At 43.9% G+C, this 94,700-nt stretch carries 50 protein-coding genes; 5 read left to right on the forward strand and 45 right to left on the reverse strand.

Annotated elements, in window-relative coordinates; all coding sequences use genetic code 11:
• The 8 genes from BLS49_RS17405 to BLS49_RS17440 all read right to left on the reverse strand — a co-directional run.
• Positions 1–6,845, reverse strand: a 6,845-nt coding sequence (locus BLS49_RS17405; RefSeq protein WP_139173155.1) for a non-ribosomal peptide synthetase, incomplete at its 3' end; no start/stop codon positions are given.
• Positions 6,846–6,864: 19 nt separating this feature from the next.
• Complete coding sequence (locus tag BLS49_RS17410) at positions 6,865–10,791, reverse strand: beta-ketoacyl synthase N-terminal-like domain-containing protein (protein WP_139173156.1); 3,927 nt, start codon at positions 10,789–10,791, stop codon at positions 6,865–6,867.
• Positions 10,778–12,085, reverse strand: a complete 1,308-nt coding sequence (gene ectB / locus BLS49_RS17415; RefSeq protein WP_091233540.1) for a diaminobutyrate--2-oxoglutarate transaminase — start codon at positions 12,083–12,085, stop codon at positions 10,778–10,780. Before ectB ends, BLS49_RS17410 begins: the two co-directional genes overlap by 14 nt.
• A 46-nt stretch (positions 12,086–12,131) precedes the next feature.
• Positions 12,132–12,800 (reverse strand): thioesterase II family protein, encoded by a 669-nt coding sequence (locus BLS49_RS17420; RefSeq protein ID WP_091233543.1) that lies wholly within the window; start codon positions 12,798–12,800, stop codon positions 12,132–12,134.
• A gap of 14 nt (positions 12,801–12,814) precedes the next feature.
• On the reverse strand, positions 12,815–13,759 hold the full coding sequence (locus BLS49_RS17425) for an ACP S-malonyltransferase (RefSeq protein WP_091233545.1): 945 nt from the start codon (positions 13,757–13,759) through the stop codon (positions 12,815–12,817).
• Between the two features lie 357 nt (positions 13,760–14,116).
• Positions 14,117–14,686 carry an ABC transporter permease gene (locus tag BLS49_RS17430; RefSeq protein ID WP_091233548.1) on the reverse strand — a complete coding sequence of 190 codons (570 nt, stop codon included), beginning with the start codon at positions 14,684–14,686 and terminating at the stop codon, positions 14,117–14,119.
• Positions 14,683–15,243, reverse strand: coding sequence for a hypothetical protein (locus BLS49_RS17435; protein WP_139173157.1), 561 nt, complete (start codon positions 15,241–15,243; stop codon positions 14,683–14,685). The genes BLS49_RS17430 and BLS49_RS17435 overlap by 4 nt, the downstream gene beginning before the upstream one ends.
• Positions 15,244–15,282: 39 nt before the next feature.
• Positions 15,283–15,996: a response regulator transcription factor gene (locus BLS49_RS17440; protein WP_091233555.1), complete on the reverse strand. Its 714-nt coding sequence runs from the start codon at positions 15,994–15,996 to the stop codon at positions 15,283–15,285.
• Positions 15,997–16,477: 481 nt separating this feature from the next.
• On the opposite strand from BLS49_RS17440, the gene asnA reads away from it, so the two are divergent.
• A complete protein-coding gene (asnA, locus tag BLS49_RS17445; RefSeq protein ID WP_091233559.1) occupies positions 16,478–17,503 on the forward strand; it encodes an aspartate--ammonia ligase in 1,026 nt (341 codons plus the stop codon).
• Positions 17,504–17,858: 355 nt separating this feature from the next.
• Positions 17,859–18,668: a lipase family protein gene (locus BLS49_RS17450; protein WP_091233562.1), complete on the forward strand. Its 810-nt coding sequence runs from the start codon at positions 17,859–17,861 to the stop codon at positions 18,666–18,668.
• 114 nt (positions 18,669–18,782) lie between these two features.
• Here the strand turns inward: BLS49_RS17450 and BLS49_RS17455 are convergent, their stop codons facing one another.
• From BLS49_RS17455 to BLS49_RS17575, 24 genes are all read right to left on the reverse strand, one after another.
• Entirely contained in the window at positions 18,783–19,259 is a 477-nt protein-coding gene (locus BLS49_RS17455; protein ID WP_091233565.1) for a pullulanase-associated domain-containing protein, read from the reverse strand.
• Complete coding sequence (locus BLS49_RS17460) at positions 19,256–23,923, reverse strand: non-ribosomal peptide synthetase (RefSeq protein ID WP_091233568.1); 4,668 nt, start codon at positions 23,921–23,923, stop codon at positions 19,256–19,258. Before BLS49_RS17460 ends, BLS49_RS17455 begins: the two co-directional genes overlap by 4 nt.
• Positions 23,924–23,971: 48 nt before the next feature.
• On the reverse strand, positions 23,972–27,949 hold the full coding sequence (locus tag BLS49_RS17465) for a non-ribosomal peptide synthetase (protein WP_091233571.1): 3,978 nt from the start codon (positions 27,947–27,949) through the stop codon (positions 23,972–23,974).
• Between the two features lie 22 nt (positions 27,950–27,971).
• Positions 27,972–35,123: an HAD-IIIC family phosphatase gene (locus tag BLS49_RS17470; protein WP_091233574.1), complete on the reverse strand. Its 7,152-nt coding sequence runs from the start codon at positions 35,121–35,123 to the stop codon at positions 27,972–27,974.
• On the reverse strand, positions 35,124–36,800 hold the full coding sequence (locus BLS49_RS17475; RefSeq protein ID WP_091233578.1) for a CPBP family intramembrane glutamic endopeptidase: 1,677 nt from the start codon (positions 36,798–36,800) through the stop codon (positions 35,124–35,126). It lies immediately after the preceding gene.
• Entirely contained in the window at positions 36,797–38,023 is a 1,227-nt protein-coding gene (gene fabD / locus BLS49_RS17480) for an ACP S-malonyltransferase (protein WP_175471456.1), read from the reverse strand. The genes BLS49_RS17475 and fabD overlap by 4 nt, the downstream gene beginning before the upstream one ends.
• Positions 38,024–38,064: 41 nt before the next feature.
• Positions 38,065–47,049: a non-ribosomal peptide synthetase gene (locus tag BLS49_RS17485; RefSeq protein WP_091233584.1), complete on the reverse strand. Its 8,985-nt coding sequence runs from the start codon at positions 47,047–47,049 to the stop codon at positions 38,065–38,067.
• Complete coding sequence (locus BLS49_RS17490; RefSeq protein WP_175471457.1) at positions 47,046–47,756, reverse strand: thioesterase II family protein; 711 nt, start codon at positions 47,754–47,756, stop codon at positions 47,046–47,048. Before BLS49_RS17490 ends, BLS49_RS17485 begins: the two co-directional genes overlap by 4 nt.
• A gap of 17 nt (positions 47,757–47,773) precedes the next feature.
• On the reverse strand, positions 47,774–49,042 hold the full coding sequence (locus BLS49_RS17495; protein ID WP_091233591.1) for an MFS transporter: 1,269 nt from the start codon (positions 49,040–49,042) through the stop codon (positions 47,774–47,776).
• A complete protein-coding gene (locus BLS49_RS17500; RefSeq protein WP_175471458.1) occupies positions 49,039–53,793 on the reverse strand; it encodes a non-ribosomal peptide synthetase in 4,755 nt (1,584 codons plus the stop codon). Before BLS49_RS17500 ends, BLS49_RS17495 begins: the two co-directional genes overlap by 4 nt.
• A 650-nt stretch (positions 53,794–54,443) precedes the next feature.
• Positions 54,444–55,871, reverse strand: coding sequence for an MFS transporter (locus tag BLS49_RS17505; RefSeq protein ID WP_091233599.1), 1,428 nt, complete (start codon positions 55,869–55,871; stop codon positions 54,444–54,446).
• Positions 55,872–55,889: 18 nt separating this feature from the next.
• Positions 55,890–56,528, reverse strand: coding sequence for a cysteine hydrolase family protein (locus BLS49_RS17510; protein ID WP_091233604.1), 639 nt, complete (start codon positions 56,526–56,528; stop codon positions 55,890–55,892).
• 30 nt (positions 56,529–56,558) lie between these two features.
• Complete coding sequence (locus tag BLS49_RS17515) at positions 56,559–57,605, reverse strand: ABC transporter substrate-binding protein (RefSeq protein ID WP_091233607.1); 1,047 nt, start codon at positions 57,603–57,605, stop codon at positions 56,559–56,561.
• Positions 57,606–57,627: 22 nt separating this feature from the next.
• Complete coding sequence (locus BLS49_RS17520) at positions 57,628–58,509, reverse strand: ABC transporter permease (protein ID WP_091233609.1); 882 nt, start codon at positions 58,507–58,509, stop codon at positions 57,628–57,630.
• 39 nt (positions 58,510–58,548) lie between these two features.
• On the reverse strand, positions 58,549–59,328 hold the full coding sequence (locus BLS49_RS17525; RefSeq protein ID WP_091233612.1) for an ABC transporter ATP-binding protein: 780 nt from the start codon (positions 59,326–59,328) through the stop codon (positions 58,549–58,551).
• A 149-nt stretch (positions 59,329–59,477) separates the two neighbouring features.
• A complete protein-coding gene (locus BLS49_RS17530) occupies positions 59,478–59,852 on the reverse strand; it encodes a Na-translocating system protein MpsC family protein (protein WP_091233616.1) in 375 nt (124 codons plus the stop codon).
• Between the two features lie 219 nt (positions 59,853–60,071).
• A complete protein-coding gene (gene rbsK / locus BLS49_RS17535) occupies positions 60,072–61,004 on the reverse strand; it encodes a ribokinase (RefSeq protein ID WP_091233617.1) in 933 nt (310 codons plus the stop codon).
• Positions 61,005–61,616: 612 nt separating this feature from the next.
• Entirely contained in the window at positions 61,617–63,242 is a 1,626-nt protein-coding gene (locus BLS49_RS17540; protein ID WP_091233620.1) for an MDR family MFS transporter, read from the reverse strand.
• An 18-nt stretch (positions 63,243–63,260) separates the two neighbouring features.
• Positions 63,261–63,695 carry a MarR family winged helix-turn-helix transcriptional regulator gene (locus tag BLS49_RS17545; RefSeq protein ID WP_091233622.1) on the reverse strand — a complete coding sequence of 145 codons (435 nt, stop codon included), beginning with the start codon at positions 63,693–63,695 and terminating at the stop codon, positions 63,261–63,263.
• A gap of 311 nt (positions 63,696–64,006) precedes the next feature.
• Positions 64,007–70,462: an Ig-like domain-containing protein gene (locus BLS49_RS17555; protein ID WP_175471459.1), complete on the reverse strand. Its 6,456-nt coding sequence runs from the start codon at positions 70,460–70,462 to the stop codon at positions 64,007–64,009.
• Positions 70,463–70,551: 89 nt separating this feature from the next.
• On the reverse strand, positions 70,552–72,606 hold the full coding sequence (locus BLS49_RS17560) for a beta-galactosidase (RefSeq protein WP_091233632.1): 2,055 nt from the start codon (positions 72,604–72,606) through the stop codon (positions 70,552–70,554).
• Between the two features lie 27 nt (positions 72,607–72,633).
• Entirely contained in the window at positions 72,634–73,440 is an 807-nt protein-coding gene (locus BLS49_RS17565) for a carbohydrate ABC transporter permease (RefSeq protein ID WP_091233635.1), read from the reverse strand.
• Positions 73,437–74,312, reverse strand: coding sequence for a carbohydrate ABC transporter permease (locus BLS49_RS17570; protein WP_091233638.1), 876 nt, complete (start codon positions 74,310–74,312; stop codon positions 73,437–73,439). The genes BLS49_RS17565 and BLS49_RS17570 overlap by 4 nt, the downstream gene beginning before the upstream one ends.
• Positions 74,313–74,337: 25 nt before the next feature.
• Positions 74,338–75,654, reverse strand: coding sequence for an ABC transporter substrate-binding protein (locus BLS49_RS17575; protein ID WP_091233640.1), 1,317 nt, complete (start codon positions 75,652–75,654; stop codon positions 74,338–74,340).
• A 267-nt stretch (positions 75,655–75,921) separates the two neighbouring features.
• Here BLS49_RS17575 and BLS49_RS17580 point away from each other — a divergent pair, with 267 nt between their 5' ends.
• Both BLS49_RS17580 and BLS49_RS17585 read left to right on the forward strand, forming a co-directional pair.
• Positions 75,922–77,481, forward strand: a complete 1,560-nt coding sequence (locus tag BLS49_RS17580) for a response regulator transcription factor (RefSeq protein WP_175471460.1) — start codon at positions 75,922–75,924, stop codon at positions 77,479–77,481.
• A gap of 15 nt (positions 77,482–77,496) precedes the next feature.
• Complete coding sequence (locus BLS49_RS17585) at positions 77,497–79,260, forward strand: sensor histidine kinase (protein WP_091233646.1); 1,764 nt, start codon at positions 77,497–77,499, stop codon at positions 79,258–79,260.
• A gap of 90 nt (positions 79,261–79,350) precedes the next feature.
• Here BLS49_RS17585 and BLS49_RS17590 read toward each other — a convergent pair whose 3' ends face one another.
• The 6 genes from BLS49_RS17590 to BLS49_RS17615 form a co-directional block, all read right to left on the reverse strand.
• Entirely contained in the window at positions 79,351–80,106 is a 756-nt protein-coding gene (locus BLS49_RS17590) for an amino acid ABC transporter ATP-binding protein (protein ID WP_091233649.1), read from the reverse strand.
• An 11-nt stretch (positions 80,107–80,117) separates the two neighbouring features.
• A complete protein-coding gene (locus tag BLS49_RS17595) occupies positions 80,118–80,786 on the reverse strand; it encodes an amino acid ABC transporter permease (protein ID WP_091233651.1) in 669 nt (222 codons plus the stop codon).
• Positions 80,787–80,798: 12 nt separating this feature from the next.
• A complete protein-coding gene (locus tag BLS49_RS17600) occupies positions 80,799–81,635 on the reverse strand; it encodes an amino acid ABC transporter substrate-binding protein (protein ID WP_091233655.1) in 837 nt (278 codons plus the stop codon).
• Positions 81,636–81,857: 222 nt separating this feature from the next.
• Positions 81,858–82,832 carry a class II fructose-bisphosphatase gene (glpX, locus tag BLS49_RS17605; protein ID WP_091233658.1) on the reverse strand — a complete coding sequence of 325 codons (975 nt, stop codon included), beginning with the start codon at positions 82,830–82,832 and terminating at the stop codon, positions 81,858–81,860.
• A gap of 46 nt (positions 82,833–82,878) precedes the next feature.
• The gene (locus tag BLS49_RS17610) at positions 82,879–83,679 is read right to left on the reverse strand and encodes a pyruvate, water dikinase regulatory protein (RefSeq protein WP_091233661.1); all 801 of its coding nucleotides are present in this window, start codon (positions 83,677–83,679) and stop codon (positions 82,879–82,881) included.
• A gap of 13 nt (positions 83,680–83,692) precedes the next feature.
• The gene (locus BLS49_RS17615) at positions 83,693–84,358 is read right to left on the reverse strand and encodes a helix-turn-helix transcriptional regulator (protein ID WP_091233664.1); all 666 of its coding nucleotides are present in this window, start codon (positions 84,356–84,358) and stop codon (positions 83,693–83,695) included.
• Between the two features lie 256 nt (positions 84,359–84,614).
• Here BLS49_RS17615 and BLS49_RS17620 point away from each other — a divergent pair, with 256 nt between their 5' ends.
• Positions 84,615–86,306, forward strand: coding sequence for an alpha-amylase family glycosyl hydrolase (locus tag BLS49_RS17620; protein ID WP_091233666.1), 1,692 nt, complete (start codon positions 84,615–84,617; stop codon positions 86,304–86,306).
• A 64-nt stretch (positions 86,307–86,370) separates the two neighbouring features.
• On the opposite strand, the gene BLS49_RS17625 is transcribed toward BLS49_RS17620, so the two are convergent.
• From BLS49_RS17625 to BLS49_RS17655, 7 genes are all read right to left on the reverse strand, one after another.
• Positions 86,371–87,408: a CdaR family transcriptional regulator gene (locus tag BLS49_RS17625; protein WP_091233669.1), complete on the reverse strand. Its 1,038-nt coding sequence runs from the start codon at positions 87,406–87,408 to the stop codon at positions 86,371–86,373.
• Between the two features lie 229 nt (positions 87,409–87,637).
• On the reverse strand, positions 87,638–88,033 hold the full coding sequence (locus tag BLS49_RS17630) for a DUF2871 domain-containing protein (RefSeq protein WP_091233672.1): 396 nt from the start codon (positions 88,031–88,033) through the stop codon (positions 87,638–87,640).
• A 110-nt stretch (positions 88,034–88,143) separates the two neighbouring features.
• On the reverse strand, positions 88,144–89,100 hold the full coding sequence (locus BLS49_RS17635) for a 3'-5' exoribonuclease YhaM family protein (protein WP_091233676.1): 957 nt from the start codon (positions 89,098–89,100) through the stop codon (positions 88,144–88,146).
• A gap of 68 nt (positions 89,101–89,168) precedes the next feature.
• The gene (locus BLS49_RS17640; RefSeq protein WP_175471461.1) at positions 89,169–90,476 is read right to left on the reverse strand and encodes a transglutaminase domain-containing protein; all 1,308 of its coding nucleotides are present in this window, start codon (positions 90,474–90,476) and stop codon (positions 89,169–89,171) included.
• 521 nt (positions 90,477–90,997) lie between these two features.
• Entirely contained in the window at positions 90,998–93,226 is a 2,229-nt protein-coding gene (locus tag BLS49_RS17645) for an FMN-binding protein (RefSeq protein WP_245742540.1), read from the reverse strand.
• 257 nt (positions 93,227–93,483) lie between these two features.
• Positions 93,484–93,981, reverse strand: coding sequence for a GNAT family N-acetyltransferase (locus BLS49_RS17650; protein ID WP_091233685.1), 498 nt, complete (start codon positions 93,979–93,981; stop codon positions 93,484–93,486).
• Between the two features lie 143 nt (positions 93,982–94,124).
• Positions 94,125–94,700 (reverse strand): WIAG-tail domain (locus tag BLS49_RS17655; RefSeq protein ID WP_175471462.1); only part of this gene is annotated, 576 nt, incomplete at its 5' end.

Consider the following 94,700-nt stretch of genomic DNA (forward strand, 5'->3'; position numbering starts at 1 on the left):
CTTACACCTGTTTGTTTTCTAATTACACTTTCAATTTCTCCCAATTCAATTCTGTAGCCTCTGACTTTGACTTGTTCATCCATTCTTCCCAAGTACTCAATAGTTCCATCAGGCAGCCATCTTGCCAGGTCACCTGTTCGGTACATTCTCTGAACTCCACTGAACTCCTTGTCCCCATTCATAACAAATGGATCTTCAAAAAAAGCCCGTTTCGTTCTTAGTTCATCGTTCACATAACCTCTGCCAACAGAGACCCCTGCTACACATAACTCACCTACAACTCCAACCGGACACAATCTGCTAACAGAATCAAGTATATATATACTTACATTATTTAGAGGTTTACCTATCGGTACGTTAACCATGGTCTCTGGCATACTTCTGATTACATGCTGACAGATATCATCAGATGCCTCTGCTGGACCATAGGCATTGATCACAGGAATTTCAGCGCAAATATTAAACCATTGTCTTAACAAATAAGGTTTAACCATCTCGCCTGTGATCATCAAATACTTCAATTCTGGCAAACGGATTCCGCTGTCTTCTATATAGTCCATCATTACTGACATGTAGGAAGGTACGACTTCAAGCAAAGTCACACGATCCTTAGCTATAGAATCTACGAATCGCTTCGGTTCCAATACTAATTCGTTGGAATAAATAACGGTGGTACCGCCCAAAGCTAATGCCCCTACCATTTGCCACACTGAAATATCAAAACAATGATTCGCGTTCTGAGCAAACACAAAACGATGATCAAGCCCTAACATATCCCGCTCCGCCAGAATATGATTCAACATCCCTGCATGTTCAATCATGACTCCCTTTGGTTTCCCTGTGGAACCTGATGTGAACAAAATATAGGCTAAGCCGGACGGCTTGATACTTTTCTTCAAATCATCTTGATTTATAGCATCTAATTGCTTCTCAATCTGATCTAAACAAATGATTTCCCCATGATACCCATTCTTGAACTCCTCCGTAACATGCCTGGACAAGGTCAAAATATATTTCACGTTAGCTTCCTGTAGAATATCTAATCGTCTTTGAATAGGATGATCTACATCAAGTGGCAAGTATGCACCACCTGCTTTCCAAATCCCCATGATGCTTCGAATCATGTCAGGTGTTCTTTCTAACATGATGCCTACAACATCTTCTTCACTTATTCGATTATTCAGAAGGAATTTAGCTATTTGATTCGCTCTACTATTTAATTCCTCGTACATGACATCTTGCTCTTCATACCTGATCGCTGTTTTGGTCGGTGATTTATGCGCCCATTCCTCGAACAGATCTAATATAGTCTTCTCATGCTCATATTCTACTTTCGTATCATTAAATTCGACTAATAGTTGTTCCTTTTCTTCCGCTGTAACCATATCAAGTTCATAACATTTCTGTGCTGGATCTAGTAAAATCGAATGAAGCAGTGTTATAAAATGCCCTACCATTCGGTCAATTGTTTCTTCCTTGAATAACTCTGTAGCATACTCAACCATTAATGTGTAGTTGTCCCCACGATCTACAATTTCAAATTCAATATCGAATTTACAATCATCTGTTAATAATTCTTGATATTCAAACGTAACATCAGTTGATTCTAATTTTAAGTAATCGAAATCTTGATAAGAGAACATAATATCAAACAGTGGATTTCTGTTTACTTCGCTCTTAATTCCTGACAATTCAATGATTCTCTCTAATTGCACCTCCGAATTAGAGAAAGCCATCATTGTATTATTCTGAACAGTTTTCAAAAAATCATTAAAACGTTGTTGTTGATCTAAAGAGTTTCTTATAGGTACAGTATTTACAAACATCCCAATGAGATCTTGTAAGTTATGATGGTTGCGTCCCTCAACTAAGGTCCCCACAACGATGTCTGTTTGTCTAGAATACATGGACAACAACACATTTAATGCAGAGATAAAAAATGTGTACTGCGTGCACTCATTCTCTCTACATCTTTTCGATATCATCTGCTTCACATCTGCATTAATGTCATACTTCAATATATTCCCGGCATAACTTCTGGAAAGTGGTCGAACAAAGTCTGTCGCAATACCACTTTCGGGAGCCTCGCTACTGAAAACATCTTTCCAATATGATTCTTGTATACGAATTTCTTCAGAGCGTAAAAGCTCATTTTGCCATACAACAAAATCTTTATACTGGCATTTCAGAGGCAATAACGCGATATCGTTATAGATAGCCATGATTTCTTTGGCCAAAATTAAAGCACTCGCACCGTCGAAGATGATATGGTGAAAATCCAAAAATAATATGAAGTTATCTGAACTAACCTTTATTACGCGCGCTCTCATTAATGAATCATTCTTCAGATCAAATGGTCTGATAAAATCTTTTCTTAGCGTCTCAATACACTGCTCTTCATTGATTTCATCTAAGCTCTCAATATACTCAATTTGGATATTATTAATTTCAGTAATACCCTTAATAATCTGTACAATTTCACCATCAATTTGGGCAAAATTAGCTCTCAAGTTTTCGTGTCGATTTACTATTGTGTTTAATGCATTATTGAATTTGTCTATATCAAATTTACCGGTAATTTTTATGACAGATGGAAGATTATAATTTAAACTATCCGGGTTAAACTCGTGCAGGACATACATTCTTTTTTGGGAGGAGGATGTTTCATAGTAAGGTTTTTCTTCTATCTTAGGAATAGTAATTATTTGTGATTTTTGACTGTTAATTAATAACTCATCGATAATAATAGCAATACTACTCACCGATAAGGATTGTCCCAGCTTAGAAATAGGTATACGAATACCATCATATCTCACCTGGATTTCAGAAATCATTTTTAGTACTTTTAATGAGTTCAATCCTAACGAGAACACACCGTCATCCTTACTAAAATGATCTGAGTCGATCAGACGACTAACAATTTCAAATACTGTCGCTTCTGTATCCGTCATATCAGCATGCTTATATTCAAGCAATATTTTTTCCGTCTCGGATTGACCATTTTGTACATTACTATAGAACTTCTCTGGAATCATCCCCAATGGAATGTTCAAATGACACCAATCAAGCAGGTTGTTAACATATTTATCTTCTGTAATGAATTGAACATTTGCGACGATATTATGATTAACTGCATCATAAATAACCTCAGCTTCACTGAGTAAAGGGCATTGGTTAAGCTTTTCTTCAATTAACCACGTGCTAAATAACCTTCCGTCTTTTAAGAAGCATTGCTCCTGATGTCCAACCATTTCTAGCTGGGCCTCATTCGTTATTCTTGCAAGCCATCCTGTATTATAAATTTCAATTCTATTTTTACCTAAATATAACTGGCCATAATTATTCGTGATGACCGGTTTACCCTCTTTATTCAGGATAGAGCAACAGAATTCATCATTTAGAATGCCGTAATCAGATACATGAATAGACAATTGTCTTTCAAGTTGTCCTAAATTGATATTATTCACAACACTAATAGTCGTCGTCTCATCTTCTTGCGAGAAAACGTTCAAATCATATAATGGACGAATTGGATCATCACATAATTGCTCCATAATACTAAGGTATAGCTGCAACCATCTGGATACGCTCTCTCTTGAATAAAGTTCACTATTAAAATCGATGTCAAATACAATTTCACCTTTAAAATCAATGATGTTAAAAAACAAGTCGTATTTCACATTTTCTAAATCTAATGGCAAAATTTCAATCGTCGTTTCTATAAATTCTTTACTTTGAGGCATTCGATCCATATTGAACATAATATTCATCTGGGGATGACTTATTTCAATCTCCATACTTAATGAATCCATAGGAAAGTTTTTAATAACATCAAATTCCCTGAACGTTTTTAAGTTGCTTTTTGCAAGATTAATAATCGTTGAGTCATCATTGAGCTGCGCCACTATTGGAAGAATAGAATTACAATTACCAATTAACGATTTAGGTGCGATAGCTTGTTGTCCTGCAACGGGTACTGCGATGGCGAAATTTTTCTGCTCCGAGATCTGATTAAGCATGATTTGATATACTGAAAGGAACACAATAAAGGGGCTGCATTTAGCGGTTGCTGCTAATTTCCTTACTTTTTTTATAAAACTATCATCTGTGGTGTAAGTTAGACGTTCCCCTTTATTTTTACCTGTATCCGCAACCGACATCAGGTTTCTTTGGGGTAAATGAATCTCATGATCACAATCGCTCAGATATTCTCTCCAGAAATTAGAAAATTCCGTTTTATCGAGACCTTTTAAGGCGATTTCATTCAGATCTAAATACTCACTAAAGCTCACAACCTCATTAAATCTGGGAGTATCTCCTGTCTTTAAGCTATTATAGGCTTCAATTAATTCCTCAAAAAGTAGCGACACTGACCACCCATCTGCAATTAAGTGATGAGCTATAATTAGCATTCTCACACTACCATTGGATATGTTGTTTGGTTCCAAAACATACACCTTAAATAACGGACCATTGATATAATCAAATCTTGTATTTACCAACTCAGATATAACATTGGATTCTGAATCTATATCTGTTTTGATCACGACAACAGGATTAGTTACGTTACTATTAATGCAAAATTTTGACATGTCACTTGTGATTGTATAACGTAATGCTTCATGCCTAGCCACAACGATTTCTAACGCAGCATTCACACAACTATAGTCAATATGACCTTCTATACTGATTAGAATAGGTTGATTAAATGCACTTGTGCCCTGATTCACCATTTCAGAAGCTAACATTTTTTGTTGCTCCAAGGTTAACTCAAGGGTCTTGTGAGCCTTTACACTATAACGGTCTATCTTCTCATCTACTAAAAAAAAAACTGATTTCATTTGTAGACAAGTCTCTTTTACTGCATTAATTATTTTTTCCAAATCCTCATCGGTATGGCTGACAGATAAGAAGCTGTTTCTACCTTCCCAAATATAGACCCCTTTATCCAGAAGATGATAATAGAACATTTCCATATTGCCTCTTAATATAAATCTAAAGAGAGATCCACAGTACACAATCTCAATAGGGGCCTGATTCTCTATAAAAAAGGCATTCAAAGTATCCGCTAAAAATTTCGTTCTAGCGTTGATAACGGGATAAATGGTATCACTTTCTGCTTTTATTTTATGTAAAACTGCCTTCGCTGCCGCCATAGTCAATGGATGATGACAGAACGTTCCACCAGCAAATGTTCTTCTTTCCTCATCGGGTGGAGTGGAGTCATCACCATAATTCCATACACCACCATCAATACAATTCATAACTTCCTTTGTTCCAGCAACAATACCAATTGGCATTCCACCACCAACGATTTTTCCATAAGTAACCAAATCTGCCTTTACTCCAAAAAACTCTTGTGCTCCACCTTTTCCCAAACGAAAACCTAGTATCATCTCATCAAAGATCAATTTGATTCCTTTGTTCTCTGTTAAATTCCTTAATTCATGTAGAAACGCTCGTGGTTGCAGATCCGGTCTTCTACTCTGAACCGGTTCAACAAGAACCGCAGCGAGTTCATCCGCATGCTCTGAAATAAACACTAATGATTCTGGATCGTCATAGTCCAGGATGTAAATATCGTCTACAAGACCCTGTGGAATTCCCCCAGCTATTGGTGTAACAACTTCCTTCGCTTTGTTCATAGGATGCATTCCCAGTACTCCGTCAAAGGTTCCATGATAAGCACCCGCGAAAATTACAACTTTATTTTTCCCTGTTGCTGCTCGTGCAACACGAAGCGCAACCATAACGGCCTCTGTACCAGAGTTAAAAAAGGATACTCTTTCTGTACCCGTAAATTCACATATTAATTCTGCTACCTCACCTGATAAATCTGTAATCAAACTAAGTGGAAATCCTTTAGTTAATTCATTCGTTATAGCCTCTTTAATAAAATTTGCATTATGACCGAAAAGACTAACGCCGAAGTCCATCGTTAAATCAATGTAGGTATTACCATCAATATCTGTAATGTGAGAACCTTTACTATCCTGGAATACGAGCTGATACACCATTTCTTTAATGGCAGGCCGAAATCCTGAAATATTTCTCCAATCCGCATAAGGTAATCTGTATTTTGCTGCGAATTCTTTAGATAATTTAGTTTTAGCTGTATAACGTTCAATCAAATCTTGAATATGCTCGGTTTGTTTCTCGTTACTCCGCTTTTTCTCCAATTCTATACGTTTGTGTGGGATATAGGGTTTATAACTGCTATTGCTATGATCCTGATTAATCTCGACAACATGCGGCTCTTTATAACTAGTTTTGTTTTCTATTTTTTGACCTTGTTCGGGGAGCTTCATTGTACCAGTATTAGGTGTCATAGTCGTTGCTGCTACGTGATTACCCGATAAAAATTTTAATTGATTATTCATTATTTCTAGCTGCTGTGAAAATAAACTTGCTACAGAAGCATCATCAATTTGTATATTGACAGGTACATTGATAGGTACATTCGTCGGTGCTTCTGAATGATTCACCAAATGCTCATTATGTTTTACATCCTCAGTAGCTTTATCCAGAACATTATTTTCAATAGCAATCTTTTGTAGAGCATCGGTACTTTGTTCGATTTGTATGAAATAATCCGACTGAAGTCGAGGTAATATATAATCTGAAATATCTGCTACCGAGGTTAGCTGTTCAAAAAATAGTGTAAGAGGAATTTCTACATGGAATTCCTCCTTAATATAGCTATTTACATCCGTTAATATGATAGAATCAGCACCTAGCTCGATAAGATTCTCATACCGATCTATTCCTTGAGGATCCATCCTTGCTGTAGTTGCTATCAGTTTCGTTAATCTATCTACAACTATTTCATAATTATTTGTATTCATTTCATTTACTCCTTATATTTTATATGTTTTGCAAAACTAAAAATTCCGGCCAACATCTATTTTTATTGAATAAATAAGTAGGTAAGCTCTCTCTTCTACAATTTTCAACCATGAATAGGTCGTTCCAGCAGGGCTGTGAACCTCTCACATATAGTCCACATATTTTCTCCATTAAACGATCTCTATCGGCTTCTTTCGGATCACTCAAGAAATTAGAAATGTACTTCCTGGTCGATTCATTGAGTTGTTCTACATCTTCCGACGTTAATTCACCCCACTGAACACCTTTTCGCAAATCTTGAACTACTTTAACTTCACCAACATATATTTGCTCTTTAAGCTGCGTAGCATAATCGAATTGGCCAAGCTTCTGTATCAGTTCCTTCGTGTCTTTAGCGACTATAGCTAAACGATGTGGATCATGGCCCCTTCCCATGGATGCCGTGTAACAAATATCAGCTAGTCTTAACTCATTATTTGAAGTCAAATAATCAAAATAAGTATTTGCTAACGTTTTCAGACCGTTTCTAGTTGTCGCAGACAAAACAAATGGATATGATTTAGGAGCCTGTTCTGTACTTCTATCTTCTATAAATTCTTCAAGAATCGTATGACAATTAGTACCTGAGAAACCAAAATTACTAACGCCACATCTGCGAGGGATCATTTCTGTGTCCCACTTCTTATAATGCCTATTTACATAGAACGGAGAATCAGCAAAATTAATTTTACTATTTAAAGATTCGATGTTTACCGTAGCAGGAATCACTTTATGTTTGAGCATCATGCAACACTTGACGATACTCACCAAACCAGAAGAAGCATACAAATGCCCTATGTTAGATTTAACTGAACCTATTGCACAGAATTGTTTTAGATCTGTTTGTGACCTGAACGCTTTTGTTAGTGCATTAATCTCGATGGGATCGCCTAATTTTGTTCCTGTCCCATGTGCTTCAATGTATGATATATCTTCAACACTAAGCTCAGATTTTTCTACAGTATCTATGATTAATGCAGCTTGGGCATCGGGATTAGGTGCAGAAAGCCCCACTGAATGTCCGTCTTGATTAGTATGGATCGAGCGAATTACCGCATACACATGATCTTTATCTTTTTTAGCCTTGTCATAGGGTTTGATTAGAATCGAAACGATTCCTTCGCCCTCACCTGTCCCATCAGCATTTTCTGCAAAAGGTCGTGTATGACCATCGGAGGATTCAATTCCAATAGGATCATTTCCTATGATGGGTAATACCTTTAGTTGTACGCCACCTACAATGGCTTGCTCACAATCTCCATTGGCTATCCCCTGGCAAGCAATATTTAGAGCAGACATAGAGGCTGAACAAGCACTATCAACAATTAAACTCGGACCTTTAAAATCCATAAAATAAGACAATCGTCCACTAATATTTGCGGATAAAGCACCTGTAGCAGACTGAGAGTCTTTCGATTTTTTCAAAATATCCTGATACTGATAACCCTCTAAGTCAGATATATAACCAACATAAACTCCTGTTTTACTAGACTTTAACGCATCGCCTCCGTACCCCGCATCTTCGATCGAGGCGTAAGCCGTCTCTAGAAATAATCTTTGGGACGGTGACATTGCAATAGCTTCTCTCTTAAGTACTTTGAAAAATTCGTGATCAAACTTGTCGATTTCATAAATAAATCCGGAATCATTCACTTTTCTAACGCCTTCGACTCCTAGACTATTCAAATAATTGTCTACATCATTTTTTCTCGTGTTTGGTAGAGAACCAACACTTTCTACACCACCACACAAATTACTCCAGAATTCATGAATGTTTGAAGCTCCTGGTAAAATAGCTGACATTCCAATAATGGCTATATCTGATCTCTTGTTATCGTTCACATTTTTTGGGAAATCTTCATTTTTTGAATATTTGCTGTTTTCCTCTTCGATACCACATATATACTTAGCTAACTTTTGGATACTCGAATATTTAAAGAAATCCTCACTAGTAATCCTGTTAGGGTATATTTCATCCAAACGAGCTGCTATATGATTTAACAATAATGAGTTAATACCGTATTGAAAAAAATTATCGTTTAAACCTATTTTCAAATCCGGCGACACTTCATTACATATGGCTAAAATAGTTTGATTAACCTCATGAATGTTGTATAGTGATTGTTGTTTAGAATGACTCGTCCTCTCATCGAATTCAGCATTACTCGCTAATCTTTCTTCCTCAATTAGTGCGTTACACTCATCAATAACATCTTTATAAGAGCCATTATCAAAATTCTCTTTTAATGTGAAACGCATTAGTTTTCCACTTGAAGTCTTGGGAATTGTTGCAACAGGTATAATATAGTCCATATTGATCCCGATGGTCTTGGCAAACTGCTCTCTTAAAGCAAATGTTATAGGAACAAATTTTTTGTTATCACCCTTATGCACTACGAAAGCCAGTATTTTCTCTGTCTGTGTTTCTTGATCTATTGTTGAACAAATGGCCACTTTGTTAGGACCGATTTTTTTTACTTCACAAGCAATACGTTCCAGATCATTCGAGAAATAATTTTGTCCATTTACGATAACTATTTCCTGGGATCGTCCTATTACTACTAATCGATCATTGCAGAAAAAGCCAAGATCACCGGTTTTAAACCATCCGTCTGCAGTTCTCGATTCTTCTGTTGCATCTTTATTGGAATAGTAATGGTCTGAGACACTACCACCTTTAATTTGTATGATCCCTAACATATCGCTTCCTAAAACCTTACTATCATGATCACATACTCGTATTTCACAATGTTTTACAGCATATCCCTCATCCACATAAGATGAAGCGGATGCATCATTCTCATCATCAAGATAGATGATCTTTTCTCCTACCTTAAGGGAGTTTCTATTAATTACAATTCGATGAATTCGACCCTCATTTAGTTTGGGAAATGCAATAGCAAGCGTAGCCTCCGCCATCCCATACACAGGAAACATGCTGCTTTCTTTCAAACCATAATTAGACATTTGATTCATAAACTCATCACAAATTTTAATGGATATAGGCTCAGCACCATTAAAAATAATTCTCACGTTTGAAAAATCATAATTGTTATTTTTATTACGATTTCTCTCAAGGCCTAATAATGCATATTTCAACCCAAAATTAGGTGAAGCGAGTATGGTTCCCTTATGTTCAGTAATCTTATCCAGCCATAACGTAGGTTTCACCACAAACAACATTGTATTCATGGTGCATTGAGCAACATCCGCTGCTGTCATGGCCAGATGACATCCAATCAACCCCATATCATGTGTTAGCGGCATCCACGATACGATGACATCTTTACGATTTAGATTCACTCCGGCAATAATAGCATCTATGTTCAGCATTAAATTTCTATGTGTTAACACAACGCCTTTGGGCATGCCCGTTGAACCAGAGGAGAATTGGATAAATGCCGTATCCTCAGGCATTGGCGCATGGAGCTGGCCATTTTCTGAATACAAGAGGGTTTGCTCACAATCTATAAAACGTTCATTCACTAAATTAAAATCATAGTTTTCTTGTTCTGCAAATTCTTTTAACTTTGTTAAAGAATCCTTTTTTCCAATTACATACCCGTTCTCTAAAATTAGTAATACATTATACAACTTGCGCCTAAATTCATCTTTTTCATCCGCCACAATGGGGACGGGGACAATTCCTCCAAGAATGCAAGCCCAAAACACATGAATGAAATCATAATTTTCACCCAATTGAAATACTAATTTATCTTTACTTTTTAACCCTTTACTTTGAAGATAACCTAGAATACACAAGGACTTCCTATAAATTTCATGAAAAGAACAACGAATCTCCTCTGACTTGCTTTTCACAAATGTGATCCCGTTTTCCTTTTCATTATCTTTATCAATCAATAACTGAGTTAATGTACTAAACTTTAATACATTATTTTCTTCCAAAATATTCCCCTCCAACGTTATGGTGTGACGCTATTTCACAGCCCACTATGTTTGAATGCATGACTTCACTCAGTATTTCACATCCTCTTTCAAGATGATCTGCAGTAATAGTCAGTGGAGGCAATAATTTCACTACGGAATCTTCTCGACCAGCTCGTTCTAAAATTAATCCCTTATCAAAACAATCCAGTACTATTTTTTTGGAAAGAGCACTATCACCTATTTTTGATAGATCTATTCCCCAAATCATACCTAACCCACGAATCTCTATTTTTTCACTAATAGTACCTATGTTTTTCTCCAAATAACTTTGAATGAATCTTTCATTTCTCATAACTATATTGTCCAAATCTAATTTTTCTCTTAACTCTAATGCTGCACAGGCAGTAACAAAAGCCATTTGATTCCCTCTAAAAGTTCCATTATGTTCACCAGGTTTCCATTCATCTAGCTCAGGTTTTAATAAGAGCAATGACATAGGTAGGCCATATCCACTAATTGATTTGGAGAGTGTGACCATATCAGGTACAATTCCTGCTCTTTCAAAAGAGAAAAATGTGCCTGTTCTACCACATCCTACTTGAATATCATCACAAATTAGCAATATATCATGTCTCTTACACAAATCAGCTAATCTTCTTAACCATTGCTCTGAAACTGGATTAACTCCACCCTCGGCTTGCACCGTCTCAAAAATAATTGCAGCTGGCTTTTCTATACCTGAATGATCATCAAGCAGAATACTCTCAATATACTGGATCGTATCGAAATGATTCATCAACCCAAAAGGATGTGGCATGAACGTCACTTGATTAAGTGGCATTCCTGCCCCCTCTCTACTACTTTTATTACTTGTAGCCGAGAGACTTCCCAAGGACATCCCGTGGAACGAGCCCATAAAAGAAAATATATTAGTTCTTTTCTTCACCTTTCGGGCTAATTTTAGCGCTGCTTCTACAGCATTTGTGCCTGTCGCCCCGCAGAATTGCAGTTTGTATTCGAGATCTCTCGGTTTCAGAATACGCTCTACAAATTTCGTTACGAACTCTCTTTTTGCAACCGTATACATATCTAACCCATGTGTTAAGCCATCATCATTTATGTATGTCAGAAGCTGTTCCTTTATATAATCATTGTTATGACCGTAATTCAGCGCACCCGCACCTGCAAAAAAATCAATATATTTTTTGCCAGTTTCAGAATAAATGACGTCGTCTTTTGCCTTCAGAAAAACATCACTAAAAGACCTACAATAAGAACGTACATTGGACTCATACAATTCGAATGCGTTGATAGGAATCAGACTCCTTCAATTAATATTTTTATAATTAATGGTATCTTTAGAATCCTAGAATAGTATTTATCGTACTCACAGTCTCAAAGACATATTCATTAATAAAAAAATGTGATCCTTCAAATTCGTAGTATGAGCAAGTCATGCTTGCATATTGATTCCACTGCATCATATTGTCATAGGAAATGTCAGATGCACTGCTGAACAAACTAATATCACATGAAATCAGCGGCATATCATCAGCGACTTCATAATCTTCTACAGCTTTAAAATCATTCAATAATAAATTAAACACATACTTGGAAAATTCCGCATCTTTTGTAATTGTCGGGGGGATCCCACCCATTTCGCACATTTTAGTTTGAAATTGATCGTTATCAAGTAAATGGTAACCTTTGGGATTATATAAATGAGGTGGATTCATCGCTGAGATAATAACATGCTTAGGGAGTGATTTCTTGCTACTATATATTCGTGAGTACAGTTCTAAAAGAACATACACACCCATACTATGGCCAAATAGTGCATATTCCTCTTCTTCCGTCTCGATCTGACTCATCACGTTATCGGCCATTTGACCAATAGTTTGACATATTGATTCCTTAAATCTAGTACCTCTACCTGGAAATTCAATGGGATGCAATTCAATTCCTCTGTCTAAAAACCTTTTCCACTTTTGATATGTGAAAGAAAATCCGCCTGCATAGGGTAGTATATAATCTCATGAATTCACACCATACTCCCAACTAAATAACTCGATAGAGTCCTTCTATCTTCGACTAATTCGTAGCTATATGATTGGATTTCGGCATCTGTTGATTTCATAAGCCTTGATAATATTTTTCCGCTTCCAAGTTCAACCCATATATTCGTATTTTGCCGTTTGAAATATTCAATCGTCTGAAACCATTTCACCGGGAATACAAGCTGTTGCGTCAAATTATGTAGAACTGAATCCATATGATAAGGCTTCACTGACCAATTGCTGATCACAGGATACCGTGGTGCATTGATGTGACAATTCCTAATATATTCAGCCAACTCTTCAACTGCTGGTTCCATCATTGGACTATGATAGGGCGCATTTCCAACAATTCGTTTATACGAGGCACCACTTTTTGAAGCTTTCATTTCTAGTTTCTCTACATCACATTCTCTTCCTACAACACAACTTTGACGAATAGAGTTATTGCAACTTACCCATACATTTACACCTTGTCTACGCATTTGCTTACACATTTCTTCTATTTCCTGATAGGCAATATTGTATATTACAGACATCACACCTTGTTTCTCATACATCATTTTCTGTGCAATCTTTGATCGAAATGTTACCAAAGGCAGTACTTCTTCCAGAGTAAATACTCCTGCACAAGTTAAAGCACTATATTCACCTAAACTATGTCCCGCCATAAAAGAAGGATAGAGTTGCATCTCATTTACAATATGTCTAAATGAGGCAACACCTACCGCTACAATAATTGGTGCGCTAATTGTTATATCGCAAAGTATCTCTTTCTCATCTTCAAAACAAATGCGAGAGATATCATCCCCCACAATCTCTGATGCTTCCTCAAAAGTATGTCGTACTATTTCACTTTCGATATACAGTTCTTCTAACATCCCTTTTCTCTGTGAAGACTGTCCTGGGAAAATAAATGCAAATTTCTCCATCTTTATCCCCTCGTTTTTTAATAATCAGTCATCTTTAAATTAAGTATTTTATTAGATTAATCATACAAAAAATTCAATTTATTGATATTCAAGGATTTATAGTGCCATATTATTATAATATACTATTATAGTCAATATACTATATTTATGTTTATATTATTTTTATTTTCATTTAATGTGATATCAAGTAATTAAATACTATTTATTCCACATTTGCTTTGTACTACTAAAGATGTATACGAGCATACGGAATATCATTCAAGAGGAGAAGAGTAATGGGGGAGGTACAATTCCAATATGGAAGTAAATTCCCAAAAACAGACATCGGCTAAACAATTAAGTTTAGCCGATGGAAAATTACTCTATTACAAGTATATGTGGAGATGTTGTAGCCACTAATCTTGAAGAAGCCCAAGAGCCAAGCCCTGCTGCAATTATAGTCACACAGGCAAAGGCAATGATCCCTCCCCAATTCAGTATTAAAGGTAATTCAGCAATGCCATAATCAAGGAGTATGCTCCCTAGAATCATAGGCAGAAGATACACTCCCACAAATATACCTATGACGGCTCCAATCGAAGAAAGAGCTACGATCCCCAGTGTTATTGACAATCTGATTTTTGTTGAAGTCAGACCTATGGATTTATATATCCCGTAGATTTTACTTTCTTTTCTGATGTTAATCCGACTTGTACTGTATACGATGATGCATCTAACTCCAGTAAATAACAATCCCATGATACTCATAGGTAAAATTAAAGATGCGACAGCTTGTTTAAATGTAGCATGTGTTGCGGTTTGCACTGATTGTGCTGACAAGGAATCCTTATATTGTACATTCAATTCATTTACTATGAGATCGGTATCTCGGTCATCAACCAAATTAATATATGCTAGATTATAGTCGTTATAATCAGGATGATTCACTTTAGGCACATCCGCTGTAACCCTTGCTGAAATAGATTGATTAGCGACAGCCTGGGGAAGAGGAAAAGAGGTTTAGCGTGGGTTTTCTCAATAAACACAGCGCTTGCAGGTATTGCAAATTTAGCATTCCCAACCTGAGTTTGGGTTGCCTCATCAACCACAGGAAAAGCGATATAATAGGTGTCGCTATCTACTATTGCATGAAATAAATCATAATGAAGCGCTGTTTTTAAATCTATTTGTTGGACGGTGCTGTCTGGTGAAGAATTGAAAATCACACGGCCATCCAGTTGCACATAAATCAAGCTCACTTGATGATCTTGAGCCATGACCTGAAGGGTATCTTGTAGCTTGGTATCAATATGAATTTCCTGATTATATTGCTCTAGGTAAAGCATAATGTCACGCACCAGAATCCGTACCTGGTTAATAACAGGCCGAGAATCAGCTTTGTACTCATTATTATAGTTGTCCCAGAGAAAACCAATTCCACACCCGAATATGATGAGTAAACAAGCAAAGACGAATTTGATCCATTTTCTAATCCAATCACTCAAATACATATGTATCTCCCATTCTTACTTATCATCCACTTGCTATTCATCCAGGCTAAATTTGTATCCGATCCCCCGAACTGTTTTAATATACATAGGATTCGAAGGATCATCTTCCAACTTCTCTCTTAATCTTCGAATATACACGGTAATCGTACTTTCATCTCCATACGTAGTGTAGCCCCATACAGCATCCAAAAGCTGACTTTTTGCGAACACTTGATTTCTATGCCTGGACAGAAAAAATAATAGCTCCAGTTCCTTCGCGGTTAGTGAAACTTCATTGCCTTTATTCGTTACTTTATATCCTTTTCTATCAATGGTGATCGTTCCAAAGTGCATAATATCCTCGCTCTCCGATTGCTTTGACGGGGCACTGATCAAACTCTCAATTCTTCTTAAATTAGATTTAATTCTTGCTAATAATTCAGTTAATGAGAAGGGCTTCGTCATATAATCATCTGCACCAAATCCAAGACCAAGAACTTTATCAGTGTCGCTGCCTCGTGCACTCAGGATAAGAATCGGGACATTATTGTTCTCGCGAATTTGCCGACAAAGCTCGATTCCGTCAATATCAGGCAGCATAATATCCAGAATAATGAACTCTGGCTTCAATAGCTCAATCAAATACAAGGCATCTTTACCGTTACCAGCGATAGTAGCCTCAAATCCGTTATTGTCGACGTAGTCCTTTATAATTCTGGAAATGTCTCTATCATCTTCTATAATAAGGATCTTTCGGTGTCGATTCATATCTATTCTCCTGAATTAATTAGTATATTAAGTATCTGCAACCATCTAACTACACATCCACTAAAAGATTGGTTCTAAATCAGCTTTTGATCACGAAGTAGTTCATTAAGGTATACTCGGAAAATTGAAATATGATGAATAAAATACATATGTAATTAATTAATATAAATTATAGTATTAATAGTAAAATATATGCAAGTTTATATTGCCGGATTGTTAAAATATGGTTGAAATTAAATAGTTGTCTTGCTATAATCCATTTAATAATTTTGTAATAACTTGGTACAAATGATATGGATTTGTTATAAATTAGGATTGATATAGACAAAATACACTGTGCTTTCAAGTAACATGCTGTGAACAAGAGCTTAGAAAAGACTTTAATGCTCACCATAATGCGAGGATCATTAAATGGATTCCTGAGCAATCGAAACATTCCGTCTTGCTGAGATCTTAATAAACCTATCGAGGGGAAGTTCTCATGAAATCTGCAGAAACGCCATTTAAAAATTTTAAACAATACGAATCGAAGTTAGACATCAAGGAGACACAGAGGGCAATCTATACCCTCAAACGGGTCTTTGAGCAAGAGCTGGCAGCAGCTCTGAATTTGACAAATGTAGGTGCACCACTGTTCGTTGTTACAGGAAACGGGATTAACGACAACCTGAACGGAACAGAAAGACCCGTCCAGTTCAATGCACCAGGTATTCAAGATCAGACCCTGGAAATTGTACATTCTTTAGCCAAGTGGAAGCGAATGGCGCTGGCAAATTACGGGTTCGAGCATGGTGAAGGCCTGTATACACAAATGAATGCCATAAGAAGTGACGAAGTACTTGATCATCTGCACTCCATTTATGTAGACCAGTGGGATTGGGAAAAAATAATTTCCCGTGAGGAACGGCATGTGGGGACACTGATGACAACAGTAGAGCAAATTTATGAAGCTATCAAATCAACCGAAGCCTTCATCAGTGAGCGATATCCCCGCCTTAGCCGCAAATTGCCGGAAGCCATCACCTTCATCACTTCACATGAGCTTGAGGACCTGTACCCATATTTGACGCCTAAGCAACGCGAGGACGCAGCGGCAAGGGATTATGGAGCAGTGTTCGTAATGCAGATTGGAGGCTTGCTTCCAGCATCCGGCTTACGACATGATGCACGTTCACCAGATTATGACGATTGGCAACTAAATGGGGATATCATTGTATGGAACCCGCTTCTAGAGTGTGCTTATGAGCTTTCTTCAATGGGAATTCGGGTGGATTCCGACTCACTAAAGCGTCAGCTAGCAGAAGCCGGATGCCCAGAGAGGGCCTCATTGGAATATCATCAACAGCTTCTTGCCAATAAGCTCCCATTCACCATCGGTGGAGGGATCGGGCAATCCCGTTTATGCATGTTTATCCTGGAGAAGGCTCACATCGGTGAGGTTCAATCCTCCGTATGGCCTGTAGATATGAGGACACTGTGTGAAGTTTCCGGCATTAATTTACTTTAGGGAAAAGGGCCTAGTCCTCACATATTCGGGAGTACAGCAACAGCAACTAACATATTTGCCTTAACCTTATTAGATAATTCGTACCATACGCCAATAAAATCCCTATCTGTAGGGCTTTAATTGGCGTTTTTTAGTGCCGCAATCTCTTGATTCAAAGTGGTTTCATCTCCTCAGAAAATGGTATAGAGACAGAGTCGCTTTGTTTCTTTATTATTTAACTTTTTAAGTATCTGCTTCCAACACAATTTGCCCGTTTGATTACGTAGCCTATACTCCCTCACCGCACGCCTCTTCTTTACAGTACAGGCATCTCTCCCACCTCATCCTAATATATTTAAGAGAAGGGGGGATATGTATGAGCATGACAGTTGAGCAGGAGCAATGGGCTATCTTTCTGGCTGCGGTCTGTGGACAAACCTATGATCAGTTTACGAATACAGACGGTTCGTTCGTCGTTCCATCCCATTATTCAGTCTGTGATATCATTGAAGCTAAATCTATTATTAATGCATGGGAACGCTTCGGGTTTATTCTGGAGTCCTCGCAAGACATTATTGTTGCCTTTCGCGGAACCAGTTCAACAACAAATTGGATATCCGATATGATCGCATCACAAAAAAATTTCAAATACATTAAAGAGGATTGTCTTACCCATCGTGGCTTCACAGATATTTATTCATCTGCTCGCAAAAAGATTATATACACGCTGAACCAATTGTCTCCTGATAAGGCACTTTACATTACAGGACATAGCCTTGGTGCAGCTCTTGCAACATTATGTGCGATTGATGTTGCTGCAAACACCATATTCGTCTCTCCCAACCTGTATACATATGGGTCGCCTCGTGTGGGCGATCCTGCCTTTAAAAAAGCTTTTACAAAATATGTTCAGAACAGCCATCGCATAGCTAATCCCTTTGACGTTGTAACCCTTGCGCCTCCATCCATCTACAAGCTCCCTAAACGCGAAAAGACATACTACTACAGTCATGTCCCAAGCGTCTTTCAACTTGCTTTTCAAATGGGGTCGATTAGTGCCAATCACATAATAGCAAGCTATTTCGCAGAGCTATCCAAGCTACAGCCTCAATACGCGCAAATGTTATGTTCAACGAACCCTGAATTTTGCCCGACAGTTATTACTAAGCCGGATCCAGTTTCCTGATATCACTCGATATAATCCTTTGTCTGAACAACATAAACACTTAAAGGGATAGAATCTTTGAATAATATTCACTCAAAGAATCTATCCCTACATAACATCTTCTACTACTTTACATCACACTGTTGTAGGATGTCTCCGCCTACGCAGCTGCTCCATCACTGTTATATAGATAATCACAAGCAGCGGGCCTACAATCAACCAGAGCATTGGAGCATTTCCGCTTCCCTCCGCGCTATCTAGAGCGCCACCGGTCACATGAGCTTCACCCACGCCGTTCACTATGTCGATAAACTGATCTCCCCCGTCCTTAATCCAGTCCTCGGTGCTGACAACAAATCCAACTTTAGCAAATTTCCCTGGCAGCTCAATTTCGGCTGTTTTCACACCATTCTCATCCACGCTTGTGAACGGGAAACGAGCACCTTCTGCTTCATCTCCCCAGACCCATATGCTCCAATCCTTCGTATCCCCTTCTTGAGGAGTGTAATGAATAATTACTTTAGTGGTATCTGTCCCCTCGGCATTAACCAAAGGCACGAATAATACGTAGCAAAATACTGCTATCAGCAATCCGGATAATAAGGTCTTCATTCTAATCCCCTCCGTTTTCGAAATGAAATCAACTCATTCTGCAAACTGTTAAGAACCTTTCTTTGCTTCGCTCCCAGACTTTCCAATCCGTCCAATACCATCTGGAAATGTGTATACATTTCCGCAGATGGAAGTTCATTCATTCTGTTTACGGAATCTTGCAGCCGATCGAATACTCCACCTAGATACTGTATCGATTCCTCTACATTCTCAATCAGCATTTTTAGCGAAGGAAGCTCCAATAGCGACCATGTGTCGATCAGGAAATCTCTGAAAAAGATATAGGTGTATTTCCATTTTCTGATCCAGAAAATCACGAACAAGTAGAGCTCCTTATGAAAATCCTGCTCGAGAAATGCATCCTCGATCAGCTTGCGGAAGGGCTGAAAAGACGCCAAACCGGTATAAATCCATTTGCCTTCGGCGGGATCTTCAAGCGGTTCAGTAGAAGTATAAAAGTCTATGTGCTGCTCAAGAAGCTCCAATGCCAGCTGCTGCAACGGGATCGCTTGGAATTGTTCGAAGCTTACGTCGAAGGCTACCTTTTGCGATGTCGCATATTTGATCGGATAACGCTGTAAAAATTTCAGGTTGGCAACGCCGGCGAAAGAACGCTTCAACTCAACTTCGGAAATCGTTCCATAAAAATTATAAGTACTATCATATACTGTGTACCCAAGATGAGTATGATCAACCATCAAGAACATGTGGGAATGAAAGAACCCTGGTTCATCTGGGGGTTGAATCCCCAGTTCAATCTCCATCAATTGGCTTGCGTACTGATCTTCATCCACCATATAATCATGGGAATAGTTCAAGTAATACGTCGTGCCAACTCCGATCACTGCTTGGCCTTGACTCATCCGTTCTTCACACCATGCCAAACCCTCCTCAACCGAACCGAAGCTTTGCGGCTTGCCTTCGATACCAAGTCTGGAAAGGAGGTCGAACCCCGGAATATCCCGAATATCATCGATCTGAAGTCGGTCTTCCAATTTATCGGACTGGGGTACACTAAACACGATAAGACCTAAACCTCCACCAACAGGCAGAAAACCTCTCGGAATCGGATAACCGGTCTCATACCGTATTTTTGTGTACATTGCCCCCATCACGCAAGGGTAGTAATAAGGCATCTCTTCGATGTTGGCATCAAATTGAAGATTATATTTCCTTGCAGTTGATGCCATTACAGGAGCATCTTCTGATGAACATTTCGATTCAACCTCTTCGGTTATAGCGATACCTGCGGCTGCTTCATCCTTGATTCGCATCCCTCCACATTGAATGATTTCACGAATGGTTCTGTAATGCAGCATATCCTTCAAACTGATTACGAATTGATAATCGTTTGCCTTCGCTACAACCTGAACAGCCTTCAGCGAATCTCCACCCAACGAATAAAAATCCTCTGTAACGCCAACACGCTCCAAACCAAGAACTTCCCCCCAAATCCGTGCCAGAGTCGCTTCTTGTAAATTACTCGGCGCTTCATGCGAAGTGTTCCTGATATGGTCCTGTGGCCCCGGGAGTGCACTGCGATTGATTTTCCCGTTAGAAGTGATCGGCATTAATGGCAATGCTACGAAGTAAGAAGGAATCATATAAACTGGAAGCAGCCCCCCCAAATATTCCTTCAATTCTACCAAAGACAACTCACTGCTCGAAGTATAATAGGCGCATATGGCCTTGCTTCCATTCGAATCCATCCAATCCGTAACCAGCGCTTCAAGTACTCGAGGATGCTTCAAGAGCTGTGCCTGAATATCTCCAAGCTCAATCCGGTAACCGCGAATTTTAACTTGATGATCGCTGCGTCCAAGGAATTCAATAACTCCGTCAGGCATCCATCTTGCCAAGTCACCTGTTTTGTACATCCTAGCATCAGCGGCTTCCCGCTCCCGATATGGATCACGAATAAACCGTTCCTCTGTAAGCCGTGCATCTGTATACCCCGACGCCAGGCATTCGCCCCCAATATACAAATTTCCGGGAACATAAGGCGGACAAGGCTGCAGCTCAGCATCCAAAATATAGTATCTCGCATTCTGGATTGGTGTCCCGTACGGAATGCTGACCCATTGCTCCTCCACCTTGCGGATGGGATAAAAATTCGACCAGACTGTTGCCTCCGTCGCTCCTCCAAGAGCAACAACCTGCACATTCGGAAAATGCTTCTCCAGAACACCAGGCAAAGTCAGCGGAATCCAGTCACCACTCATAAATACAAGACGCAGATCAGGATTCGGTATAGCCCCGTCGCTATCGATCTCCAGCAACGTTGCAAGCTGCTGCAAGGCGGCCGGAGCGGAATCCCAGAACGTAATCCCTTCCTCACATAAAATTTGCAGCAATCGCTCACGATCGGACAACTCATCCTCCGACGCGATACGAATAGATCCCCCAGAAGCAAGAGTTCCAAAAATATCATAGACGGATAGATCAAAACAAAGCGAGGTGATAAACAGTAATCGATCCTTAGCGCCGACACCAAATGTTCGATTCACCCATTCGATTAGATTGATGACTGGCCTATGGCGAATGACCACACCCTTAGGTGTGCCTGTTGTACCTGACGTAAAGATGATGTATGCTTCATCCTCCGAGGTTAAGCTCGTTCTAGGATTCGATGTTGAACATCGATCGATATGAGCCTGTGTCCAGCTTCTTTTTCTACCCCTCACCAGCCTATCCTTTTCGTCCAGGCTCTCGTCATTCTCTCCCTTTCCAACATCTAACTCCTTTCGGAGGACAACATCGTAACGGAATCTCAGCTCATTCTCAAAACCTTTCTTCCTGTGCAACACCTCTGTATGTCCAATGGTTGAAATTCGCCCCTGCAAATCAGCAAAAAAATCTTCATCACAATACAGCTCCTGGTCTGACACTCCCCGTGCATAGGTCGCCATTGAGTTCTGCTTCCTATATTGAATAAGACTATCCTGAAAGCTCTCTTTTTGCCGCAAATCCATGACATCCGCAATAATCAGGACCCCGCCTGGCTTTAGACAACGCATGGCTTCCCGAACGACCTGCTCAAAATAAAAATATCCGGGGAAAAACTGCACCGTGCTTGCCATAAGGATTAGATCGAAGCTGCTTGCCTCCATCCCTTCCAATTGAAGTGCATAGCCTTCCAGCCATTCTGTATGCCCAAGCTGAAGCTCTGCCGATCTGACACGATTCATCTCCAGCACCACCTTGGATGGATCAAGTCCAACAAAACGATTCACCATAGGTGCGATACTGAAAGCAATGAGCCCTGACCCGCAGCCGATTTCCAGCACGTTTGATTGACTATTGAGATAAGGTCTTGCAAGCTCTACGACCCGGTCACGATATTCGTCCACCTCGGCCTCGGAGAAGGGAAGACCACTATAGCTGCTAATAAACCCGCCCGCCGTAACACGATCGACTGATTCCTCGGCTACCTTATCCCACAAGGCTCCGACCATCCGCACATCCACCACTTCAGCAGGCGGCCGAGCGGTCGCTATGTCCATGTATACAATGTCCTGCAAGGTGTCTATTTTCCAAATCAACTCTTGAAAAGACCGCATGATCGAAGTTTTTGTAACAATGCTCCGAATAGGAAGGCTTCTTAGAATCGTTTCAACCCTTGCTTTTGGAAATCCCGGTTCGATGGGTACATAAGCGGCTCCTGCCTTTAAAGTTCCTAAGACACCAATAATCATCTGCACAGATCGATCCAGCAGCACTGCAACGTACGAGCCTGGACCGATGCCCTGACTCATAAGCAGACCAGCAAGCCGATTCGCCTTTTCATTCAGCTCCGCGTATGTTATTTCTATACCTTCAGAGCATACCGCTACATTACCCGGAGCAAGCAAGGCTTGCTTTTCAATTAATTCCGGGATGGTTAGCTCGCTTGAATAGGCTGCATTAGTGTCGTTAAACGCTGCGATCAAGCGCTGACCTTCCTCCTGCGGCAGAAGTAAAGCATCGTTTAATCTCATGTCAGGAGTTCCGAGGAATTGCTCCAATGAAAATATATAGCTCCGGGCATAAATCTCCATGGCTTCAGGTGCAAACAATCGTGCATTATAGTAAAAATTTAGGTTAATCCCCTCAGGAAAACTATCTGCTACAACGACAGCCTCATGTCTTCCCTCGCTGAGCAACCGAATGTCAGCCTCTTCGTGGAGCCCAGACATTGCAATCGCAAGAGGCGTTCGTAACTCCTCTTCTTTTTGCAACCCCAAATCCTCAATGATTTCACTAATTCCGACAAATTGATGTTTGTACCCTTCGGTTATGGTTTGTTTTACTTGTTCCAGCATTTCCCTGAAGCTGGCTTCATACCGCAATTGATTCCGAACAACAATTTGCCTCTCGAATACGTCTTCAGAAGAGAGTGGCAGCACGGGAATTGTCACCGCGATATCCGACTGACCACCGTTTATCTTACCAAGCCACGCCTGAAATGCAGCCAACAGCACTACATAGAGAGCAAGCTTCTTCCCTTTACTGATGTGGACCATTTGACTCGACAGATGACGAGGAACCTCCAGTCTGTAAACAGCCTGTTCATAAGCAGCAGATTTCGGATACTGTACCGGTAAAACAGTCCGGGAAACTTCTCCGGACAACTGATTCAGCCAGTAGCGCCTTCCTTTGTCAATTTGCTCCTCAGTCAATCTCATGTGTAGATCAAACCCCTTCCTTTTTTTATAATGTGATGCTTATAGTCTCTAGAGTTCAAAATCTATTTCCAGCGCGGCTTCCAGCTCAATGAATCGTCGCTCCTGTTCTTTTATCTCCTCGCTCGTTCGCAAATCGATTGCACCGACCTGCATATGCGGAGATTCAATGATCTTCCCGATCAGGCGATTCATATCACGCAGTAGCTTCTCTGCGGTTTGTCTTTTGAAAAGGCGGGTTCGGTATTCGAGCGCAAGTAGAATTTCAGCACCCTTTTCCTCAGCCCATAGCGTAAGATCGAACTTTGCCTGGTAAAAATTGAGGTCCACAGGCTCCATGTTCAGGCCGTCGATAGCGGGTATATCCGTATCCATATTCTGTAGAGCAAATGAAGCATCAAACAATGGATTTCGCCCCGCATCTCTGGCGATGTTCAGCCTGCGAACCAGCTCATCGAACGGGAAATCCTGATGTTCTAACGCTGAAAGCGACGTTTCTTTCACCTCTGCCAAATACTCCAAAAAGGTCTTATGATACTCCGGCTTACTGCGAATCGGCAGGATGTTAACGAACATGCCGATGAGCGGCTGGAGATCCGCTCGGCTGCGACCGGCAACCGGAGTTCCCACGACAATATCTGTCTGTCCAGAATAGATGGATAAAAGAACGGAATAAGCTGATAGCAAAACCATGTACAATGTAGAACCCGTGCTTGCAGCCAGTGTATGAAGGCCGCTGGCAATCTCAGGCGGAAGTACGATTTTAACAGCTTCATCTGCCCCTTCTTCCTCACTGCTTGTTTGACGCAGATAGTCGGTCTGAATTTGCAGCTGGGGAGCTGGAGTCGCGAATTCATTCAACCAGAAAGCTTCCTGTTCTGAAAGACGGCCCGTATCCAGCATTTCATTTTGCCAGCAAGAAAAATCTTTATACTGCAGCCGTAAAGGCTCCAATGCTTCATTCTGGTACAAACGCATCATATCGTCGATCAAGACAGACATTGAAACCCCGTCGGAAATGATATGATGCATATCCAGACACAGAACGTGACGGTTTGCATTAATATGAAGCAACTCGGCTCTAAGCAGCGGAGCCTTTGCTAAATCAAAAGGCTGAGTGAAACGCTGAAGCTCGTCTCCTGGCTCGTACTCTTGAATAGTTCTATATCCAAGGCGCAGCTGCGTCTCCGTGTGAATTTGCTGTACAGGATGACCCTCATGCAGCATAAAGGAAGTTCGGAGTGTTTCATGCCTTTGAACCAATTCGTGCAGCGCCTTCTGCAGCTTCTCCTTATCCACAGGTCCGTCAATCCGCAAAGCAACAGGTATGTTGTAGGTTAATTGCTTCGGTTCGTATTGGTTTAAGATAAACATCCTTTTCTGCGCTAGTGAAAGCGGATAGTAATCTCTGGGCTGAGCAGGCTCGATCGCTGGCAGCGATCCGCTCTCCAAACTTAGATCGATTGCCCCCGCCATCCCCCGAAGTGTAGGAGCTTCCATCAACATTCGCAGCGTCAGCTGGATCTGAAAGTGTTTATGGATTTCTGTAATCAGTGTGGCTGCTTTCAACGAATGTCCACCACAGTTGAAAAAATGATCGTCAAGACTTGCACGGTCCTTGCCGAGAGTCAATTTCCACAAATCCGCAAGTTTTCGCTCCGTCGCAGTCGCGCTTGGATCATCCGCAGCATCCATCCCTCCGGGATCATGCGCCGCAGGGTCAGGCAATGCTTTCGTATCGATCTTTCCATTAGCCGTCAGCGGCAACTTTTCCAGTGGAAAGTAATATTGCGGCAGCATAAAAGCAGGCAATCGCTCTGCAAGCCATCCCTTCAACTCATCGGTTCTATTCCCTTTCCAAGGCGAAAAGTATGCGCACAAGCAAGCTTCACCGTCTATATCACGTTTAGCTGTTACGTGGGCTTCGCTGATATCCGGATGCTGCACCAACTGGACTTCAATTTCTCCGATTTCAATCCGAAAGCCTCGAATCTTCACCTGATGATCAATCCTGCCGAGAAAATCAATGTTGCCGTCTGGCAGCCACTTCGCATAATCTCCGGTCTTATACATGACTTCTCCAGGTACAAAAGGATTCTCGACGAACCGTTCGGCTGTTAGCTGCTCACGGCCAAGATACCCTAAAGCAAGCGAAACGCCTCCAATGCACAGCTCTCCCATGAAACCAACCGGAAGCAGATGATCCTCTCGATTTACGATGTAAATCTCTGTATTCAGGATCGGCTTGCCGATCGGGACCGATGTCAGATAATCCCGCATAGTATCAATTTCCGATAAGGATAGATGATCCGTCTGCCAGAAGGTCGCGCAGACCGTCGATTCGGTTGGTCCATATGCATTGATGTATTTCATATGCTGCCCCCAACGTTTTGCGAGTTCTGGATCAGACGCCGAGCCAGCAGTGACAAGCATTCGCAGCGTCGACACCCGGCACGGATCAAGGTGAGAGGCATAGGTGGGCGGGAGCGTAGCAACAGTGATGCCCGAACGACGAACATAATCTGTAAAAGACTCATAGCTTTCAATCGTTTCTTTTTCAATCAAATGAAGCTCTGCACCAGTGAAGAACGCCATGAACATCTCCCATATGGAAGCATCGAAGGATGCGCTGGCAAACTGTATGATTTTGTCGCTTTCCCTAATGCCTAGCTCGTTCCTGAAGAAGGTATGCAGATTGGCCATGCCTTGATGACCTACCATAACACCCTTTGGCATGCCAGTGGAGCCGGAGGTATAGATGACATAAGCGGTGTTTTCCTTTTCCGTACAATGCAGTGGCGCCAGTTGATCTATAAAGGTCTCACTGCCAGAAGACAACGCCTCCAACCCATTCTGTTGAATGAGAAGAATACATCCGTTGTACGATATATGCCCAGCATATTTTGAAGGAGTAATCAAGCCAGCAGCACCGCTATCCTCCAGCATATAGTTTATTCGCGCCTGCGGATAAGCTGGATCAATCGGCAAGTAAGCCGCTCCGGCTTTTAGCACTGCAAGCATAGCGGTAACTGCATCCGGTGTGCGGTCAAAAACAATGCCAATTACTTGCCCTCGTCTTATTCCAAGCTCTGCAAGCTGGGCGGCGAAACAATCAGCTCGTTCATTTAGCTCACTGTAGCTCAATCTTTTTTCACCACAGACCAGAGCTGTTCGATCCGGTGTAAGATGAACTTGTTCCTCAAAAAGCTGAGCTACGGACTCGTTAGCCGGAAACTCACCTTTATTAGGATGGAACTCCTTCAATAGCTGATGAATACCAATATTGTTCACAAGCGAAAGATTCCGCACCTGTAAATCCGGATTATCGACCATCTGATCGAGAACATGCATAAAGCTACCCGCAAGTGATTGCATCATAGATGCTGAATATAGATCAGCGTTGTAGATCAGCTCGCCCCATATTTTTTGATCAGATTTTTTAAAAGAAAACGTTGCTCCATTGATAGCAGACTGTCTGCATGTTTGAAGAATTGAAGGATCATGCATTGGATCAAGCTCGCACGCCACATTACACAAGTGGGCAGCTTTCAGACCTTGCTCACTCCCCACATGATCAATCGGATAAAATTGATATCCATACGCAGCAGCAATTGTCCGGTTCAATTCCTTCCATAATTGCTTCACCGTCTGGCTGCCTTCAATGTTCAAATAAATAGGAAGAACGCGATTCACTGCAGGTTCACTCCAATTCGTGCCATCAACAGTCGGACAGCCAACGATGACAGATGGATTGGATCTAAGCTTAACAAGCGCCGTCATAATTCCCGACAGTAAAATGACATATAGGAGCGAATCCTTCTCACTGGACCACTTCATGAGCCCCTCCGCAAGAGATGCGGTGAATGAAAGCGACAGACGCTGCTCGTAAAACGAATCCCGGTTCTGTACACCAACTGGCCGATCAGGTGCAAGCACCTCGACTTCCTCAGCATCTGACAGCATTTTCATCCAGAACTCCCTAGCCTCCCGGTATTCCTCCAGTTCTCCACTCAGTAGATCCAAATTCATAGCACTTCACTCCTCAAATGATCTAGAAGTCAAATTCGGCAAACTCCGGACTTCGATTGGCGCGAATACGCTCAGTTATACTTGCACGCTCCTCTTCATCAAGTACGTGGATATCCTTCAACATCGCTTCAGGACGATTTGCTACCTGTTCAAGAATTCGAAGGTAATGCACGGATAACCGCTCCATCACTTCTTGGCTGAATAATGCCGTCTTATATTCGATCGAAAAGTCCAGTTCATCTTCCAGTTCGCGCGCCTGCAGCGTAAGATCAAACCGCGATACACCGAAATCAAACGGAAAAACCGACAGCACAGCATCTTCGAATTCATAAATGAATGGATCCATATTCTGCATGGCGAACATCGTGTCGAACAGAGGATTCTGACCTGGCTGCAATTGAATATCCAGCTCCTGAACGAGCATTTCGAACGGATATTCCTGATGACGCAGCGCATGAAGTGTCAAATCTTTAATCTCCGATAAATATTGCTCAAATGTCTTATCGTTAGTAGGGAAGCTTCGAAGAGCCAAGGTATTAACGAACATGCCGATCAACGGGTCAAGCTCCGCACGGATTCTGCCAGCGACAGGTGTACCGATTACGATATCTTCCTGTCCCGTATATTTCGATATTAGCACGTAGTATGCGGACAATAGCACCATAAACAAGGTTGCGCCCTTTTCTAAAGCATAATCCGTGAGCTTCCTGCGTAGTTCTCGCTCCCCTCGAAAAGTAATTACAGCGCCTACGTTCAGACTGGATGAATTATTCTTTTGTACCGGCATGTTCAGCTTCGGTACCGGTGAAGAGAACAGATCAAGCCAGTATTGTCTATGCCTATTCATTGCACCCTGCTTGAATCGACCCTGCTGCCATACTGCGTAGTCCTTGAGCTGCAGGCGCAGCGGCGGCAAAGTTTCACCACGATAAGCTCTTGCGAAATCATGAATCAGATTGCCCAGTGATACACCGTCCGAGATGATGTGATGCATATCGATCAGAACGATTTGCTTGCCTGAGACACTTCGAATGAAACCAGCTCTCATCAGTGAAGGCTCGGACAAGCGGAATGGACGGACAAATGCCCGAATCAATCCTTCGAGTTGCTCCTCATAAGCTTGATCGAACACTTCCAGCTTGAGCTTCACGTCAGAATGAACTTTCTGGACGACTTCTCCATCTACCCAAGCAAAAGAAGTCCTTAATGATTCATGACGGTGGATAACGGCCTGAAGAGCACCTTCTACTCGCTCGAGATCCGCTTGACCCTCAAGCAGCATGACACCGGGCATGTTATAACCATCCAGTTCACCTTGAAGCTCATGGAGCAGGAATAACCGTTTCTGCGCTGATAAGACGGGATAATTGTCACGAGCCTCGCACAAAGCAATCGAGCCCATAACGGACGTTTCCGACACATCGATGAGCTTCGCCATATCAGACAAGGACGGCTCATGGAACAAATCACTGATCGTCAGCTCCACACCAAATTCTTGATGAATCTTTGATACGAGAGATGCAGCCTTGAGTGAATTCCCACCGATTTCGAAAAAATGATCGTTTGCACCGGGAGCATCATTCCCTAACAGCTCCATCCATAGATCAGCCAAGCGTAGTTCAGTTGCAGTTTTTGGAGCTTCGTATAGCTGCCGTTTGCTCTTCGATTGCAAAGCCGAAGCATCTTCTACCGCAAGTCCTGTCAGGCGGTCGCCCCGGCTATGTGAAATCGCCGTTAAGTAGGCTCGATGACGCTCATTTTCTCGAACCTCGCGAGCCGTTATCCAATGAATTTCCGGATCCCAACCATCCTCAATATTTTGCGGATCAACTTCTAATGTCGTTTGCACTATGTCTGAAGCTGATGCCGTCAGCAGCGCCGTATCAGACAGATTACCAGCTTGCTCCGCACCCGAGGATGATAGCAAAAAGTCGCCGCCACATTGCTTCTCGTAAGCTGTCTCGAAATACATATCTACATAACCCGGCGAGTCAGCGATCTCCTCTAAAGGTATGATGCCGGACTTTTCACAGTTATCTTCATCCGTGTGTTCCGCTGTCTTCCATCCGATCCGCTCCAAAAAAGCACGGAATGGATCATTTTTATTCGTCTGACGATATTCCAGCTGAATGCCGCGCATTCCGCTCAGACCTGCAACATGCTTCAACTGAGACATCACAGCATCCTCTATGCCCCGACCCAGCACTCTGCAGCTGAGCAGAAAGCTGTCAACACGAAGTTGTTCCTGTCCGGAACCAGCAATCACAACACCTACAATTCCGTAATCGCCAAAACGATCGGATGCCTCAATTACCCAGCACCACATATTATCCATCATCCGCAATTGCTGCAGCTCTTCCAACGTCCTGCGTATTCCGTTCAAATTGAATTGATTGGTACGCTGCGTCAATTGAGCTGCACGTACAATCTCCGTATCGCCCACTGTACGCATGCTTATCTTTAGCTCCAAGCCATGCAGAAAATCATTCAAGGATATTGAAGACGTCTCCTGTTCGATTCTGCGCATTCGCTCCTCAGAGTATAGCCTGGTTCTCATCCTATCCTCATCGGTAATCGACATGCGGTCCCATGCCCATACGTGCGAAAGAAAGTTAGACATATACCTGGTATCCGTCGGAAGCTGAAGCGTCAACACATCTGAGGCGTTATGCATAACCTCGGAGCATTCTAGTGGATTGTCATCAATAAAAACGAAGCTATCGAGCCCTAGATTCAGTTCCTTCGCCATCTGCTTCAAATTATCCGATTTAGGCAACCAGTTGATTTTCCAATGAGCAAAATGCTCTTTCTTCAGCAGCATTTGCGGATGTTGATCGAATACCGCCCATACGTCGACTTCATTGTTTTTACTGCATAATGTCAGGAGTTGCCCCTCCTGCGCTCTTTCCAGCATCCAGCTTTGCAGCAGCAAATGCGGAGCCTCTATCTTGACGCCAAGCGGCCCATCCTCGCCGCAAACGCCCTGCCACAGCGTATTATCACAGTCCAGAACGATCACTTTAAACGGGGCTGAATACATTGAGATGACTTTGCGCGCAAGCATTGTGCCCATTACCGCATAAAATTCCTCGCTGAAGGGCATATGTCCGGCCCGATCCGCAACTGGATCAAATACTTCGCGAACCGAATAGCTTCGGGCAGCTTCACGGAAATCGACGATGTAAATCTGATCGAGGCTCTCAAGCGCCTGCTTCCAACGCTCATATAATTGATTGATATAGCCGACCAACTCATCCGGATACCTCCGATAGGTCGCTGTCGGAAATATGCCGAATAGGTAAGGAACGGGCTTATCGATCGCCTGAACAATGCTCAGCAGATCTGCAAATTGACGTTCAAGCTCATCGTATACATCCGCACTATCCGGTTCGACACCTCCGATTAAATCCTCAAAACGAACAAGCATTACACGGCAGCCGCCCCCTCCTTCTAGCTGGTCGGATGGACTAAGCAGCTGTTGGAATACTTGATTGTAACCGCCGAAATGAACATCGATCGGCAGCTTAAACTCCTGTGCCCACCAGCGAAGAAGCCCTTCGATCGGTTCCGAAGTGAATGTAGCGTTAACGGAAACTCGTTTGCTAACAGCGACTGGAGCATCGTTCAACTTTCTTCTCTGGGCCATCTCAGCAGCTTCCTGTTCGTTGAACAATTTCACATTCTCAACAAGCTGCTCCGGTTCATCTAGAAAACTGATAATTATCTTCTGAAAATCTGCAATAAACCTGAGCATCGTCCGCTCTTCGAACAGGTCTGTGTTGTAATTCAGCTTGCAATCCAGATGCCCTTTTGGGTCAAGGAAAACATCCAGCTTGACGTCAAGAGTTGCCGTGTCTATAGGAAGCTCAATCGGCTCAAAAGTCAGCCCTTCAGCACTCATCCTGTCCGATCCCGTCATTCTGTACTCGTTATGGAATACCAGCATCGTATCGTAGATCGGATTGCGCGAGCGATCAACAGGCTGCTTAAGGAAATCCACCATTCGTTCGAACGGAACGTTTTGATGCTCGTAACAGAATGAAATACAATGCTTGGCCTCCTCGATATATTGTTGAATTGACCAATCAGACACCGTCCGAAGGCGCAATGGGATAAAGTTGATGAACATCCCTACACAGCTTTCCTGTCCTGGTCTTTGCCGACCTGAAACGATCGAGCCGATCACCGCCTCCTCCTGATCCGCATATTTAAGAATAGTTAAGCCATACAAGGCAAGAAGCAGCACATTCGGAGTCGTAAGATTCGATGCCGCTGCTTTTAGTAAGCCTTCACTCGTGAATTCGTCAATGCGAAAACCGATCTGGCTTCCAGCAAAGGTCTTGGTCGACGGTCGTTGATAATCGAGGGGCAAGCTTGCCGGACTGCCTAAATTCATCAGCTGGCTCCTCCAGAACGACTCCTGAACATCCATCGCTTCTGAACCTTCGAACTGCTCACGCCAATTCACATAATCTCGATACTGATATACGGGAGCGGCCAATTTTTTGCCCTGGTAGAGCTCGAAGAACTCCTTGACCAGAATCGCCGTTGAAAAACCGTCTGATACAAGATGATGCGAATCAATCATCAGCACATGCTCATCCGGTAAACCGCAACGGATTAATCCTGCTCTGAACAACGGTGCACAGCCAATATCAAAAGGCCGGACAAATCTCGCAACAACGTCCGATATCGCATCGTTCTCTGCTTCAAAGTGCTCCAGCTCGAACTCGGCGGAATCCCGAATAATTTGAACCGGGATGCCTTTTTCCATACCGAAGGTTGTGCGAAGTGCTTCATGCCGATCAATAAGAGTCCCAAGTGCTCGTTCCAGCCCAGCATGATTTAATTCACCTCTAATTCGAAAGGCAAGCGGCATATTGTAGCTTGTACCAATTCCGCCAGCTTGCTCTTGTACAAAGATTCGAAGCTGTGACGAAGAGAGAGCATATTTCTCATTTCTTATAGCGTCTGATTCATGTACCAGTTGCTCTTCAGTCAGCTCCGCAAGTTTCTCCGTGGAGTTTACCCCTAGCTGCTCCAGATGAGCAGCTAACTGTGCTACGGTCTCACACCTTAGCACGTCGACAGCTTCAATTGGCTTAGCAATTGTCTCAGTCAGCTTGATAGCTATTTGAAAAGCAAGTATCGAATCACCACCCAAGCCATAGAAATGTTCGTTGACGTTCAGCTCAGTAAAACCGAGCACATTCGCCCATACGTTCCCGACAAGCTGTTCCAAGGTGGAATATTGTCCGTCTGCTCGTCCTGTCAGCTTTGCTCCACGAATCTCGTGGATCGCCTTATCTTCTATCGGCTTTGCAGCCGCCCGCAAATTCGTGTTTTCCACCCAGCAGCGGTATTTATCGAACGGATAAGACGGCAAATGAACTCTACGGTGTATACCATTTCGATAGAGCATATTCCATGGAATATCCCCTCCTCTGATGTATATCTCACGCCATTCATGAACCGAACGTTCATCCATGTTCTCAGTACTGGATATTTTGACTGCTGTGGAGCTGGCTGCAATGGAATCCAATGATTCTCCCTGCAATCCTGCAATTTTGTCCTTGAGTTCGCTTATGCTGCTTACGACAAATGCCAACCGGTAGCTGTAATGACCTCTACCTGTGCCAGACGTATAGCATATATCTCCAATGCTCCAATCACCCGCCAGCTCCAGCCTCTCTGCATAAGCATCTATCAATCGAGACAGCGAGGATAGGCTTTGCGCCGACAGTGTAAAAAGATGCTCTTCACTTTCAGCCGAATCAGGTATATGATCCAATCTCTCTGCAGGAATCTCTTCCGGTGCTTCCTCCAGTACAACATGGCAATTGGTTCCGCTTAGCCCAAACGAGCTGACCCCGCATCTTCTCGGATATTCCTCGTCTTTCCAATCTGCTAGATTACGATTGACATAAACTGCAGATTCGATAAAATCTATGGAGGCATTCGGCCGATTGAAGTGAAGGCTCGGAGGAAGCTGTTTATTTTTCAGCGCAAGACAAGCTTTTACAAATCCGACGATGCCTGCAGCATTGTCAAGATGGCCAAGGTTCGATTTGACCGAACCTACCGCGCAAAATTGACGCCGAGCTGTATACCTGCGAAATGCCCGATTGATCCCTTCGATTTCGACAGGATCTCCGAGCTTCGTCCCAGTCCCGTGTGCTTCAATGTAGGCGATGGTCTCTGGAGCTATTCCGGCATTCATCCATGCCTCGTCGATCACCTCTTCCTGCGCCGCCACGTTCGGGGCAGAAATACCAATGGAGCTACCGTCCTGATTGACAGCCGAGCCTTTAATGACCGCATAGATCGAATCTCCATCCGCGATCGCTCGGGCAAGCGGTTTAAGGAAAACCGCGGCTGTTCCTTCGCCCATCCCCGTCCCATCAGACTCGTGATGGAAGGGCTTCGCCCTGCCGTCAGATGACTCAATGCCAATCCGCATCCCCGTATCTGCGGGGAAGATCAGCGTCTTGACACTTCCTGCCAATGCCGTATCGCAGTCTCCACTGCGTAACGCCTGGCATGCAAGATGAATCGCGACGAGCGAAGAAGAGCAAGCCGTATCTACTGTGATGGCGGGTCCTTTTAAATCGAGCAAATAAGAGATCCGGCTGGCAATGACCGAGGACAGGTTGCCGGGTATCGCGATCGAAATACCTGAAGGATCGACACTATCAATTAGTTTTTTGTAATCATGAAATGCATCCGCACAATATCCCAGGAATACTCCGGTCTTTCTCCCTTTTAGCAAATCCCCACCATATCCGGCATCTTCAATGGTCTTCCATGCCGTTTCCAGAAAAATACGCTGATTCGGGTTCATAAGGCCTGCCTCGCGCGGAGACAAGCGAAAAAATTTGTAATCGAATTTATCAATTTCCTCCAAATATGCGCCTTTGAAAAATGCCGTATCATCCGGATTGAGTCCGATTTGCTTCGCATACTCACGGACATCTGACTTTCTGGCCTCAGGAAAAGGGATGACGAGATCCGTGCCTTCGGCCAGACTCCGCCAGAATTGATCGATATCGTCGGCCCCGGGTAGACATATGGACATCCCGATCACGGCGATATCCTGAAGAGAGCTCTCTTTGATCTCCAGCTTTTCAGTAACATCTTCTTCCATGTCGAACGAGAATCCGGTTAAATCGATCATTTATTTCCCCCCTGCCTCTAGTTGAATTTTGCCTGTTTGTTTTGTCCGCGCTTCGCTATAAGGTTTTTGTTTCCACAAGCGGTACATCAGTGGAGGTATAGCCAGCGAGCATAGGCCGATAAGTACAACGAAATACCAATTAAACGCTACATCAAAATAGGAGAACAAATTTCGTGCAATATAATAAGTAGCGAATAGCCCAATTTCAGCAACTACTGATGCCCAGAGCGATTGATACCACAAATAGAGCAGGACAAAAATGATTGTACCCAAACCTCCATAGAAAGACAGCGCAGGATCAAGCTTAAAGAAAAGCAGACCATATACAAAGGCGTTGCCCACTATGGCGAAGCCTACCGGCAGGACAGCATGCAACTCATTAAATACCAGTGATCTGAACAAAACTTCCTTATAAATGGAATGAACGATTAAGAACACAATGAAGGTGAATGGCGCTCCACCAACCAGAGAGCCGAACAATGCTTCAAATTGGGGGAACGTATCCGCCACAACCGGAATCTTCACCACACTGGTTACCCATAGCCCCATGCAAATCGAGAGCAAGGCGATTTTCCAGACGCTGCTGAACGAAATTTTATTGAATTTGCTTACCTGAATCAGATCCCTCTTCTGATATCTGCGCATGATGAAATAATAGATCGGGATCGCGATAAAATCGTTCAGAACGAGGCCCCAATTGCTGTTGCGAGCGTCCGTCAGCCATGGGCGAATCGCATCAATTTGAGTCAGCACGTTGTACCATAGATATACAAGAGGCTGCAAAACTGCATAATAAATGGCTAAATATAAGCCTAATCTCCCTATCATCACAAAATAGGGCTTCAGTTTTACTTCTAGCTGAGAGCTAGCTTGCTCTGTCTGCAGCGGACGTTTGGCGATCAGCAGCAAACCTGAAATGATACATCCGAATCCGACAACCAGGATCAAGTAAGCAAGCAGGCTGCCTAGCGCAATGCTGTCTATCATCCCTGTTTCCTTTGCGCTAACGATGAACACATTTACGAAGACCGCGATATAAATAGTCGACCAGACTGAGCCTGTTTTGGTATATACAAAGCCATAAATAAGAGCTAGAAAAAATGAGATGATAGAAATAGTTAAGTTAGGTTGAAAAATCGAATAAATTAGAGCTTGAAGCAAGTATGCAGCAGCAAATGGCAGCACTCTGCGAAGTTGATTAAATACGAGTCCTCTGAAAAAAATCTCTTCCATAAATGCCCCGGCAAGCCCTACTCCGATCAGTACAAAAATAAACAGTTCCGCTTGGCCGAAAATATCCACGTAGGCTTTCATGTGATCCAGCGCAAACTGCGGGAGGAATGGAAGCTTCATCAGTCCAAAGAACACGAACGCACAGCCCACCGCAATGATGCTCACTTGCAGTAAATCCTTTCCCCCGAGCCGCCGAAAACCGGCTGCGTCAAAAAAGGTGATTTTTTCTTTCTTGGTTATGCGGTTGCGGATACCATAAACAGCCAGAAGCAATAAATACAACGTGCAAAAATTGATAAGGAGCCAAACGGGCACACTGCCCTCGAGCAATTTTTTGTAGGTTTGATTATGAGCCATAACCCACTTCTGTACCTCAAATACAAGCAGATACAGTCCTAAAAACAATCCCACCTTTAGCGCCATACTTCCGACTTGTTTCATCATCGCGATAACATCCTTTCCATCTCAATTCGTGGATATCGGTACTCTTCTTCCGTTCCCCCTTTTGCCCGGATGATGGTTTTCAGCCCGTTCAAGGCATCCTGCAGCTGTTCAGCAGAAGGTTCGGCGTTATTCCGTTCAAGACTCAGCAGCATACTTTCCAATTGCCGGTATGGAGCAACCACCTGCTCTTTGTAGACTTGATCATCTATACAGCGATTTCTAACAGACACCGCTGCTGCAAGGCATTGCTCCAGCACATAACGATTTGAATATCTGTAATCAGCCATGAAGGAAGGGGAGAACACAGCCTGGCGATCAGCCTGAGCTTCCAATGAATACACAGGAAAAGAAGGATAATCTGTTTTGAACAGTCTCGTCAGCGTTTTTCGAGGAGCAAGCTCCACAGCCGCATCTATGCTGCGCCTCAGCAAGCAGGACATCGTTTGCCGCCAACGAACCGATTCAGTCATCTGTCGCTTCAAGTTGCGAACAATATCTCCCTTATGCAAGCCGTAAGGCTTTGCCTCAATGTTGGAAATGACCGGAAAAATAAATTCACCAAATTCACAGCTCTGCAGCAGCTCTTCCAGTTCATCCGCTGCTGCTGCCATGAGCGGGCTATGAAAAGCCCCGCTCACTTTAAGCGAAGATAGCTTGACTCCATTTGCCTTAAGCAACTCTTCGGCTGCTGTCACTGCATCGTTCGTCCCGGAAAGTACAATCTGATGAGATGAGTTGAAACAGGCAATGGCAGGACGTTTCTCCATATTCTCAATATCTTTGATCATCCGAATAGCTTGATCCGCCTGAATACCGCTTACCGCGAGCATTCTGCCATTTCCGGAAGCCGACGCTTCCATCATGAGGCGCCCTCTTTCTCTGACCAATTGAAGGGCGTCTGCGAATTTCAGTACACCTGCACAAGCTAGCGCCGTATATTCGCCCAAGCTGTGTCCTGCCGCAGCGGCCGGACGTATTCCAGTCTCTTGGGCGAATAGACGGAATGAGGCAACCCCAACTGTTAGGAGAGCAGGCTGCGTCAATTCCGACTGAGCAAGCCGATCTTCTCCACCATCGAAGCAGAGCGCCGCCATATCGTAACCCAATATGTCTGAAGCTTCCCCGAAGGTTTCCTTGACAATCGGATGTCGATCATAGTCTTCTTTCATCATCCCGTTGTACTGCGAACCTTGACCTGGAAACATAACGGCAAGTCGCTTCATTTTTCGCTCCCCCTTCATTTACCTTTCTTCCTTCATTCCCCTCACACTGCACCTTCCTTTTGCACAATCTGTTCGGATAGATAGACCAGGAATTTCATGAGATCGGAGAGCAGCGCCTTCATCTTCTCGCTTCTCATTCTTCTGCCGTTATAATCAAGACTCAGCTCAATGCACCACGCCTCCGGCTGGAGGGACAGTACCATATCGAACAGCTGCAGCTCTCTGCTTCCGATTGGCCAGTCGTTTTTCATTCGAACGAGAGGGTACACCTTATTTTCTTCCTTCGACAAACCTCGCTGTCTCATCTCATCGGCTGTATAAATGAAGGCATTCCCGCTTAATCTCAAGCTCTGGCTAATTCCGTCAAGCAGATCGGCGAAGTCGGTAATTCCCTGAAGCTGTTGACTTACGTTAACCAGCTTCTGTCCCGACACTGCTGCTTGGATAGCCATCTCCTTTGCTTGAGCATGTTTGCTTAGTACGAATAAAAAGGAGGCCGCGATTACAGCATAGAGATCACTTTGGGCAGATTTTGCAAAAGTATATAAACGATGACTTGTTGCTGAATCCAGCTGTCCTTCGAGGACAGCACTCTGTTGACTCTGACCAGGTACTGCAAAAAACGATGAAGGCAATGCGGCGGCTTGCACAGCCCAAGGACGATCCATCCCGGTCTGCTGCTCGTTAATGAACGCAGCCAGCTTGGCTACAGTTGGATAGGCAAAAAGATCGGTAATCTTAACTGCACCAGAAGCCAAATGCTCCAGTTCATGCTGCACGCGGAGCAATAATAACGAGTTGCCGCCAACGTCGAAGAAGTTGTCGTTCACACCCACTCTCTCCACGCCGAGCACCTCCTGCCAGATTGCCGCCAGCTTTTCCTCGATTTCTCCGGCGGGAGCCGCATACGTCTCTGCCGCCAGCTGCGACTGTGGCTCTGGGAGCGCCTTGCGATCTGTTTTGCCGCTGGTCGTCAGCGGCAGCTGCGACATCGGCACAAGGAACGCGGGCACCATGTAAACCGGAAGGCGGCTCTTCAATTCGTTCCGCAGCTCGGCTGGCTCAATCGTGCGATCACACTCACAGACGTAATATCCGCATAGATACGCGTTGCCATGGTGATCCTTCCGCGCGACAACTACCGCTTCCTTCACATCCTCGTGCGCCAGCATCGCTTCCTCGATCTCGCCCGGCTCGATCCGGTAGCCCCTGATTTTCACCTGATGATCGATCCGACCCAAATATTCGATATCTCCATTCGGCAGCCACCGCGCAAGATCGCCCGTTCGATACATTCGCCCTTCCTTTTCAAATGGGCTATCGATGAACTTCTCTGCCGTCAAGTCATCGCGCTTCAAATAACCTCTTGCCAGCCCGTCACCGGCAATACACAGCTCTCCGGCTACGCCAACAGGCTGTAACCGATTATTCTCATCGACGATGTATAGCCGTGTATTGTCGATCGGCTTGCCGATCGGAATCGGGTCGACTGCCGCTTCTTGAACCGAGCAGTCATAATGACTGACGTCTACTGTTGCCTCTGTTGGACCGTACAGATTGATAAGCCGTACACCAACTCCATCACCTTTTTCTAGCAGCGCCCGGAATCGATTCACCTGCCTTGCTGTCAACGCCTCGCCGCTCGCGAACACGTAACGTAAGCTTCCTAGTTTTTGAACTCCTTGCGGCCTCGCCTCCAGTTCATCCAGAAACGCGCTCAGCATCGACGGGACAAAGTGTATCGTTGTTACACCGTGCTGTGAGATTGTTTCGATGATTTCCGCCGGGTCCTTCTCTCCCCCCGGAGTCAGAAAGCTTACCTCGGCTCCGATCTGACCCCACCAGAACAGCTCCCATACCGATACGTCGAAGGTGAACGATGTCTTCTGCAGAATTACATCAAGCTCTGTCAGCGGATATGCTTTCTGCATCCAGTTCAGTCGATTCACCACCGACCGGTGCTCGACCATAACCCCTTTCGGTCGTCCGGTTGATCCGGAGGTGTAGATCACATAAGCCAGCTGGCGGGAATCGCCATACGGCTCCAGATTGTTGCCCTCCTGAGCCTCCCCGTAACCGTTCTCCATCAGCTCCGATACATTCAGCCACTCACCACCCCATGACTCAAGCCGTCCTCGCAGCTCCTCAAGCAGCTTCCCTTGCGTCAGCGAGATCGTTGCCCCGCTGTCCTGCAGCATGTATCCTATTCGCTCAGCCGGAAAGTCCGGCGCAATCGGCAGGTAAGCACCGCCTGCCTTAAGTACGGCCAGCAGCGAGACCATCATTTCCAGTGAGCGTTCCATCACAACCGCCGCGATGACATCAGGACCGACACCAGCTTGGCGAAGCCGCCGTGCCAGACGGTTCGCTTGCTCATTCAGCTCCTTGTAGGTCAGCATGCTGGAGCCCATTCGCCAAGCGACCTTCTCCGGATGCTGCCCCGCCAGTTCCTCGAACAGTCCATGCAGCGTAGCCTCGTGACGATATTCCGCCGCAGTGTTGTTAAATCCCTGAAGTAGCTGCTCCTTCTCCACCAGGCTCATCATTTCCAGCTCGCCTACTAGCCCTTCCGGATGGGCCACTGCTGCTTCCGCGAGTCTAATGAACCGCTCAGCGAATCGTTCGATCGTTTCTGCCCTGAACAGCTTCGTACAGTACTCGAACTTGCATCTGTACGCATCTACATCCGTATCCAGCGTAATCTCCAGCAGCAAATCAAACTTAGCAACTCCAGTAGGCAACTCTACAGGATAGAAAGAGACATCTCCTATTCGATTAACTGGGCGGTGCATATTTTGCATGACGAACATAACATCGAATAGCGGATTCCGGCTTAAATCCCGAGCCGTTCCTAGCTCATCAACCAGTTCCTCAAAGGGATAGTCGCTATTGTCAAACGCACTTATGGTTGTCGACCGCACACTCTCCACAAATGACTTGAACGTCTGGCTGCTTACCACTCGATTTCGGATCGCCAGTGTATTCACAAACATACCGATCATAGATTCCAATGCCGCTCTAGGACGTCCTGCGACCGGAGTTCCGATCGTAATATCACTTTGTCCGGAGCTGCGGGCTAAAAAAAGATGAAAGATGGCAAGCAGGACCATATATGCTGTAGCTCCGGTTTGCGATGCGAGAGCATTCAGCCTTGCAGCCAGCTCCGGAGGAATTACAAACGTATGTTGATCGCCATCATAGCTCTTCAGAGATGGCCTGGCATAATCAGTTGGCAGGTCAAGTGCCGCCCTTTCCCCTGACATGACATCCAACCAGTAGCTACGCTGCTTATATAGTTCGCGTTGGTGCTCCACGCCAAGCTGCCACAACGCAAAATCCTTATATTGCAGCTTTTGATCAGGAAGCTGATTTTCTTCGTACAAAGCGATCAGCTCATTCTGCAGCACAATCATCGACAAACCGTCCCCAGCGATGTGGTGCATGTCAAACAGCAAATATTGCTTGTCGTCCGCCTCGCGAATCAATGCCGCTCTCAGCAAAGGCGGCTGATCAAGGTTAAACGGACGAATAAACCTGCGGAACAAATCCATCAGCGAGAAATTCTCGATATCGATGATCCGGAGCTCGAAGCTGACATCATCTAATACGATCTGAACCGGAACTCCGTCCTTAAGCCGAAACGCGGTTCGCAGAGATTCATGACGAGCAATCAGCTTCTTGAAAGCTTGTTCCAGTCGTCTGGAATCGATGATACCTCTGATTTCAAGCACAGCCGGCAGGTTGTATGCCCGGCTCTCCGCTTCCATTCGGTTCAGGATAAACAGACGATTTTGCGAAGGGGTGAGTGGATAGTCCTCCCTCGCTTCAACTGGCTCAATATCTGAGTACGCTTCAGAGGATTCCGGTAACTGCAGCTCCAATTTACTAGCCAGCCCCGCTATAGTCGGAGACTGAAACAAATCGCGAAGCGGCAGATTTAATTTAAGGTCTCTATGAATCCTCATGATCAATTGCGCAGCTGTCAGAGAGTTGCCGCCAACGTCGAAGAAGTTGTCGTTCACACCAACTCTCTCCACGCCGAGCACCTCCTGCCAGATTCCCGCCAGCTTTTCCTCGATTTCTCCGGCGGGAGCCGCATACGTCTCTGCTGCCAGCTGCGGCTGTGGCTCTGGGAGTACCTTGCGATCAATTTTGCCGCTCGTTGTCAGCGGCAACTGCGACATCGGCACAAGGAATGCGGGCACCATGTAAACCGGAAGGCGGCTCTTCAATACGTTCCGCAGCTCGGTTGGCTCAATCACGCGATCACACTCAGAGACGTAATATCCGCTTAGATACGCGTTGCCATGGTGATCCTTCCGCGCGACAACTACCGCTTCCTTCACATCCTCGTGCGCCAGCATCGCTTCCTCGATCTCGCCCGGCTCGATCCGGTAGCCCCTGATTTTCACCTGATGATCGATCCGACCCAAATATTCGATATCCCCATTCGGCAGCCACCGCGCAAGATCACCCGTTCGATACATTCGTCCATCCTTTTCAAATGGGCTATCGATGAACTTCTCTGCCGTCAAGTCATCACGGTTCAAATAACCTCTTGCCAGCCCGTCACCGGCAATACACAGCTCTCCGGCTACGCCAACAGGCTGTAACCGATTATCCTCATCGACGATGTATAGCCGTGTATTGTCGATCGGCTTGCCGATCGGAATCGGGTCGACTGCCGCTTCTTGAACCGAGCAGTCATAATGACTGACGTCTACTGTTGCCTCTGTTGGACCGTACAGATTGATAAGCCGTACACCAACTCCATCATCTTTTTCTAGCAGCGTCCGGAATCGATTCACCTGCCTTGCTGTCAACGCCTCGCCGCTCGCGAACACGTAACGTAAGCTTCCTAGTTTTTGAACCCCCTGCGGTCTCGCCTCCAATTCATCCAGAAACGCGCTCAGCATCGACGGGACAAAGTGTATCGTCGTTACACCATGCTGTGAGATCGTTTCGATGATTTCCGCCGGGTCCTTCTCTCCCCCCGGAGTCAGAAAGCTTACCTCGGCTCCGATCTGACCCCACCAGAACAGCTCCCATACCGATACGTCGAAGGTGAACGATGTCTTCTGCAGAATCACATCAAGCTCTGTCAGCGGATATGCTTTCTGCATCCAGTTCAGTCGATTCACCACCGACCGGTGCTCGACCATAACCCCTTTTGGTCGTCCGGTTGATCCGGAGGTGTAGATCACATAAGCCAGCTGGCAGGAATCACTATGCAGCTCCAACAGCTCTAGCGGCTCCAGATTTTTGCCCTCCTGAGCCTCCCCGTAACCGTTCTCCACCAGCTCCGATACATTCAGCCACTCACCCCCCCATGACTCAAGCTGTCCTCGCAGCTCCTCAAGCAGCTTCCCTTGCGTCAGCGAGATCGTTGCCCCGCTGTCCTGCAGCATGTATCCTATTCGCTCAGCCGGAAAGTCTGGCGCAATCGGCAGGTAAGCACCGCCTGCCTTAAGTACGGCCAGCAGCGAGACCATCATTTCCAGTGAGCGTTCCATTACAACCGCCGCGATGACATCAGGACCGACACCAGCTTGGCGAAGCCGCAGTGCCAGACGGTTCGCTTGCTCATTGAGCTCCTTGTAGGTCAGCGTGCTGGAGCCCATTCGCCAAGCGACCTTCTCCGGATGCTGCCCTGCCAGTTCCTCGAACAGTCCATGCAGCGTAGCCTCGTGACGATATTCCGCCGCAGTGTTGTTAAACCCCTGAAGCAGCTGCTCCTTCTCCACCAGGCTCATCATTTCCAGCTCGCCCACTAGCCCTTCCGGATGGGCCACTGCTGCTTCCGCGAGTCTAATGAACCGCTCAGCGAACCGTTCCATCGTCTCTCTGTCAAACAAATTGGTGTTGTACTCCAGCAAGCAATCCATCCCCCCGCCGACACCCGGGAATACATCCCATTTCATATCGAGCTTAGAGGTCTTGCCGGGGATATCCATTTGGGCAAATCGAACTCCGTTTGATTCAAAATCCACTCTTCCATCCAACTGATTATGAAAAATCAGCATAGTATCAAACAAAGGATTGCGCGAACGGTCCTGCACAATTCCGCAATTCGCAACGATTTCGTCAAACGGCATTTTCTGATGATCATACGCGTCCAGAAGTGTATCGTTCATCTTTTGAAGTAAATCGATAAATCGTTGCTTATCATGAACTTCTTGACGAATCGGCAAGAAATTGTTAAACATGCCGACCGTCCGGTGTGTTTCGGGATGGAGTCTTCCCGCCATTAAAGCTCCGATGATAATATCCGTCTGTGATGTGTATTTGTGCAGAAGCATTGAATAAATAGATAATAAAATCCCATATTCCGTAACTCCGTGTTCATTTGCCATCTTGTTCAGTCGACACACAGTTTGAGCAGGTATCGACAATCTGATCTGATCTCCGTCGAAAGTCCGTTCATTAGGTCTGGCGTGATCAAGGATCATCTCCAGAACCGGAATCGGGCCTTCAAGCTGCTGCTTCCAGTATTCCCGATGCCGCTGCATCCTTTCTCCGCTTCCTTCACGGATAGACCATACGGCATAATCTGTATATTGTGTTGGGGCAGCCCCCAAGGTTTCTCCTTGATAGAGCTTTCTGAATTCATCAATCAGCACATTGAGAGAGATTCCATCGCACACCATGTGGTGTGTGTCCAATAGCAAGACATGGCGGTCATCTTCCAGTCGAATCGCTTGCGCACGGAACAAGGGTGCATTCGACAGCTCAAATGGACGCACGAAGCGTTCCATCAACCCAAAGAGCTCACTTTCATCCCCATTCACCCGTTCAAGAGCAAAAGAAAATTGATCTTCAATCTTTTGCAGCACCTCACCGTTAATAAAATGAAAGGAAGTGCGTAGCGACTCGTGCCTGCGAATCAACGCATGAAGTGCTTGATCCACGCGAATCAGATCAATGGTCCCGGACAAGCTCAGGGCAGCAGGAATATTGTAGGTGGTTCCGATACTCCCGAGTTGCTCTTGCATATAGACCCGAATCTGCGCACCAGTTATTGGATAATACGGGCGATGCTCCGCCTTGCCGATTGCGGTTCTCTCCTCCGCTTCAGATATCCGTACTACCCGCGCCAGCTCACGGATCGTAGGAACAGAATATACCTGTCTAATGGAAAGCTGGATGCCGAAGCGTTCTGTAACTGCGGATACAAGCATCATTGCTTTTAATGAATTGACACCGATCTCAAGTAATGAATCGTCCACATTCAGGGGTCCTGTATTCAATACCTCTGCGCAAATTTGCTGCAGGTCCCGCTCTGTTTCATCCTTTGACCACTCCACTTCTCGCTGCTGGATTGAATTGAGTTTGGTTTGGTGAAGCGCTTCCTTTTCTTTCTCAAACTGTCCGCTTGCGTACTGATCCGCCAGGATATAGCGCTGTACTTTACCGCTTGTTGTCTTTGGAAGCTGCTTAACCGGCAGCACCCAGCCAACCTCATGACCGGCATATTCACGGACACGCCTCGCCACGTTCTCTGCAAGTGGTGCAAACGACTGTATACTGCCGCGATAAATCGCAAACACGATAATTTCATCAGTCTGCAATTGCTCATTAAATGCACCACAAACTGCGACTCTCCGTAATTTTCCACCCTCCATCTCTTCGATCATCTGCTCCAAATCATGCGGATACACATTTTGGCCATTCACGAACAAAATGTCCTTTTTCCTGCCCGTTACGACTAACCGTCCATTTCGCATAAATCCAAGATCGCCTGTCCTCAGCCAACCGTCCTCCGAGATCGCTTTGTCCGTGGAGATTTGATCGTGATAATAACCGCTTGTCACATTTGGACCCTTGATCTGGATTTCTCCAACGATTTTCTCCGGCAGCAGGTTTCCGCTATCATCACATATCCGAACTTGGCAATTGTTTACCGGCATTCCGACATCAACAAATGACAATGCGGCTGGATCGCCGGAGTCCTCCGATACTTCCTTGACTGGTTCACCGACCGCAGTTCTGCGGTCAATGCGAATCTCGCAAAGTGGTTCCTCTACAGGCGGGAACGTGACCGCCAGACTTGCCTCCGCCATACCGTATACCGGAAATGCAGCATTAGGCCTCAATCCGTAAGCGCCCATCTCTTCTATGAACTGGTGGCTCAATTTGGCCGAAATCGGTTCTGCACCGTTAAATATCAGGCGAACCGCCGAGAGATCCCAGCCTGCTGCTTGGTTTTTTTTGTAGTAGTTCAAAAAATGACTATATCCAAAATTCGGCGATGCCAATGTCGTAATGCGGTGATCGCTTGCCTTCTGAAACCACAAAGTCGGATGCTGGATAAATAAAGCTGTTGGCATCAGATACTGGTGCATATCCGCTAGCAAAGGAGTCAGATGGAATCCAATTAGGCCCATATCATGAGTGAGCGGCATCCAACTGAGCGAAGAGTCGTTACAGGTTGCTTCGGAGCAAGCTACAATCGCCTTCATGTTCGCAAGCAGGTTGGCATGTGTCAGCATGACCCCTTTAGGATCTCCGGTTGATCCCGAAGAGAATTGAATGAATGCCAGATCTCCTGATTCAGGACAGTGTATTTCGCCCGAGGGACCATCGCATAAATCTTCTCTTCCCGTTAGCCAGGTCATTTCTCGCAAATTCCTAAAAAATGCTTCCTGCTCTACAGATTCCGTCTCCCCTCCCCACCGTTCGAGAAGCTTCGCATCGTCGACAACCAAATAAGGCGAGCGAAGCTTTTGATAAACCTTGATAAGCTTTCGTGTATTCTCTTCGCTAGCACCGGCTGATAACGGAACAGGAACCATGCCCCCGAGCTGGCAAGCCCAAAACCAGGTAAGGAACAGCTCCTGATCCTCCAGCAAGAACACGATTTCATCCCCCCGCTGAAGCCCCTTATCCTGAATCCGTCTTAGCAATGAGGAAGCACGCTGCAGCAACCTTTCATACGAGATCAAAGCTTCCTCCTTGCCTCCGCGTATAAAGGTTATGCCTTTGATGCTATCTCTCCTTGTCTGTATGAGCTCGACTAAATGATTCATCCCACTATTCCTCCTCGTTGTAACAATCGTGAATGAATTGCTTCTGCCATTTGCTCAGCGTGCTCATGAATAAAAAAGTGTCCCCCCTCAAAGCTGAAGGCTTCGCAGCTGCCTGACGTATGCTTGCTCCATTCCATTGGATCATACTCCCCGTCCTGCAAGCCCGAGAATACGGTAATATCGCATGACAATCTTCCCTGTTCTTCATTGAACCGATAGGTTTCAGACGCCATGTAATCTGATTTCAAAATCGGCAAGAACAAGGATAACAGCTGTTCATTCTCAAAAAACTGCGGCGGCGTGCCGCCCAACACCTGAATCTTTGCTAAAAACTGATCATTTGCCAGCAGGTGCATGTTCTCATCCTCTATCGCATGTGGAGCCGCTCTTCCCGATACGAAGAGGTGGACTGGCGGAGGATATCCCTTGCTGCACAGCTTGCGGCTCATCTCAAAGGCGATAATGCTGCCCAGACTATGTCCGAACAGCGCATATGGACTGCCGTCAAGATGCGGGAGCAGTATATGCTGAACATTCTCCACCATCTCCTCAACGGAAGTAAGCAGTGGTTCGCCGAAGCGCCTTCCTCTTCCAGGGAGCTCTACATTGACAAGCTGAATGGAAGGAGGGAGCAGGTTTTTCCACCTTTCGTAAACCGATGCAGAGGCCCCTGCATACGGAAAGAAAAATATAGTTATTCTCGTCAAACGCCCCGTCTCCTTTATCAATCGTACTTACGCAATGCCTTCAAGAAATACACACATAACGCTGCAACTAGCGTTAATGCCGCTCCATTGATCAGCAGTACAAGGTCAGCGCCATATAGATCAGAGAAAACGCCTGACAGAATAATTCCGAAAGGAGTAGCGAGACTGGAGAGCGATCCAATCGTCCCGAACACCCTTCCCTGATATTCGCCGTCCACTTCTGTTCGTAGCATTACCGTAACGATCACTGTGCCGATAGCGAGAATAAATCCAATAAGAAAAACAAAGGGAATTGCAAAATAAACATGGTGAATGGTAGCAAGAAGCATTAAATTGGGCCCAGCCAGCAGCATCGCCAGACTTACCCACATTCCACGGCTAGCAAGTTTCCTGCCCATAAGTGAGACAAGGCCCGCGCCTGAGGCATATCCAATTGGAATGATCGCCTCCAGCATGCCAAATTGCCATGGGGTTGCTCGCCAAATCGTCACGGCTAGCACTTGAAATACCATCATCGAAGCTACAAAAAACACCATAATCGAGGGCAAAAGGATTGAAACCGAACGGGCAATGGAATGTTTCTGGATATACGAAAGCCCATGCTTGAAATCCGTCCAGAAGCCCTTCTTTTCCTCCTCCAACCGCTCTGGGCTTGGAAAGGAACCGGACAGTAGCACACAACAAGCCGAGATACCGAAGGCAACGCTAACCCCTATCACCGATGCAGGTCCTCCAAAAATGGCCGCTGCGGCCCCCCCGAGCGACAACCCGACAAGACGCGCCAGTGTATCCGTAATTTGCATTAAACCCGTTGCACGCTGGATGTGGTCCTTTCCTACGATATAAACCAGCGACGAGGCAAAAGCGGGATTATGAAATTGAGAGGCCGCACCAATCATCGCGAGCAGTCCGACAAGCAGCCACCACACCTCGACGCCACCATAAGTTACGACAACGGCTACTCCAGCTATCAGCAGCGCCCGGAGAATATCCATACTAAGCATGATCATCCGGCGATTATAGCGATCAGCGAAAGTACCTGCAATACTTCCAAGGACGAAGCTGGTTATCATTTGAATGAGCATGATCGTCATCATCGCCTTAGCACTGCCTGTTGTCGATAACACCCAGTAGCCGATCACGATGGAGTGGAAGCCCTCGCCAATAATCGATAATGTACTTCCCGCATAGATCCACAAAAATGTCCTGTTGTGCAAAAGCGGTTTTGAAAGTGATTGAATGACGTCTTTCTGTGATTGAGTAGCTGCCAGTGTATCGGAGTTCATTGAACACGCTCCTCAATGGCATGAACGATATGCTGGAGCTCCGTTAGGAACATCTCCGTCAATCGATCGATGGTGGCAGCCGTGTGCACTTCAGTACTATAATTCCAATCAAAGGTCAAACGATTGCTTTCAATCGCGCAGTTAAATAGCAAGAAATTATTACGGACTAAGTCACTATAGAACGCACTTACATCTGGATAAGGAACTTTCTTACTTACAATGCTGTTGTCTTGGCTGATATCAACCGAATTCATTCCTCTGAAATTGAAATTGATCTGCGGTTCAGGCATGCTCGCGATTTGATGCCGGATAATCGGGTCCGGATGATAATAACGGAGCAGCCAATAACTGTTGTCATGAGGATGGTTGGTATATTGCTCCTTGACTTGCAACAATTGTTCCAGAATCGATGCATTGGGATCGATTTCGAATTTAACCGGGATCATCGTTGCCATCCAACCCATCGTGCGGGATAAATCCAAGTGTTTCTCATACAAACACCTGCCGTCTTCAAACACATTCAATACAAGCGTTGGCTTGCCGCTCCATCGGTAATACATCCGAAGGAATGCCGTAGTTAGAATATCGTTCATTTGCAGTCCTGCTCTGCCTATATGCCCCAGCAATTGCACTCCCTCGGAAAAATCGCAGCTATGAACGACTTCTTCGTAAGACCAGCCCACACATTGCCCGTCTCGATCCCTAGGAATTTCGTAGTCCCTTGCTACTGGAGACTTCCAATAATCGATTTGCTTTAAGCACGCCTCGCTCTGCACATAACGAAGCATAGCCTCGCAAAATTCCTTAAACGTTGATGTAGCAGCCGGAAGCTTAATAGGACTTCCTTCAGTCTGCTGTTGAATCAGCATGGCAAATTCCTGCTCAAATACGGACATTGAATGCAGGTCATTCGTAAAGTGATGCATAAAATAGGCGATCTCGCTCCACTCACCGCAGTCGAATAAATGGAAGTAAAACAACGATCCTCGTTTCAGGCTTACATTCTCCTCCAAGTTCTCAATCAGACTGGACATCAGTTTTTCACGATCATCAACATCCAAACCGCTGACATCACTCCATTCAACAGGAACCTCGTCTTCTGGAGATACTATCGTCTGCACCCATCCGTTCTCAGTCTGCCTGTACCTTAGCAGAAGAGCATCATGGCGATTCATTAAAATCCGCAAGGAGTCCCGCACCGTCTCGGGAGCGAGCCGAACAGGAAGCTGTATCCACTTTTTCACACCAAATCGATGCTTATAAGGGTCATTTTCAAAAGAAAGACTGTATATGACATTGGGATGAATTGGTAACTGCCCAGCCGATATCTTAGCCGGTTCTCTGTCTTCGTCTGCAAGTGCGATAACCTCGGCAAGGGTTTCAATCGTTTGGTACTTAAACAGATCAGATGTGGATACCTTGTAACCATGCTCCGAAAGCTTCATATGCATCCCGATGATATGCATGGAATTGCCACCCATATGAAAGAAGTTGTCTCTAATACCGATTTGTTCAACACCGATCAACTCCGACCATATCGCAGCAATCGTCTCCTCCTTTTCATCTCGCGGAGCAATATACGATTTCTGGCCTCGTCCATCTTGTACTGGTTCAGGCAGCAATCGGCGATTTACTTTGCCGTTCTCCGTTAATGGCATGCATTCCAAGCTAACAAAATACGAAGGAACCATGTAACTTGGCAGAAATCCAGCCAAATAGTCTCTTAAATCATCTGTCCGCAAGGCTGCCTGTGAGGTAACATAATATGCACATAATTGCTTTTGTCCGTCTTGTCCCAAATAATCTGTTACGATCGTTTCCCTGATCGCCGGGTGCTTCAGCATTTTAGCTTGAATTTCCGCTATTTCCACGCGATAGCCTCGAATCTTGACTTGATGATCAAGTCTGCCCAGAAACTCGATGTTGCCATCTGGCATCCACCTCGCCCTGTCTCCGGTCCGGTACATCTTAGCGCCTGCAGTGTGAACAAAGTGATCTTGAATGAATCTTTCTTCGGTCAGTGATGCGTTCGTATATCCCGATGCCAAGCAATCACCACCGATATATAACTCTCCCGGGACATGAACTGGACATGGAGAAAGACGAGAATCCAAAACATAATATCGAGCATTCTGAATCGGACGTCCGTAAGGAATACTGACCCATTCCAGCTTCACTTCTTCAATCGGAAAATAATTCGACCATACCGTCGCCTCCGTTGCTCCTCCGAGTCCAATCACTTCTACGCCCGGAAAGAAGCGCTGCAACACGTTTGGAAGATTTAGCGGTATCCAATCTCCGCTCAGAAAAATCAACCTTAAGCTGCTATGAGTCAATGAAAAATGCTCATCTTCCAGCAGCGGTGTAAGCAGTTGTAGTGCTGCTGGAGCGGAATCCCAGAGTGTAATATCTTCCTCCTCCAGCATCCTCAGAAGTCTATCCCCTCGGCGGACGTCAGTTTCTCCAACCACTCGTATCGAACCTCCGGCTGCAAGCAAACCAAAAATATCATATACAGACAAATCAAAGCTAAGCGAAGTAATGAACAGAACACGATCCTGTTCCGAAATACGGTATGTGCGGTTTACCCAATCGATCAGATTGATGACAGGTCGATGCTGTACTACAACACCTTTTGGCACTCCAGTCGAGCCTGAAGTGAATATTACATAAGCCCGATCATCGGAAGTAACCGTGCTGCGGACAGGCTCTTCATCCATTAAGCCAATATGGTGTGCGGACCAAAACCGCTTATCGGGTTCTTCCGTAAGAGAGGAAGGATTTCTATTTAATTCCGTCTCAGTCACTATGCTCTGCTTATACAGAATGACATCCATTCGGAACCGTAGTTCGTTGACAATTTTCTGCGGATTTCGCCGGACTAGCTCGAAAGATACCAGATGCTCGTTACAATCCATCACATACCGGAAAAATGACTCATTAAAATATAGCTCTGTGTCTATATTTGTACGTTGTCGTTCACAAATGCCATGATCACGGCGATGTTCTTCCAGGGATTCGCGGAATCGTTCCTTCTGCATGAGATCAGGCAAATCCGCCAGGATCAATACGCCGCCTTGTCGAAGCATGTTCAGGCATTGCCGGATGACGTCCTGCGTATATACATAACCCGGGAAAAAATGCGCCGTACTCGCAAGCAAAATGAGATCGAACTCACCTTCGACCACCTTCTCCGTCAGTTCATGCGCAAATCCATTCAGAAAAGTCGTGTTGTTCAAACCGAGCCGTTCTGCCTGTTCCCGGTTGAGTGCAAGGGTCGATTCGGAGGGGTCCATTCCGACAACCTCACCAGCAATCTCTGCTAATTCGAATGCAATTAGCCCTGAGCCACAACCGATCTCGAGCACTCTCGAAGCCGAATGAAGATGCGGTATAGCCAGCCCTACGACACGCTGCACATATTCCTCAACCTCCTCTTCAGAGAATGGTTCACCATTGTAGCTGCTGTAGAATCCTCCGCGAGTCACCCGGTCCACACCTGTTGACGAGAAGTGATCCCATAATTCACTGACCGCTTGGACATCGATTGCTTCTGACGATAAATGCTCTTTCATTGCATCCACCACATAAATTTCCTGCAAGCAAGGAAGTTTCCAAATCATCTCGGATAGATGAGGGATGAAGACCTGCTTCGTAATGATATGGCGAATATTCAAGCTCTTTACAATGTGTTCGACCCTGGATCGCGGCAAGGACGGTTCCATCGGAACGTAAGCACCGCCTGCCTTAAGCACGGCCAATACGGCAGTTATCATCTCTTCCGATCGATCAACCACCACTGCAACATGATCGCCGGGAACAACGCCTCTATTTTGCAGCAGTCTGCCCAGCCGATTCGATCTACTATCCAACTCTGCGTATGTAGAGCTGCCTCTGTCATGAATAATCGCGACCCGATCCGGTACCCGTTTAGCGGATTCTTCAAAAAGACGGTGCAGCATCTGCGATTCATCATACTGTCTATCTGTATTGTTAAAAGTGTATAGCAATCTATTGCGTTCTTCTGTGCTCAGGAGCTGAAGCTCGTCGATGTTCAATTTGCTATTTTGGACAATCTGTCTTAGCAGGTACGAATAAGCTGTGAAATACGCTTCGATAAGCCCAGCCGAATACTGCTCGGCATTATATGCAACATTAAGCTGGATTTGTGGATCATCTCGAGCAATGGTTACGGTCAGATTAGGCTGATATTTCAATAGGAGTGCTCGCAAGCTTTCCTGTTCGCCATGAAGCTGTTCCATTGCGAACAGAATAGGTACAGGCCAAGGATTTTCTCCGTTCTTGCCAAGCAAGCTTGCAACATGTGTGAGAGGGTAGTGTTGATGCATGTATCCGTGGGTCAACATATCGCGGGATTGCATTAGCAAATCCTGGAACGTCATTCCTTTGTGAATCGAAATTCGGTTTATTATACAATCGTTAGTTTGAGCATCGTTTGATGGAAGGATAGGGAGAGATAGTACTATATCTTCATGATCGTTGTATTTGTGAAGCATGCATTGAAAAGAAGCTAAGAGCAAGACAAAGACCGACATTGAACTCGATTTCCCCATTTGCAACAGACGAAGCGCTGTCTCCTCCTCAATCGCAAATGAAGTCTCCTTCAGGGTAAATTGCGACTGCTTCGGATAAGGTGACGGCAGCTCTACCTGCTCCCATGGTAAGGACAAAAGATCCATCCAATACTGTCTGGACTCTCCAGCTATATCTCGTTCTAAAAAATTTTTCATTAATGTCCCCCTAACATAAATCATATAAATACATGGTTTGACAAAAAGGAGCAAAAAAGCAGCTTTCCACCCTTTCGTTAGGGAATGCCTCAAATCACGCGCAAACGTTTGCATTATAGAGACAATATAGTCATACAAATAATGTATATACATTCATCAGTTTCTAGTTTCAGTATATTTTGGCTCATGACTATAGTCAATGATCATTTGTTCATAAGAAAATATGGTATTTTATTCTAAAAAAGTCCCATATTCAACCGTTTATGACAGGACTTTATAACTAAACCAACTACGTTTAGTTCAATTGATTTCTCTAATTCTATTACCATAGTCTTGTAGTCAAACTACGATTTTCTAGACAAATATAGCTTTCTAATTCACTATATTCCAAGATGATTGGAAAAACGAGAAGCATGATAATTCATTTATGCTATATATTTCAGTTGATTTCCTCACTGTATAAGCCATTTGGCAGATGCTGTTGTTTGGGAATTTTTACCTAGTATAAGAATTAATGGTTGATTCCCGAGGTTTAAGGGATGGCAAGATTTTCGAGTCACCTGACGGGGATAAATGAAAACAGATTAGTGATCAAAATAAAAAGAGAGATGCATTCCTGAGCATGCAACCCTCTTTTATTTTACAAATCGTTAAGATGACATTGTTTCCTCATGGCGGTAGCGTTGTTTCGTAAAACGAACTGTAAGTAGAAGGAGAACCAAAGAGAACACAACCAAGGTCAAGCAAATAATGAATACAGCACGAAAGCCAACCAAACTAGCGCTCACTCCCCCTCCCGTTCCACCTACAAGCAAAGCGCCGCCTGCCGCCGTACCGAACATCATACCAAGATTACGCGAAAGAGCGAGTAGACTGCTAATCAGACCGAGATGCTCACTTTCCACCCTTCCCATCACAAGGCTGTTATTAGGCGACGTCACCATGCCCATGGAAACACCAAGCAGCACAATTAGCACAATCAACAGAAAAAGCGGATAAGACGGATTCAGAAAACCTAGAGCCGCCAGCACACCGCCCATCATTAATAATCCCGTTGCCAATAACGGAACGGAACCCAGCCTGTCCGACCAGCTTCCAAAAATAGGCGATACAATGATTAACGCAAGAGGATACCCCATCATAATAAATCCAGCCATCGCCGGAGAAATCCCCATCTCGCCGCGAAGAAATACCGGCAAAACAAGCTGGGACGAGAAAGCCGCCATATAAGTAACTACGGTAATCAAAATTCCAGTATTCATTCCCGCATCAATAAATAGCTTCAGTTCAATAAACGGTGCAGGGCGCATTCCCGCCGTATGTTCCCCATTCCATCTGGAAGAGAGACACCAAGCAGCAAACCCTGCCGCACTGGATGCAAAAAGCAGCAGGAGCAAAATTACTGCGGGGGATTGCCACCCCCACAAGGAGCCCAGATTGACAGCAGTAACCAAACCAGTCAGTGAAGCAGCGAATAACGCAGCACCAGCAACATCGATATAACGTGAGGCCTCTGGCTTATCCTTCGGTATGAGACGCTGAGCGGACACCCAGGCAATAGCCGCGATTCCAGCTAATAGCCAAAAGTTCGTTCTCCAAGAAAACCATTGGATCAGCAGGCCACCGAGACTTGGACCCACCATGGAGCCTGCAGCCACAAATGTACTGATCAGACCCAGTGCCTTCCCCCGTTTCTCGGGCGGAAACACCGAGACGATCAGCGCCATATTGGTTGCTTGATACATGGAAGCCCCAATTGCTTGCAGAACCCGAAAAGCGATCAGCCAGCCGAGTGAAGGTGCAAAAGCACAGCACAGCGCACCCAGCGCAAAGCTGAAATAACCGATATTATGCACCGTTCGTCGGCCAAAGGTGTCTCCTAGTCTTCCCATGATCGGCAGCAGCACAGAAATTACAAGCAGATATGCAGTCACAACCCATTGCGCCAAGGCGATCGGCACCTCGTAATCCCGTGCTATGTCTACCAAGGCAATATTGAACATACCCGCAGACAAGTTAGATAGAAACGCCCCTGTACAGATGATGTATTGAACCAACGCACGGGTTTTGTTATTCATCTTAAATTTCACCAGCTTCTACAGTATATTTCCCATAGGAATCCCAAGCTCTCGCTCCCACAAAGACACAATGCTTATGGCATCCGTCACCTCGCCGAAATAACCTGCAATATTTTCAATGGTCATCTCATGAGCCTGACGCGAATAGGAAGCGCAGGCATCACTAAGCAATACAACATGGTAATCCAGCATAAAAGCATCTCTTGCCGTAGACTCTACACATACATTCGTACTGACTCCCGCGACGATCAATGTTTCGATTTTCTGGCTGCGCAGCACTGAATCAAGTCTAGTGTTGATAAATGCACTGTAGCGATGTTTGTTAATTATGATTTCGCCTGGCTCGGGAGCAATTTCAAAAAAATTCGCCCCCCAGCTTCCAACGCGGCATACTTTCCCCGACTTACCGGATGAACGGGTTTTCCAAGCCTCTGAATCAGTCGCCTCCTCATGAAAAGTCTGTACGAAAATGATCGGTACTTTATGCTCTCTTGCTGCAGCCAGCAGTCGATGCAAATTAGGCATCATACCGCTCACGCCACTCACATCATTCCCTACCATAGCCATCGCTCCATCAGGATGGCAATAATCATTTTGAACATCCACTACCAAAACCGCCGAATTATTGTTAAGCAATTTGCGCTCTAGATTATTCACCGACATTCACCTCGTAGTAGTTTTTGTAAGTCATTGTTTATTGGAGTGATTTACAAATTGCATGTCAACCAGTTGATCGTAAGAATAATTCCCTGTATAAATACCGGTTTTGATCAGCATATCCATATCCTGTTTTACTGCATCCTCACTAATAGAACCATCTACGCTCCACAAATTATCCTCATAAGCCCGATCCAAGGAAGCCTGGACTGCGTTCTCAGACATTGTTGGGAATTCTGCCTTCATATTTTTCATAGCTAGCTCCTTATCATTTTGGACCGTTTTAAGCGCCTCAATGATCGCATCCGTAAACTTTTGCACCGTCTCAGGGTCCTTCTCTATCGTCGACTTCTTCACACTAAGTACGGAATAAGAGAAATCACCGAATTCATGAAATTTGTAAAAAGGCTCTCCCCATACCCCCTTCGTAATACCCTCACTGATGAGCGGTTCAGCTCCGTTGCCAATATCCGCTGCCCCTTGTTCCACCATCGTAACCACGGTCGAGGCGTCAGACGGCTCTAGCAAAGTAACATCCTTCTCTGGGTCTAATCCCAGATTAATTAGCAAATATCGTGTCAGCAGGTTCGGAGTTCCACCATGACGTCCCGCGTTGATTTTTTTACCTCTAAAAAACTCCTTAAGGTCCTCATATGACATACTTTTCGGTTCAAGTCCCTTTTTAGCTACCAAATATACATTGGCGCGATTCACCACATTTACTACCGAGACAATCGGATCAGAGCTTTTGTTATTAGCAAGCGCATTCGAGTCCGTTCCACCGATTACACCCCATGCATCACCGCTGACAACCGCAGTCACGTGAGCACCGCCTGTAGCTTGAATAACCTCCACTTCCAGCCCTTGTTTCTCAAAATAACCCTCACGCTGAGCCAAATACAGTGGCAAATATCCTGTAGAGTGAACCGGCTCGGCTATGACGATTTTCTTAAGCTTCCCGCCATTCGCCGCTGCGTCCGCCGTCCCTGCAGTCTCCTGCTTATTGCCACAGCCGACGAGCAAGCCGCCAACAAGACCTAGGGATAACATGAGTTGCAATGCCATTCTTTTTTTCATACACAATTCTCCTCCACAAAAATTATCGTACTCCTAATCCTTTGGACAACCATTTTTCTATCAGAACTACCCCCCAGTACATCACCATGGAAAGCACAGACAAGACAACGACACCTACCCAGACGAGATTGATATCCAAAATCGTGCCCGCATACATAATCATTCGTCCGACTCCTTGACTTGATGCTATAAATTCACCAACAATAGCACCTGCGAGGGCCAGTGCGATGTTGATCCGTAAGCTGCTGATGATCCATGGCATCGACCATGGAATGACGACCTTAGTGAACACTTGCATCCTTTTGGCACCAAGCGAATACATCAGCTTTTCCATGTCCGGATCAACACTTTTAACCCCGCTATAAGCAGACAAGGCTGAAACTACGACCGTCATAGAAAAGGCCAATGCCACCTTGGAGAAAAAACCGATCCCCAGCAAAATAACCAATACAGGTGCGAGAGCAAGCTTCGGCATGGCATTAAGAATGATCAGATATGGCTCACTGATGCCTGCATAACTTTTCGACCACCAAAAGGATAGCCCAAGCAGCGCTCCGAGTAATGTGCCAAACACAAAACCGAGTATAGTGGAGCCCGACGTATATGCGATATCCCCAAGCAAAGTCCCCTCATTGATTTGAAGCCAGGTAGTTTGAAGAATAGCGCTTGGACTGCTCCAGTAATAAGGATCAAGCAATCCGATGCGGGTAAATATCTCCCAGATGACAAACAGCAGTACAGCCACAGCGAATCTACCCCAACTAATCAAGCGAGCTCTTTTCCGATTTACAGCCTCCTCATCATGGATCAGCGGAGCTGACTCCGACTTTTTTGTTTTTGCTGCTTGCGCCGACTCCACAGTCAATGGATGAATAACAAATGCTGACTTCCGTACAGTTTCCATAAACAAATCCCCTCCTAGTAATATCTGAATGCCAATCCATTAAATCGCCTGTTCTTCCTCATGCCCTGCGGATAGCTGGTCCATCAAAAGATGCTTCAGCTCCATAAAATCAGGCGAGGTCATATCCTCTGTTTTCCGCGGACGTTCCATCGTTACTGTAATTTTTGTCTTCACCCGTCCAGGACGTGATGAAAACACATAAATATCATCTGACAGATAAATAGCTTCATCGATATCATGAGTAACAAACAGCACCGTTTTCCCGAAATCAGTCCAGATTTGCAGCAGCCAATTCTGCATGGTCAATCTCGTCTGTGCATCTAGGGCCCCAAAAGGCTCATCCAGCAAAATGATGTCGCGATCATACAGCAGTGTTCGCAGCAACGCCGCACGCTGCCGCATGCCACCGGACAGCTCCTTCGGATAATGCTTATCAAAGCCTTTAAGTCCGTATTTTTCTATCAAAGGTAAGGCCCGTTCTACTGCTTCCTTGCGCGGAACTCCCCGCACCTCCATGCCTAGGATGATATTATCCAGAATTGTACGCCAAGGGAGAAGCATATCCTTTTGCAGCATGTAGCCAACATACCCCGTTTTACCTACAATATTTTGGCCGTCTGCAATAACCTCTCCCGTTGAAGGGGGTACAAGTCCAGCAATAATATTGAACAAAGTCGATTTCCCGCAGCCACTGGGACCGATAATGCTGACGAACCTTCCCTCCTCAATCGTCAGGCTCGTCTCTTGCATGGCCGGAATCTCTTGACCGTTTCTGCGAAACCATTTGCTAACCCCGGAAATTTCAATTTTATGCTGCATCGACTGCATCCTCCTTTTAATTGCAAGTTTAAAAAGTATTCGTTAAGTGATAAATCTTTTTTGGATATAAAAAATCGTCAGCTCAGTCCTGTAGACGCATCGTTACGATACGTTCAAGGGCCAAACTGACGATTAACCAGCTCTCTATACTAGAGTTCCAGCGATTCCTTCAGATAATGCTCCACATCGCGATCCAAAACCACGATCGTACCGGAAAATTCGGTCTCGGCATCGTAATCTTTGAGTACAGCGACAATATTTAATTGAAATTTACGTTCGAACTCCGCTTTAAGCTCCCGTTTGAAAATCTGAAACAGGAGATAATCGAGCTGCCTTGTAGAAGAAGGATAATCCTCATCCAGCAGCTTCAGTACCGGAACCCGCCCATTCAACGACATAATCAAAATCTTGTTTCCGACGAAATCCACCTTTTGCTGTTTTACACCCACGTTAAAAATTTGCTTATTTATCGCGTTGTAAATCCTCAAAATTTCCTGTTTCAATTCGCCTGCATTCATTACCATGCAACACACCCTCTCATTATGTTAAGTAACCTATCACAGAAATGGGTGTGACGTGTAAAAACTTTAATCTTGTGTTTTATTATATGCTAAAACATAGGCTTGTCAATATATTTATGTAAATAATAATAACACAAAACCATAGATTATAAGAAATATATAACATATATATGACACAGAATCGAATTATACATTTGGTGGTACACCTCTTTAAGAGCTAGGTCAATTCTTGTTACGCTGTTCAGCCGCAAAACACTGCACATCTGCCTCCGCAGGCATTCCCGCCTGAGCACCAAACTTCGTTACAGCCAGCGCGGAGACGAGACCGGCATAATCAACCGCCTTATCCAAGCTTTTACCCTGAGTTACAGCTATTGCCAAACCTGCGTTATAGCAATCACCTGCTCCCGTCGTATCAACGGTGGGTACTTTATATCCTGATATCATGCGAACCTTGCCATCATCACTCAAGTAAGCAGAACCGCTCGCCCCAAGCGTTGTAACGACATGGTTTGCTCCCATTTTTTTCATGCGTTGCATAGCTGTCTCCAACGATTCACCCTCCGCATCTATTCCCGTATATCGGCTTAGCTCTGAGCGGTTTGGCGTAATGTAGTCAACATAGCTAAATATTTCATTCGGTAATGGTTGAGCTGGTGCGGGATTGAGAACAACTATCTTACCTAGTGATTTAGCTTTTCTTGCAGCGTGCAGCACGGTATCTACCGGAATTTCAAGTTGCAGAAGAACGATATCCGCCTGCTTCAGCTTATCTTCGTTCTTATCGATATCATCCGGCATTACCTTGTAATTCGCACCGGGAACAACAACAATGCTGTTGTCACCTTCTGTAACATAGATTGAAGCCACACCTGTTGTCATATTCGAAATACAATTTACGCCTGTTACATCGACGCCATCATCTCGCAGGGCATTTAGCAGTTCCTGACCGAAGGCATCGTCACCAACCGCTCCGATCATCGCCGTCTCTGCCCCAAGACGTGACGCTGCAACTGCCTGATTCGCCCCTTTTCCACCAGGGATGAACCTGATTCGTTCTCCAAGCAACGTTTCTCCTACCTGCGGGGATCGCTCCGTTTCAACCACGATATCCATATTCAAGCTGCCTATAACGACCACTCTTGGTTTGTTCATGTCCACACGTCCCTTTCTTAAAATTTCGGATTCAAAGTTAACGTCGAATTACTGGCTATCAGCTTAACGTGAGGATTGCAGATCGAACACAGTAGAGGGAAAAATTTCCTTTATTTTCGAAAATGAGATGATTTTAAAGAAAATAGAGGAAATATTTTCCTTTATCCTTACTGAAATTGCCCTAAAATACGAAAAATTAGCGTTTAGCACTAAAATAGAGGAATGAAGTTCCTTTATTTTATGATCTTGAGCGAATCCTGATGGAATAGGGGAACCTTTTTCCTTTATTGCTACCGAAGTGCTGAGATAGGCTGAAAACGCCCAATTGGAGCCCATGATGCTTCTGTTTAACACGACACGAGCCTAATCACGATTACTTGTGGCATACTCTTTATTTTCGTATAAAATGACAGGTTTTTATCAAGAAAATGCTCTGAAGCAGCAATCTCGAGAGAAAATTCCTGCATATTTCAGGCTGTTGCTTACTGTTATAGCGCCATACAATTCGCTTCACATCCGGATATCAAAATACGCAAATGAAAAACCCGAAAGCCCGACAACTTCATAAAAGCGTCCATCTTTCGGGTTTGTTTTTGTGGAACTCAATCCTTTTTATTCTTCAACCCCGGATGTTGCCAACTTGGCTTCTCCGTGAGATTGTGCACTTTTTGCTGACTCCTGATTTGTTGTACGGAGAGGAATCTCCTTCAGGAAAAACACGAGCACAAATGCAACCACAAGCACAAGAGTACCTGTCAAGAATACGTGAGATAACGTGGTGCCAAGGATATCTCGCATGCTCGCAATCAATTGTTCAAAGACAGGCTGTATTTCTGTTGGCAAACTAGCTTGTGTCTGCTCAATCAACGGCTTGTTCATTAATGTCTGCGGATTCGCAAAGGCAGCTATTTGTTTCGCAACAGTTGGATCTATGTTACTTAAATTCGGAGCATCGGGAGACTGCATAGCTTCTTTCAGGTTTTTACTGAGACTGTTGGCCATTACTGTACCCATCACCGCAATACCAATCGTCCCCCCTAAATTTCGGAACAATTGCGAGGATGCTGTAACGACGCCAAGCTCCTTATGTGGCACTGCATTTTGTGTAGCTAATGAGAATACCGGCATGCCAAGTCCCAATCCTACGCCAAACACGCACATGCTCAATACTGCCAACCAGATGTCATTCATAAATACCATCATGGCCATACCTATAATCATGATCGGAACCCCGATAATAGCATAACGTTTGTACTTGCCTTTTTTAGAAATAATTTGACCAACGAATGCACTTGTAACCACCATAAAAATGGACATTGGCATCGTCACATAACCTGCATAGGTTGGAGAAATGCCAAGCACACCCTGAACAAAAAATGAAATATAGATCATAGCGCCCATCATACCGAAGTTCATGATAAAGCCGATCAAGTTAGAAATAGTTACTATTCCATTTTTAAATAAATGCATCGGAAGAATTGGATTTGATGCTTTTAGTTCAACCAGGACGAAAATAATCGCTGATACAAGCGTTCCGGCCAGAAGTCCGAGAATTTGCGCTGAACCCCAAGCATATTGCGTACCTGCCCAAGAAAATGCTAATAGAAGAGGTACGATCGTTGTCGTCATTAACAATGAACCCAAGTAGTCAATGCTTTCCCCCGGTTTACGTTCCACTTTAGGGAATAGCATCATAATCATAACAAATGCAACAATACCAAGCGGCAGGAAAATCCAGAACAGCCAATGCCAATCAAGATGATCTACCAAATAACCACCAAGTGTCGGACCAAGTACGCTGGAGAAACCAAAGATCGCACTCATAAAGCCCATCCATTTACCCCGTTCACGTGGTGAGAAAAGGTCACCTACAGCTGTAAATGCTGTCGATTGAATAATACCGGCACCAATACCTTGAATACCGCGATAAGTAATAAATTGAAATACATCATTCGAAGTACCCGTCAAAAAGGCCCCGACCATAAACAATAAAATACCTATTAATAGGAATGGTTTCCGTCCAAATATATCAGACAGCTTGCCGACCAGTACGGTTGCGATTGTTGAAGTCAGTAAGTAAATATTAATCGTCCAAGTATAGTATTCCATCCCATTAAGGATTGAAATAATTCTCGGCATTGCCGTACTTACTATGGTCTGATTAATCGCTGCAAAGAACATGGCAACCATAATAGCAATCATGATTGTCATTTTGCGTTTTTGTGATAAATGCTCCATAATTTCTCTCCATTTCCTTTACTCGTTGTTTTCTATATTTTTAAGAATTGTTGAAAAAACACGTCTCAAATGAAGGATATCCTCTTCTTCCAGCTTGCTAAAAATCATTTGAATCGTCTCTTTCTGACTCTCCAAGATCTGTTCAATAACGGCTTCTCCTTGTTCGGTAACCGTTATGATAACAACTCTACGATCGTTCTCCGCACGCTCTCTGGAAACATAGCCCTCTGCCAACAATTTATCCGTAATCCCTGTCACTGCCGCCGATGTTATGCCAAGTGCGTCTGCTACCTCAGACACTTTAAGCGGACCCTGCTTCTTAAGGTAGTGCAGCATTTTAAATTGCGGAAAACTTACCTTACTATCCCCCTTCTTATTCCATTCATGTGAAATACCTTTCAGTAGACTGCGAAACATCGAAGCTACCTCAAATAACGCCTCTTCCTTGACCAATCTTCTACCTCCTCAAGCAGTAGCCTGATCGTATTACTTGTTAATTTCCTCAATGGCTAATGCAATTCGCTATTTATTTAAATATCTTAAATAATTAGTTGTTAATTATTAAAGTATTTATTAATATATACTTATCAAATCCACTAGTCAAGTGGACTTTAAAGGCTATGCAACCCATATTCACTTCGCATACCATTTCGCCTTTCGCAGGTATTCCAGCTAGATCGGGATTGGTCATTCCCGTGACCGGACTTTCACCAGCCAGAGAAAACACAAAAAAAGGCCGCCCACTGGGCAGCCTTTAAAATTGCTTATAGATTCAATATCTCGTAAATAACTTTCGCCGCTTGAGCTCGGGTTGCGAGTCCTTTTGGCTGGAATTGACCATTGCCAACACCTTGAATGATTCCTTTGTCATTCATTGAATGGATAGCATCTTTTGCATATCCGGAAAATGCTGCTTCATCTGTAAAGCCTGTCTTGCCGATCGCTACATCATCTAGCAATTTTGCAGCCATCGCGGCACGGTATACCAAGACAGCCATCTCTTCTCTAGTAATTGTAGCGTTTCCGTCGAATTTACCATCGCTTCTTCCCGTAACGATTCCCAATTGCTTCGCGATAGAAACTGAAGCAACATACCATGAGTCCTGAGGTATATCTGTGAAATCGCTGCCGTTATTCGTTCCTTTCAAATCTAAAGCGCTTATAAGCATATGAACAAATTGCGCGCGAGTAATCGCTTGATTCGGGTTAAACAATCCTTCACCCGTACCTTTGACAATCTCTCTGGATGCCAACGATTCAATAACATTTCTAGCCCATTCTGCTTTTCCAAGATCATTAAAGGAAATAGGTGCGTTTAATGCAACATAAGCTCCTTCTTGATTTGGTGTGAAGGCTACTACACCATTGTTAGCATCATATTTCGCCTTCTTCACGAGTTCTAGCTTACCTTCAGAAGTAATATGGTAAACAACGACCTGATGAGCCATTTCGCCATTGCTCAAAGCATATGGCAGCAATATTGTCGACATTTGAGCAGCCTCAGAATTTGCCAACTTCTTGCCATCAAGGCTAATTTCAAATCGATATGCCGTTTTACCGTTCAATGCACTTTGAATTTCAGATGTGCTCGCAGTTCCTTGCGCAGGAGTGATGCTCAAGCTAAACTCTAATTGACCTTTAGCACCGGACAAGGCATCCTGCAGCTTGTCATTATCCAGCTTCAGAGTAACTCCGCTCGCCTGAAGCAGAACCTCTTTAATATTCACAGAAGCATCTTGAAGTGGGCCAACTGGAATAGATAGATTAATATTTTGTGCCTCACCTTGCTTTGCTGCCACTTCAATAACCAAGGTCTGATTGTTGTTAGATTTTATTGCCTGCTCCAAATCCTTCACAGAAAGCTGAGCATTCACTGCACCATTCTTGTCAACTCCAGCATTTACTGCGACATGTCCATCTTTTAGTGTCGTAGTAGTATTGCTGCCCTGTTCTTGACTGGAACTGCCGCTACTCGATGAAGGGCTGTTCGTCCCTGGGTTTGTTCCTGGATTTGTTCCTGGATTTGTTCCTGGATTTGTTCCTGGGTTCGTTCCCGGGTCTGTACCCGGATCTGTTCCGGGGTCAGGTTTGCTTGCTTGAGTTTTAGCTCTGACGGCTTCGGACCAATCAGACAACCCTGCTTCATTCAACGAACGAAGCTTATAGAAATAAATTGTATCGTGTGCTAGATTCGTATCCTCATAATGAGTATCAGGAATGTCTGTCAGATTGATCTTCACGAATTCATCGTCCATGCTGTTTGCGCGATATACAGCATATGTCACGGCACCAGGCGTTATATTCCAGTTCAAGGTTATCGAGCTGCTGCTCAATGATACCGCGGTGATTCCTTGAGGTGCTCCCGGAACAATGTCTTCAGATTCAGTCGTAACATTAACAGCCTGAGATGGAGCCGATTCCCCGGCACTATTCACTGCTGTTACCTGATACGAGTAAGCAGTCTCAGGCAGTAAGCCTAAATCCTGATATGCAGGCTCTGTTACTGGTGTATCATTTAGAAGAACAAAGTCCCCATTTTCATTACTTCTGTAAATGTTATATCCCGCCGCTTCAATCACAGGCTCCCAAGATAAATGTATCGACTTTCCATAAGCTATTCCCTGAACCTGCTTCGGTGCAGCAGGAATGGACAACTGATCCACTACACTCACTGTCAGGCTTTGCTCGAACAAATATCCGACGGATAAGTTTTTATATGAATCAACATACACTGTTATTTTTGCTTGTCCTGGTTGATGTGCTGTAATTACACCAGTATCACGGTCTACTGAAGCAATTTCAGGTGCATCGGATTCCCAATAGATTGGTCGATGATCGGCATCAGCCTGGAAGACAGAAACTCCCAACTCTAGTGTGTCCTGATTTACCAATGAGACAATACCATTTTCCGGGATATGAACACTGTCTTTGCGGTACAATGAAATTCCTTCTACAATGACAGGTGTTTTAATACCTATACTGACTGACTTTGTTAAACCGCTAGCAGTCGTAGCAGTAATGGTTATCGGCTTAATCTCACCGTCAACACCGCCATATTCCTTTGTTACCACCGTAGCCTGACTTCCATTGCTGATTATCTCTGCAACAGTTGGATCGCTGGACGTCCACACGATATCCTCATTTACAAACGAAGGCTTGATTCCTGCTGTAAGCTCAACTGAATCCGTTGTGACCACTTTAGCCGGAGCATTGCTTATTTCAACAGATTCTGCTTTAGTTACGAAGCTGCCTTTTGCTGTAAATTCAGCAATACCAGGCCATACTGTTTTGCCCTCTTGCTTAGTTTCATGCATGGCGACACGAATAAATTGCGCTTTTGTTCCAGACGGCAAAGCATCAGTAACTTTTACATCATCGCTGAATACGGTAGAGTGATTCACAATCGCAGTGTACGTTTTACCGTCATCCGATACCTCGATGCTGTACTTCTGTTTTCCCCAGAACTCCATATTAATCTGATTGATTTCTGCCATTTGACCTAAATCAACCCACCATGTATACGTTCTGCCTGCAGCAGGCGAACCTGGAGACCATGCCGTACTCCGATTACCGTCTATCGCATCCTGCGGAGGATTTTTAGCGTACATGTTGCTTGTCCCTGTCACCTTGTTTTTCTGCAATTCGTCAGAAACCTGCACCTGTGCCTGGGCTGTGAATCCTCCGTCTTGTGTAGTTACTGTGATCGTTGTTTCCCCTGCTTTTTTAGCCACAACATAACCGTCTTGTGTTACGGATGCGATGCTCTCATCTGAAGATGTCCAAGTGACATTCGGATTGTCGGGAGCCGCTGGCTGCAGATTGGCTTGAAGCTGCTCGTATTGACCTGCAACAAGGCTGAGTTCGGTTTTATTGAGTACGATTCCCGCAACCGGAAGACTATCTGCAACGACAACCTCTACAGATGCACTAGCACCGCCATCCGCAGATGTCACCGTCAATGTTGCCGACCCGTCAGCAACAGCAGTCAGAACACCATCACTAACCGTAAATACATTATCGTTACTGGAAGACCAGAGCAGCGATTTATTTAAAGCATCCTCCGGTGTAACTGTGGCTTTCTCGGTATGAGTCGCACCCGCTCGCATTCTAATAAGCTGTGATTCCAGTGTAATAGCTTCAACTTTTACCGGAACTATAGTTACTTCTACTGTATCATGAACAGCACCTTTATCAGCCGCTGCTGTAATGGTCGCTGTGCCTGCTGCAACGCCTGTTACTACTCCTTTATCATTGACCTTTGCGATAGCTTCGTCGCTGGAAGTCCACTGTACCTCCGGGAACGAAGCATTGTCAGGAAGGACCTTTGCTCCTAACTGCTTGGTACGGCCAATAGAAAGCTCAAATTGCTCGGAATCAATCTCAACGCTCGAAACGTCTATCTTTGTTGCATTCAGCTTAAATTGATACACTGCATGACCGTCTGCAGACGTAATCGTGATATCGGATTCTCCTTTATTGTGCACTATCAATGTAACGTCATTCGTGATGCCACGCTGTTGGATTAACGTCCCCGGATTGCTGGTTTCCACAGCTTCCCCGAGGAAGCTGGCTACTTCAGGATTAGAGGATTTGTAAATCAAACGATTATCAGTAGCACTATTTGTTATTTGTGCATTAATCTTGATTTGATCTCCTACATTGCCTATTACTTGCTGATCGGCACTGATTACAGGCTGTGTTACTTGTATAGAATCAGCCAGTACTGGAGCGGTTACAATGACATTGCGCGAAGCTGTAAAACCTCCATCTACCGTTGTAGCTGTAATAGTCGCCTGACCTGCCTGAACGGCAGTAACAATTCCGGAATGACTCACCTTTGCGATCGATGGGTCACTGGAGGTCCATTCCACATTGGTATACGCAAATTGACCCGCTGGAGCAACCTCAGGAATCATCTTGTCGCTGTTGCCAGCAATCAGAGTCAAATCTCCACCAGGCAATGCCAAGCCTGACACCGCTGTTGGCTTAACCTCATAGCTTGCCGAGATCGGATTATGCGAAATTTTTCCGCCTAGCGGCTTGGACACTGCTTTTCCCCGCCACAAGTAGGCATAAGTACCATCAGACGCATGTCCGTCATACGTAAACAAAGTACGGTTATCTACTGTATTTCCGTATTCGGTTGTACTTCCTCCAGGAATCCATGGGCTATACCATTCGCTATGCCCCTTCCCTTTGGTAATCCATTCCGCCGCCCAATAGAAAAAACCTACTTCAGCGTTATTTGGATTGGGTACATCGCGAATCGTCTGCATATACTCAATCAACCAGTTGTATTGTCCTCGTTGTGAGGTTTCGTAAAAAGGAACATATAATGCAGAACCATTCTTGGTAGGGTCTTTATCATCTCTCGTGAAAGAATAACCTGTCTCAGAAAAAATAACGTCTTTACCTTTCCATTTGTCGAAATTGTTGCTCATCATGGAATATATATTGCCACTATCACGGCCGCCGTACAAAGAATAAGCTTCTCCATCCCACTTCATACCGTTGTTCAGGTTTTTGGTATACCAATCATTAGAGGTTTCCGGCTGATAGCCATTATTTAAGTGGAAAAATCCTTGCGTAGTTGGAGATGCATCCTTCATAGCCTGATAAGAAGCGTTGACCAGCTTGGCAAAGCCTTCTCTATTCGTAGAATAAATCTTTCCTTCAGGCCATACGATCCCACCATTTTGCTCATTGCCCAATTTAACAGAGTCAGGAGCTACTCCTGCGTCAGCTAATGTTTTGATAAAATCATACGTGTAGTTGTACATTGAAGTCTGCAATTGATCCATGCTTTGATTAAACCATGCCAATGGCTTATAAGCCTTAGCTGCACTCATCCAGTTGTCACTGTAGTGAAAAGAGACTTCAAATTTCATATGATGCTCTTTGGCACGTTTGCCAATGTCGAGAGCCTGTTCCTTACCGAAAAAGCCTGGAATCATCTGTAATGGTGTCGATACTCCTGTGCCCAAATAAGCGAGATCGTTCTGGTAATTCATGTTCACGCTAATCTTTGGAAGATCTTCACGTTTACCATTTTGATAGTCGTTCCATACCTTCTCATCGTATATGTAATTACCGGCTTCTACAAAAAACATAGACGTAACCGCATTAACACCACGATTTCGCATAATGTCGAAGAAATCCTGCTCGACATTATTTGCCTTGTAAACGCCACCATATTGCTCTACCACATTTAAAAAGGAGACGTCTACTCCCTTGACAACCGTGTTATCCATCTCAAAAAGATCGATACTGTCCGCATACCCATAGCCATTTCCTTCCGAATTACGCTCCACATAAATTGTTGCTGACGTCTCGCCGGCTCCTGTACGGAAAGCAAGTGACAGCAGCGAATAATCAGTGGTAGCCAAAGGTGCTGTATTGGATTCGCTTATACCTGATACTCCGATCCGAATCCGGTCGGCTTCATTGTCCACTTTAGCTCGTGTTGTTACAATGTAGTCTGTGTTCGGCTTGACCGTAACGGTCTGTGCAATCCTAGAGCCCGTGTTCATTTTTATAGCGTATTGACCTGCATCAACTTGATCTGTGATGATTGCAGTGTCACCGGTGGTGGTCCAGAAATCCGCAGTACCTGATTCAAAGCCCCAGTTTTGAAGCGGATTGTTGTCTGAAAACTCCATATAAAACTGTACATCATCAATTTCAACGTTCATACCCGCTTGATTGACATAAAGACCAATCGTAGCTTGACCGTTATAGACCAATACATTTCGGATTACGACCTGAGTCCAGCCATCTGCATTAGCAATCTGGTTGATATAAGACCGCATCGCAGGGCTGCCCGTATTTTTAGTTTCCAAATATGCTGCCTGTGATGATGAGTTTGGTGAACTTGTACGTACATTGGCAATCAGAGTGTATGTTCCTTGCTCCAAGTTGCTTAAATCCTGATACAAACCCGCGGCTGGACTATCAAAGTTCCCGGCGTTGGTCCCCTTTACTACAGCGGAAAAATCTCCTTGGCTTCCACCGCTCTGCGTACTCACAGACCCTCCATTATTTATTACCTTCCATCCCTCCGGAATGCTGTTAGCGCTTCCATTAATCTCAAAGCTTGAGTTTTCCAGAAGACTTAAACTGCTTGCCTGAGCGGTTCGACTGGTTGGTCCCCAAATAGCCAGCGAGCTGAACAGCAAAGTGCTGCTAAGCACCATTGAAACTACTTTTTTCATTCGTTTCATTGTTAAGACAATCCTCCCCATCTAGATGTTATTTATACTATAGGCTGAATCAGCGGTAACACCGCCGATCAGCCTATTAGTCTAATCTGTTAATCTAAATTGCGCACTGCCACGAGCACATCATATGCCTTCAGATTCCATGTAGTATTCAATTGCTCCTTGCTTGTTACAGCTTGCCATTCTGAGCCAAAAGGTGGCATAACAGCCAGCTTGTCTGTAAAATTATGAACAAACAGATATTCTGTCTTTTCATTAGAGCGAACTGTAGTATATACTCCTTCAGGCAATACTGATGCGACAGGCCTATACAATTCTATTGAAGCTGCCAAATCATGATAGAAATCATCGTAAAAGACTTCTTCAAAATGGCTGGATACATAATAGGACGTACCCTTTCCATACACATGTCTGGTTAGAGCCGGACGACCTGCATAAAAATCGTCATTGTAAAGCATCAAAGCTTCGGCACCTTTCAGATGCAGTAAATCACAAAGCTTACTGCAGGAATAAGTGCCTGCAAGAGAAGCACACTCCAAGCCTGCTATATGCTGAACTACCTGTCCGGCATTATGCTCATGATCATACAAGCCATCAATTTCCTCGCTGACGACACCCATCACATCAGTCAATTGATGCGGAGCTTCACCCTGGAACACCAGATCGTTCTCGTTCACAATCCCGCTCCAGTAAGTCAACACCAAGGTTCCTCCTTGCTCAACAAAGGCGCGAAGCTTGCGTTCAAATCCGCTGCGCAGCATATAGAGCATAGGAGCAATCACTATTTTATAGCCGTCTATATCACATTCCATATCCACAAAGTCCGTCGTAATGCCCTGCTTCAGCAGCGCTCGATAATGTGACTGAACTTCTTCTATATAACCCATGTCTTTATTGCGCGGACCTTGTGAATCCTCAATAGCCCATTTGTTCTCCCAATCATATACGATGGCTGCTTCTGCATGACAATTAGTAGCTGCAACATCAGACAGCTTCTCCAATATACTTCCAAGCTCAGCTACCTCTTTAAATACTCTCGTGTCCGAGCTGCCGTCATGGGATACAACTGATCCATGGAATTTCTCACTGGAGCCGCGGCTTTTGCGCCACTGAAAATACTGCACTGAATTTGAACCGTGAGCCACCGCCTGTAAGGAAGACAAAATATGCATCCCTGGCTTTTTCAGCTTCGAAACGCTCTGCCAGTTGGTCATACTAGGTGAGCTTTCCATTAGCAAAAATGGCTGACGCTTGATCGACCGCATAATATCATGATTCATCGCAACGTCTACCGCAATATCAAAATCCGATTTCTTATGCCAGGTCGGATAGTTATCCCACGATACAATATCTATTGCATCCTTGAATTTGAAATAATTCAAGCCATTGTAGTAATACATGAAATTCGTAGTAGCCGGCAGATTCGGATTAATAGATTTGACAACAGCAATTTCATGCTCCATGAAATCAAGCGTTTGATCCGAAACGAATCTTCGCCAGTCCAAATTCATACCATGCGTCGCATTTTCTCCATGCGGTGCAGGGGATTCAATCTGTGACCAATCGCTATACGTATGACTCCAGAACGTAGTCCACCACTCTGCATTCAGCTTGTCTAGTGTGCCATACTTCTTTTTGAGCCATTGTCTGAACGCTTCCTGGCACAAATCGCAGTGGCATTCTCCGCCGAACTCATTTGAAATATGCCACAGCTTTACGGCTGGATGACTTGCATAACGTGCGGCAAGCCCCTCATTTAGCAGCTTGATTTTTTCACGGTAGATGGGAGACGTATAGCAGTGGTTATGTCTCGCTCCGTACAGATTTCGATGCCGATCACTCGAAACCCGCAGCACCTCCGGGTATTTTTGCGCCATCCATACCGGACGAGCGCCGGAAGGTGTCGCCAGGAAAACAGAAATTCCATTCTCATACAGCGAATTGATTACACCATCCAGCCATTCCCAGTTGTATTTTCCTTCCTCAGGCTCAAGCATAGCCCAAGAGAAAATACCCACCGACATGATGTTGCAGCCGGCCTTCTTCATCAATTCAATATCCTGCTGCAATACCTGCGGATCATGAAGCCATTGTTCCGGGTTATAATCCGCCCCGTGCAGCAATCCATTTGTAAATTGTGTCAACATGTTAGTCTATCACCTCGGGTTGTTAGGTTACTTCACTGAACCGAGCATACCTTGAACGAACTGCTTTTGTAACAGGAAGAAAATCAGAACCGTCGGCAGCGTCGTTACAACGATGGCAACCATAATAATTCCGTAATCCGGATTATACGAGGACGCCAAGGATGAAACTATAAGCGGCAGTGTTTTCTTGTCTTGCGTTTGCAAGGCAATCAATGGCCACAGGAAGCTGTTCCAGTAGTTCATAAACGTAATGATCGCTGCTGCTGCGTAAGTCGGTCTCATCGTAGGCATGTAAACACTTGTAAACAAGCGCCACTCGCCTAGTCCGTCTACTCGTCCCGCCTGCAAAAGCTCGCGCGGGAATGATTTTGTATTTTGCATGAAGAAGAAAATCATAAACGCCGTTGTAATCGTAGGCAGTATAACCGCCGATGGCGTATTGAGCATTCCCATCTGGCTAAACATACGGAACAACGGAATCATAACCGCCGCAAACGGCATCATCATAGACAGCATGAGCAGGCCAAACAAACGATCCTTGCCTTTGGTGCGATAAATCTCAAATCCAAATCCGGCCATCGAGCTTAAAATCAATGTGCAGATTGTACCCACAACCGCAATGACTGTTGAGTTCCAAAAGGCTTCTCCCAGATTGGTCATGTCCAGCAATTTCGTTACGTTATTAGATAGCTCCGAGCCGAAGCTGAACTTGCCCTTCACAATTTCGGAGGAGCTGTTCGTCATGCCGATCAGCATCCAAACAAAAGGAAACAAGGAAACCACAGATGCTAAAATCAGAAACAGATGAATACCTGCTGCAGACATTTTCCTCATTTCTTTTCACCTCCCACCTTAAGCTGAAGAAATGCAAGCACGGCAACCATAATCACAATTGCATATGACACTGTTGCTGCATATCCAAAGTTAGGCGTATATACAAACGACAAGTTGTAAATGTACTGGGATATAGTCATCGTGGAGTTGCCCGGTCCGCCGTTCGTAATGTTAACGACTTCATCAAACAACTGCAAGGTACCGTTCGTCGAAATAATTGCAGTAAACAGAATAATCGGTTTAAGCATAGGAACCGTAATGCTGAAAAACTGACGTGTCTTTGAAGCTCCGTCAATCGAAGCCGCTTCATAGACGCTTGGATCGATATTTTGCATCGCTGATAAATAGAAGATCATATTGTAACCTGTCCAGCGCCAAGTAATCGCTGCGATAATAACCACCCGTGCCCAAACCGGGTCCATGAGCCAGGCAACTGGCTCATGGATCAAATGAATTGACATCAACATCCGGTTCAGAATTCCGTCTACTGCAAAAATGCTCTTAAAAAGCACAGCGTAAGAAACGAGCGAGGTTACACATGGAAGAAAAATAGCGGTACGGTAAAATCCTTTGAATTTTAGACTAGGCATGTTCAGGAAATACGCTATTACAAGACCCAGCATAAGCATGATAGGAACCTGAACGATCAGGTATAGCAAAGTATTCAGTACAGCCTGTCTGAACATAGGATCGGAGAACAAGCGACCGTAATTGCCTAGTCCAACATAATTGTACACATTCCCTTTACCGGACTGAAACGACAACAACAATGATTGAATCATAGGATAGAAGCTGAACAATAGGATTAGCGCCGAAGGTAATATGACGAACTGCCATCCCATGAGATTTGATTTATTCCATTTACTGCTCATTTCTTACCACCTGCTAACTTTAGATTTATTGCACTTGCTGTTCAAACAATTTCTGAATGTTAGCCAAGCTTTGTGTCAAATCTGCTCCATTCAAGATGTTAGGCAGTTCGTTTTTAAGTGCATCTTTTGCTTCTTGTGTGTACATTCCTAATGTAATCCCCGGTACTTCTGTAGACCATTTCGTGAAATCACTATAGATCGCTTGACCGCCAAAGAACTCGGAAGTTTGGCTATAAGCTTCACTTGAGAAGGAAGGAATGAATGAACCTACACCACCGTTTTCGTTCAGGAAGCGCTCGTAGAATTCACTGCTGCTGCCGATTGTTTTAGCCAAGAAATCGATAGCCAAATCCTTGTTCGCTGATCCATCCAATACGAACCAGCTGGAGCCGCCTTCATTAGATGCGTTAACTGCGCCTTCAACATTCAATCTTGGAATCGGAGCTACTTTCCATTTACCGCTTTGATCTTTAGCATCCATGATCGATGCGATTTGCCATACACCGGATACAACAGTCGCTACATCGCCAGCATTAAAGCTGCCTACAAATTCACTCCAGCCTGTTACTGGCTTGGCAATACCGGAATCGGAAATCCCTTTATACACACGAAGCGTATCTGTCATTACCGGATTATCTACAAAGTTTCCTTTGTTATCGGGAGTAATGTACCAGGAACCACCAGATTGAAGAAGAATGGAAGTTAACGCTTCATCATTCGGGTTGATCGTAGCCATGTATTTGCCCGTTTTTTCCTTAACTACTTTACCGATTTCAATGTATTGATCCCAAGTGATGTTCTCAAGATCTTCAGCTTTATAGCCTGCTTCTTCCAAGTAATCGGAGCGGTAGAACATTCCTGTTACACCGATATCAAATGGTACGCCGTATACTTTTCCGTCTATCGTAAGCGCATCCACTTTGTATTGAGAAAATTGTTTGAAATCAACCTTATCCGTAAAGTCTGCAAATGTATTAGGATAAGCGGTTACATATTTTTGAATGTTCGGGTCATTTACCAGAATGATGTCTGGAAGACCTTCTTTAACGCCTGCTGCAAGGTTTGTATTCAGTTTTTGCTCCAAATCTGTTTTCGCCATATCAACGACTTCCAGTTCAAAGCCAGGATTTTCTTTTGCGTACAGCTCTTCAGCAATTTTCAGAGCAGCGCCGTTAAAGGATGGGTCCCATGCCCAAGCAACGACTTTCTTTGTTGCAGTAGAGCCTGCAGATTCATTAGCAGCACCCTTCTCAGTGGATTCCGATGATTTCGAAGACCCGCAGGCCGCCAATAATGAAGCAGTCATCGAGACTAATAGCAATACGGATAGCAATTTTTTCAATCTGTACAACCCCTTTTGTCAAAGTATTTGTAAGCGCTTCATGTATTTCGATATTCATTTTAGAAAAAATAAAAAAGGAAGTATAATAATTATTAGAGTTAAATTAGTAGTAATTATTGTTCTCTTGTCTAACGTCAGTTTATTATAGTAAAAATTATTGGTGGTAGCATTAATTATTGTATATTTTGAACTTTAAGAGCCTAATAATACCCTTATAATCCGGATTGATATATGATGAGAAAAAAGAACATGCAACGAGGTGTATTCATGAATAAACACACTGCAGCTTATCGAGTTATGATCGTGGATGATGAAGCCATCTTGCGTACTGGTATGTTACATCTATGTAATTGGAGCGAATATGGAATCGAAATCGTCGCCCAAGCAGCTAACGGACAGGAAGCACTGCAACAAATGGAAGCGGTTCAACCACACGTAGTGATTACCGATATTGTCATGCCAGTTATGGACGGTGTAGAGTTCACAAAGGCGATGCGCATGCAGTATCCCGAAATTAAAATAGTTGTGTTAAGCAGCTATAGTGAATTCAATTATGTTCGTGAAGTATTTAAATATGGAGTTAATGATTATTTGCTCAAACCGAAAATATCGGCTACCGAATTAATCTCATTAATTCAATCCTTATGCAGCAATATCGATTTGACGAGTGAAAACAAGCCTACTGTAAAAAAAGATCCTGCACTCTTGTTGGGTCAATGGCTGGATAGCGATGCCGCGCTGAACGACAAAGCAGACGTTTGTCACGAGCTTCATCAGCATTTCAAGCTGGAGCATTTCATTATAGCCAAGGCAAGCACGAGCCTGCTTCTATCCAGAACAAAATGGACCCAGAGCCAAATAGAGAGCATCATCATTGATTTGGGCGCAGAGCATTTATCAGGACTTGAATATTGCTGTGTGTTCCTAAAGAACGAAGCTCTTCTGCTCGTTAATTACGGACCCTCGCAGTCAGTGGAAGTCATAGCTGCCCTGAAGCGATTCGCACAGCATACCCAGGATGCGTTAAACTTCATATCCTTTGTTCTTTCGCATACATTCGATGCTTTTAGCTTGATTAAATCAGAACATGAAAGATTAACTCCATACCTTGGTAAACTGTTGTATTTTACAGAGCAGGCACTTGTACCAGAGAATGAGATGACAATAGGCGGGGAAAAGACGAATTTTGATGAATTACAATTTACAAGTACGCTTCGCACTTTTGCAATCGATGATGCAATCACAATGTTGAAAGCGCTTTTTTCAGAAATTCAAAACAACCGCACCTACGATGAGTACAGCTTAAAGCGTTTATGTCAAAATCTGATATATACGACCATCAGCACGCTGGAGCAGTTAAAGCAGCCTGTAACAGAGCTTGGCTCCTCCAAGCTGAAGCTGTTTAAAATGATCGATCTCGCCTTTGATATCCACGAGCTGGAGAATATTTTGACACAGTTTCTTGAAGGGCTTAAAAATATCGTGCAACGAAGTGATTATCAGCAATCGATGATTTTGCATCAGGTTTATGAGTATGTAAATAAAAACTATGCCAATGAGATCTCATTATCGGAGATGGCCAATAGTCTACATTTGAACTACACTTATTTATCATCCTATTTCAAACAACGAACCCAGGAAAACCTAACCTCCTACATCAGTCGGGTTCGGACGGATAAGGCCAAGGAACTGCTGCATGAACAGGGGCTTTCCGTATCCGAGATTAGCCGCTTAACCGGTTTTTCTGATCACAACTATTTTTCGAAGGTATTCAAAAAGATGACAGGGATGACACCTATCGAATATCGCCATCAAATATCTCAATAAAGTCAGGTGTTTACCATGCTGCGAAAAAACAGTATATTTATCAAGATTCTTTTCCTGATGCTGTCAGGTATTATTATTATTTCATTCGTGCTCATCATGGCATCGTCGAGAATTGCAGAGCGCATATTGCTAAATCAGGTTGTCCAGAATGCAACGGGTAATATGAATATCGCCAAGGATGATTTATTAAAATATAATGATCAAATCGTAAATACGATGCTTCAAATCAACAGCAGCAACGAGTTCAAAAATTACATCACCAAGCCGGCCAATACGACTCTAGAACACTTGAATCTTGTCATTACATTAGGTAGATATATCGATGTTTACAAAGACTATTTGAGTCCAGAAAATTCACATATTATAGTGTCCGGACTTCCCGGCGAAGGCGGCAGGCACTATTCAAGCAACGCGCTGAAATGGGACAAGATTCCTCAGGATATCGTCTCGACTTACATGACTATTGACGGGGATATTCCGAACCGTATTCGCTACCACAGCAGCCCGGACTTATTCGCTGAAACCGTTCAATATAACAACTATATTTTTGCTACCAAGCCTTTGGTAGAGAGCGGTACAGGTTGGATGTACGGGTATGCTGCAGTCGTTATGGATGAATTGAACATCAATCAAAAATACAATCCGTATATATCCGAAGGCATTCATATCTCACTCATATCATCAGATGGCACTATTCTGTCCAGCAGCATTAAAGATTCAATCAGCAAAAAAGATGTAGACCTGCTGTCCATCGCCACCAATGCAGCAGAAAAGCCAAATGGGGTCTGGACAGAGCCAAATGATAAGCAGACCTATATATCCTATTTTCTGCCCGAATTTAACGCTTATTTGTTTGAAGAGATCAACCAACGAACCGCGTTTGCTCCTTTATACAAGCTGTCGTTCGAAATATTCAAGGTAGTTAGCATTGTACTTGTCGTTAGTTTGATTTTTGTCTACTTCCTGAGCCGACGTATTACCCATCCGTTGAATAAGCTGGTAAAAACGATGCAGACTTCAAAGGGGGACAATCTGCTTTTTCATCCTTTACAGGAAAGCGGCAGCTACGAGACTAACGTCCTGGCTAAAACGTACAATCGCTTGATAAAAGAAATCGACCAATATACCGACAAGCTCGTCTACGAACAGCAGGAGCGCAGAAAAGCAGATCTCAACGCGTTGCAGATGCAAATTAATCCGCATTTTTTATACAATACATTAAGCTCCATTAAATATTTGGCCAAAATGCACCGTACAGATCAGGTGGACCAGACGATTGATAGCCTGATCTCTATGCTCCAGAGTACGCTTGGTTCAACAGAAGATATGGTAACCGTAGAGACCGAAATCGAAACGCTCAAGCATTATGTATTCATAAATCAGATCAGGTATGGCGAACAAATCGGCGTTCATTACGAAATAGCGGATGATTGCTTGCAACTGCTTGTTCCCAAGCTGATTATTCAGCCGTTTGTAGAAAATTCATTTTTTCATGCATTCCCTGGATATGTAAGCGGGAATATTCATATCTTCATTCATAAATTTGAGGAGAATCTCGTAATTGAGATTATGGATGATGGGATCGGAATGAACTGCACGCTGGATCAGGCTAACGAAAAGAAGCGGCATCATTTATCCGGCATAGGCATTAACAACGTTCATGGTCGGATTCAGTTATTGTTTGGTTCACGCTACGGTGTACAAATACAAAGTGAAGAAGGCTACGGTACAGCAATTAAAATAACGCTGCCTGTTACTATGCAAAACAGCGATGCGTAATTAAAAAGTGGTGGTGCTTAAATCTCTGCACCACCACTTTTTTCTGTATATTTTTCTGCTCCGTTTCCAGTCTTCTAACCTTTTTCTATTCTATATATCTCTCTGCTCATTAAGGCGGGATAGAAATGACCGTGTCCGCTCATTTGTCGATTGGCGCAGCACTTGCTGTGGAGTACCCTGTTCCACGATGACGCCATTATCCATCAGGATGACCTGATCGGCCACTTCTTCCGCAAATTTCATTTCATGGGTAACAACAACCATTGTTCTCCCCTCAGACGCAAGGAATTTTATGACTTTAAGCACCTCACCAACCAGTTCAGGATCTAGCGCCGAAGTGGGCTCATCAAACAACAATAAATCGGGATCCATGGCAACTGCCCTTGCAATCCCTATTCTTTGCTGCTGTCCGCCAGACAACTGGAACGGATACGCATCGGCCTTATCTACAAGCCCAACCTTTTGCAGCAATTCAAGCGCATGATGACGAGCTTGCTCCTTACCTATTTTTTGAACGGTGATCAGACCCTCCATGATGTTCTCCGCAGCTGTCCGATGCGGAAACAGATTATAGCTCTGAAACACCATGCCTGTCCGCTTTCGAATCGACAGCACATCATTTCTCCCGAGCTTCTGTCCTGGTGAAAAATCAAGCCGAAGCCCTCCTACTGATAACGATCCTTCTGTTGGAGTCTCAAGTAAGTTCATGCAGCGCAACAGCGTAGTTTTCCCTGATCCCGAAGGTCCAATTACAACGAGTACTTTGCCTTTTTCAAGAGAAAGATTGATCCCTTTAAGCACCTGTTCGCCGCCAAACGACTTTTTAAGATTCATTATTTCAAGCATCTTTCTTGCTCCTATCTGGCGTGATACCGGTCATTGTATTTTTCTAATCGAGACTGGGCGTATGATAATACACTGCTCATTATCAAATAAATAAGCGCCGCCTCCACATATAAAATCATAGGTTCATACGTAACTGCTGTAATTTGCTGTGCTGTCTGAAACACCTCTGTCACTGTAATCGTAGCAGCTAGCGAAGTATCCTTCACCAAGCTAATAAACGAGTTGGACAAAGAAGGTATAGCAACACGGGTCGCCTGCGGCAATATCGTTCGTCTTAATGCCTGTCCACGGGTCATCCCCAGAGAATATGCCGCTTCCCATTGACCTTTGGATATGGAGAGGATCGCTGCACGGATCGTCTCTGAAGCATATGCTCCGACACTAAGTGTAAAGCCGATTACCGCTGACGGGAATGCATCCAATGTTACTCCTACTCTTGGGAGGCCATAGAAAATAATGAACAGCTGCACCAAAAGAGGTGTTCCACGAATGACCCAAACATAAAATTGGGCCAGTTTCACTAGCGGCTTTAAATTGGACAAACGTGCAAGTGCCGTAAACAGAGCCAGAGTTATGCCAAGAACAAATGAAATGATAGCCAGCGGAATAGTGAAGGCTACTCCTGCTTTAAGCAAGGGCAGCAGAGAATCAAAGAATATTTCCAGATGTCTTTCACTCATGTTGTATCGCCGTTACTTCGATACGTCTTCGCCGAAGTATTTCTCAGAAATCTTCAGGTAGGTACCGTCATTTTTAATTTCCTCGAGGGCCTTATCCACTGCTTCTACCAGTTCCGCGTTGCCTTTATTGAACAAAAATCCACTATGTGAAGCATTTGCCGCCTCGTCTACCACCTTAATAGGAGCATCAGGTTTTTGCTTTTTAAAGTCGAGATACGAAAGACCATCATTTACTGTAGCATCAATTCGACCCGAAATCAGCAAATCAATCGCTTGGTTAAAACCATCCGTCTGTACGATTTCTGCACCATTTTCTTTAGCGATGTCTGTCAAATTACTGGTCAAGGATTGTCCGGCTTTTTTACCTTTAAGATCCGCCAGCTTCTTAATATCTTCATTTTTTTCATTAACGATCAGAACAGCCTTGGAAACGATATAAGGATCGGAAAAATCATACTTTTCTTTGCGGTCGTCACGAATAGAGACCTGATTGGCTACTACGTCGAATCTCTTCGCATCAAGACCTGCGAAAATACCATCCCACTTCGTTTCAATAAACTCCGCTTCCACTCCCAGGCGTTTAGCTACTTCTCGGGTCAGTTCTACGTCAAAGCCAGTCAAGTTGCCATCTTTATCGTGATAGGTAAACGGTGCATATGTTCCTTCTGTACCCACGCGAATTTTGCCGTTCGCTTTAACCTGATCCAATAACGTCTGACCTGATTGCGCTGCCCCTCCATTTCCAGCATCACTTTGACCATTTGTACCTTGCCCTTTATTATTACCGCAAGCAGCCAGCACCAACGTAAATACTAGCAATGCCAACAGCAAAATCGAACTTTTCTTCATAATATTGTTCTCCCCTTTTAATCTTCTTAAAATCCGATAAGTTTAGTAAGAATATTAGCTATATTAGCATTATTAGTTTGGATCGTCAATGCATCTCCTATGCTTTATTTTTCTATTTTTATAAATCAGGCGATAACAGCAAATTTGTTCCAAAAGATAAAAAAACTGTCGCTAAAGGAATTCACCAATTCCCCTGGCGGCAGTCTTTTATTTCATAGCTACTTATATCGCAGCTCCCGTTAAAGTATCGTATTGTTCAGGATAGTGATGTGTAGTTGTCAGGTAACTAATTGTTCTGTTCTGTGAATGCATAATAACAGAATGGGTTTCTGCTTTATGCTTGGGCAAATAGTGAACTCCTTGCAGGAAATCTCCCGGTGTCACACCAGTTGCAACAAACATTACATTACCATGACCAATCAGTTGTTCCATCTTGAGAAGCTGATCAGGCTGACGATGTCCCATCCGAATACAGCGGCTGTATTCTTCCATTCCATCAGGCAGCAATCTTCCTTGCATTTCACCGCCCAGGCATTTAAGTGCCGCTGCTGCAAGCACGCCTTCAGGCGCTCCGCCCGACCCTACATAAAGGTCAACTTCCTTCTCCATGGCAGCTTCGACTGCCCCCATAACATCGCCATGACTTAACAATTTAATTCTCACACCTGCTTTACGAAGCGCTGCAATCAATACGCTATGCCGTTCACGATCAAGAATAGACACTGTCATCTCTGACAACGGTTTATTCAGTATTCCTGAAGCTTTATCCAGGGTTGTCTCAATCGGATCATCGAGCGACAGCTTCCCTGCAAGTGCTGGACCTACCGCCAGCTTCTGCATGTAAATGTCAGGTGCATGCAGCAAGCTGCCTTGTGGAGCAGCAGCTATTACAGAGATAGCATTGTTCAGGCCGTTTGCGACAGTCTCGGTTCCTTCCAAAGGATCGACTGCAATATCAATTTTTGATCCACGATGATTCCCGAGTTTTTCACCGATATACAGCATTGGGGCTTCATCCATCTCACCTTCACCGATAACTACTGTGCCATCCATCGTCACAGAATTAAATCGGCTTCGCATCGCTATGGTTGCAGCCTCATCCGCACTGTTTTTATCGCCTCTACCTGTCCATCGTGCAGCATCCAGCGCCGCAGCCTCAGTAATACGCACCAGTTCCAATGCCAAATGTCGTTCCATTACCCCTTCACTCCTTAATATCTATATAGTTTACAAAAAACTTACATTAAATGTATTTCATAATTAAAGCTGCAATCTCTTCAATTGCCTTGTCGGTTACATCGATTACCGGACATCCCAGTGATTGAAACACAGACTGCGCATAGTTCAATTCTTCTTCCACCCGCTCCAGGGAGGCGTATTTCGCATCATCGGGAAGTCCCATCGCCTTTAATCTTTCAGAGCGTATTTTGACTAGGTGCTCTGCATTAATCGTCAGTCCGATAATTTTGCCCCTTACTTCTCTTAATTGAACAGGTGGCGTTAATTCTGGAATAACGGGATAATTAACTACCTTTTTGCCCTTGTGTGCCAAAAAAATAGACAGCGGCGTCTTCGAAATCCGAGAGACTCCAAGAATAATAATATCTGCCTTAAGAATAGCTCCAACATCTTTACCATCGTCATTATTCACCGCAAATTCAACTGCTTCTACACGGCGAAAATAGTCATTATCAAGTCTCTGATGCCAACCAGGAGTGCGTTTTGGGGTATCATTAAAAGTATCCACAAAAGCCTGCATCATCGGGCCCATAATATCTACAATCCGTACATTCAGACGCACAGCCTCTTCCCTGATGATTTCCCTCAATTCAGGCTGAACCAAAGTATACACTACAAATCCTCCACGTTCGGCCACTTCTTCCATCAAACGATAAAGCTCATCTTCATTACGAACATTCATATACCTTTTGATTTCGGTATTTGGTAGTTCAAACTGCTGAAGTGTAGCACGAACGACTGCTTCAGCGGTTTCACCTATTGAATCCGAACATATTGCTATTAGACGTGATACAGCCTGGCTCATTCCATTCCTCCTACTATTCCTCAGCTATCGTATCCAACAGCATTTTTATAATATTTGTTTTAGAAATTCGGCCCACTACACTACATTCCCCTTCTACTCCTGACGGAGCTGGTACAACTACAGGCAAGCTGTCGACTTGATGAGCTATTATTTTTCTGGCTGCATCCAGTACAGAATCCTCTGGCGAGACAGTAATCAACTGGGGACGACGAGTCATAATAAAACTTACTGGCATTGTAGAAGCTGTAGCATTGCCAAGCGTAACCTTCAGCAAATCTTTGCGTGAAACTATGCCAGCAAGCCTTCCTTCTTCGTCCGTTACGATGAGATGTCCTACATTTTCAAGAAAAATGGAAACTACCGCATCGTGAATCGTCGTAGTTTCTCGAACGATGACAGGTACACTATGGACATCGCCAACCTTCATATTGAGCAGTCCGGTTTTTTTGTCCTCATTTTCTGATATACTTTGTTTCCCCAAGAAATATCCCACTTTGGGTTTAGCATCGATGTAGTCGAGCATGACAAGCAAAGATAAATCAGCACGGATTGTCGGTCTCGTCAGATTCAGCATCTCCGCGATTTGATCCCCTGTAATCGGTGCATGTTTTTTTACAATATCGATAATTTCAAATTGACGGGATGTAAGTTTGATAAGAAATCCCTCCGCTTCAGATATGTTCGCTCCAATTATAACATTCTGCTATGGTCTATTAGAATGTCATAATAGCGAATTTTGATTCCTCCCCTCAGTTAAGGTAATGATTTTCTTTATATATTACGTCATATATAATCATATTTCAATATATATTACGTACTAAATAAAAAATATGCTATTTACACTTGGGTGAATCCCCTATTTTTGTAGCCACTTAAGGTATACAAAGCATACAATATAGCGATAGCACGAGTTACCATAGAAAGGAGGTAACTTTGTGGTCCCCGGATTTCATGTATCCGTTAGCTTGTCTCCCTCTCAAATCAACTATGATCAGAACTCCCTATTAACCGTTAACATTGAGGGTGAATCCGGTATCCAAGCGATTTATGCTGACCTTACTTCACTCGGGATAACGAAATCACTACACATTGACCCGGTTCTTCGATCAGGTGTCATATACCTATCCGATAAAATAACGGCGGGTATCATAAATATTCCGGTTACAGTTATTGATGAGCATGGAACTCAGTATACTGAAAACGCTTCCCTTACAGTACTCCCTAAATCATCATGTGATTTCGACTGGGATGAAGCACGTATTTACTTTTTGTTAACTGACCGATTCTTTGATGGGAACCCTTACAATAATGGCATTGGATATGACAAAAGTTTTGCCGAATCGTATCATGGCGGCGATTTTGCAGGTGTTACAGCCAAATTGGATTACTTGTGCACTCTCGGCATCAATACCATTTGGATTACACCCATCGTAGACAATGTAGATCATATGATGGATTCAAATACGAAGCAATATGGATACCATGGTTATTGGGCTCGCAATTTCACCGAGATCGATGAACACCTAGGCTCTCTGGAGGATTTTTATTGCTTGCTTGATGCTGCCCACGATAGAGGAATCAAAATAATGGTAGACGTCGTACTTAACCATGCTGGTTACGGCAGCAAGAACAATCCCCTGTTCCAAGGGATGCTCCGAGAATACCCGGGGTATGATCCTGTTACTGAGGAGCTTTCAGGTTTGCCTGATTTCATCACCGAGGACCCGAAGGTACGTTCAAAGCTCATTGATTGGCAGACTGCATGGGCTAAATTAACGACCAAAAAGGGTAATAAAATTAACTATTATCGAGTCGACACTGTAAAGCACGTCGATTCAGCGACTTGGATTGCTTTTAAAAAAGAGCTGCTTGGAATAAATCCCGGCTTTAAACTGATTGGTGAATATTTTGATGCAAACATTGATTCCACTGGCGGATATTTGGGCAATGGACAAATGGATTCATTACTCGATTTTGGCTTTAAGAATCTGGCTCAACGTTTTGTAAACGGAGACATGGATCGTGTCGAAAACGAGCTTGAGCACAGGAACAGCAAGCTTACTAACTATTTAACTATGGGACAATTTTTAAGCAGTCATGATGAGGATGGATTTCTCTGCAGCAAGCTTAACGGAGATATCGCCAAAATGAAAATTGCCGCAACTCTCCAAATCACTGCGAAGGGTCAGCCTGTTATTTATTATGGGGAAGAGATCAATCTGTCTGGACCCAATATATACGGCTTGCTGGCTAACAATCGTTATGATATGCAGTGGGATCACTTAACGGCTGAACAAATCTCTATGCTTCATCATTACACACAATTACTGAACATCAGGGCCAGATATTCCAAAATTCTATCCAAAGGCAATCGCCGCAAAATTGGTGGTTCCGATCATGAATGCTATTTAGCGTTTGCAAGCGAATATAACGGAGAATACGTGGCTATCGCCATTAACATTCAGAATGCCCCTCAAACGGTAATGTTCCATACCCCTTTTGATGCTGGAATGAAGCTAATGGATTATTACAATGAAAAGTGTTATACCTTAGATCATGAGAGCAAAATTACGATTACAATACCATCCTCACAGGATGGGGGTACAGTCATTTTAGCAAAAAGCTGATTCATTCTTTCCGAAAAAAGACGGTTTGCAAGGAGAGATGTTTCTTCTCCTTTGCATACCGTCTTTAGTTTTCATACCACATTAATCCACAAATTAGTTGGAACATGTCCAAGTAATCACGAGGATTTTTCCCGCTAAGCTTTTCTATTTTGTCGATCCGGTAATTCAGAGTATTTCGATGGATGTTAAGCTTACTAGCTACTTGATTCATATCCCCGCTCTCTTCAATGTAAGCCTGCAATGTTTGAATCAGATCCAGTTTGCTTCCTGACTTATCTATGACTGAGAAAAAAGAATTCAGAGACTCCTTGTAAGGATAGGACAAATGAACAAATACCTTCAATTCCTCATAATAGACCATTTTTTGCGACGGCTTCAGCTTCGTTCCTATATGCAAAGCCGATTCGGCCTGTTTTATGGATACGGCGGCGATCTCCTCAACATTGCCAAAGCTAACTTTCCTTATCTCCTTCTGATCTATCCATCCCTCCAATTTATCCATAAAGTTCTGGTGATCTGTCGTGAACAGGACCACCTTATGATTCTCCAGAAACAAATAATGCCGTGCCTTCTCGCAGAGTGAATTCAAGACCTTTGTCTTCGTTCGCCCTTGCACGATGATAGCCTGGATTTTGCGCGTTAAATCCAGCCCGTACAATTTACCTCGCTGAATAAAGGCGTCATCATAGCTATTTTCCCGATACGACAGTTCCCGATAAAACGTCTCTCGGTTAAATCTGTCATTTTGTTCCTGTAAATTTTTCTGTTCTTGTTCAATCAACAGGACCGCGGTCGCTCTCACCAGCTTACTAAAGGGCCTTACTTCATCAGGTTGTCCGGTAATTCCTACAACGCCAATAACCATTCCGTCCATAATAATTGGCTCATTAACGCCGGGCTTCACCCCACCGCTTTGCTTATAAATTTCGTTAATGGTTTTCGTTTGAATTACACTTTTTGCGCCTTCGTGCAATGTTCCAATTCGTGAGCTGTCACCGCTGCCGATAATGATTCCATTTTCATCCATGACATTAATGTTATATGGGATAACCTTCATCATCTCTCTAGATATTTTCTTGGCGATGTTACTATACAGCTTCATTTACGTTATATCTGATCATGATTTAAATCAGTTCCTTTCTCATTAAAACAAATTCATTCGTACTTGGCACATCCATGACAGCGTTTTCCTGCTATATTAACGATCTTATTACACTGTAATCCCTCATTACATTGTCCAAATACATATTATTTATGTGCAAATGCACAAATAAAGCCCTTAACACGAATCGTGTAAGGACTTTATTTGCAAAAAGCTGATTCCCGTATCGTTACTTAACTCTTTTCCCTAATAAAATAAGCAGCCAAATGATACCTATTCCGAGAATCATATGACCAAGCCCGGCAATATGCGGCAAGAAGCTTATATCCGTACCGTTAATTTGCAGCATTCCCCGGATTCCCATAGTAATTAAGGTAATCAACAGGCCTACATTATACACGATGTACCAAACGCCAAACGATTTAGCTTCATGCACATTAAACACTTTACTTAGGATAAGAGCGATAATAAAGAAAATGAAACCCAATACAAGAATATGGGTATGGAGAGCAACCAGAACAGTCCCCCCGGTAAACTCCTTGATCTTTGTAAATTCGCGGTAAAAGACCCCTGCCAACAAGCCAAGAACCGCATAAAAGAAGGAAGTGTAGTACAGCTTTTTCATGTCTATATCTCCTTATTTAAATGATCTCGTTTATTGACAATTTACCACATCAAAATGAACTCAATATGAACTGAATGTTACAAAATGAGTACTAAAACAAACTCAAAATGTTAGTATTTCAAACGATAAATAGCTTTGTTTTCGAGGCCACGAATCATAGGCGTCCAGTCCTCTGTATCCGGTGTTGTAAGCAGAGCATCCTCCACCATTTGCAGCTTGGCGTCAAGGGCATCTATATGGTGCAACGCCACAGCCTCAGGAAGCTGAGGTCCAACCGGACTGCCCCATTCCCCTAAATTATGGTGGGATAGCACAAGATGCTGTAAACCTACTACCTTCGGAGACTCAAGATCTATGTCAAGTCGAATAGCTGCTTCAGTAATCCACTGGGAAGCCATCGATATGTGACCAAGCAATTTACCCAGAGTACTGTATTCAGATACGATCCCAAGCTGAGCGTTCATTTCCTCCGGTTTTGCAATATCATGCAGAATAATTCCCGCTTTCAGCAAATCTCCATTCAAGAAAGGTCTCTGTCTGCACAAAAAATCGCCAAGCTCCAGCATACGTACCATATGATAGGCTAATCCAGCATAGTAAGCATGATGATGACTTTTGGCAGCCGGATAATGAACGAGCTTTTCCTCCACTTTTGCTACACAATATGAAACAATCCCCTTAATCTCCTGATCCTGAATATCCGAAATTACCCTCTGGATGGTATGGATCAATTCATCCGGTCCAATCGGTGCAGAGCGAATAAAATCGGTCAGTTTCACACCATCCTCTTCTTTAGCCGGGCGGATTTGAATTATTTTCACCTGGAGTCTGTCTCTGTATGTCTGTGCAATCCCTTTTACCTTAACGAGTCCCATCGGAAAAAATGCTTCTTTATCGGTTGTAGAAGCATCCCACAATTTCGCGGATATTTCTCCGCTTGAATCACAAAGCATTATGTCCAAATAATCCTTTGGCGGCGTACTATTCGTCTGTCTCACAACAAGTTCCTTCAGAAGATAAAAGCCAACAAATTCATCCTGATTGGCCAATTGCTTAATCAATGTCACGTTAATTCCTCCACAGTAATGATAATTCCATTATACTACAGGAGCTTATTTATGACTCTATCTACTAATTACTGGTGAAACACAACATAATTTTCAATCTCATAGTATTCGCCTATTTCCAGCAATTCAGGAGCAACTTCATTATAGACCTCGGAAATAACATCCAGCATCTCATCCTCATCCATATCAGCAAGTAGTCGGAGGGAGACGGTAGAAGCACCGCTTTGCAAACCTTTTGAAAGCTTGGCTCTATATTCAGAAAGAGATTTCACTTCCAGATCGTGAACAACGTAATAATCATATTTACTAGTACTCCCTGTAAACTGATAGAGTTCCTCGTCTAGCCAATAATCCTCATCCTCTATATAGCCGAGATTGGTTGCCATTTCATCACTAGAATTGTACAGAAAATAAGGTACACCTGAATTGTTCGCCCCATTTGTAGAATCGATGTTCAACCATTCATCCCCAATTTTCACCTTATTCCACGCATGCGGCACATCATCAAGTGTTCCCGTTACGATAATACTGTCAATTCCAGCTATATCCGCGAGCATCTTGTAAGAATATGCATAGCTCATGCATACACCAAGCTTCTCTACGATTACACCATATGTTGAAAAGGCATCATCATATTCTGAATCGACGTATTTATAATTATGGAGCACCGAATTGTCATAGGCTTCGTCGTCATAGGTTGCATTTTGTTCCAGATAATCATAAATCGCCTGACGTTTCTCCTCATCAGTCATCTCTTCCTGGATAATAGAATCGATAATAAGTCTGGCTTCAGTAACGGTCTTTTGTTGTTTTCCTGTCATTGTACTTTGCGGATCCTGATATGTAATAACTAAGGTTTTCGTTAAGGAGTTGTACCAATATGTATCCAGCCCGATAATAAGCGGATTTTGATACATTACTTTTTGTAAGGTATCATATAGACCTTCAGCATTTTGCGCCTCAGGAAATGCTTGCAGTGAAATTCGCTTTTGTCCGTGGATCAAAAATCTGGCGAGATATTCTTCTAATGCAGAATCCGCATTTAATGGGACTTCTTCTAAAATCACGGGATCAGGAACGGGCTGCATATCCTTTTTATTGCTATCCGTGATATCTGGATCATATTTCTTCTTTATATCCGCTATAGTCAGCTTCTCTTCACTAGTTTCTGATATCGAGTCATCTGTGGAATCAACTGTAGAATCCTCTATCTTTGACGCAGAGGTGTTCTCACGAGCCCTCTCTTCTAGCTGAGCATTCACTAGATTCTGTCTGTATTCAGCTAGCATATCGATCCAAAAGCATCCTGTTAAAAGAAACGAGCACATAAGTAATGGAATAACTACTTTATAGATGAATTTTACTCCTGTATGCATCACTATCAACCTCATTTCGACAATTCCCGCATGGTCATTATATCATTTAACAGAGGTGAAAACTGTATATATTTGTATGAATACGAAAGGGGCTGTCCCAAAAGTAGGTTTAGTGTCAAAACTGGAAATAGCGGTGCAAGGAAGACGATCCCTGCACCGCTTGATTCCGCCACATTCTATGACCGTATCTCATGTGTAATAGTGTCATGATGCGGAATTCCTGAAATTCCTGCAAATGTGCAGGCTTTGTTTATGTAAAGCCTCTAAATGCCCTAAATTGCTGCAAATGTGCAGGCTTTCTCTAAGGATTCTCTTCAAACTAGTCTATTCTGAACCATATTCCTGCATTTTTGCAGGCTTTTGTTCATCCTTTCATGGCTACTTATATAAAACTGCATTTTTGCAGCTTTTTCTGATAACTTGCCTTTCCACTGCTAAAGAAGCAGAAGCGTCCCTCAAAGTTATCTTAGACAACTTTGAGGGACGGCCTCTTAGCTTATCGATATCTATTTTACTTCGTATTATCTTCCTGCTGCCTCAAGCGCTACTTTTACAGCGTCAACTACTAGTGCAGAAACTGCTTTAACGCCTTCAGTATCTCCAAATGCTGCCGGACGATATGCGTATTTATGCATTCCTGTAGTCGTATCTGTTTCAATCTCTTTCTTGACGGCTAATTCATCTGCAGATAATGTATCTTCTGCTTTGATTTTACCCTTGGAATCGAGATAGTAAACAGCCATCTTAACTGGAACGTTCTTCTCGATTGTAACCATTACATATACGGATTTGTCAGCATTAACTCCAGCAAAAATCCCGTTCAGGTAAGAAGTTTTGTACGCTTCGGAAATTTCAGCCTTCTTATAGGCGCGATCAATTGCTGCACTAAATGCATTGCTGCTGCTTGTAGCTCCGGAAACAACATCAACCTCTGCTGCTTTTTCACGAGTCGCTGCGACCATGAAGTTCTCCTTAAGGATCGGAATAGCCTTAACTACTTCACTGTAAGCCGAAGCCCCACGGTCTTGGAAATCAACACCAACTCTATACAAGTTGAGTCCTACAATGTTGCCGTTACGAAGAGTAACATCTGCACGATTAGTACCTTTATCATATGCATCTCCATATGTTGTAAAAGCACCATCTTTATAGTTGCCTTGATTTTTGGAAGCATTCTGAAGGGCATCTTTATATGCTGCTTTTGCAGCCCCAGATAATACTTCTTGACCTACAATGTCCTTCATGTCTAAGCCATTCTCATTCAACCCGGCTGTAAGAAGCTCGGCTACTTCTTTTTGCTCATGAGTCAGGTTTTCAGCTTTAATCAGCTTACCGTCCTTGTCAAAAAGATGAAGTGTTATTTGAGTCACTTTATCATTCTCAAGGTTAAGGAGCAAAAGAATTTGGGATTGATTGTCAACACCAGCAACAATACCATCAAAATATTTACCGTTTTTACCGGTTTTCAAAGCCTTCTCCATAGCTCTCTCTACAGCTTGATTCCAGCTGTGACTACTTTCCGTAGCACCGGAAATTGCATCTGTATCATTGTTGAACGCTGCAACAGGGCCTCCGTTAGCAAGCAGTTTAGCTACCATCGGAGCATTAGCTTTCACCACATCTGCGTATGCAGTATCGCCACGGTCGATCAGGTTGGCGCCCAATCTATACAATTTAACATCAACTAATTTGCCATTACGCACATAAATGTCTGCTCTTTCAACACCTTTATCTCTGGCAGTACCATATGCTGAGTAGAAGCCATCGATATATTTAGAAGTGTTGTTCACTTTTGCACTGAGTTCAGCATCTTGGTAAGCTTTGATAGCAGCAGTAAATTCAACTTCATTTCCTTTAATTGAAACTGCATCAGTTCCACGGTAGAGCAGCTCGCTTGCAATGGAATAAACCAACTTCGCTTGCTCATTGCTCATGTTTGCTTCTTCGATAGCGTTTCCATTAGTATCCATTGGATAGACCTTGACGCCAAGCAATTTGGTTGCGTCGTATTTAAGGAACACCATAAATTTACCTTGAGGATCTACACCCATATGCTCGCCTTCAAAATAAATTTGTCCTTCTGGTTTCTCCTTCAGCGCTCTTACAAAAGCACGGTCTACTGAAAGCTTCCAGCCGTCACTCGAACGAGTAGCTCCGGAAACAACATCAACCTCTGCAGCTTGTTCGCGGGTCTTGCCTTTAAGTCCCTGTTGCATCACTTCATAAGCTTGCCAGAGACCAACATAGTTGTTGCGAACATCACGGTCAATGATCTTAGGACTAGTTCTCAGCAACTCTACATCAGCTACTTTACCGTCCTTGATCGTAACCTTAGCACCTTCCGTACCTTTGGAATACGCGTTGCCATATGTTACATAAACGCCATCCTCATAAGGATTTTGAACGGTTTGTACTGGTTTAGTCGTAGGAACTGTTGTTTTTGTAGTCGTTTGTGTGTTGGTCTTGTTGGTCGTTGTAGTTTTATTCGTGGTTGTCGACTTGTTCGTTGTTGTAGTAGATTTCTTAGTCGTAGTCGTCGATTTATTGTTGGTTGTTGATTTGTTCGTTGTTGTAGACTTGTTGGTTGTTGTAGATTTATTTGTTGTCGTTTTTGGCGTCGTATCGGCAGCTTCTGATGCGGCGGATACAACATCAATGTTATCAATTTTTACTGCTGACATATCTACAGTATAAACAAACGTCGATAATACCATAGTTGCACAAACAGTTAGAGAAATGAGTTTCTTCAAATGCAATCCTCTCCTTTTATCATTTGATGTTATGTAATCGTGTCACAGAAGATATAAACTTGAGCCGAATCTCCCCTTCCTTACGTACTCCCGTTATCAAGGCAATATCAACTGTGGTCCTATTAGAGTGAAATATTTCACATAAATAAGTACAGATACTTCAAACGGTTTTGACTCATGATACTTAATATATATTCTTTCTTGCTGTAAGAAAAATCACACGGGTGAAACATTTATCACTTTGAACTTTTTCGTTATTAATTCATTACTTTTTCCATTAGGTAACTTTCTTCTTCTAGATTCCCTTGATTCTGAATTTCTACCAGCCTAAAACCACATTTTTGCATATAAAAACGATGATTTCTTTTTGAGAATCCCGGAGTATCCGTTGACCATTTTTTTGTATCAGTATACTTCTCTTCTATCATATTCCAGACCTTGAGACCAATTCCCTGATTCTGATAAATCACATCTAAAAAAATGTTGCCTAAATAATTGTACCCATCCTCTCTAATCCAAAGAATACATGCGCCTGCCAATTCACCGTTCACGAGTATTTTGTGAGACTCAGTGGGAGAGTTCAACGCCCATTTCTCCAAGAAGCCTCCATCATCATAACCTTCAGGCCCGCTCTTTCTGCCCTCACCCAAATGAATTCTGGCATCTTCATCAAATGCCCTTGTCATAATAGCAGTTAACGGAACAATATCCTCACTTGTAATATTCTCAAATACTATAGATGTTTTTTGCGGCATCCTTTAACCTCCTTAAGGTAAATTACAGTTACAATATCACCCTCTCTTCAATTCAAAAACAATAATTATCTCACATATGAATGCCTTCCTTTATTGAAACAGCCACCGTATGATCGGTGGCTGCATTTTTTATTCAATACAGGTTATAGATTATTTCCAATAGTGATCCAGGTGACATATCCATAATTAACCGGACTATAGGACAATCTTGTAACCATCACTATTGCAGATTCTGCTGTCTGTTCCTTTAAGGTCACATAATAGGATGGATTGTTAGTCATAGCAACCAAAACATAATGGTTATTCAAATAAGGCTGTTCAAATGTAATCGTAAGCTCAGCCGATGATTCGTGACCAAGCAGCAGGAAAGCACACATTCCAAATTGCTGCAATGCCGGTTGCCCTGATACAGCTTCCACAGGGGTAAACCCAAGATGCTCAACATTCACAGCGCCTTGCCCGATATGTCGTGAACCTACTGCTTCACTACCGAGATGCTCGCCTTGAACTGCTTCATTTCTGAGATGATTACTCCACACAGACCCTTGTTTAAGGTGATCGGCGCCTACCGAATCATGACTCAGCACTTCGCTATCTACAGAGAAAGGCTGCAAATGTGTTCGCTGGATGGCTGCCGCCTGTATATCTTTGCCTTGAATTCCCGCCTCCGGCAACAACCCTTCCTGTAGCAATTCAGACGATAAATGACGGGATTCCAC

The organism is Fontibacillus panacisegetis, assembly GCF_900102215.1.
In the GTDB taxonomy this organism is placed as follows: domain Bacteria; phylum Bacillota; class Bacilli; order Paenibacillales; family Paenibacillaceae; genus Fontibacillus; species Fontibacillus panacisegetis.

Coding starts and splice junctions, on each gene's coding strand:
- rbsK (WP_091233617.1), bottom strand. CDS start 61,004: ATGAACAAACCAAGAGTGGTCGTTATAGGCAGCTTGAATATGGATATC.
- BLS49_RS17450 (WP_091233562.1), top strand. CDS start 17,859: ATGAGCATGACAGTTGAGCAGGAGCAATGGGCTATCTTTCTGGCTGCG.
- BLS49_RS17595 (WP_091233651.1), bottom strand. CDS start 80,786: ATGAGTGAAAGACATCTGGAAATATTCTTTGATTCTCTGCTGCCCTTG.
- glpX (WP_091233658.1), bottom strand. CDS start 82,832: ATGGAACGACATTTGGCATTGGAACTGGTGCGTATTACTGAGGCTGCG.
- BLS49_RS17525 (WP_091233612.1), bottom strand. CDS start 59,328: ATGCAGCATAAAATTGAAATTTCCGGGGTTAGCAAATGGTTTCGCAGA.
- BLS49_RS17500 (WP_175471458.1), bottom strand. CDS start 53,793: ATGAAAAATTTTTTAGAACGAGATATAGCTGGAGAGTCCAGACAGTAT.
- BLS49_RS17540 (WP_091233620.1), bottom strand. CDS start 63,242: ATGGAGCATTTATCACAAAAACGCAAAATGACAATCATGATTGCTATT.
- BLS49_RS17590 (WP_091233649.1), bottom strand. CDS start 80,106: ATGCTTGAAATAATGAATCTTAAAAAGTCGTTTGGCGGCGAACAGGTG.
- BLS49_RS17440 (WP_091233555.1), bottom strand. CDS start 15,996: ATGAATCGACACCGAAAGATCCTTATTATAGAAGATGATAGAGACATT.
- BLS49_RS17470 (WP_091233574.1), bottom strand. CDS start 35,123: ATGATCGATTTAACCGGATTCTCGTTCGACATGGAAGAAGATGTTACT.
- BLS49_RS17465 (WP_091233571.1), bottom strand. CDS start 27,949: ATGAATTTGGATCTACTGAGTGGAGAACTGGAGGAATACCGGGAGGCT.
- BLS49_RS17610 (WP_091233661.1), bottom strand. CDS start 83,679: ATGAGCCAGGCTGTATCACGTCTAATAGCAATATGTTCGGATTCAATA.
- BLS49_RS17640 (WP_175471461.1), bottom strand. CDS start 90,476: ATGCATACAGGAGTAAAATTCATCTATAAAGTAGTTATTCCATTACTT.
- BLS49_RS17630 (WP_091233672.1), bottom strand. CDS start 88,033: ATGAAAAAGCTGTACTACACTTCCTTCTTTTATGCGGTTCTTGGCTTG.
- BLS49_RS17495 (WP_091233591.1), bottom strand. CDS start 49,042: ATGAACTCCGATACACTGGCAGCTACTCAATCACAGAAAGACGTCATT.
- BLS49_RS17580 (WP_175471460.1), top strand. CDS start 75,922: ATGAATAAACACACTGCAGCTTATCGAGTTATGATCGTGGATGATGAA.
- BLS49_RS17475 (WP_091233578.1), bottom strand. CDS start 36,800: ATGATGAAACAAGTCGGAAGTATGGCGCTAAAGGTGGGATTGTTTTTA.
- BLS49_RS17650 (WP_091233685.1), bottom strand. CDS start 93,981: ATGCCGCAAAAAACATCTATAGTATTTGAGAATATTACAAGTGAGGAT.
- BLS49_RS17530 (WP_091233616.1), bottom strand. CDS start 59,852: ATGGTAATGAATGCAGGCGAATTGAAACAGGAAATTTTGAGGATTTAC.
- BLS49_RS17505 (WP_091233599.1), bottom strand. CDS start 55,871: ATGAATAACAAAACCCGTGCGTTGGTTCAATACATCATCTGTACAGGG.
- BLS49_RS17515 (WP_091233607.1), bottom strand. CDS start 57,605: ATGAAAAAAAGAATGGCATTGCAACTCATGTTATCCCTAGGTCTTGTT.
- BLS49_RS17570 (WP_091233638.1), bottom strand. CDS start 74,312: ATGAGCAGTAAATGGAATAAATCAAATCTCATGGGATGGCAGTTCGTC.
- BLS49_RS17555 (WP_175471459.1), bottom strand. CDS start 70,462: ATGAAACGAATGAAAAAAGTAGTTTCAATGGTGCTTAGCAGCACTTTG.
- BLS49_RS17600 (WP_091233655.1), bottom strand. CDS start 81,635: ATGAAGAAAAGTTCGATTTTGCTGTTGGCATTGCTAGTATTTACGTTG.
- BLS49_RS17560 (WP_091233632.1), bottom strand. CDS start 72,606: ATGTTGACACAATTTACAAATGGATTGCTGCACGGGGCGGATTATAAC.
- BLS49_RS17460 (WP_091233568.1), bottom strand. CDS start 23,923: ATGAGATTGACTGAGGAGCAAATTGACAAAGGAAGGCGCTACTGGCTG.
- BLS49_RS17455 (WP_091233565.1), bottom strand. CDS start 19,259: ATGAAGACCTTATTATCCGGATTGCTGATAGCAGTATTTTGCTACGTA.
- BLS49_RS17625 (WP_091233669.1), bottom strand. CDS start 87,408: ATGAAGCTGTATAGTAACATCGCCAAGAAAATATCTAGAGAGATGATG.
- BLS49_RS17585 (WP_091233646.1), top strand. CDS start 77,497: ATGCTGCGAAAAAACAGTATATTTATCAAGATTCTTTTCCTGATGCTG.
- asnA (WP_091233559.1), top strand. CDS start 16,478: ATGAAATCTGCAGAAACGCCATTTAAAAATTTTAAACAATACGAATCG.
- BLS49_RS17425 (WP_091233545.1), bottom strand. CDS start 13,759: ATGGAGAAATTTGCATTTATTTTCCCAGGACAGTCTTCACAGAGAAAA.
- BLS49_RS17485 (WP_091233584.1), bottom strand. CDS start 47,049: ATGAATCATTTAGTCGAGCTCATACAGACAAGGAGAGATAGCATCAAA.
- BLS49_RS17520 (WP_091233609.1), bottom strand. CDS start 58,509: ATGGAAACTGTACGGAAGTCAGCATTTGTTATTCATCCATTGACTGTG.
- BLS49_RS17565 (WP_091233635.1), bottom strand. CDS start 73,440: ATGAGGAAAATGTCTGCAGCAGGTATTCATCTGTTTCTGATTTTAGCA.
- fabD (WP_175471456.1), bottom strand. CDS start 38,023: ATGAAGCGACTTGCCGTTATGTTTCCAGGTCAAGGTTCGCAGTACAAC.